This is a genomic window from Streptomyces sp. NPDC004610 (assembly GCF_040609715.1).
GTDB lineage: Bacteria > Actinomycetota > Actinomycetes > Streptomycetales > Streptomycetaceae > Streptomyces.
The window spans coordinates 288,358-401,789 of the sequence record NZ_JBEXLA010000002.1; the positions used below are offsets into that span (position 1 = coordinate 288,358).

General features: G+C 72.9%; 97 protein-coding genes and 1 pseudogene (2 of these 98 only partly in view). 37 read left to right on the forward strand and 61 right to left on the reverse strand.

Annotated elements, in window-relative coordinates; all coding sequences use genetic code 11:
* Positions 1–2,143 carry the 5' portion of an AAA family ATPase gene (locus ABZX40_RS03330; protein WP_355731416.1) on the reverse strand. 1,004 nt of this gene lie to the left of the window's left edge, so only the first 2,143 of its 3,147 coding nucleotides appear in the window; its start codon is at positions 2,141–2,143; the stop codon falls past the left edge of the window.
* 289 nt (positions 2,144–2,432) lie between these two features.
* On the opposite strand from ABZX40_RS03330, the gene ABZX40_RS03335 reads away from it, so the two are divergent.
* Complete coding sequence (locus ABZX40_RS03335; protein ID WP_355731414.1) at positions 2,433–3,107, forward strand: isochorismatase family protein; 675 nt, start codon at positions 2,433–2,435, stop codon at positions 3,105–3,107.
* Positions 3,108–3,205: 98 nt separating this feature from the next.
* On the opposite strand, the gene ABZX40_RS03340 is transcribed toward ABZX40_RS03335, so the two are convergent.
* Entirely contained in the window at positions 3,206–5,980 is a 2,775-nt protein-coding gene (locus tag ABZX40_RS03340; protein ID WP_355731412.1) for an AAA family ATPase, read from the reverse strand.
* Positions 5,981–6,391: 411 nt separating this feature from the next.
* On the opposite strand from ABZX40_RS03340, the gene ABZX40_RS03345 reads away from it, so the two are divergent.
* Positions 6,392–7,219, forward strand: a complete 828-nt coding sequence (locus ABZX40_RS03345) for an alpha/beta hydrolase (protein WP_355731516.1) — start codon at positions 6,392–6,394, stop codon at positions 7,217–7,219.
* 27 nt (positions 7,220–7,246) lie between these two features.
* Here ABZX40_RS03345 and ABZX40_RS03350 read toward each other — a convergent pair whose 3' ends face one another.
* Positions 7,247–8,584, reverse strand: a complete 1,338-nt coding sequence (locus tag ABZX40_RS03350) for a diacylglycerol kinase family protein (protein ID WP_355731411.1) — start codon at positions 8,582–8,584, stop codon at positions 7,247–7,249.
* A 353-nt stretch (positions 8,585–8,937) separates the two neighbouring features.
* On the opposite strand from ABZX40_RS03350, the gene ABZX40_RS03355 reads away from it, so the two are divergent.
* Entirely contained in the window at positions 8,938–9,534 is a 597-nt protein-coding gene (locus tag ABZX40_RS03355; protein ID WP_355731409.1) for a hypothetical protein, read from the forward strand.
* A gap of 178 nt (positions 9,535–9,712) precedes the next feature.
* Positions 9,713–10,495, forward strand: a complete 783-nt coding sequence (locus tag ABZX40_RS03360; RefSeq protein WP_355731407.1) for a DUF899 family protein — start codon at positions 9,713–9,715, stop codon at positions 10,493–10,495.
* A 21-nt stretch (positions 10,496–10,516) separates the two neighbouring features.
* Here ABZX40_RS03360 and ABZX40_RS03365 read toward each other — a convergent pair whose 3' ends face one another.
* Complete coding sequence (locus ABZX40_RS03365) at positions 10,517–11,698, reverse strand: MFS transporter (protein WP_355731514.1); 1,182 nt, start codon at positions 11,696–11,698, stop codon at positions 10,517–10,519.
* Between the two features lie 210 nt (positions 11,699–11,908).
* Here ABZX40_RS03365 and ABZX40_RS03370 point away from each other — a divergent pair, with 210 nt between their 5' ends.
* Complete coding sequence (locus tag ABZX40_RS03370) at positions 11,909–12,367, forward strand: helix-turn-helix domain-containing protein (protein ID WP_355731405.1); 459 nt, start codon at positions 11,909–11,911, stop codon at positions 12,365–12,367.
* A 95-nt stretch (positions 12,368–12,462) separates the two neighbouring features.
* On the opposite strand, the gene ABZX40_RS03375 is transcribed toward ABZX40_RS03370, so the two are convergent.
* A complete protein-coding gene (locus tag ABZX40_RS03375; RefSeq protein WP_355731404.1) occupies positions 12,463–12,825 on the reverse strand; it encodes a hypothetical protein in 363 nt (120 codons plus the stop codon).
* 111 nt (positions 12,826–12,936) lie between these two features.
* Complete coding sequence (locus tag ABZX40_RS03380; RefSeq protein ID WP_355731402.1) at positions 12,937–13,689, reverse strand: hypothetical protein; 753 nt, start codon at positions 13,687–13,689, stop codon at positions 12,937–12,939.
* A 552-nt stretch (positions 13,690–14,241) separates the two neighbouring features.
* On the opposite strand from ABZX40_RS03380, the gene ABZX40_RS03385 reads away from it, so the two are divergent.
* The gene (locus ABZX40_RS03385) at positions 14,242–16,110 is read left to right on the forward strand and encodes an NAD(P)/FAD-dependent oxidoreductase (RefSeq protein ID WP_355731400.1); all 1,869 of its coding nucleotides are present in this window, start codon (positions 14,242–14,244) and stop codon (positions 16,108–16,110) included.
* On the opposite strand, the gene ABZX40_RS03390 is transcribed toward ABZX40_RS03385, so the two are convergent.
* A complete protein-coding gene (locus ABZX40_RS03390) occupies positions 16,072–16,833 on the reverse strand; it encodes an HAD family phosphatase (protein WP_355731398.1) in 762 nt (253 codons plus the stop codon). The genes ABZX40_RS03385 and ABZX40_RS03390 overlap by 39 nt on opposite strands.
* 244 nt (positions 16,834–17,077) lie before the next feature.
* Entirely contained in the window at positions 17,078–18,127 is a 1,050-nt protein-coding gene (locus ABZX40_RS03395; RefSeq protein WP_356162419.1) for a ScbA/BarX family gamma-butyrolactone biosynthesis protein, read from the reverse strand.
* Positions 18,128–18,243: 116 nt separating this feature from the next.
* Between ABZX40_RS03395 and ABZX40_RS03400 the strand changes: the two genes are divergently transcribed.
* Together ABZX40_RS03400 and ABZX40_RS03405 are read left to right on the forward strand one after the other, a co-directional pair.
* Positions 18,244–18,879 (forward strand): ScbR family autoregulator-binding transcription factor, encoded by a 636-nt coding sequence (locus ABZX40_RS03400; protein ID WP_355731394.1) that lies wholly within the window; start codon positions 18,244–18,246, stop codon positions 18,877–18,879.
* Positions 18,880–18,896: 17 nt separating this feature from the next.
* Positions 18,897–19,463 carry a hypothetical protein gene (locus tag ABZX40_RS03405; protein WP_355731392.1) on the forward strand — a complete coding sequence of 189 codons (567 nt, stop codon included), beginning with the start codon at positions 18,897–18,899 and terminating at the stop codon, positions 19,461–19,463.
* Here the strand turns inward: ABZX40_RS03405 and ABZX40_RS03410 are convergent, their stop codons facing one another.
* The 4 genes from ABZX40_RS03410 to ABZX40_RS03425 form a co-directional block, all read right to left on the reverse strand.
* A complete protein-coding gene (locus ABZX40_RS03410; RefSeq protein ID WP_355731390.1) occupies positions 19,464–20,897 on the reverse strand; it encodes an FAD-dependent monooxygenase in 1,434 nt (477 codons plus the stop codon).
* Positions 20,890–22,083 carry an MAB_1171c family putative transporter gene (locus ABZX40_RS03415; protein WP_355731388.1) on the reverse strand — a complete coding sequence of 398 codons (1,194 nt, stop codon included), beginning with the start codon at positions 22,081–22,083 and terminating at the stop codon, positions 20,890–20,892. The genes ABZX40_RS03410 and ABZX40_RS03415 overlap by 8 nt, the downstream gene beginning before the upstream one ends.
* A 64-nt stretch (positions 22,084–22,147) precedes the next feature.
* The gene (locus ABZX40_RS03420) at positions 22,148–22,744 is read right to left on the reverse strand and encodes a toxin-antitoxin system, toxin component (protein WP_355731386.1); all 597 of its coding nucleotides are present in this window, start codon (positions 22,742–22,744) and stop codon (positions 22,148–22,150) included.
* Positions 22,745–22,876: 132 nt separating this feature from the next.
* A complete protein-coding gene (locus ABZX40_RS03425; protein WP_355731384.1) occupies positions 22,877–23,533 on the reverse strand; it encodes a hypothetical protein in 657 nt (218 codons plus the stop codon).
* Positions 23,534–23,814: 281 nt separating this feature from the next.
* Here ABZX40_RS03425 and ABZX40_RS03430 point away from each other — a divergent pair, with 281 nt between their 5' ends.
* Both ABZX40_RS03430 and ABZX40_RS03435 read left to right on the forward strand, forming a co-directional pair.
* The gene (locus ABZX40_RS03430; protein ID WP_355731382.1) at positions 23,815–24,711 is read left to right on the forward strand and encodes an amidohydrolase family protein; all 897 of its coding nucleotides are present in this window, start codon (positions 23,815–23,817) and stop codon (positions 24,709–24,711) included.
* 104 nt (positions 24,712–24,815) lie between these two features.
* Positions 24,816–25,700, forward strand: coding sequence for a hypothetical protein (locus ABZX40_RS03435; RefSeq protein ID WP_355731380.1), 885 nt, complete (start codon positions 24,816–24,818; stop codon positions 25,698–25,700).
* Between the two features lie 106 nt (positions 25,701–25,806).
* Here the strand turns inward: ABZX40_RS03435 and ABZX40_RS03440 are convergent, their stop codons facing one another.
* From ABZX40_RS03440 to ABZX40_RS03455, 4 genes are all read right to left on the reverse strand, one after another.
* Positions 25,807–26,799 (reverse strand): class 1 isoprenoid biosynthesis enzyme, encoded by a 993-nt coding sequence (locus ABZX40_RS03440; protein WP_355731378.1) that lies wholly within the window; start codon positions 26,797–26,799, stop codon positions 25,807–25,809.
* Positions 26,800–26,922: 123 nt separating this feature from the next.
* Positions 26,923–29,844, reverse strand: a complete 2,922-nt coding sequence (locus ABZX40_RS03445) for a hypothetical protein (protein ID WP_355731376.1) — start codon at positions 29,842–29,844, stop codon at positions 26,923–26,925.
* Positions 29,845–29,866: 22 nt separating this feature from the next.
* Complete coding sequence (locus tag ABZX40_RS03450; RefSeq protein ID WP_355731374.1) at positions 29,867–31,753, reverse strand: HSP90 family protein; 1,887 nt, start codon at positions 31,751–31,753, stop codon at positions 29,867–29,869.
* 93 nt (positions 31,754–31,846) lie between these two features.
* The gene (locus tag ABZX40_RS03455; protein ID WP_355731372.1) at positions 31,847–32,833 is read right to left on the reverse strand and encodes a hypothetical protein; all 987 of its coding nucleotides are present in this window, start codon (positions 32,831–32,833) and stop codon (positions 31,847–31,849) included.
* Between the two features lie 152 nt (positions 32,834–32,985).
* On the opposite strand from ABZX40_RS03455, the gene ABZX40_RS03460 reads away from it, so the two are divergent.
* From ABZX40_RS03460 to ABZX40_RS03470, 3 genes are all read left to right on the forward strand, one after another.
* On the forward strand, positions 32,986–33,759 hold the full coding sequence (locus tag ABZX40_RS03460; RefSeq protein ID WP_355731370.1) for a DUF3592 domain-containing protein: 774 nt from the start codon (positions 32,986–32,988) through the stop codon (positions 33,757–33,759).
* A 169-nt stretch (positions 33,760–33,928) separates the two neighbouring features.
* The gene (locus ABZX40_RS03465; protein ID WP_355731368.1) at positions 33,929–35,935 is read left to right on the forward strand and encodes an MFS transporter; all 2,007 of its coding nucleotides are present in this window, start codon (positions 33,929–33,931) and stop codon (positions 35,933–35,935) included.
* Positions 35,919–36,404 (forward strand): MarR family transcriptional regulator, encoded by a 486-nt coding sequence (locus ABZX40_RS03470; protein ID WP_355731366.1) that lies wholly within the window; start codon positions 35,919–35,921, stop codon positions 36,402–36,404. Before ABZX40_RS03465 ends, ABZX40_RS03470 begins: the two co-directional genes overlap by 17 nt.
* 10 nt (positions 36,405–36,414) lie before the next feature.
* On the opposite strand, the gene ABZX40_RS03475 is transcribed toward ABZX40_RS03470, so the two are convergent.
* From ABZX40_RS03475 to ABZX40_RS03510, 8 genes are all read right to left on the reverse strand, one after another.
* Positions 36,415–37,272, reverse strand: a complete 858-nt coding sequence (locus tag ABZX40_RS03475; protein ID WP_355731364.1) for a DMT family transporter — start codon at positions 37,270–37,272, stop codon at positions 36,415–36,417.
* Between the two features lie 42 nt (positions 37,273–37,314).
* A complete protein-coding gene (locus ABZX40_RS03480; RefSeq protein ID WP_355731362.1) occupies positions 37,315–39,213 on the reverse strand; it encodes a helix-turn-helix domain-containing protein in 1,899 nt (632 codons plus the stop codon).
* Positions 39,214–39,431: 218 nt separating this feature from the next.
* Positions 39,432–39,620, reverse strand: coding sequence for a hypothetical protein (locus ABZX40_RS03485; RefSeq protein ID WP_355731360.1), 189 nt, complete (start codon positions 39,618–39,620; stop codon positions 39,432–39,434).
* Between the two features lie 25 nt (positions 39,621–39,645).
* On the reverse strand, positions 39,646–39,975 hold the full coding sequence (locus ABZX40_RS03490) for a hypothetical protein (protein ID WP_355731358.1): 330 nt from the start codon (positions 39,973–39,975) through the stop codon (positions 39,646–39,648).
* Between the two features lie 251 nt (positions 39,976–40,226).
* Entirely contained in the window at positions 40,227–41,591 is a 1,365-nt protein-coding gene (locus tag ABZX40_RS03495) for a nitrate/nitrite transporter (protein WP_355731356.1), read from the reverse strand.
* Between the two features lie 28 nt (positions 41,592–41,619).
* Positions 41,620–43,308, reverse strand: coding sequence for an AMP-binding protein (locus ABZX40_RS03500; protein ID WP_355731355.1), 1,689 nt, complete (start codon positions 43,306–43,308; stop codon positions 41,620–41,622).
* Positions 43,309–43,345: 37 nt separating this feature from the next.
* Positions 43,346–43,906 (reverse strand): SRPBCC family protein, encoded by a 561-nt coding sequence (locus ABZX40_RS03505; RefSeq protein ID WP_355731353.1) that lies wholly within the window; start codon positions 43,904–43,906, stop codon positions 43,346–43,348.
* Between the two features lie 55 nt (positions 43,907–43,961).
* The gene (locus ABZX40_RS03510; RefSeq protein ID WP_355731351.1) at positions 43,962–44,963 is read right to left on the reverse strand and encodes an NADPH:quinone reductase; all 1,002 of its coding nucleotides are present in this window, start codon (positions 44,961–44,963) and stop codon (positions 43,962–43,964) included.
* A gap of 108 nt (positions 44,964–45,071) precedes the next feature.
* On the opposite strand from ABZX40_RS03510, the gene ABZX40_RS03515 reads away from it, so the two are divergent.
* The gene (locus ABZX40_RS03515; protein ID WP_355731349.1) at positions 45,072–45,542 is read left to right on the forward strand and encodes a GNAT family N-acetyltransferase; all 471 of its coding nucleotides are present in this window, start codon (positions 45,072–45,074) and stop codon (positions 45,540–45,542) included.
* A 447-nt stretch (positions 45,543–45,989) separates the two neighbouring features.
* Here ABZX40_RS03515 and ABZX40_RS03520 read toward each other — a convergent pair whose 3' ends face one another.
* From ABZX40_RS03520 to ABZX40_RS03535, 4 genes are all read right to left on the reverse strand, one after another.
* Positions 45,990–47,153, reverse strand: coding sequence for a transposase (locus ABZX40_RS03520; protein ID WP_355731348.1), 1,164 nt, complete (start codon positions 47,151–47,153; stop codon positions 45,990–45,992).
* A gap of 622 nt (positions 47,154–47,775) precedes the next feature.
* Positions 47,776–48,729 (reverse strand): arylamine N-acetyltransferase, encoded by a 954-nt coding sequence (locus ABZX40_RS03525; RefSeq protein WP_355731346.1) that lies wholly within the window; start codon positions 48,727–48,729, stop codon positions 47,776–47,778.
* 113 nt (positions 48,730–48,842) lie between these two features.
* Positions 48,843–50,696 (reverse strand): asparagine synthase (glutamine-hydrolyzing), encoded by a 1,854-nt coding sequence (gene asnB, locus ABZX40_RS03530; RefSeq protein ID WP_355731344.1) that lies wholly within the window; start codon positions 50,694–50,696, stop codon positions 48,843–48,845.
* Positions 50,697–50,742: 46 nt separating this feature from the next.
* Complete coding sequence (locus tag ABZX40_RS03535; RefSeq protein WP_355731342.1) at positions 50,743–52,356, reverse strand: carboxylesterase family protein; 1,614 nt, start codon at positions 52,354–52,356, stop codon at positions 50,743–50,745.
* Positions 52,357–53,015: 659 nt separating this feature from the next.
* Here ABZX40_RS03535 and ABZX40_RS03540 point away from each other — a divergent pair.
* The 5 genes from ABZX40_RS03540 to ABZX40_RS03560 all read left to right on the forward strand — a co-directional run bounded on the left by ABZX40_RS03540 (position 53,016) and on the right by ABZX40_RS03560 (position 58,526).
* Positions 53,016–54,191: a 3-deoxy-7-phosphoheptulonate synthase gene (locus ABZX40_RS03540; protein ID WP_355731340.1), complete on the forward strand. Its 1,176-nt coding sequence runs from the start codon at positions 53,016–53,018 to the stop codon at positions 54,189–54,191.
* Between the two features lie 172 nt (positions 54,192–54,363).
* On the forward strand, positions 54,364–55,134 hold the full coding sequence (locus ABZX40_RS03545; protein WP_355731338.1) for a 2,3-dihydro-2,3-dihydroxybenzoate dehydrogenase: 771 nt from the start codon (positions 54,364–54,366) through the stop codon (positions 55,132–55,134).
* A gap of 131 nt (positions 55,135–55,265) precedes the next feature.
* Entirely contained in the window at positions 55,266–55,892 is a 627-nt protein-coding gene (locus ABZX40_RS03550; protein WP_355731336.1) for an isochorismatase family protein, read from the forward strand.
* Entirely contained in the window at positions 55,889–57,796 is a 1,908-nt protein-coding gene (locus ABZX40_RS03555; RefSeq protein WP_355731334.1) for an anthranilate synthase family protein, read from the forward strand. Before ABZX40_RS03550 ends, ABZX40_RS03555 begins: the two co-directional genes overlap by 4 nt.
* A complete protein-coding gene (locus ABZX40_RS03560; protein WP_355731332.1) occupies positions 57,789–58,526 on the forward strand; it encodes a DsbA family protein in 738 nt (245 codons plus the stop codon). Before ABZX40_RS03555 ends, ABZX40_RS03560 begins: the two co-directional genes overlap by 8 nt.
* Before the next feature lie 106 nt (positions 58,527–58,632).
* On the opposite strand, the gene ABZX40_RS03565 is transcribed toward ABZX40_RS03560, so the two are convergent.
* The 3 genes from ABZX40_RS03565 to ABZX40_RS03575 all read right to left on the reverse strand — a co-directional run bounded on the left by ABZX40_RS03565 (position 58,633) and on the right by ABZX40_RS03575 (position 62,703).
* Positions 58,633–59,853: a hypothetical protein gene (locus ABZX40_RS03565; RefSeq protein ID WP_355731330.1), complete on the reverse strand. Its 1,221-nt coding sequence runs from the start codon at positions 59,851–59,853 to the stop codon at positions 58,633–58,635.
* A 448-nt stretch (positions 59,854–60,301) separates the two neighbouring features.
* A complete protein-coding gene (locus ABZX40_RS03570; RefSeq protein ID WP_355731328.1) occupies positions 60,302–61,543 on the reverse strand; it encodes an MFS transporter in 1,242 nt (413 codons plus the stop codon).
* A gap of 86 nt (positions 61,544–61,629) precedes the next feature.
* Complete coding sequence (locus tag ABZX40_RS03575; protein ID WP_355731326.1) at positions 61,630–62,703, reverse strand: alkene reductase; 1,074 nt, start codon at positions 62,701–62,703, stop codon at positions 61,630–61,632.
* Between the two features lie 173 nt (positions 62,704–62,876).
* Between ABZX40_RS03575 and ABZX40_RS03580 the strand changes: the two genes are divergently transcribed.
* Positions 62,877–65,558, forward strand: coding sequence for an AAA family ATPase (locus tag ABZX40_RS03580; RefSeq protein WP_355731324.1), 2,682 nt, complete (start codon positions 62,877–62,879; stop codon positions 65,556–65,558).
* Between the two features lie 7 nt (positions 65,559–65,565).
* Here the strand turns inward: ABZX40_RS03580 and ABZX40_RS03585 are convergent, their stop codons facing one another.
* Positions 65,566–68,286, reverse strand: a complete 2,721-nt coding sequence (locus ABZX40_RS03585) for an NPCBM/NEW2 domain-containing protein (protein ID WP_355731322.1) — start codon at positions 68,284–68,286, stop codon at positions 65,566–65,568.
* Between the two features lie 572 nt (positions 68,287–68,858).
* The gene (locus ABZX40_RS03590) at positions 68,859–70,103 is read right to left on the reverse strand and encodes a Clp protease N-terminal domain-containing protein (RefSeq protein WP_355731320.1); all 1,245 of its coding nucleotides are present in this window, start codon (positions 70,101–70,103) and stop codon (positions 68,859–68,861) included.
* 438 nt (positions 70,104–70,541) lie between these two features.
* On the opposite strand from ABZX40_RS03590, the gene ABZX40_RS03595 reads away from it, so the two are divergent.
* Complete coding sequence (locus tag ABZX40_RS03595) at positions 70,542–71,990, forward strand: hypothetical protein (RefSeq protein ID WP_355731319.1); 1,449 nt, start codon at positions 70,542–70,544, stop codon at positions 71,988–71,990.
* A gap of 40 nt (positions 71,991–72,030) precedes the next feature.
* On the opposite strand, the gene ABZX40_RS03600 is transcribed toward ABZX40_RS03595, so the two are convergent.
* On the reverse strand, positions 72,031–72,744 hold the full coding sequence (locus ABZX40_RS03600; protein ID WP_355731318.1) for an ATP-dependent endonuclease: 714 nt from the start codon (positions 72,742–72,744) through the stop codon (positions 72,031–72,033).
* A gap of 272 nt (positions 72,745–73,016) precedes the next feature.
* Here ABZX40_RS03600 and ABZX40_RS03605 point away from each other — a divergent pair, with 272 nt between their 5' ends.
* On the forward strand, positions 73,017–73,736 hold the full coding sequence (locus tag ABZX40_RS03605; RefSeq protein WP_355731317.1) for a DinB family protein: 720 nt from the start codon (positions 73,017–73,019) through the stop codon (positions 73,734–73,736).
* A 107-nt stretch (positions 73,737–73,843) separates the two neighbouring features.
* The gene (locus ABZX40_RS03610) at positions 73,844–74,389 is read left to right on the forward strand and encodes a hypothetical protein (protein ID WP_355731316.1); all 546 of its coding nucleotides are present in this window, start codon (positions 73,844–73,846) and stop codon (positions 74,387–74,389) included.
* A 22-nt stretch (positions 74,390–74,411) separates the two neighbouring features.
* Here the strand turns inward: ABZX40_RS03610 and ABZX40_RS03615 are convergent, their stop codons facing one another.
* Positions 74,412–75,155, reverse strand: a complete 744-nt coding sequence (locus tag ABZX40_RS03615; RefSeq protein ID WP_355731315.1) for a TioE family transcriptional regulator — start codon at positions 75,153–75,155, stop codon at positions 74,412–74,414.
* 69 nt (positions 75,156–75,224) lie between these two features.
* On the opposite strand from ABZX40_RS03615, the gene ABZX40_RS03620 reads away from it, so the two are divergent.
* Positions 75,225–76,424, forward strand: a complete 1,200-nt coding sequence (locus tag ABZX40_RS03620) for an erythromycin esterase family protein (RefSeq protein ID WP_355731314.1) — start codon at positions 75,225–75,227, stop codon at positions 76,422–76,424.
* A 226-nt stretch (positions 76,425–76,650) separates the two neighbouring features.
* Complete coding sequence (locus tag ABZX40_RS03625) at positions 76,651–78,048, forward strand: hypothetical protein (protein WP_355731312.1); 1,398 nt, start codon at positions 76,651–76,653, stop codon at positions 78,046–78,048.
* A gap of 24 nt (positions 78,049–78,072) precedes the next feature.
* Here the strand turns inward: ABZX40_RS03625 and ABZX40_RS03630 are convergent, their stop codons facing one another.
* Positions 78,073–78,426: a hypothetical protein gene (locus ABZX40_RS03630; protein ID WP_355731310.1), complete on the reverse strand. Its 354-nt coding sequence runs from the start codon at positions 78,424–78,426 to the stop codon at positions 78,073–78,075.
* A 183-nt stretch (positions 78,427–78,609) separates the two neighbouring features.
* Between ABZX40_RS03630 and ABZX40_RS03635 the strand changes: the two genes are divergently transcribed.
* From ABZX40_RS03635 to ABZX40_RS03645, 3 genes and pseudogenes are all read left to right on the forward strand, one after another.
* The gene (locus tag ABZX40_RS03635) at positions 78,610–79,080 is read left to right on the forward strand and encodes a nitroreductase family deazaflavin-dependent oxidoreductase (RefSeq protein ID WP_355731308.1); all 471 of its coding nucleotides are present in this window, start codon (positions 78,610–78,612) and stop codon (positions 79,078–79,080) included.
* 182 nt (positions 79,081–79,262) lie between these two features.
* Positions 79,263–80,243: a sporulation protein gene (locus ABZX40_RS03640; protein ID WP_355731306.1), complete on the forward strand. Its 981-nt coding sequence runs from the start codon at positions 79,263–79,265 to the stop codon at positions 80,241–80,243.
* Positions 80,244–80,336: 93 nt separating this feature from the next.
* A pseudogene (locus tag ABZX40_RS03645) lies at positions 80,337–80,546 on the forward strand (TerB family tellurite resistance protein); the annotation flags it as partial.
* Between the two features lie 6 nt (positions 80,547–80,552).
* On the opposite strand, the gene ABZX40_RS03650 reads toward ABZX40_RS03645, so the two are convergent.
* Both ABZX40_RS03650 and ABZX40_RS03655 read right to left on the reverse strand, forming a co-directional pair.
* Positions 80,553–81,497 carry a M56 family metallopeptidase gene (locus tag ABZX40_RS03650; RefSeq protein ID WP_355731305.1) on the reverse strand — a complete coding sequence of 315 codons (945 nt, stop codon included), beginning with the start codon at positions 81,495–81,497 and terminating at the stop codon, positions 80,553–80,555.
* A gap of 6 nt (positions 81,498–81,503) precedes the next feature.
* On the reverse strand, positions 81,504–81,962 hold the full coding sequence (locus tag ABZX40_RS03655) for a BlaI/MecI/CopY family transcriptional regulator (protein WP_355731303.1): 459 nt from the start codon (positions 81,960–81,962) through the stop codon (positions 81,504–81,506).
* Positions 81,963–82,114: 152 nt separating this feature from the next.
* Between ABZX40_RS03655 and ABZX40_RS03660 the strand changes: the two genes are divergently transcribed.
* Entirely contained in the window at positions 82,115–82,690 is a 576-nt protein-coding gene (locus tag ABZX40_RS03660) for a TerD family protein (protein ID WP_355731301.1), read from the forward strand.
* A gap of 19 nt (positions 82,691–82,709) precedes the next feature.
* Positions 82,710–82,955 carry a twin-arginine translocase TatA/TatE family subunit gene (locus ABZX40_RS03665; RefSeq protein ID WP_355731299.1) on the forward strand — a complete coding sequence of 82 codons (246 nt, stop codon included), beginning with the start codon at positions 82,710–82,712 and terminating at the stop codon, positions 82,953–82,955.
* 57 nt (positions 82,956–83,012) lie between these two features.
* Here ABZX40_RS03665 and ABZX40_RS03670 read toward each other — a convergent pair whose 3' ends face one another.
* From ABZX40_RS03670 to hppD, 14 genes are all read right to left on the reverse strand, one after another.
* Positions 83,013–83,384, reverse strand: coding sequence for a hypothetical protein (locus ABZX40_RS03670; RefSeq protein WP_355731297.1), 372 nt, complete (start codon positions 83,382–83,384; stop codon positions 83,013–83,015).
* A 53-nt stretch (positions 83,385–83,437) separates the two neighbouring features.
* The gene (locus ABZX40_RS03675) at positions 83,438–84,253 is read right to left on the reverse strand and encodes a sulfotransferase (RefSeq protein WP_355731295.1); all 816 of its coding nucleotides are present in this window, start codon (positions 84,251–84,253) and stop codon (positions 83,438–83,440) included.
* Between the two features lie 192 nt (positions 84,254–84,445).
* Entirely contained in the window at positions 84,446–85,321 is an 876-nt protein-coding gene (locus tag ABZX40_RS03680) for an amidohydrolase family protein (protein ID WP_355731293.1), read from the reverse strand.
* A gap of 33 nt (positions 85,322–85,354) precedes the next feature.
* Complete coding sequence (locus tag ABZX40_RS03685) at positions 85,355–86,170, reverse strand: aldolase/citrate lyase family protein (protein ID WP_355731291.1); 816 nt, start codon at positions 86,168–86,170, stop codon at positions 85,355–85,357.
* An 18-nt stretch (positions 86,171–86,188) separates the two neighbouring features.
* Complete coding sequence (locus tag ABZX40_RS03690) at positions 86,189–87,385, reverse strand: DUF5624 domain-containing protein (RefSeq protein ID WP_355731290.1); 1,197 nt, start codon at positions 87,383–87,385, stop codon at positions 86,189–86,191.
* A gap of 66 nt (positions 87,386–87,451) precedes the next feature.
* Positions 87,452–88,552 (reverse strand): hypothetical protein, encoded by a 1,101-nt coding sequence (locus tag ABZX40_RS03695; protein WP_355731289.1) that lies wholly within the window; start codon positions 88,550–88,552, stop codon positions 87,452–87,454.
* 61 nt (positions 88,553–88,613) lie between these two features.
* Positions 88,614–89,522, reverse strand: coding sequence for an NAD(P)-dependent oxidoreductase (locus tag ABZX40_RS03700; RefSeq protein WP_355731287.1), 909 nt, complete (start codon positions 89,520–89,522; stop codon positions 88,614–88,616).
* The gene (locus ABZX40_RS03705) at positions 89,519–90,268 is read right to left on the reverse strand and encodes an ABC transporter ATP-binding protein (protein ID WP_355731285.1); all 750 of its coding nucleotides are present in this window, start codon (positions 90,266–90,268) and stop codon (positions 89,519–89,521) included. The genes ABZX40_RS03700 and ABZX40_RS03705 overlap by 4 nt, the downstream gene beginning before the upstream one ends.
* The gene (locus tag ABZX40_RS03710; protein WP_355731283.1) at positions 90,265–92,097 is read right to left on the reverse strand and encodes a branched-chain amino acid ABC transporter ATP-binding protein/permease; all 1,833 of its coding nucleotides are present in this window, start codon (positions 92,095–92,097) and stop codon (positions 90,265–90,267) included. Before ABZX40_RS03710 ends, ABZX40_RS03705 begins: the two co-directional genes overlap by 4 nt.
* On the reverse strand, positions 92,094–92,942 hold the full coding sequence (locus tag ABZX40_RS03715; RefSeq protein ID WP_355731281.1) for a branched-chain amino acid ABC transporter permease: 849 nt from the start codon (positions 92,940–92,942) through the stop codon (positions 92,094–92,096). Before ABZX40_RS03715 ends, ABZX40_RS03710 begins: the two co-directional genes overlap by 4 nt.
* A gap of 35 nt (positions 92,943–92,977) precedes the next feature.
* The gene (locus ABZX40_RS03720) at positions 92,978–94,201 is read right to left on the reverse strand and encodes an amino acid ABC transporter substrate-binding protein (RefSeq protein ID WP_355731279.1); all 1,224 of its coding nucleotides are present in this window, start codon (positions 94,199–94,201) and stop codon (positions 92,978–92,980) included.
* A 580-nt stretch (positions 94,202–94,781) separates the two neighbouring features.
* Entirely contained in the window at positions 94,782–95,465 is a 684-nt protein-coding gene (locus tag ABZX40_RS03725) for a GntR family transcriptional regulator (RefSeq protein ID WP_355731278.1), read from the reverse strand.
* Positions 95,466–97,024: 1,559 nt separating this feature from the next.
* Positions 97,025–98,224 carry a fumarylacetoacetase gene (gene fahA / locus ABZX40_RS03730; RefSeq protein ID WP_355731276.1) on the reverse strand — a complete coding sequence of 400 codons (1,200 nt, stop codon included), beginning with the start codon at positions 98,222–98,224 and terminating at the stop codon, positions 97,025–97,027.
* 105 nt (positions 98,225–98,329) lie between these two features.
* The gene (gene hppD / locus ABZX40_RS03735) at positions 98,330–99,535 is read right to left on the reverse strand and encodes a 4-hydroxyphenylpyruvate dioxygenase (protein WP_355731274.1); all 1,206 of its coding nucleotides are present in this window, start codon (positions 99,533–99,535) and stop codon (positions 98,330–98,332) included.
* A gap of 493 nt (positions 99,536–100,028) precedes the next feature.
* On the opposite strand from hppD, the gene ABZX40_RS03740 reads away from it, so the two are divergent.
* Genes ABZX40_RS03740 through crcB form a run of 3 tightly spaced genes read left to right on the forward strand, consistent with a single transcriptional unit; the run spans position 100,029 to position 101,322 of the window.
* Positions 100,029–100,559: a CrcB family protein gene (locus ABZX40_RS03740; protein ID WP_355731272.1), complete on the forward strand. Its 531-nt coding sequence runs from the start codon at positions 100,029–100,031 to the stop codon at positions 100,557–100,559.
* Positions 100,556–100,951 (forward strand): DUF190 domain-containing protein, encoded by a 396-nt coding sequence (locus ABZX40_RS03745; RefSeq protein ID WP_355731270.1) that lies wholly within the window; start codon positions 100,556–100,558, stop codon positions 100,949–100,951. Before ABZX40_RS03740 ends, ABZX40_RS03745 begins: the two co-directional genes overlap by 4 nt.
* Complete coding sequence (gene crcB, locus ABZX40_RS03750; protein ID WP_355731268.1) at positions 100,948–101,322, forward strand: fluoride efflux transporter CrcB; 375 nt, start codon at positions 100,948–100,950, stop codon at positions 101,320–101,322. The genes ABZX40_RS03745 and crcB overlap by 4 nt, the downstream gene beginning before the upstream one ends.
* A gap of 49 nt (positions 101,323–101,371) precedes the next feature.
* Here crcB and ABZX40_RS03755 read toward each other — a convergent pair whose 3' ends face one another.
* A complete protein-coding gene (locus tag ABZX40_RS03755; protein WP_355731266.1) occupies positions 101,372–101,779 on the reverse strand; it encodes a heme-binding protein in 408 nt (135 codons plus the stop codon).
* 492 nt (positions 101,780–102,271) lie between these two features.
* On the opposite strand from ABZX40_RS03755, the gene ABZX40_RS03760 reads away from it, so the two are divergent.
* The gene (locus ABZX40_RS03760; protein ID WP_355731264.1) at positions 102,272–103,345 is read left to right on the forward strand and encodes a TauD/TfdA family dioxygenase; all 1,074 of its coding nucleotides are present in this window, start codon (positions 102,272–102,274) and stop codon (positions 103,343–103,345) included.
* Between the two features lie 78 nt (positions 103,346–103,423).
* Here the strand turns inward: ABZX40_RS03760 and ABZX40_RS03765 are convergent, their stop codons facing one another.
* From ABZX40_RS03765 to ABZX40_RS03780, 4 genes are read right to left on the reverse strand one after another with little or no spacing between them, the layout of a single operon-like run.
* Positions 103,424–104,584 carry a hypothetical protein gene (locus ABZX40_RS03765; RefSeq protein WP_355731263.1) on the reverse strand — a complete coding sequence of 387 codons (1,161 nt, stop codon included), beginning with the start codon at positions 104,582–104,584 and terminating at the stop codon, positions 103,424–103,426.
* Entirely contained in the window at positions 104,581–105,792 is a 1,212-nt protein-coding gene (locus ABZX40_RS03770; protein ID WP_355731261.1) for a Dabb family protein, read from the reverse strand. The genes ABZX40_RS03765 and ABZX40_RS03770 overlap by 4 nt, the downstream gene beginning before the upstream one ends.
* A 19-nt stretch (positions 105,793–105,811) precedes the next feature.
* Positions 105,812–106,336, reverse strand: coding sequence for an aromatic-ring-hydroxylating dioxygenase subunit beta (locus ABZX40_RS03775; RefSeq protein ID WP_355731260.1), 525 nt, complete (start codon positions 106,334–106,336; stop codon positions 105,812–105,814).
* Complete coding sequence (locus ABZX40_RS03780) at positions 106,333–107,685, reverse strand: aromatic ring-hydroxylating dioxygenase subunit alpha (protein WP_355731258.1); 1,353 nt, start codon at positions 107,683–107,685, stop codon at positions 106,333–106,335. Before ABZX40_RS03780 ends, ABZX40_RS03775 begins: the two co-directional genes overlap by 4 nt.
* 205 nt (positions 107,686–107,890) lie before the next feature.
* Between ABZX40_RS03780 and fdxA the strand changes: the two genes are divergently transcribed.
* The 3 genes from fdxA to ABZX40_RS03795 all read left to right on the forward strand — a co-directional run bounded on the left by fdxA (position 107,891) and on the right by ABZX40_RS03795 (position 110,226).
* Positions 107,891–108,205, forward strand: coding sequence for a ferredoxin (fdxA, locus tag ABZX40_RS03785; protein ID WP_355731512.1), 315 nt, complete (start codon positions 107,891–107,893; stop codon positions 108,203–108,205).
* Positions 108,202–109,200 (forward strand): NAD(P)/FAD-dependent oxidoreductase, encoded by a 999-nt coding sequence (locus ABZX40_RS03790; protein WP_355731256.1) that lies wholly within the window; start codon positions 108,202–108,204, stop codon positions 109,198–109,200. The genes fdxA and ABZX40_RS03790 overlap by 4 nt, the downstream gene beginning before the upstream one ends.
* A 225-nt stretch (positions 109,201–109,425) precedes the next feature.
* A complete protein-coding gene (locus tag ABZX40_RS03795; RefSeq protein ID WP_355731255.1) occupies positions 109,426–110,226 on the forward strand; it encodes an IclR family transcriptional regulator in 801 nt (266 codons plus the stop codon).
* A 68-nt stretch (positions 110,227–110,294) separates the two neighbouring features.
* Here the strand turns inward: ABZX40_RS03795 and ABZX40_RS03800 are convergent, their stop codons facing one another.
* The 4 genes from ABZX40_RS03800 to ABZX40_RS03815 form a co-directional block, all read right to left on the reverse strand.
* Complete coding sequence (locus ABZX40_RS03800; protein ID WP_355731253.1) at positions 110,295–110,651, reverse strand: cupin domain-containing protein; 357 nt, start codon at positions 110,649–110,651, stop codon at positions 110,295–110,297.
* Positions 110,648–111,421, reverse strand: a complete 774-nt coding sequence (locus tag ABZX40_RS03805) for an aldolase/citrate lyase family protein (protein WP_355731252.1) — start codon at positions 111,419–111,421, stop codon at positions 110,648–110,650. Before ABZX40_RS03805 ends, ABZX40_RS03800 begins: the two co-directional genes overlap by 4 nt.
* Positions 111,422–111,704: 283 nt before the next feature.
* Positions 111,705–112,868, reverse strand: a complete 1,164-nt coding sequence (locus tag ABZX40_RS03810; protein ID WP_355731250.1) for an amidohydrolase family protein — start codon at positions 112,866–112,868, stop codon at positions 111,705–111,707.
* A 26-nt stretch (positions 112,869–112,894) separates the two neighbouring features.
* Positions 112,895–113,432, reverse strand: the 3' portion of a protein-coding gene (locus ABZX40_RS03815; protein ID WP_355731248.1) for a fumarylacetoacetate hydrolase family protein. Its footprint extends 314 nt past the window's final position; the window shows 538 of its 852 coding nt (coding positions 315–852); its start codon lies beyond the right edge, outside the window; the stop codon is at positions 112,895–112,897.

Sequence of the window (113,432 nt, forward strand, 5' to 3'; positions counted from 1 at the left end):
CCAGCAGGGCACGCCAGGAGTCGATGTCCCAGAGGGCCACGGCGGCGGCATGCGCCAGCCAGCGCCAGGGGGCTCCGCCGGGGGTGGGGTGGGGGGTGGTGGGGGTGCCGGGGGTGGGTCTGAGCGTGGCGGGGCTGGGGGCGGGGCCGCGAGAAGCAGGACCCGACCCACCAATCGCCGGGTCGGAGACACCAGCCTCAGCGTCGGAGACACCGGTCGAGGCATCGGAGACACCGGTCGCAGCGCCGAAGGCGCCCGTCACAGTCATCGCGTCCACCGCCCGCCGCAACGCCGCTGCCGCCGCCACCGGCCCCGCCGTGACCATCAACGACAGCGCGTCCAGGAGGAGTTCCGCGTGGTCCGGGCGCGCGGACGGTGGGAGCGCGCGGGCGGCGAGGGACACTTCGGGGAGGCTCCCCCCGGTGGCCGGGCCCGCGAACATCGCCGCCATCCAGGCCAGCAGGTAGGTCTCCCGGGCGAGGGCGGGGTCGAGGCCCTCCAGTCGGCGGGCCGCCCGCAGCAGCAACGGGGGTGCCTGGCGGCCCGGTTCGGAGGCGAAGGCGACCTGGCCGCGCAGCAGGTCGAGCCGGGCGAGCTGGAGCGCGTCCAGGGGCTCGGCCTGGGCGAAGGCGAGGAGTTCGAGGGACTTGCCGTAGGCACCGGCCTGGAGGTGGGCCCCGGCGGCGGCCAGCGTACGGTTCCCGCGCCGCACCGGGTCGCCGGTGAGCAGGATGGACTTCTCCAGCATCGCCGCCGCGGCGGCCGGTCCCCCGCGCGCCCGCGCCCGCCCTGCGGAACGCTCCAGTTCGGCGGCGACCGTCTCGTCCTCGCCGCTCGCGGCCTGCGCCAGATGCCAGGCCCGCCGGTCCGGGTCCGTCCGTGCCTCGGTCGCCTCCCCCAGCCCGGCATGCGCGGCCCGCCGCTCTGCCGTCCCCGCCGACCGGTAGACAGCCGACCGCAGCAGTGGATGCCGGAACCACACCCGGGCCGAGAACTGCGCCAGCCCCGCCTCCACCGCCGGTCCGGCCGCCTGCAACGGGACGCCCATCCGCCCGGCTGCCCGGCACACCAGCGAGGTGTCACCGGTCGGATCAGCCGCGGCCAGCAGCAACAGCCGCCGGGTGTCGTCCGGCAGCCCCTCGATCCGCCGTACGAAGCCGTCCTCGATCCGGTACGGCAGCGGCACCGCGTCCGCGAGGCCGAAACCGCCGGCGAGCTGCTCCCGGGTGAGTCCCTCGACCAGTTCCAGCAGCGCGAGGGGGTTCCCGCCGGTCTCGGCGACGATCTGGTCACGCACCCGGGCGTCCAGCGGGCCGGTCAGCACCGAGTCCAGCAGAGCCCGCGCGCCGCGCTCCGGCAGCCCGGCGAGGGGCAGTTCGGGCAGTCCGGCCAGTTCGAGGGCCGGGGTGCGGGTGGCGAACACCATCCCGACCGGGTCCGCCGCGAGCCGCCGGGCCACGAACCCGAGGGCCTGGGCCGACGCCCGGTCCAGCCACTGGTGGTCGTCGACCACGCACAGCAGCGGTACCGGGGCGGCGGACGAGGCCCCATCACTCGGGTCCCTACTGCTCCGGGCCCCATCACTCGGGTCGCTACCGCTCCGGGCCGCACCACTCGGGTCCCCACCACTCCGGTCCCCACCACTCGGGTCCCCACCGCTCCGGTCCCCACCACCCGCGTCCTGGTCGCCGGGTGGTTCCGAGAGGAGTCCGAGGACGGCGAGGCCGATCAGGAAGCGGTCCGGCGGGGGCCCTTCGCTCAGTCCGAAGGCGACCCGCAGCGCCTCCCGCTGGGGCACCGGCAGTGACTCCAGGCGGTCCAGGAGGGGCGCGCTGAGCTGGTGCAGCCCGGCGAAGGCCAGCTCCATCTCGGACTGCACCCCGGCGATCCGCAGCACCCGGACGCCGGGTGCCGCCCGGTCGGCCAGTTCGTCCAGCAGCGCGGTCTTGCCGATGCCCGGTTCGCCACGCAGCACCAGGACCCGGCTCTCGCCCGCCCGGACCGACTCCACCACGTCGAGCAGCCGCTCACGCTCGGCCTCGCGGTCGACCAGCGGGCGCCCACGCCGGGCGAGCCGCCCCGGACGTACTCCGGGGGGTGTGTCGGCCGCCCGCCAGGGGGCGGCACCGTCTCGGCCTGCCATCGCCGCCATCCTAGGCCGGGCGGACGGCTGCCGCAGTACCGGTGACCAGCGCGCTTCCCGGCGCTGGGACCCGTGTCCCTCCCCCGGCATCCGACGCGCAGTCAAATGACTGGGCGGGGACGGCCCGCGCATCGCCAGTTGCCTGACCGATGCGACCGGCGGACCGGCTGACGAGACTCGTTCCCATGGCCACCACGCCACGGCCCCGGGCAGCGCCTCCGGGGCCCGGGTGGCGGCCCCTACCGAAGAGCGACCGACCCCGTCAGTCCCAGTGAAGGGAAGAACCATCATGTCCTACGACCCGACCGAGCCCACCGAGCTGAACACCCGCAACTCCGCGCTCGTCCTGATCGACCATCAGCCGGGCGTCGCCCTGATGACCGCCCCGCCCTCGCACGCCGACCTCATCAACAGCGTGGCCGGGCTCGCCGAAGCCGCGAAGGCGCTGAACGTGCCGACCGTCCTCACCACCGTCGGCGCGACCGGCGGACCGCTGGTCGACCCGCTGTTCAACGAGATCAGCGCCGCGTTCCCGGACCTCACCCCGATCGACCGGACCAGCACGGCCGCCTGGGCGAACCCCGAGGTGCGGGCGGCGGTCGCGGCCACCGGGCGGCGCAAGCTGGTGATGGCGGGCCTGTCCACCGATGTCTGTCTCGCCCAGGCGGTGCTGGGCGCGCTCAAGGACGACTACGAGGTGTTCTTCGTCCCGGACTGCTCCGCCGGTGTCACCCGGGAGGCGCACGAGGACGCCAAGACGCGGCTGACCATGGCCGGTGCCCGGCCGATCAACTGGCAGGCCGTCGTGTCCGAGTGGGCGCCGGACTACACCGAGCCGGAGCGGACCGCGGTGACGCCGGTCCTGATCCGACGCGGTGGCGCGTCCGCGCTGTACATGGACTTCGTGCTGGACCAGGTCTCGGAGGGGGTCGTGAAGGCGCCGGAGTATCTGCGGGAAGCGTGACGCCGGGGGCGGTGGGGCGGCGGGGCGTCGAGGTGGCGGGCGGGGCCTCGCCGCTCAACCGCCCCACCTCTCACCGCCCCTCACCCCACTCACCCCACTCACCCCTCCTCACCCAACGCCAGCAACGCGTCCCGCAGAGCCGCCCGGGTGGTGATGCCGAGCTTGGGATACACCTGGTAGAGGTGGGCGCCGACCGTGCGGTGGGAGAGGTAGAGCCGTTCGCCGATCTGCTTGTTGGTGAGGCCCGAGGCGGCCAGGTGGGCGATCTCCAACTCCTGGGGCGTGAGGAGGGAACGGGCGGCCTCAGGGCCGGTCGCCAGTCCGGTGGCCCGGAGTTCCTTGCGGGCGCGTTCGGCCCAGGGGACGGCACCCAGCCGTTCGAAGGCCGCCGCGGCGGCGGTGAGGGGTGCGCGGGCCTCGCCCTTGGTGCCGGCCCGCCGCAGCCGTTCGCCGAACGCCAGCCGGACCCGGGCCGCCTCGAAGACCCAGCGGTCGGCGTCCGGCACGGCGAGCGCCTCCCGGAACGCGGCCACCGCCGTGTCGTCGTCCGGGGCGGCGAGCCCGGCCGCGCCCGCCACCAGCAGGGCGTAGCGGTCGGAGAGCCGGGCGATCCCCCGCTCGCGCAGGATGGCGACGTGAGCGGTGGCCTCGTCGGCGCGGCCGGTGCGCACGGCGGCCTCGACCAGGTCGTAGGCGCCCCACAGCGCGTGGGCCACGTACGGGGCGAGCTGTCCGGCGGGGGTGAGGGCGGTGGCGTGCCGGTAGGCGGTCTCGTGGTCGCCCTCGCCGAGGGCGACCAGGGTGCGGGCCTGGTGGGCGAAGGCGGCGGCGCCGCCGACTCCGCGCCGGGTCGCCCAGCCCAGCATCCGGTCGGCGAGGTCGGCACCGGCCCGGCTCTCGCCGCGCGCGCCGTGCAGCAGCACCTGGTTGTACTGGAAGTACCAGGCGAAGAACGGGTATCCGGCCTCGCACAGGGCCACGCCCTCGTCGGCGAGGCGCCGGGCCTCGTCCCATTCGCCGGTGAGGTAGTCCTCCATGCACAGATGCATCAGGGCGCCCAGGTGGCGGCGGACCGGTCCGTCGCCGTCGCGGCCGGAGCGGACCAGGTCCCAGAGGCGGTCCTTGAGTTCGCCGACCCGGTCGAGATAGATCGTGGCGGTGGCGCCGCGGACCAGGACGGTGGGGTCGTCGGTGTGCCGCAGCACCTCGCGCACCGCGGGCAGTGCGGCGAGGGCGTCGGCGGCGGTGCGGGCCGGGTCGGGAAAGGTGCGCGCGGCGAGCGCCAGCACCGGCGGCGGGCCGGGCCGGAGTCTGCCGACGACGTCCGTGAATGTCTCCCACAGCTCCGCGCGCCCGCTCCACCAGCAGACCAGTTGCAGGGTGTGCAGCGCGTCCACGAGGGCCGGGTCGCCGGCGTCGTAGTCGGGTCCGGCGGCTTCGACGGCCCCGGCGAGGAGCCGGTGGGCGATACCGAGGTCCGCCTCGGAGTTGACGAGGATGTAGACGGCCGCAGCCGCCGCGTACAGGGCTCCGCCGCTGTCGGGGTCGCTGCTCCGGGCCCGCCGCAGCAGTTCGGAGGCGCGGGCGACATCGCCGGTCGACTCGGCGCCGAGGTAGGCGGCTTCGGCGAGGCGCCGGGCGCGGTCGGCGGGGTCGGGGCTCAGTTCGGCGGCCCGGACCAGGGAGCGTACGGCGCCGGAGGCGTCGCCGCGGCGCAGTGCCGCGTGTCCGGCGTCCTGGAGCAGCCGGGCCACCTGTTCGTCGGGTTCGATGGCGGCCTCGGCCAGATGCCAGGCCCGGCGTTCGGGCCGGTCGGCGAGGGCGTCGGCGAGCGCGAGATGGGCGGTGCGGCGCTCGGCGAGGGTGGACGCCTCCACGACCGCCGCGCGGATCAGGGGGTGGCGGAAGGCGAGGCGCCGGGTGACGGTGTCGACCCGGACCAGCCGCTCCCGTTCGGCGGCGGCCAGCGCGGTCAGTACGGCGCCGTCCGCGCCGGCGGCCGAGCGCAGTACGGCGAGGTCGCCGGTGCCGTCGAGGGCGGCGGGCAGCAGCAGCCTGCGGCCGGTCTCGGGCAGGGCGGTGACCCGGCCGACGAAGAGGGCGCGCAGGCGTTCGCCGAGCGGCAGCACGGTCGGGAGTTCCACTTCGGCGGCGCGCTGGGGGCCGGTGAGTTCGGCGGGCAGCTCCAGCAGGGCGAGGGGGTTGCCGCGGGCCTCGGCGACCACCCGGGAGCGGACCCGGGGGGCCATGCGGGGGTGGCGGGCGGCGAGCAGGAGCTGCGCCGAGTCGTCGTCCAGGGGGGCCAGTTCGAGTTCGTCGAGGCCGCCGTGGTCGAAGACGCTCTCCTGGCCGGTGCGGGAGGCGGCGAGGAAGGAGACCCCGCTGCCCGCCAGCCGCCGGGACACGAAGCCGAGGACCACGGCACTGGCCCGGTCCAGCCAGGGCAGATCGTCCACGACGAGCAGCAGCGGTGCCCCGGCCGCCACCCTCCGCAGCAGCGCCAGCGTGGCGTTGACCAGCAGCAACTGCCCCGGCGCCGGGCCGCTCCCGAAGCCGAGGGCGACCATCAGGGCCTCCCGGTGCGCGGCGGGCAGCCGCTCGGCCTCGTCCAGCACCGGCACCAGCATCTGGTGCAGCCCCGCGAAGGGGACGTCGGCCTCGAACTCGACGCCGTCCGCGCGCAGGACCCGGGTGCCCGCGCCGTCCAGTTCCCCGGCGACCGCGTCGAGCAGGGTCGTCTTGCCGACGCCCGCGTCACCGACCACATGCAGTCCGCGCCCGGCCGCGCCGGTGAAGTACCCGCACACCCTCCGGACGTCCTCGATCCGGCCGACGATCTGTGTGTCCTGGCTCCATGGGCCGCTGCCGGTCATCCGTTCCGTTCCCGTCCTCAGGTCCGTCCCCGGCCCGCCCGGCACGGGGCGCGGCAGGTCCGGGCCGGGGAGCCGGGCCGGGGGCCCTGAGCCCCCGCGCTGCCCGCCGCACCGGCCGGACACGACCGCGGTGCCGCCCAGCGTGCGCGCCCCGTGCCCGGGTTCGCACCCGTGACGGTCCCTGGCCAGGAGGTGGGGAACCCTGGCCAGGGGAGGGAGGGGAAGCGCGGCCTGCGGGAGCGCCGCCCGGCCTGGGGGGCTGCCGGCAGGACAGTCCCGTACGGCAGTCGGATGACCGAGGTGATGCGGGGCGGGCGGCGGCATGCTGGGCGCCGGGTCGCCTCGTCCGCCCGGCCCGTACGTCCGCACAACCGCCCGTCCGTCCCAGCCGCGCTCTCCCGGGGGATCGCCATGCCCTACCTCACGACCGGCCGCGAACACGGTGCCGCGGTCGACCTCTACTACGAGGACCACGGCACCGGGCGTCCCACGGTCCTGATCCACGGTTATCCGCTCGACGCCCGTGGCTGGCACCGGCAGGTGCCCGCGCTGCTGGCCGCCGGGCACCGGGTGATCACCTACGACCGCCGGGGCTTCGGCCGTTCGTCCCCGGTGACGGACGGCTACGACTACGACACCTTCGCGGCCGATCTGGACCGGGTCCTCGGCGCACTCGATCTGACCGGGGCGATCCTGATCGGTCATGGCACGGGGACCGGCGAGATCGCCCGCTATCTCGGCGCGCACGGCTCGGCGCGGGTGGCGGGGGCGGTGTTCCTGGCGCCGCTGCCGCCGTTCCTGCTGCGGACCGAGGGCACACCGCACGGGTTCGGGCTCTCCCACTTCGACGCCCTGATCGCCAGGGCGCGCGGCGACCGCCCCGCCTATCTGGCCGAACTGCGCCACGCCCTGCTCGACCCGGTCGTCCCCGAGGCGGACGGGGCCGGTCTCTTCCTGGACATCGCGTCGGCGGCGTCCGCGCGGGCCTGCGTGGCGGTGATCCCGACCTGGATCACCGACTTCCGCGCGGACATCGCCGACCTCGCCGCGATCGACGTACCCGTGCTGATCGTGCAGGGCACCCGGGACCGGTTCCTGCCGATCGACGCCACGGGCCGGGCGCTGCACCGGCTGCTGCCGCGCGCCACCTACATCGAGATCACGGACGCGCCGCACGGGCTGCTGTGGACGCACGCGGACGAGGTCAACGCGGCGCTGCTGGACTTCTTGACGGAGTGACCCGGCGGCGGCCTGCCCGGGGTGGGGTCACGGCGTCCGGGCGAAGGCCAGTCTGAGGACGCCCCGCCAGTCGACGCGCGGGGCGGGGAGGGTGGCCGGGGTGCGGTGGCGCGGCAGCAGGACCCTGAGGGCACGGGGGCGCAGGGTGCAGACGACCGGGGTGGGCATCCGCAGGGCCTCGCCGTCGACGGCGACGGGGATCTCGGGCAGTTCCGAGGTCACCTCCACCCGCCGGGCGGTGAGCACGGTCAGCCCCGCGGACTGGGAGCCCCGTACGGCGAGGGCGGCGGCCTGGGCGGCGCTCTCCACCCGGATGCCGAGGACGCCGAGGGTGCCGGAGTCCAGGCGGGGGCGGCGGCCGGTGGCGCCGAGGGCGTCGGACGAGGCGTAGGGGTTGTTGCTGACCAGCAGTGCCTGCTGGGAGGTGAGCAGGGTGCCGTCGGCGTGTCCGTCGAGCCGTCGGACGCTGTCGCCGATCAGCAGGTCGGGCAGGAGGCCGAGGGCCGTGCCCGCCTTGGCGTCGCGGTACTCGGGGCGCTGGACGACATCGGCGTACACCCCGAACGACACCGTGTTGACGAAGGCGCGGCCCGCCACCACCCCGAGGTCCACGCGGAGTTCCTCGCCGTCGGTCAGGGCGTCGAGGCAGCGCGCCGGGTCGGCACGGTCGAGTCCGAGGTCGAGGGCGAAGTGGTTGCGGGTCCCGGCGGAGACGACGAGGAACGGCACATCGTGCTCGGCGGCGACGGCGGCGACGAGGGCCTGGGTGCCGTCGCCGCCCGCCACCCCGAGCAGGTCCGCGCCCTGGGCGACGGCCTCCCGGGCCAGCGCGGCGACATCGGCCGGGGCGGACGGGTCGAGGAGGATCACCCGCGCGCCGAGTGCCTCGGCCCGTTCGACCAGTCCGAAGCGGCCCACCTTTCCGCCGCCGGACCTGGGGTTCATGATGAGCACCGGGTGGCGGGGCCGGAAGACGGCGGGCACCCGGCGGGCCCGCCGGGACCGCTGCGGCGGCCGGGCCCGGCGCAGCGCCGCCCTGGCGCAGGCCAGGGTCACCGCCCAGCACAGCGCCAGCAGCAGCGCCAGCAGCCAGAGTCCGTCGGCGGTGAAGAGGGAGAGGACGGCCAGGGGCGCCGCGACCGCGACGGCGGCGCCCGCGAAGCGGATCACGCCCCGGTACGCCAGGAACCACCACACCCCGACCCCGCAGACCGCCAGTCCCACCAGCCCGGACACCACGATCACCAGTCCGCCCGAGCCCAGCGCCACCACCAGCACCGCCAGTACTCCGGCCGCCGCCAGCACCGCGAGCCGCGCCAGCCAGCGCGCCGCCGTGAGTCCGCCGCGCCGTTCTTCCCGCCTCATACCGCCGCCCGCCTCCGAACCCGCCCGTACCGACAACCCGCCCGCCCTGTCTGGTGGATGACCGCTCCTTCGGTGTGCCGGTGAAGGTGACCCGGGGCGCCCGGGAAAGGTTGCTTCCCTCATCCCCGGCGACCCTTCGTCCCCGGCGACGCTGCATCCCCTGCGCTTCTTCGTCCCCTCCCCCGACGCGACCATTCTCCTCCGTCTCCGGCGGCCTCCCGCACCTGCCCGCGCCCGCCAACCGGGCGACGGTGCGCCCGGGACCGGCATGGTTTCCCAGCCGACGACGGACCGTCTCCAAGACTGATACCCGTACTCGGCCGGAGGCCGAGCGGGAGGGAGCGGAGCCGGGCATGGACGACGACAGCGGCCACCCGGGCGGCGCCCGGTCCCGCACGCCGTCCGGCGGCACCGACCCGGGAGCCGGTGGACGTGCCGGGGTCCTCGGTACCGCGCTCGCCGGGGTGCTGGCCTTCGCCCTGTCCTCCGGGTCCTGGCAATGGTTCTCCACCTATATCGGCCTCACCCTGCTCGCGGTGATCCTCGCCTTCACCCGGCCACCGGTGCCGACGCCGGGCGGGGGCGGTGCGTACATCCGAGGTCTGACCGTCTACGCCCTGGTCGTCGGGTTGTGCGTGGCGCTGGCGGTGGCGCCCGCGATGCAGCGCTGGGCGTGGTTCTTCCCCATGCCCGGCACCCGCGCCGACTGCGCCCAGCTGGGCGACCACGCCGCGCTCCAGACCCGGGCCGATCTGGGCGACCTGGCGGACCGGGCCGGTACCGCGCTGTCGTACGCGCAGAGCGACCAGCGCCAGCACGCCGTGAACGACTGTCTGGCGGCCACGACGACACAGTGGCTGCCGGTGTACGGGCTGGCGGCGGCGGTGGTGGCGGCGCTCGCGGTGTGGGCGGTGGCCGGACGGGGAGGGGCAAAGGCCCGTGCGCGATGAGTTCCCAGGGCCTCGGGAGTCTCTCCTTCCGGATGCCTGCGGATGACTGCGGATCGCTACCGACCGCTGCGGATGTCTGCGGACCGCTACCGACCGCTGCGGATCGCTGCACGCGCGGCAGCGGGAGACAGGCATACGCGCGGCGGCGCGACACCTCATCTCACACACGGAGGACACCATGACGACCACCCCGGACGGCCCGCCCACCGCACTGCCCGGTCGCCCGCCCATCGTGGACCTGGCCACCTGGCAGACCGCCCGGGACGAGTTGCTGGTCCGCGAGAAGGCCCACACCCACGAGGGCGACGCCATCGCGGCGGCCCGGCGCCGGCTGCCGATGGTGGAGTTCGACGGGACGGTCGAGGTCGTCGGACCCGACGGCCCGGTCCCGTTCCTGGACCTGTTCCAGGGCCGTGACGAACTGCTGGTCTACAAGCACATGTGGCACGACGGCGCCCCGCACCAGGGCCAGTGCGAGGGCTGCACCACGGCGGTCTGGCACCTCGGGAAGGCGGCGTACCTCCACGCGCGCGGTGTCTCCTTCGCCGTGCTGACCACCGGCCGCTGGGAGGAGGTGGCCCCCTTCGTCGCGTTCATGGGGTACACCGAGCCCTGGTACTCGGTCCGGGATGTGGAGGGTCCGGTCGGCGCCCCCATGGGCTACCTCACCTCCTTCCTCCGGGACGGCGACCGCGTGTTCCTCACCTACTCCACGACCGGGCGCGGCAACGAGCCGCTCAATGTGGCGCTGAGCATGCTCGACATGACGCCCTACGGACGCGGCGAGGCCTGGCAGGACACTCCGGAGGGCTGGCCCGAGGGCCACGAGGCGTGCTGGTACTGGCGCTCGGACGCGGACGGCCACCAGACCTGGGGTCCGACCAGCCGCCCGGTGCCCCAGTGGACGCGGCCCGGCGCCACGCCCGTGGAGACACTGGGCCGGACCGGGAGCCACAGCTGAGCACCCCGGCCGCCCCGCCCGTCACGCCCCCCGCCGTCCGGTCCACGCCCAGACGGCCAGCCCCAGGCAGCTGAACCCGGCGCCCAGCGCGCAGACGGCTCCCCACCCGGCCGCCGAGTAGAGGGCCGTACCACCGAGGGCGCCGAGCGCGCTGCCGATCGAGTAGCAGACCATGTAGCCGCCGATCACCCGGCTGCCCGCGTCGGGGCGCAGTTCGTAGATGACGGTCTGGTTGGTGACATGGACGGCCTGGACGGCGAGGTCGAGCAGGATCACTCCGGCGGCCAGCGCCCACAGCGAACTGCGGGTGAGGGCCAGCGGCAGCCAGGAGAGGGCGAGCAGCGCCAGGGCGGTGCCGGTGGTGCGGTGCGCGAACCCCCGGTCGCCCAGGCGTCCCGCCACGCTCGCGGCCAGCGCGCCCACGACACCGATCAGCCCGAACGCCCCGATCGCGCTGTGGGACAGGGTGTACGGGGCCTCGCTGAGCGGCAGCGCGACACTGCTCCACAGGGTGCTGAAGGAGGCGAAGACCAGCAGGGCGTACAGGGCGCGGAGCCGCAGGACGCGTTCCTCGGCGAAGAGGGTGAAGGTGGAGCGCAGGAGGTGACCGTAGCGCGGCCTGGATGGACGTGGCACACCGCCGAGGGTGGCAGCGGCACCGGGGTGGGGCAGTACGCGGTGCAGGACCAGCGCGAGGAGTGCGGTGAGGGCCGCCGAGGCGAGGTAGACGGAGCGCCAGCCCGCGAGGTCGGCCAGGAGGCCGGACACCGTGCGGGCGAGCAGGATGCCGATGACCACACCGCCGGTGACCAGGCCGACGACGCGTCCGCGCCCGGCGGGCGGGGCCAGGGACGCGGCGAAGGCGACGAGGGTCTGGGTGACGACCGCGAGCAGGCCCATCGCGGCCATGCCCACCAGCAGCATCGCCGCCGACCGCGCGACGGCGACCAGGCCCAACGCCCCTACCAGCAACACTAGTTGAGTCACTACCAATCGGCGGCGGTCGGTGATGTCGCCCAGCGGGACGAGGAGGAGGAGACCCAGGCCGTAGCCGATCTGGGTGAGGGTGACGACCGCGCCGACGAGCGCGGGGCTCATCGCGAGGTCGTGCCCCATGGTCACCAGGAGCGGCTGGGCGAAGTACACATTGGCCACGGCCGCCCCGCAGGCGACGGCGAACAGCAGGACGAGGCCGCGGGACATGGCCTGCACCGGGTTCGGCCCGCCACCGCCCTCCCCCGCAGCGACCGGTCTCAGGGCGTCACGACCCTCGGACATGGGCATTCCCATTCCCCCACCCACCCTCTCCCCATCTCGGTTTCATCTTGCTACCACTAGGACGAGAGGGCACGCTAGCCTGACTGGTAGCATGTTGCAACCAGCAATACCGTGAGCAGGAGAGCGAGGGGCCCGATGGTCACCCGGACACGCTTCGACGACAGTGAGTGCCCCGTCGCCCGGTCGGTGGACGCGATCGGCGACTGGTGGTCCCTGCTGATCGTGCGGGACGCCTTCGACGGAAGTCGGCGGTTCGGGGAGTTCCAGCGCAGTCTGGGCGTGGCGAAGAACATCCTCTCCGCCCGGCTGCGGGCGCTGGTCGCCGGCGGGGTCCTCACCTGCGTACCGGCCTCGGACGGCAGCGCCTATCACGAGTATGTGCTGACCCCGAAGGGCGAAGCCCTGTTCCCGGTCATCGTGGCACTGCGGCAGTGGGGCGAGGGGCATTTCTTCGCCCCCGGGGAACCGCACTCGGAGCTGGTCGACCGCCGGGCGGGACAGCCGCTGCGGGGTCTGGACGTGAGGTCGGCGGACGGGCGGCGGCTGTCACCTGAGGAGACGGTGGTCAGGAAGGTGGGAAGCGAGGCGGGGTGACGGCGTCTCCGGTGCCTCCGGGATGCGGGATGCCGGGATTCCCAGGCAGCATCAGCTCCTGACGCACCGAGGACACCCCCGTCCTCACACCCAGCTCACCCCTCCTCGACCACCCAGCGCTCCGAGTCCGCCGGCAGTGCGAGGTGGTGCTCCAGGAGCCGGGTGAGGAGTTCGGTGAGGGCGAGTCGCTCGTCCCGGCCGGTGCTGTCCGTGCCCCAGTCGATGGTGGCGTAGCTCCCCGGCTCCCAGCTCACCACATCCCACGACACCGTCCCGAACAGACCGGACGGCAGGATCGCCTCGGGTGGATCGGTGTACGGGTGGGCGAGGTTGATCATGTTGCCGCGCAGTTGCAGCCAGCGCCGCTCGTCCTCCCGGTCGGCGAGGGTGATCGTGAAGTCGAAGTGTTCCGCCTCCAGTTCCTCGAAGAGGCGCTGCACGACGAGTTCGGGGTTCACTGCGGTCGCGGTCCTTCCGGAGCGGGGGTTGGCGGGGCGGAGAGACCAGGGACGGTCGTGGCTGGGCTGGGCTGGGCTGGGCCCACGATCTCATGGCAGCCCGCGCAGGGGTCACCGAGGGCGGGAGTGCCTCGGTCGCATCAGGTCGAGGTCCGCGCCCCAGGCGTCCAGTACCGCCCCGTGCCCGGCCGCTCGCGCCGCCGTCTCGACCCGGGCGAACAGGTGGCGCTGGCGGGCGGGATCGGCGGTGGTGGAGATGCGGTCCAGGTCGTGGAGCAGGCGGGCGGTGGGCCAGCCGGGGAGGGGGTGTCGGGTGAGTTCCCACTCCAGGTACTTGTTGTAGGGACGGGGGCGGTGGTCGAGGGCGAAGAGGAGGTCCAGGAGGAACCCCAGGCTGTCGGTGGCGTCCAGGCGGGCGGCGAGGGCCCCGCCGTCGCGGTGGTTCTTGAGCGAGCGGTAGAGGGAGTTGGCGTAGGCGTCGAGCTGGGCGGCGGCCGTCCGGAACGCCTCCTCGCCGCCCAGCCGGGCCTTCTGGGCGAGGATCTCGGCGATACCGCCTTCGAGGCGGTCCAGCACGACCTGGGCGCGGGCGAGGGCGTAGCGCTCGAAGCCGGGCAGGCCGACCGTGCGGAACTCGGCGAGGGAGATGACGATCAGGTCGAGTTCCGGGGTTCGGTGGCCCGTGAGGCGGGTGAGTGCGCTGGGCGTGCCGTCGGCGAGGACCACGTACAGATCGTGGTCGGAGTGCCGGGTGGTCATGCCCTGGTGGGCCCGGGAGCCCTTGAGGACGAGACCGACGACGGCCGGATCGGCGGTGGCGAGGGCGAGGAACGCGGGGTAGGTGAGGGGCTGCTGAGCGGTCATGGCGTGGATCTCCGACTCTGCGGGGGGTGACGACGGGTATGTCTGCCGGGGCCGCCCCGCCTTCGCTTCCCGGGGTGCCTTTGCCGTCCGCGGCGGTTCGGGGCCGCCGCCCGGAGAATCAACGCATCCCGCACAGGCTACCCACCCACCCGGGTCGGTCACCCGGCGCCGTCACATGCAGACCAACGTGGGCGGGGCGATCTGGTCGCGGAGGCCAGGTCCGGCGCTGCACATGGCGCGCACGGACGAGTCGCCCGCCGTCGAGCACCAGGCGCGGCCTGACGGACGGTAGGCATCTCGCACAGGGTCCGCTCGCCGCCCGGACACCGGCCGTTGAAGCCGCGTACCAGTTCACGCCTGACCGCGAACGCGCCCGAACCGGCCAGGCCGGTCACCCGTCGTCCGACCGTCGCCATCCTCCGTCGCTTTCCGGTCGATCCGGCCGATCCGGTCGCCGCAACCGGATGCACTTGTCCGGTTGCGGGGTACTGTGCGGGTGAACGACCCACGCCAGTAGTCCAGTTCACCCCGACCCACTACCCCGGGACACCTATGACCTCTCCCCTCCCCACCGCCGATGAGATCGCCGCGCTCCGGGAGCGCTACCGACGGGAACGTGAGCGGCGGGTGCGGCCGGACGGGGATCGTCAGTACCGGCGGGCCGAGGCCGAGTTCGGCTCCTTCGCCGCCGATCCCTACAGCGGGCCCGTCCCGGAGCGGGAGCCCCTGCGGGACTTGGTCGATGTGGCCGTGGTGGGCGGCGGGTTCGGCGGGATCCTCGCCGGGGCGCGGCTGCGGCAGCAGGGTGTGGGGCGGATCCGGATCCTGGACCAGGGCGGTGACTTCGGCGGCACCTGGTACTGGAACCGCTACCCGGGGGTGCACTGCGATGTCGAGGCACATGTCTATCTGCCGATGCTGGACGAGACGGGTTATGTACCGCGCTGGAAGTACGCCCCGGGTGAGGAGATCCGGCGTCACGCGATGCGGATCGCCGGGCAGTTCGGGCTGTACGAGGACGCGCTGTTCGCCACGACGGTGACCTCGCTGGCCTGGGACGACGACGCCGAGCGGTGGACGGTGACCACCGATCGCGGGGACGTGTTCCGGGCCACGTACATCGTCACCGCGACCGGCACGCTGTCCGATCCCAAGCTGCCCGGCATACCCGGTGTCGAGGACTTCCGGGGGCACATGTTCCACACCTCGCGCTGGGACTACGCCTACACCGGGGGCACCCCGGACGGCGGGCTGACCGGTCTCGCGGGCAAGCGGGTGGGGATCGTCGGCACCGGCGCCACCGCCGTGCAGGCCATCCCGCTGCTGGCGGAGTACGCGGCGCGGCTGTATGTGTTCCAGCGCACGCCCTCCGGCGTGGATGTGCGCGGCAACCGCCCCACCGGCGCGCGGGATGTCGACGCCGACCGGGCGGGCTGGGCGCGTGAGCGGCGGGAGAACTTCCTGCGGGTGGTGTCGGGCGAGGACACCGGGGGCACCGATCTCGTCGCGGACGGCTGGACGCGCAGCGCCGCCCTGCTGGAGAAGCTGCTGCCCAGCTTCCGCCGCGACGGGCCGGACGCGGGTGACCCGGAGGCGTTCGAGCGGGCCTACGAGGCCGCCGACGCGGCCAAGATGACGGAGTTGCGGGCCCGGGTCGAGGCGTCGGTCACCGACCCGGAGACGGCGGAGCGGCTCAAGCCCTGGTACCGGTACGGGTGCAAGCGCCCGGCGTTCTCCGACCTCTACTACCCGGCGTTCAACCGGGACAATGTCACCCTGGTGGACACCGCGCCGACCCAGGGCATCGAGCGGATCACCGGGCACGGGGCCGTCGTCGCCGGTACCGCCTACGACCTGGACTGTCTGATCTTCGCCACCGGGTTCTCGGTCGACACCTCCGGGCTGCTGTCCGGGCGGCTTCCCGTGCGGGGCCGCGGTGGGGTGCCGCTGCGGGAGGCGTGGCGGCGCGGGCCGCGCACCCTGCACGGCTTCACCAGCAACGGCTTCCCCAACCTCGTCCAGATGGGCTATCTGCACAACGCGGCCAGCGTCAACTTCACCCACATCCTGGACGAGCAGGCGGTGCACGCCGCCGCGCTGATCGGGGCCGCGGAGGCCGGGGGCGCGCTCGTGGAGCCGTCCCGCGAGGCGGAGGACGCCTGGCTGGCGACGCTGGCCGGGGAGTCCCCCGACCATGAGTGGTTCCACGCCGAGTGCACCCCCGGCTACTACAACGGAGAGGGCCGTGGCCGCCCCAACGGCCACGGCTATCCCCACAGCGCGCCCGCCTTCCACGCACTGCTCAGGCGCTGGCGGGCGGAGTCGATCGGCGAGATCCTCCGGGCCAGGGCCGAGCCGGTGCGGCCGACGGGCGGCGCCGGGTCACAGGAGGGTGCCGCGCAGGCCCTCCACCGCCGGTGACGGGACCGGGGCGGGCGCCGGTACGGGCCGGGGCCAGGCGATGTGGGCCTGGACACGCTCGGCGGCCCAGGTGATCAGCCGGGGGTCCTTGAGGGTGTCCACCCAGAGGTCGGTCAGGGCCGTGTTCTCGGCGCCGGGCCACGGTCCGACGCCGAGGACGCGCAGTCCGGCCCTGGCCGCCGCGAGGATCCCGCACTGGGTGCCCTCGACGGCCAGCGTCTCGCTCGGGGCGGCGCGGCAGATCCGGGCGGCGGTGAGATGGGTGTCCGGGTGCGGCTTGGCCCGTACGGTGTCCTCGGGGACCACCACCGCGCGGAAGTAGCCCAGCAGTCCGGTGTCGTCGAGGCATGACTCCACCACCTCGCGGGGGCAGTTGCTCGCGACGGCGAGGGGGGCGAAGCTCGCCGCGGCGGCCACCATCTCGCGGGCGCCGGGCATGGTGAGCGGTTGTTCGCCGACAGTTGCGCGGAAGTGGCGCAGCAGTCCGTCGGCGAGATCCCGGCCCAGGTCGGGCCGCCTGGTCACCTCGGCCATGAGCCGTCCGCACTCGATGTGGTGCAGGCCCTTGGCGCGCTCGGCGAAGCCCGCCGGAGGGGTGAGTCCCCTCTCGCGCAGGACACGCTCACGGGCTTCGGCCCAGTGGTGTTGGGTGTCCAGCAGCGTGCCGTCGCAGTCGAAGACGATGGCGGTCGGGGTCCAGGAAAGGATGCGATGAAGCGTCATCTGGGTGCTTTCCGTTCGGATGTGGGCCGCGGACACTGCGGGCCGGGATCCCGGCGGGCCTTCGCCCCGGGGGCGAGGGGCGCCGTCGGTTCGCCCGCGTACGCGGCCGTGCGGCACGGGCGCCGGACAGGACGCCAGGCCGTGAAGAGGGCCGGTGGGGTGCGGGCGAGCGCCCCCCACCGAGGAACATAACGATCGTTACGCTAGGAATCGACACGCTGTGCAGTCAAGAAATCACCGGTGGTTACACTCGGTCGGGCGAGCCGAAGCGCAACACGCCGACGGCACGGCGCTCGCCGTTCTGTTCGATGCGGAAGACGCAGGTGTGATGGTGCGGCACGGCGACGACCCGGGCGAGGGGGGCGAACTCGGTGAAGCGCAGCGCCTTGAGCCGGGCGCCGGTGAGCCGGACCAACTCCCCGTCGCTGGCCAGCGCGGCGGCCTGCCGGGCGGCCTCCAGCAGGACCATGCCGGGGACGTGGTCGGTGGCGTGGTCGTAGAAGAACGGGTGCCAGGGGTCGGCCGCGTCGGTCACCACCTGCCGGACGGGACGCGGTCCATGACCCGGCGTCATGGACCCGAGGGGACCGGGCGTGTCGTGCAGGGCACTGTCCGGCGCGGCGAGGAGCCCTACGACGACATCTCTCGGGTGGGCCACGCCGAGCCGGGCCGGGGCGGGCCGCAGGAGCCCGGCCGTGGGCGGCGGCTGCCGGGCGGCGACCAGTGGCCCGCGCAGGGCGGCGTACCGGGGGGCGGAGAGAAAGCGGGCGCCGCCGCCCGCCCGCGCGAACACCACTGGGCCCGCCAGGAATTCCACCCGCAGCCGCAATCCGGTGGCCGTGCCGTCGCGCTCGGTCCGCAGCCCGTCGGCCCACACCCGGCAACTGACCTGACTGGCACCGCGCACCGCCCGCGGCGCCAGCGCGGGATCGATGGTGAAGAAGAGATCGGTGATGAGAAATCGGGCGTCCGGGGCTACGCCGAAGTAGCGCAGCGGAATATAGATGCCGAGCTGCCGGAGCGTTTCCGCAACCATGAGCGGATGGTGCGTGGAAGGGCCGTCCAGCGGAAAGGTCGGATGCGATCGGGGCCAGCACGCGGCGGCCAGGAAGCGGTTCTCGTCAATGCGCCGGACATCCGTGAGGAGAACCTCAGCGACCGAGGTTCGATGGACCATTTCCCGGGGCACCGTGCGCGACCAGCTCAACGGCTGCTGCCGGCGCCGCGGCGCTGGTCGCGGCTGCCGCGACGGCGGCTCTCCGGGGGCCCGGGTTCCGCGCATTCGATGGTTCATTCTCACAGCAGACCTCAGTTCGAGACGGCCCGCACACCGACCGACTCCCACTCGGGCACAGGCGCTACATTGCCTGACGGAAGAGCAAAGTGAAACCTCCGCAAAGGTTGTGACACATGCAGGGGAAATCGACACGGCAGACACTCCTGGAAGCTGCGGCGAAATTGTTCGACGAACGCGGTTATGCCGGAACGAGTATCAGTGACATCAGCGCTCTTTCCGGGCGTACCAGTGGCGCCATCTACTTCCACTACACCAACAAGGAACAGTTGGCGGTCGCCGTCGTCGAGGAACACTTCGCGTTCTGGCCCCGCATGATCGAGCGCCACCGCACCACCGAACGTCCGGCGTTGGAGAAGCTGGTGGCGCTGAGCTTCACCGTCGCGCGCGCCTTCCGGGACGACGTCGTCGTCCGGGCCGGTTCCCGGCTGTGGATGGAGCGCAAGGCCATCGCCGCCCCGCTGCCCACGCCCTTCCTGAACTGGATCGCGGTGGTCACCGAGCTCCTCAAGGAGGCCGGAGCCGATGGCGAACTCGCCCCGGGCACCGACCCGGTCGGCGCCGCGCACAGCGTCGTCAGCGCCTTCTTCGGACTGCATACCGTCTCCGACGCCCTGGACGACCGGGCCCGTATCGAGCAGCGCCTGCACGATCTGTGGCTGCTCCTGCTGCGCGCCCTCCAGGCCCGGCCGGACCCCGTGGGACTGCTGGCCCGGGTCCGTGACGAACTCGCCGCCACCGGGCCTGACTGACTCGCTAGGCTCGCCCGATGACCGCTACGCACCCCTCCCCCAAGGTCCCCCACCTCGTCCTGCACGACTACGGGATGGGCGGTCTGTGGTGGTGGATACGGGCCCGCTCCGCGCGGGAGATCCTGGAGACCTTCGCCTGGGTCGAGGTGATCACGGACCCGGCGGTCGTGGCCCGTTTCCAGGACGGCGACCTGGACGAGGTCGACATCGACGCCCCGGTGATGCCGCCGGGGCTGGACGGTCTGCGGGCCGAGCGGGACGGCCAGCGGGGACGCCCGGGGTTCGGCGCGCTCGCCGGCCGGGACGTGGTCCATCTGCGGCGGCCCTGGGACGAGGACGACGACGAGCGGGTGGACCACCTCATGGAGCTGGACTCCGACGGCCGCCGGACCCGTCAGATCGAGCTGGCCGAGGACGGCAGCGCGGTCCGCGGCACCCCCGACGACTGGGCCTTCAACCCGCCGGTGGTGGATCTGTACGACCCGGTGGCGGCGGGTCAGGAGATCGGCCGCGAGGAGTTCGAGCGGCACTGGGCGAGGGCGCGGGCGGTGGACGGCGGGGAGGAGCGGGGCCCGGGGGGCTGATCACTCCGGTGCCGGGTGGGCGGACAGGACGATGCCCGCCTCCCGCATCAGCCGGCGTTCTTCCCGGGTGAAGGCCGGGCTGGTGAGCTGGGGGCGCAGGGGGCCCAGCAGGGCGGCGGTCAGGACGGCGGGGCGGAGCAGGGCCGTGCCCGGGGCCTGGAGGGTCATCACCTCGGTCATGGCGGTCGCCACGAGATGCGAGCCCGTGGCGGTCCGGGAGAGCCGGCCGGTGAAGCGGTGCAGCAGACGGTCGGCCGGGCCGGCCGTTCTGCCCCGGGCCGTGGGGTGGTGGACGTCCTGCCCGGCGGCGAGGCTCCAGGCGAGGTCCACCGGGCGGGCCACGGCCCGCTGGGCCCGCCGGGCGAGCCCGGTGCCGAGTCCGTCGGCGGCGAGCTGGTCGCGCAGCGCGAGGGCGCCCAGGGCGGCGACGGACATGCCGTGGCCGTAGACGGGGTTGAGCGCGGCGACGGCGTCCCCGAGCGCCACCAGTCCCTCGGGCCACCGGCTCAGGCGCTCGTAGTAGTAGCGGCGGCTGATGGTGCTGTGGGTGACGGTGACGTCCGTGAGGGGTTCGGCGTGGGCGAGGAGATCGGCGACGACGGGGTGGCGCAGGGTGCGGGCGAACGCCTCGAAGTCATCGGGGTCGCGGGTGGGCTGGCTGCCGGTGGTGCCCATCAGGCTGACATGCCAGCGGCCCTCCTCGATCGGCAGGATGCCCCCGGCCCGGCCGTGACCGGTCTGCGCCGGGGCGGCCTGCACATTGACGACCGGCCAGTTGTCGGTGGGGACGGGCGCCCGGTAGAGGCGGCTGGCGTAGGCGTAGCCCACGTCGATCTGGTCCTCGGTCAGACCGGTGACGCCGAGCGCGGTCAGCCAGCGCGGGGTGCGGGTGGACCGGCCGGAGGCGTCGACCACCAGGTCGGCGGGGGTGTCCCGCTCCACGCCGTCGGGGCCGCGCAGCCGTACGCCGGTGACCCGGCCCGCGTCGCCGAGCAGGGCGGTGGCCCGGGTGTGCGGGCGGAGGGTCACCTGGGGGTGTTTCAGGACGTGCTGGCGGATCACGAAGTCGGTCAGGTCCCGGCTGCCGGAGATCAGGAAGTGGGTGTCCCGCTGCCAGCGGCGGTACCAGCCCTCCGGCGCGTACATCACCATGTTGGTGGTCATCGGCACCCGGTGGGCGCCGGAGGCCAGCAACTGGCCCACCGCGCCCGGCAGCAGTTCCTCGATCGCCCTGGCCCCACCGGACACCAGGATGTGCAGATGGGCCGCCTGGGGCACACCGGCGCGGGGCTCCGGCCCGGCGGGGATGTCATGGGCGTCCACGATCTCGACCTCGGCGACATGGTCCTTCACGGCGGACGCGGCGAGCAGGCCGGCCAGGCTGCCGCCGATGATGACGGCCCGGCTGGGCGAGCTGGGTGACCGATCAGTCATGTGTCGTACTGCTTTCTGCGGAAGCACCGGGGTGGGTGCGGAACGGGGCGACGACGGGGGAGGTGAGCGCCCGGGACAGCGGGATCAGATCGTGCGGGCGCCAAGGGGCCTGCGCCGCGGCGGGCCTGGCCCGCTCGGGAAGACCCCGCTGCCGCCCGGCACCGGCGGCGACGATCATGGCCACGTCGGCGGTGACGGCGGCCCGGTCCTCGTCGTCCCCCAGGTCGACGGCGGCCCGGTACGCCTGGGCGCGCACGGCCTCGTCGAGGTAGGGGGACAGCGCCAGCAGCGCATCGTAGATGCTGGTCTGCCGCCAGGTCAGCCGGACGGCCGGCGGGGACCACCAGGGCAGCGAGACCCGCAGCGCCCCCGGCGTCGGGATCCGGCGCAACTCCCGCCACAGCGGGTCCAGTTCACGCAGCTTGCGCAGGGACGCGAGGTTCTCGGCGACGCGCGGCCCGGCCAGCGGCAGGGCGAAGCCGATGACACCGAACAGGGCGGAGGGGGCGGCGAACTGGGGGGCGACCTTGTCGATGAGGAAGCTCCAGTCATGGCCCAGCCAGAGCGCGACGACGGCGACGAGTTTGGTGACGTCGTAGCAGACATGGAGGATGTAGGTGGGCACGAGGAACAGCAGTCCGGCACGGAGGAAGCCGCCGACCTGCGCGGACCAGCGCCAGCACAGGACGCTGGTCGCGAGCGTGGCCGCGCAGTGCGCCACCAGATAGGTGACGATCATCTCCCGGATGTACGGGGTGGTGGCGTAGTAGGCGTCGAACAGGGTGATCTGTTCCACCGGGGTCTCGCCCGCCCAGAACAGCACGACGATCGCGACGATCACGGTGCTGTAGACGGCGACACAGATCCGGGAGGCCCGGCGGGTCCGCTCGGGCGGGGCGGGACGCCAGTTGATGATGAGCAGCAGACTCGCGCCGGAGAACGCGATCATCGACGAATACGCCACCGGGGCCGCGAAGTTGGGCACTCCGGTGAACCGGTTCAGTGCGGCGATGGAGTCCGGCGCGGCGAAGAAGAAGATCATCGCGCCGGTGAAGAGCAGCAGACAGGCGGCCCGCAGCAGCATGTCCTGCGGTCTGCGGAACAGTGCGGGGAACTTGGCCAGGCAGATCGCGAGCAGCAGGGCGCCGCAGAGGTAGAACAGGGTGTTGTCGGGTCCGCTCTTCACCGGGTGCGGCTCCTTGTGCGGTCCGCCGCGTGCCGGGCGGTCCGGGTGGCGGGCCGGTGCGCCGTCATGTGCGTCGCCTGCGGTGCGCCATGGAGACCTCGATGCGTCCCGCCAGTTGCGCCGTGTCCGCGACAGCGCGGGAGGCCGCTACCGCCGCCTGCACGCTGGTCGCGAAGCGGACCCCGAAGAACTCGGCGTCCTCCTCGTGCTGATCGGCGCCGGAGCCGGTGCGCATGGCGATGTGCATCCGGGGCGGCGCGGGCTCGCCGGAGCCGGAACCGGGCTCGGTGTCGGTGTCGGTGGCCGTGAGCCGGGCCAGGAGGGTGGTGAGGGCGTCGGCGCGGGGGGTGTCCTGGGCGCGGGCGGCGACCGTGCCGTGCGCGGTGAGCGAGGAGCAGTGGCCTTGGAACATGTGCCAGGTCTCATGGCCCAGGATGACCAGTTGATGCCCCGGGTCGGTGTGCTGCTCGAAGGCGAGGATGTCGAAGCCGGAGTGATCGATCCACACCCCGCTGGCGGTCTCGGGCGGGAACGCCACGGCCCGTAACTTCACCGGCCGTCCGCGTACCTTCTCGATGGCCGCGCCGACGGCGGGCAGCAGATCCTCCTCACGCTCGCAGGGCCCGAGGGCGGCCACCAGTCGTGTGCTGAGCCGTCGCATGGACCATGGTTCCGCAGTCACCGCTCGTTCCCGTTCCTTCGGTCACTCGTGCGTGGACGACTTCTTGGAGTCGCTGGGCGTGTGCTCGTCGCTGGGCATGTGCTGGTCGGTGGGCGTGTGCTCGTCGCCGGGTCAGGGCCGGTCGGTGGGTGGGTCCGGGTGCCGGTGCTCGTACGCGCTGAGTTCCAGGAGCGCGGTGAGGGTGGCGTTGAGGACGTTCCAGCGCTCCGGCGGCAGGTTCCCGGCCTTCCGCAGGGCGATGCCGCGGATCTCGCCGTACCCGTGCGTGGCGGCGGCCAGGGGATCGGGGGCGGCGCGCGGGCCCTCGGGCCGTGGTTCCAGTGTGGCGAGCAGGGGGCGCAGGACGCGGTGGAGGGCGTCGGCGGCGGGCGCGGTGAAGAAGGCCTCGCCGCCCTCGACCCGGAAGAAGCCGACCAGGCCGTGGAGGAGTTCGATGCTGGGCACCTTCTGGCCGGAGCACACCTGCCGTGCCCAGTAGGCGGAGACCGACAGCTGCCGTGAGACCTCGCCCGCGAGGTCCGACATCCGCTGGCCGGTGCGGGCCAGCCGGGCCGCGGAGAGGATCCGGATCCGGTCGCGCACCCGGTCGTTCACCGTGTCGGGCGACGGCCGCCCGCCCTTGAGCAGGGTGCGGACGGTGGTCACGGGAAGGGCCGTGCGCGCCGCGAGGTCCTCCGGGTCGAGCAGGTCCGGCCGCCGGACACCCCGCTCCTCGATCAGCGCCTCAAGACGCTCCAGGGTCCTGCGCAGGGCGGGGCCAGAGTCCACCCGAGGTCTCCCCGTGATCGGCGTCGATGCGGATTGGTCTGTGCATGGCACCCTAGTCCGCCCGCCGACCGACGATCAACGATCGTTTCCGGCCGTCTTCGAGCGTTGACGACCGGGTATGGATCATTACTGGTCATCCGGCCGGTGCGATGGGCGAGGACGCGGGCGGAGTGAGCAGCCGGTGGCCGCCGACCCACCGGCCACCGGTCGCTGGTGACCTGTCACCGGGAACCTAGGCTGACCGGGCGCGGCGGCGACGACGATCCGGTTCGAGGGGGCGTATGACCCAGACACATGAGTGGGCGGGCCAGACGGATGAGGTGCGGCGGTTCTGGGAGCGGCTGGGGGTGCCGGGCCTGGTCGACGTCCACACCCATTTCATGCCCGAGCGCGTCCTGCGCAAGGTCTGGCACTACTTCGACTCCCTCGACCCCGGCGACGGCACCCCCGCCTGGCCCATCACCTACCGGGCCGACGAGGACGAACGCCTCGCGGTACTGCGGGACTTCGGGGTCCGTGCCTTCACCTCGATGCTCTATCCGCACAAGCCCGGGATGGCCGCCTGGCTGAACGCCTGGTCCGCCGACTTCGCCCGCCGCACCCCGGACTGTCTCGCCACGGCCACCCTGTTCCCCGAACCGGGCGTCACCGCCTATGTCCGGGAGGCCGTCGAGGGCGGGGCGCGGGTGTTCAAGGCGCATGTCCAGGTGGGGGCGTACGACCCGGCCGACGACGCCCTCGACGCCGTCTGGGGCCTGCTGGCCGAGGCCGGTGTCCCCATCGTGATCCACTGCGGCTCGGGCCCCGCGCCCGGCGCGTTCACGGGGCCCGCCCCCGTGGCCCGCGTCCTCGCCCGGCATCCCCGCCTGCGGCTGGTCCTCGCCCACATGGGCATGCCGGAGTACGAGGACTTCCTCGGCCTCGCCGAGCGGTACCGGGAGGTGCGGCTCGACACCACCATGGTGTTCACCGCCTTCGCCGACCGGCTCGCGCCCTTCCCGCGCCGCGCACTGCCCCGCCTCGCCGACCTCGGCGACCGGATCCTCCTCGGCACCGACTTCCCCAACATCCCCTATCCGTACGTCCACCAGCTGGACGCCCTGGCGGACCTCGGGCTCGGGGACGCCTGGCTGCGGGCGGTCTGCCACGACAACGGGGCCAAGCTGTTCGGACTGTGAGCGGGGCCCGGCCCTGGCCCCGGATGCTCCCGGTCGGGTGACCGTCCCGGCGCCCACCGGAGCTGCGCCCCCGGCACCGGCCCCGCGCGGTTCACACTGAGGCCGTGGATGTCGAGGAGGTCGCCCAGGAGCTGTACGGGCTGAAGCCGTCGGAGTTCATCGCGGCCCGGGACGCGTACGTCGCCCAGGCCCGGACGGAGCGGGACAGCTCGGCGGCGAAGGCCGTCGCCGCCCTGCGGCGGCCGTCCCTCGCGGCCTGGGCGGCGAATCAGCTGGCCCGCCGCCGCCCCGAGGAGACCCGGCAGTTCCTCGCGCTGGCCGAGACCCTGCGGGAGGCCCACCGCACCCTGGACCGGGAGCAACTGCGCGAGGCCGGCCGCCGCCGCAACCAGCTGGTCGGGGCGCTGGCCCGCACCGCCGCCGACCTGGCCCGGGAGGACGGCCAGCCGGTCAGCGGCACGGTGCGGTACGAGATCGAGGGGATCCTCCAGGCGGTCCTGGCCCGGCCCGACACCGCCGCACTCTGGTCGCGGGGCCGTCTCACCAAGCTGCCGGACGGCACGGTCGACTTCTCGGCGGTGGCGCCGCAGGAGATGCCCGCGCGGGCGGCGTCCGAGGCCGGGCGCCCCGCCGCCGCCCGGACCGAGGCGCCCGCGCGCACCGCCGCACAGCGCCGGGAACTGGAGCGGGCCCGCGCCGAGGCACGGGACGCCAGGGCGCTGGTGCGGCGCCGCGAGGAGGAGCTCACCGCGGCGCGGGCGCGGCGGACGGCGGCCGTGGAGCGGGCCGAGGGCGCGGCGGAGGACGTGCGTCGGCTGGAGCGCGAGATGGCGACGGCCCGCCGGACCCGGACCGCCGCCCACGCGGAGGCGGCGGAGGCGGGCGCGTCGGTCAGGGCGGCGGAGCGGGCGCTGAGTGAGGGGCGCAGGGCGGCGGGGCGGGCGGATCGGGATGTCGGGTGGTTGGAAGGGGGGCGGGGCGGGCGGTAGACGGGGGCGGCGGCCGACTTGCCGGACCCGGGACCCGGTGTGCGGGAAGAGCACCTGGGAGACCGTCGGCTCCGCCGTCGGGGCGGGCCGTCGTCCGGCGGCCCCTCTACGCCGGGGTGAGCCGGAGGCCGGGGCGCAGCAGTACCCGGGCCGACTCCCGTAGCAGGTCGCCCAGCGCGGACCGGTACGGCGGGTCGCCGCCGGTCTCGTCGAGGAGGGTGAGTGCCCGGTCCCGGAAGCCGGCGACCGACTGCTCGTAGAGCTGAAGCGCGGCGGGGCTCAGGAGCAGTCCGGCCAGTTCCTCACGGGCGGCCGGGGAGTCCCGCGCCGCCCCGTGCACCTGGGGGAGGCGCCGGGCCGATTCCGGGTCCGCCGCGTCGTACGCGCAGGCCAGGAGATAGGTGACCGTCCCGTTGTCCAGGTCCTCGTTGCGGCCCGAGAGGATGTCGTCCTGGTCGTTGAGGATCTGCCAGAGGATGCCGAGGACCACCCCGAACTCCCGCCACCGTTCCACCCGGTCCCCGGGCGCCCCGGCCAGTTGCGCGGCCATCGCGGTGACCATGCTGAAGGGGGCCCCGGACTTGGCCGCGTACGCCTCGGCGACCGCTTCCCGGGTCACCCGGGACGACACCCCGTGCAGATCCCTGAGCTGACCTTCCGTCGCCCGCACCCAGCAGGTCACTATCTCCCGCGACAGCACCCCGCGCAGTGGCTCCGGGACACGGGCCGACTGGACGACCAGCAGCGGCAGCGGGGTGCCGGTGATCACCGCCGCGAGCAGCGCGTCACTCGGGTCCAGACCGCCCACGGTGTAGGCGCCGCCGGTGTCGGCCAGATCGTCCATCCAGCAGGCCGACGTCCACCACAGATCGTGGACCGCCGCCAGCGGAAGGGCCGGGTCGGGGACGCCCGTCTCGGCGCCGTGCACCAGCAACGGCAGTACCGACAGGGGGGACTTGAACGTCCGGTCGTCCAGCAGTCGGGCGACCACGGAGCGCAGCTCGGGCGTCCGGGGGCCCAGCAGATCCAGTGCCGCCGCTCGCTCCGCCGCGATGTCGGGTGCCATGCGCCGGTGCAGTTCCCGGTACGAGGTCGCCATACGGTAGTGCCCTCCCTGCCGGTCCCCAGGACCTGTCGTGCCGGATCGTGCTACGCGGCTCAGCAGGTGTCAACGGCACCTCCCGGCAGCCGCGGTGCCCCGCGCACCGCGACCGCACCGGAGTCACTCCTCGTCGCGCAGCCGCGCCGCCAGCGACCTCAGGGCTTCGGTCTCCTCGGTGTGGCCCTGGGTGGTGAGGTGGGTCAGGGCGCGGTCGACGCGGGTCAGGGCGGGGGCGGGGCGTTCCAGGTAGATGCCTTCCACCGCCGCCGCCATGCGGACGCACTCCGCCCACTCCCCCGGGTCGTCCCCGGGGCCCGGTTCGCCCAGCAGGGCGAGCGCCTTCTCCAGGGCCGTGAGGGAGTCCTCGTAGGCACCGGCGTAGGCGTTGACCCGGCCGTGCTCATAGGCGAGGGCGGCGTCCAGGGGGCGGCCCTGGGGTTCGTGGGCGGCCTCGCGGGCCTCGTCGGCCACCCGGGCGGCGTCGGCGAGCAGGGCGAGGGCATCGGGGAGGGCGTCGGCGCCCTGGTGCTGGGCCTGGAGCCGGGCCAGTTCGCGCAGGGTGCTGCTGAGCTGCTCGTAGCGGGGGGACTTGGCGTGCGCGGCCAGCGCCTGCCGCACCGCGTCCCGGGCGCGGTCGAAGTCACCGGACTCGGCGAGGAGGACGGCCGTCTCCGCGGCGATCATGGCATGGCTGCCCGGGTCGTCGTCCCAGGTCGCGGACTCGGCGGCGAGGGCGACGCACTCCGCCGTGGCGGCCTTCAGATCCTGCCCCGCGTGCAGCGCGCGGGCGCGGGTCAGCCGGAGCTGGGCGAGGAGCCGGTCGTCGAGCGCGCCGGAGGCGGCGTCGGGTTCGGTGAGGAGGGAGTCGAGCAGCGCGATGCAGTCCTCGACCCGTCCGAGGTCCAGACTGAGCTGGGCCGCGTTGCTGTAGGTGCAGAACGCGTCGGTACGGCTGCCCCGGCGCAGATCCAGTTCGGCGGAGCGGGTGAGGTGGCGCAGGGCCTCCTCGGGGCGGCCCAGGCGCATCGCGGCCTCGGCGGCGTCGCCGTGCAGGCGGGCGGTGTCGACGCTGTCGGCGGGCCAGGCGGCGGCCAGCCGCAGCGCCTCGGTCAGCCCGGCGTGGGCGGCCTCCGCGTCGCCCAGGCCGAGCTGGAACCGGGCGCGCAGCCCGAGGGTGCGGGGCAGATGCCAGGCGGGGCCGTCCGCGCGGAGCCGGTCCAGCAGGGCGTCGATTCCGGTGATCGCGGCCGGCAGATCGCCGGTGAGGGCGTGGACGGTGGCCCGTTGCAGTTCGGCGCCGGAGATCTGGCTGGTGATGCCGTGCCGGACGGCGAAGGTGTGCAGCCGCTCGACCTCGGCGAGGAGCGGCTCGACCGGGCCCTCGCCGCCGGTCGACTGGAGGCGCAGGCCCAGCAGGGTCGCCCGCAGCCGCAGGATCCGCGCCTCCTGGTAGGGGGCGAGGCCGGTCGCGCTCTCGTGCAGCCGGACCATGGCGGTGTGGGCGCCGGTCAGCCGGTCCGCCCTCGTCGCCGGCTCCTCGGGGCCCTCGGCGTCGGACGCGGCGGCGGCGAACAGGGCGCAGACGCGGGCCAGTGCCGCCTGCCCCGGCTCCCCCGCGTCCTCGTACAGGGCGGCGGCCTCCTCGTGCAGTTCGGCGGCCTCGGGGTAGTCGTGCCGGTCCATGGCGTGGCCCGCCTCGTCGGCCAGCAGATCGGCGCGGAGCAGCACCAGGGGGCCCGCGGCCGGGTCGGCGGGGTGGGTGTAGTCGCGGGCCGTGGCCAGGGTGCGCAGCCGCTGCCAGCAGCCGGCGGCGTCCGGGTGGGCCTCCGCCTCCAGCTTCCGGGCCCGCGCGATGAGGTCCGGGAGTGACTCCGGTACCTCGGGGGCTCCCCGGGGGGCCTCGGCGGGGGCCGGGGTGATGTCGTCCAGGGTGCGGGGGCGCAGGGTCAGTTCCAGGGCGTCCAGCAGCGGGGCCCGTTCCAGGCGGGCACGGCGGCGGTCGGCGTGGACCGTGGTGCCGTTGCGGGTGTCGAAGCGGGCGGCGAGGTCGTCGGCGCGGCCCTGGACGTCGGCGCGCAGTCCGGCGACCGTCCAGGTGCGGCCCGTGTGCCCGGCGGCGGGCAGCTCACCGTGGCCGAGGGCCTCGACCCGCCGGAGGAGGACCTCCACTCCGGTGAGGAAGGCGAGCTGCTCCAGCGGGGAGTCGACCTCGGCGAACAGATTGCGGTTCTCGGCGAGCAGTTCCAGACCCCGGGCCTCGTTGCCGGTCAGGGCGCAGAACTCCAGGTGGCGGCCCACCTCGGCGGCCGTGGAGGGGTTGCGGCGGCAGCCCCGGTAGCCGGCCAGGTGGAGTTCGCGGGCGCGGTCGGCGTGCCCGGCGCGCAGCAGCGGCAGCAGGGCGTGGGAGATGGAGCGGGCGGGCTCCTCCTGGCAGGACTCCTGCCCCGCGAGCACGGGCTCCCAGGCGCGCAGCGCGCCCTCGTCGTCGCCCGCGACCAGCCGGTACAGGGCGCGTTCGCAGGTCTCGCACGCCTCGCAGTCACTGAGCCCGGTGCGGGTGCGCCCGGCCCACAGTTCATAGGCGAGGGCGGTGTCCTCGCCCGCGTGGGCGGCGAGCTGGTACGCCTGGCCGTAGTAGGGCTGGAGCCCCAGGTCCGCCTTCCGGTAGCGGTCGCGCATCTCGGTGAGCCACTGGCGCAGGGTGGTCAGCGGTATCTCGGGCAGCTGGCGCAGGGCGTGGGCGACCCATTTGAACCGCCAGAACAGCAGATGCCGGGTGCGCTCGTCGAAGACGTCCGGCTGCTCGTCGTAGAGGGTGAGCAGCCGGGCGAAGACGACGGGTGACTTCCGGGGTTCGGAGCCGTAGGTGTACGCCTCCTGGAGTTCGAGGAGCGCGTCCACTAGCACGGCGGGCTCGGCGAACTGCTCGGCGGCCTCGGCGAGTTCCTCGGCGGTGACGGTGCGGGTACGGCCGTAGGGGCGCCGGTCGTTGTCCTGGAGCGCCTGGTACAGCTCGTCGGTGGTCTGGGGTGGGGTCGGCATGGTCGGCAGTCCTTGGCTGTCCTCAGCCGTCCTTGCGGAGGGCGTGGGCGAGAAGTTCGAGGAAGGAGCGGTTGATGAGGCTCGACTCGGCGGGCCGCAGCGGGCGCCGGGACAGCATCGCGGCCTGCCCGTAGAGGGCTTCGGCGCTGGTGCGGGCCAGTTCGTGGGTGTCGATGGCGACGGCGGCGCGGACCAGGGGGTTGAGCTGGTTCAGGATGAGCTGGGCGCGCGGTGCCTCCTGGCGCAGTGCGCCGAGGATGTCACCCCATACGCCGCCCTGCTGTTCCCGGGCGAGCTGGGAGCGGGTGCGTTCGTGCCGGGCCTCGCGGTTGTCGAGGAGCAGGGCCGGGGCGGAGGCGGGCTGGAAGGTGCGCAGGGCGACATCGCAGTCGAAGACGGCGAGCGCCTCGCGGGCCTGTTCGAGATAGGCGGTGGCGGCGAGTTCCGTCTCCCGGTCGACCGGGTCGAGATGGGCGGTGAGGGTCGCCGGGTCCAGGTCGGCGACGGTGGCCTCGGGCCGGATCTCGGGCAGCCGGTGGACCAGGTCCCGGTCGTAGGTGTAACCGCCGTTGACGACGCCGAGTCCGGCGGCCGACGCGATGGCCGCGACCTGCCGGAACTCCTCCACGCTGGAGGTGACCAGCACGGTGCGGTGGGCGCGGGCGAACTCGTCCAGGGTGGTGTGGCCGTCGGTGGTCTCGAACGGCAGCCAGGGCAGCAGCATCCGCAGGATCTCGTCGTCGTGCACCGCGAGCGACTTGACCGCCAGATGGTGGGCCTGGAGGAAGCGGCCGAGCAGATCCGGGTCGCTGGCCGCGGTCCGGGAGATCCAGTCGCGCAGTGTCGCGGCGAGGGCGTCACGCACCGCGGCGAGGGTCTCGTCCTCGTACAGGGACTCGCGGGACGCCGTCGGCCGCAGGCTCTCGGCGTCGATGACACAGCGGACGAAGAACGCCCAGTCGGGCAGGATCTCCTCGGCCTGCTCGGACAGCAGCATGCCCTTCACATGGACCCGGTGGCCATGGCGGCGCCCGGCCGGTACCGCCTCCGGCAGGACACAGGCGATGCCCTTCAGCCCCACCGCCGGGAGGTCGAGTTCGACGGTGTCCAGCGGCCGGAACCCGAAGACCTGCTCCCCGTAGGCGGCCAGGGCCCGGGAGCGGGCGCCCGGGGTGGGGTGGGCGCGGGACCAGGGCGCGGGTTCGGGGTTGACGACGGAGGCGGGGCCGCTGCCGCCGTCGTCGAAGGTCACCGGGTGGCGCAGCAGGGAGCCGAAGTGCCGGGCCAGTGCGTGCACCTTGGCGGGTTTCGTCCACTCCCCCGTGTCCGCGCGCGGGGTGAGGGTGACGGTGGTGCCGGGGCGGGGCCGCGCCGAGGCGGGCAGGGTGCGCACGGAGTAACTGCCGTCGCCCCGGCCCCGCCATTCCACGGCGGGCGCGTCGGGGGTGCGGGCGGAGCGGCTGAGGACATGGATCTCGTCGGCGACGAGGAAGCAGGACAGCAGACCGATGCCGAACTGGCCGATGAAGTCGGCGCGTTGCTCGGCGAGCGCGCCCCAGCCCGGGACGGGCCCGGCCTGAGGGGTGGCCGTGGCCCGTTTGCTGCTGCGGCCGATGGTGGCGAGGAAGGTGTGGACATCGGCCTCGGTGAGTCCCACGCCGTCGTCCTCGACCCGGACGAGCGAGCCGTCCGCGGTCAGCCGGATGCCGAAGGTACCGGCGGGGGCGGCCGGTTCGAGGGTCTGCCGGGCGGTCAGCGCGTCCACCGCGTTCTGGAGGAGTTCGCGCAGATAGACCCGGGGGCTGGAGTAGAGGTGGTGGGAGAGGAGGTCGACCAGGCCGCGCAGGTCCACCTGGAACGTGCGGTCGGCGCCGGGCGGCGGGGTGGCGGCGGTGTCGGGCAGAGTCATCGGGCAGTCCGGGGTGGGAGGGCGGGGTGGGTGAGGGGGCGCCGGTGCCGGGCCCGGCGGCGGGGATGGGCGTACGCCTTCTCCGCGCCGGTGTCAGGCGGTGCGGCGGAAGCGGGTGTACGCCTTCTCGGGATCCGCCATGTACTTCCAGGGCCACTCGGTGTAGGCGCCGCCCAGTTCATGGAAGACGCGCGGGCACACCGCGCTCTCCGAGGCCAGCGACAGGGCCATGGCGAAGATGTTGAAGTCGTGCTGCCAGCCCGGGGTCCGCCGGTGGTCGGGGTGGAGGATGCTGCGCCGGGCCGCGTCCCGCAGTTCCCGCTGGATCTCGGGGGTGTCCAGGCAGTTCTGCTCGTCCGACTCCACCCAGTCCTCGATGTGGGCCATGGCGATCAGACAGCCGAGGCGGTCCCCGTCCGGCGCCGCCGCGAACACCTCTCGGGCGTAGGCCAGGGCCTCGCCGGGCTCCCCGCCCCACCGGGGCTGCAACTGGGAGACCCGCTCGACATGGATCTCCAGATCCAGCGGGGCGCGGCGCAGGGCGGCGGCGAGCCGGGTCTCCTGGATCGCGGGGCCCACCGACATCCCGCGGCCCGAGGTGAGGAGCTGACGCCAGGGGGTGACCCAGTCGGGCCGCAACTCGGCGGCCTCCAGCAGGTGTTCCTCGGCGATGCGCAGCCGCTCGTAGAAGGTCTTCCACTGCTCCTGGGTGACATGGTTCGCGCGGGCGCCGGTGCGGGCCTCCCAGCCCCAGGTGACATGGCGGAGGCCGGAGATCAGCAGGGCTGTGGCCCGGTGCTCCGCGTCCCGTCGGATGGGCCGGCCGATCCACTCCTCCAGGCCCTCGACATCGCAGAGTTCGCCCAGGACACGGTGGTCGCGGCCGAGGTCGAAGGGCGCGGCTGCCTCCTTGATGCCCTCCCAGTCACCCTCCTCGGCGGCCTGAACCAGCGCGAGCACCCGGGTGTCGCCGAGGGCGCGCACCGGGTACATCCCGCTCCGGCGGATCCTGGGGACGGGCAGGGCGTACGGATCCGCCTCGGGTCCGGCCCCGTCTCTCCCGAACAACTTGCCCAACACGCCCTGTCCCTCCCCTGGAACCGCTTGATCGTCCGCGCAGCATAGACGGTGGCGGGGACACTCCCGCCACGGGATATCGAGGAATGCGGGCGGGCCGACGGACCTGGCGCGCGCTGTGCAACCTTTGGTGTCCCCCACAGGTCAAAGCTGTCATGGTCACTTCCGGCGTACCCGCCCAGATCCTGCCCGGACGGGGTGTCACCGCGGCGCTCGACACCGACGGCATCCGGCTCACCCGGCGCAGACAACTGCTGCACATCCCCTTCGCCGCCGTCGGGGGCGTCGGCACCGACGGCCCGCAGACCGTCGTGATCACCCTCACCGACGGTGTCACCCATCGCGTGGAGGGCGGAAATCCCAGTGCCACGGCCGCGTTCGTGACCGCGCTGGCCGCCGCGCAGCCCGAGCGGCCCGACCCGAGGGGCAGTGCGCTCACCCGCACCACCACCCTGCCCCGGGAGACGGGGCAGCGGCTGGTGCGCGTCCTGCTGTGGGCGGTGCCCCTCGGGTACCTCGGGTACGCGGGCTGGGTGGGCGCCACCCATGGCTCCCGGGTCCTCGGGGTGATCATCGGGGTGTTCCCGCTGGTCATGGGGTTGGCGATGGCCGGCACAGCCGTGCACGACGTGGTGCGCCGGACGATTCTGCGGGGGCGCGGGATCGTCGTACCGGCCTACTCGGTGGGCCGGGTCAGCAAGAAGACGACGCGTTATGTCTACACGGATGTCGAGGGCCGTGAGCACGAGTACCGGAGCCGGCTGAACGCCTCCGCGATCGAGGTGGCCTACGATCCCCGCCACCCCGATCGGGCCGCCTCGCAGGTCGCCCTGGTGGCGCTGCTGGGCAAGCTGGTGATCCTCACGCTGGGCGGGCTGTTCCTGCTGGGGCTGGGGGCAGTGATGGTGTTCGGGGTGCTGGTGGAGTGAGGGTGGGTGCGGGGTGGGGCCCTGTCCGGTCGCGGTGGCCCTGGCGCCGTTCGAGGATTAGATTGGTTGTGGGAATACAAATAAATCAGGAAAGTAACTAGTAATTCCCGGTAACGACCAATAGCTACCCGATACTCCCAACCCCCCACTGGAAGTGATCTTCATGGGGATGAGCGAGGTCCCCGCCGCGGTACCGGCCGCCCGTCGGAGGGCGGGCCGGGAGCCGGGTCCCCGGTACCGGTGGATCGCCCTCTCGAACACCACCCTCGGTGTGCTGATGGCCTCCATCAATATGTCGATCATGCTGATCGCCCTCCCGGACATCTTCCGGGGCATCGGCGTCGATCCGCTGGAGCCGGGGAACACCGGGCTGCTGCTCTGGCTGATCATGAGCTATCTCGTGGTGACCGCCGTACTGGTGGTCACCTTCGGACGGCTCGGTGACATGTACGGCCGCACCCGGATGTACAACGCGGGATTCGCCGTCTTCACCCTCTTCTCCGTTCTGCTCTCGGTGACCTGGATGCACGGCACGGCCGGGGCGCTCTGGCTGATCGCGATGCGGGTCTTCCAGGGGGTCGGCGGGGCCATGCTGATGGCGAACTCCAGCGCCATCCTCACCGACGCCTTCCCGGCGGAGCGGCGCGGGCTGGCGCTGGGGCTGAACCAGGTCGCCGCCATCGCGGGGTCCTTCCTCGGACTGCTGCTCGGCGGGCTGCTGGGCCCGGTCGAATGGCGGCTGGTGTTCCTGGTGTCGGTACCGTTCGGGCTGTTCGGCACGGTGTGGGCGTATCTCAAGCTGACGGACCAGGGGGTCCGGGCGCCCGCCCAGTTGGACTGGTGGGGCAACGCCACCTTCGCGATCGGCCTGATCGCGGTCCTGGCCGGAATCACCTACGGGATCCAGCCGTACGGCGGCCATCCCATGGGCTGGACCAATCCGGCGGTGCTCGGGGCCATCGGCGGCGGCCTCGCCATGCTGGTGGTGTTCTGCGTGATCGAGACGAAGGTGGCCGCACCGCTGTTCCGGCTCGGTCTCTTCCGGATCCGGGCCTTCACGGCGGGCAATGTGGCCGGGCTGCTGGCCTCGCTCGGGCGGGGCGGGCTGATGTTCATCCTGATCATCTGGCTCCAGGGCATCTGGCTGCCCCGGCACGGCTACAGCTTCGCCGAGACCCCGCTCTGGGCCGGTATCTACATGCTGCCGCTGACCGTCGGCTTCCTGATCGCCGGACCGGTCTCCGGCTGGGCCTCGGACCGGTTCGGGGCGCGGCTCTTCGCCACCGGCGGGATGCTGCTCGCGGCGGCCACCTTCGGTGCGCTGGAGGTGCTGCCGGTCGACTTCTCCTACCCCTACTTCGCCGCGATCCTGCTGCTCAACGGGATCGGCATGGGGCTGTTCGCCGCGCCCAACCGGGCCGCCATCATGAACAGCCTGCCGCCGGACCAGCGCGGGGTCGGCGCGGGTATCAGCGCGACCTTCCAGAACTCGGCGATGGTGCTGTCCATCGGGGTGTTCTTCTCGCTGATGATCGCGGGGCTGGCGAGTTCCCTGCCGGGCGCGCTGCACCAGGGGCTGACCGCACAGGGGGTGCCCGCGGCCGACGCCGCCCGGGTGGCCGCGCTGCCGCCGGTCGGGGTGCTCTTCGCGTCGCTGCTGGGCTACAACCCGGTGCAGACCCTGCTCGGGAGTCAGGTCCTCGATCGGCTGCCGGGCGGGAACGCCGCGTTTCTGTCGGGGCGGGAGTTCTTCCCGCAGCTGATCTCGGCGCCGTTCCGTGACGGGCTGTCGGTGGCGTTCGCCTTCGCCATCGCCGCCTGCGTGATCGCCGCGCTGGCCTCGCTGCTGCGGGGCGGCAAGTATGTGTACGAGGACGGGGGCGGGGCCGGGGGCGGCCGGACCTTGACCGGGGCGGACGGTGACAGTGACGGTGGGCGTGCCGTGACCGGAGCCGGGGAGCGGGGCCCCGCCGGACAGGTCACCGGCACCGGGACCGGCACCGGCACCGACATCAGCAGCGGGACCAGGATCCGGAAGCAGGTTGCGACCGGGAAGGTCACCGGCACCGGAGAGCCTGCGCCCGCCGGGGGCGGTGACGGCTCGTCGCCGTCCGTGGTGGGCCGGGTCCGGGTCGCGCCGCCGGGTGAGGAGTCGCGTGATGACCGCCCCCGATGAGCCCGCCCGCACCCCCGGTGACGAGGAACTGGCCGGGCGGCTGCGGATCGCGATCCAGTATCTGGGGCCGCTGCTGCGGGGCGGGCAGCGCACCCACCCCGGTCTCACCCCCAGCCGGCTCGCCGCGCTCAGTGTGATCGACGAGGTGAGCCCCGTACGGATCGGTGAGCTGGCCGCGCGGATGGGGATCACGGTGTCCACGGCGTCGCGGATGGTGGAGTTGCTGGTGGCGGCCGGGTGGGTCGGGCGCAGCCCGGACCCGAAGGACCAGCGGGCGAGTCTGCTGTCGCTGAGCGACGAGGGGCGGTCGGTGCTGCGGGCGGCGCGGACGGAGATCACCGGGGCGCTGGCGCAGGAGATCGCCCTGCTGGACGAGGGGCCGCGCGGGTTGCTGCGGGAGGCGCTGCCCGCGCTGGAGGCGCTCGCCCAGCAGGCCCGGTGCCGGCGTCCTCCGGCGGGTCGCGGCTGAGCGGTCCGGGTCAGTGCGCGATCTCGGCGAGGTGCGGCACCACCCGGGTCAGGCGCAGGACGCCGCCCACGATCAGGGCGACGCCGAGGGCCTCCGGCAGGAGCCACCAGCCGGTGCGGACGCTCTCGTCGAAGAGGAAGACGCCCAGCAGCAGGCTGACGGCGGCGTCGCCGATGGTCAGGGCGGGCTGGGAAGCGGCGAGGGGTCCGGCCTGGAGGGCGTTCTCCAGCAGGAGGAGGGCGGCGATGCCGGTGAGGGCGAAGCCGTAGGTCTGCCAGGTGGTGAGGAAGGCGGTGAGTCCGGCGTCGGCGAAGCGGCCGGTGGCGGATTTCATCAGGGCGGCGGTCACGGCGTTGCCGATGGCGGCGGCGCTCGCGAGGACGGCGGCCCGCAGCAGCGGGGAGGACGTGGAGCGGACCAGCAGGACGGCGGCCGTGATCGCGCCCAGGGTGAGCAGCAGCACCGGGATCCAGCGGGCCATCGGCGCCTGCTGGCGGGTGCCCTCGGGGGCGGCGGCGGCGAGCAGCAGGGTCAGCCCGGCGACCATGGCGCCGACCGCCCACCAGCCCTCCCGGTTCAGTCGGCGGTGCAGCAGGGGGATGGCGATCAGCAGGGCGAAGGGCAGTTCCAGGATGAACAGCGGCTGGACCAGCGCCATGGGCCCGTTGAGCAGGGCCAGTGCCTGGAAGAGGGCCGCCCCGGTGACCGCCAGGATGCCGATGCCCCAGGCCGGGCGGCGCGCGAGGGCGCGGAGCAGGCCGAGGCCGCCGCCCTTGGAGACGGTGGCGGCGGCCTTGCGCTGGAAGGCGGTGCCCACCGCGTTGCTCAGGGCGCCGAGCACGGCGAAGAGCACGGCCAGCGGCATCATGGGTCCACCATGCCCCGCCGCCGCGCCCCACGCCCCGGGGTGCTACTGCTTCAGTGCCTCCCGCATCCGCCGGATGCGCAGGGCGAGCTGGATCTCCAGGGCGCGGTCGGCCTGCTGCCAGGTGGGGCCGAGCATCTCCGTGATCCGCTCCAGCCGGCGTTCGACGGTGTTGCGGTGGACGTGCAGCATCCGGGCCGCGTAGGTGGGTGAGCCGCCCATGGCGTAGTACGCCTCCAGGGTCGGGATCAGGCCCGTCCGGCGTTCGGAGTCGTAGTCGATGACGGGGCCGAGGACGGAGCGGACGAAGCCCTCGGTGTCGCGTTCGTCGGAGAGGAGCAGGCCGAGGAAGCCCATGTCACGGGCGGAGCCGGCGCTTCCGGTGGCGCCGAGGACACCCATGGCGTCCAGGCAGCGGCGGGCCTCCAGATAGATGTCCCGGACGGTGTCCAGCCCGCGGGTGGGTCCGGCGGCGGCGACGGTCACCTCACCGCCGGCCAGCGGGACCAGGTCCTCGTGGACGGTCTTGGCGGCCTGGCTGGCGTTCTCGCCGGGGAGGATGAGGACGGTGGTGTCCTCGAAGGTGGCGGAGAGTCCGCCGACCCGGCGGGAGTACTGGGCGGCCCAGAAACCCTGGACGTCCCGGTCGGCCTCGCGGGCGACCACGACGACATGGGGCAGGCTGAGGTTGATGCCGAGGTTGTGGGCGCGGTTGCCGAGGCGGCCGACCGCGCGGCCGTCGCTGCTGATGAGGTCGGTGAGGAGTTCGTTGCGCTGGGCGGTGAGGACGGTGGCCTTGGCGTCGAACACCATCAGCATCACCCCGGCGGCCTGGGCCATCAGGGAGAGCTGGCGGCGGCGGAAACCGTCGAGGGGCCGCTCGGGGTGCAGGACGAGGGTGCCGAGGGGTTCGTCGCCCGCGAACAGGGGGACGGCCCAGCCGCCCTCGTCCAGCAGCCGGGTCTCGCGGGAGGTCCAGGCCTCGGTGATGGCGGCGCTGTCGTCGTACGCCTCGGGCATCTCGCCCGCGCGGGCGACGACCCGGCCGTCATGGGTGTAGATGCGCAGGGCCCCGGCGAGGTCTCCGGCGATCTCGGTGGTGAAGGCGGTGAGGTCCATGCCGCTGAGCAGCCGGCCCATCATCCGGTCCTGCATGGTGGTGAGGTCGGTCAGTTCGCGCATGGCGCGTTCGGCGCGGGCGGTGAACTGCTCGGTGACGGCGAAGTCGGCGACGATCCGCTCGTGTTCACGCAGCCGGTCGTACATGGCCATGGCGAGTTCACCGAGCGAGTTGGCGAGGGAGACCTCGTCGACGGTGAGGTGGCGGGTGGTGCGGTGGGCGGCGTAGAGCACCCCGACGATGCGGTGTTTGCGGCTGAGGGGCACCGCGAGCATGGTGGTGACGGCCTCCTGGCGCAGAAACGCGTCGGTGGTCTCGTCGGGGTTGAAGGCGGGGTCGGCGAGGCTGTCGAGGGTCCAGACGGGGGCGCAGTCGGGCAGGGCGCTGGAGGCGAGCCGGGCCGCGGCGGGCAGCCGGAGCCCGACGAGCGCGCTGGAGATGTTTCCGTCGACGCTGCGGACGGCGGCGGAGGTGCCGCCCTCGTCGAAGAGGGCGACGAAGGCCAGGTCGACCATGAGCAGTTGCCGGGTGCGCGCGGTGAGCACGTCCAGGAGGGCGCCGAGGTCGTCGGCGAGCATCAGATCGCGGGCGGACTCGGCGAGGGTCTTCAGACCGAGTTCGCGCCGCTCGGCCTGCCGGAACCGGGCGTGCACCCGGGCCGCGAGGCGCTCGGCGCCTCTGAGTCTGCGTAACCGCTCCGTGCCCGCGCCCGCCGACTGCGCGGCGGAGACCAGTCCCTCCACCGCTTCCTCCGGTGCCGCGTCCGCCAGCAGTTCGAGTACGGCCAGTGCGTCCGCGTTCGAGTCGTCCGTCATCGCCGCCATGAAGAGCTCCGTCCCCCGTGGTCCCGGCCCGCTCTTGTCCCAGGAGTGCGCGGTGACCACCCACCTGGGTCACCACCCGCGGGAGCCAGGTCCCACCCGCCAGGAGCCCTCATGGTTCTTCACCACGGCACATATCCATACGATCTTGCTTGAACTTTACATGATTTTTGGACATGCGGCAGACGGACAGTACCCGGGAAACGGAGAAAGAAATCGCGTCAGCTCCTCCTTGTTTCGGATAGCAACCGGTCGGTTGTCAGGGACAGTTGACGTTCCATCAGACTGTGGAGCACGGGGTGGGCGGAGGCATCGCCCGCCAGCACGCCGCCGAGCAGGGTGCGGGCGTCGGCCGCCGGGACCCGCCGGGCGCCGGTGCGGCGGGAGTGGTCGGATCGAGCCAGGGACACGGCCCCCTCGGTGGCGGGCCGGAGGTCACCGAAACTGGCCAGCTCCCCATCGAGCGGCCCCAGCCGGGTGGACGGGTCCGGTGCGGCGGCGCAGTCGCCGACGGCCCGAAAGCGTGGGTCGGCGGTGCGGGTCGGCGGTGCGGCGGTGGGCGTCTGCGAGGAAGCGGCTGCGCGGGCCTGCGGCCAGGGCGGAGAGGGCGACCGATTCGGGGGCGAGTTCCGTGCCGTCGTCGAGAACGCCGTCGTCGGTCTGGAGGGGCATCAGGCGCGGGGCGAGTTCCACCGGGTGCGGGCGCGTCCCGAGGGCGCGCAGGGCTCCGGCGGCCTCCAGGCCGGGCAGTCCGCCGCCCAACACGACGCCGGGCCGCCCGGGAACGGCGGCGGCCCGGATCGCGTCGAGGTCGCGCAGGGTGCGGTAAGTGGGGCAGGGGGTGCGGCCCGTCGGACCGGCAGGGCGTGGTCGTGGAGCCGGGCGAGGGCGGCCACCGTGTGCGCCGGGCCGAGGAGCGGAGCCGGTCCCGGGTGGTGAGCAGGGCGGGGGTGCCGTCGGGGCCTTGCAGGGCGGCGTACTGGAGGGCGTAGTAGGGGCAGTGGGTGGGCGTGCGGTCAGACACGGGTGGTCTGCCGGGGGGCGGGGGCCGTCCGGTCCGCCGGGCGGGGTGGGCGCCTGAGGTAGACGGCCCAGGTGAGGAGCATGCACAGGGCGTAGTAGCCGAGGAAGGACCACAGGGCGGGGGCGAGGGAGCCGCCGGCCGCGCGGAAGGCGAGGTTGATGGCGACCCCGCCGAGCGCGCCGACCGCACCGGCGATGGCGATGACCGCGCCGGAGAGCCGCCGCGCCCTGGCCAGCGCACGGGCGGCGTCCTGACCGTCGGTCACCTCGCGCTCGGCGCGCAGCGCGAACACGGCCGGGATCATCGTGTACGTCGATCCGTTGCCGAGGCCGCTGAGCACGAACAGGGCGGTGAAGGCGGCGACGAACCCGGCGAAGGACCCGCCGCCCGCCGACGCGGCGAGCAGCCCGCCGGTACCGGCGGCCATCGCGAGGAAGGTCCACAGGGTGACCCGGGCGCCGCCGAACCGGTCGGCGAGCCGGCCGCCGACGGGACGGGCGAAGGAGCCGAGGAGCGGTCCGAGGAAGGTGAAGGTGGCCGCTTCGAGGGGGGTGGCCCCGAACTGGTGCTGGAGGACCAGGCCGAAGGCGAAGCCGTAGCCGATGAAGGAGCCGAAGGTGCCGATGTAGAGCAGGGCGATCCACCAGGTGTCGGGGCTGGTGAGGGCCTCGCGCTGGGCGCCGGGGGCGCCGCGTACGGCGTCGACGTTGTCCATCTTCCAGGCGGCCAGGACTCCGGCCAGCGCGATGAGCGGCAGATAGACGGCGATGACATAACTGGGGTGGGTGTCGCCCGCGGTGGCGATGACCAGCAGGCCGACGAGCTGGATCACGGCGACGCCGAGGTTGCCGCCGCCCGCGTTGAGGCCGAGGGCCCAGCCCTGCCGCCGCCGGGGGAAGAAGGTGGTGATGTTGGTCATGGAGGAGGCGAAGTTCCCGCCGCCGGTCCCGGCGGTGGCACCGGCGAGCAGGAACAGCCACAGGGGGGCGCCGGGGTGGTGGACGGCGTAGAGGGCGAGGGTGGTGGGGACGAGCAGGACCAGGGAGGCGAAGACGGTCCAGTCGCGTCCGCCGAAGCGGGTCACGGCGTGGCTGTAGGGCAGCCGGAGCGCCGCGCCGACCAGGGTCGGCACGGCGATCAGGAGGAACTTCTCCCCGGCGGTGAAGGTGAATCCGTTCTCGGGGGTGAGGAAGAGGACCAGCACGGACCACAGGGACCAGATGGAGAAGCCGATGTGCTCGGAGAGGACGGACAGGGTGAGATTGCGGCGGGCGATCCGGGCGTTGCCGCGTTCCCATGCCTGGGTGTCCTCGGGGTCCCAGTCCTCGATCCAGTGGGACGGGCGGCGGCGGCTCATGTCGCCGCCGCCCGAGGGTGGCGGGTGGTCATGCGGGGGTGCCTTCGCCGGGGCCGTGCGCGGGGGCCCCGGGGCTGTCCCGCGTACCGGCGTCGGCGCTGTTCCGCGTACCGGCCTCGGTGGCCGTGTCGGTGGCCGTGTCGGTCGTCGTTTCGGTGGCGGGGCCCGCGGCGAGGCGGCGGGCCAGTTCCAGGCGCTTGATCTTGGTGGTGGCGGTCTGCGGCAGATCCTCAAGGCGCCACTGCACGGGCTCGGCCATCGGCGGCAGCCCGGCGACGGCGGACTGCCAGCCGACCCGGTCGAGCGGCTTGTCGTCCCGGGTGCACACCACCGGCACGGGGCGGCCGTCGGCGCCGGGGATGATGATGACCTCGACCAGGTCCTCGACCCGGGCGAACAGCCGATCCTCGATCTCCAGGGTGGATTCCACGCCGGGTATCTCGTCCACCTCGCGGTCCAGCAGATGCAGACAGCCCCACTTGGTGCGGTAGCCGATGTCACCCATCCGCCACCAGCCGTCATTGACCTGCTGCTGCCAGCGCGGGTGCTCACCGAGATAGGTGACGATCCGTCCGTCGCTGCGCACCTCGATGTAGCCGGGTGAGGACTTGGTGGGCGGCTTGCCGTCGCGGCTGACCACCCGGACGTCGGTCATCCCGTAGAAGGGCGAGCCGACGCAGCGGCCGTCGGCGTCGGCGCCGCGCTTGACGGAGTAGGTGCGCCCGGCGATCGGGCCGACCTCGCTCTGCCCGTACATCTGGCAGAAGAAGCGGGACCTGCGGCGGGAGGCGCCGAGCATCTTGTGGACGGTGCGCGGGTGGATGGCGTCGAAGGTGGAGCTGAAGCACTTGACGTGGGCGAGCGGGCCGCGCGGGTCGCCGGCCAGTACCTCCCAGCGCAGGAAGGTGTTGGGGTGGGCCTCGATCAGTCCGGGCGGCACCTGCGAGAACAGCTCGGCGACGGACTCGGGTTCGTCGTCCTTGAGGATGATCAGGGGGTGGCCCTGGAGGATCGCGATGGGCATCGCGGTGAACATCCGGGAGTGCACGAAGGAGACATGCACGGCGACGGGTTCGGCGCGGCCGATGGCGCGGGCGACGGTGGCCTGGGGGCGGTAGCGGGCCTGGAAGGTGTGGCCGGTGTGCACCGCGAGTTTGGGGGTTCCGGTGGTGCCAGAGGTGTGGGTGATCAGGGTGGGGTGGTCGGGGGCCATGGTGACCGCCTCGACCCGCTTGACCCCGGCGTAGCTGGCCAGCGGGGTGGCCCGGGGGTGGTCGCCGGAGGCCAGCAGGACCTGCTCGCTGAGCGCGAACACCTCCTCGGGGAGTTCGCCGTCGAGCTTGGCCTGATCGGTGATCAGATGCGGCCGGTCGACCCGGCGCAGCAGTTCGGCGACGGTGGCGCCGTCCAGCTTGGCCGACAGCAGCACGGGCACGGCGCCGATGCGCACCACCGAGCAGGCGAGCAGGGTGATGTCGAAGCCGTCGCTCTTGTGGACGACGACCCGTTCGCCGGGGCGGACCCGTGCCGCCCACAGCCGGGAGGCGAAGTCGTCCACCAGGGACGCCACCTCGGACAGGGTGGAGCGGCGGGCGAAGTCCGGGGCGATGTCGAGATCGTGGTCGAGGACCACCAGACTCGCCGGGTTCTTCGCCGCCGCCCGCTCGAACAGCGTGCCCAGCCGTATTCCCTTGTTGCCTATGCGCTGCAGAAGCATGTGCCCACCTTTTCGCGCCGCTGACCGAGGACCGGACTCAGTGCTTTTCGATGACGTCCTTGATGCGCTTGAGCGTCACATCGAGGTCGGATTCCAGTTTGGCGGTCCATTCCTTGATGAATTTCACCCGCTCGGCCTCGTCGAGGTCCGCGACAATCTTGCGGATTCCGGCGGTCGCCTTGCCCATACGGAAGTGGTGGACGAGCCGGCTGCCGCCGCCGTCGGCCGCCATGTCGAAGCCCCAGACCGACTCCTGCTCCTCCTGGGCGTGCGAGAGCATCATCCAGCGGAAGGTGCTGCCGGGCCGGGCCGCGACCACCCTGGCCTCGGTGTGCCAGGTGCCGCGGATGAGGGGCGCCCAGGCCACGACCTCCTCGCTGCGCAGATTCTCGCCGCGGAACACGGCGCCGACGGTGGCGGGTTCGCCGGAGATCCATTCACCGCCGAGGCATTCCGGGCTCCATTCGGAGCTGCGGGTCAGATCGCTCACCACCGCGTAGACCTCCTGCGGGGTGGCGTCGACATGAATTCCGGCACCGAGTTCGAAAAGCGGAGAGTTGTCGACGATCGACCCACTCGATTCATGTGATTCGCTCATGGCGAAAATCCTGCTGTGCGCCGGGGGCCGGGTCAAGGAATGGCCTCAGGGTCCGTCAGGTCCCTTGGGGCGCTTTGATTTCCGGCGTGGCGTGCAGGACGATCTTTCCGCGCACCTGGCCGGATTCGAGCAGCCGGTGTGCCTCGGCGGCCCGGTCGAGGGGCATCGGGACGATCGCGGGCGGGCGCAGGGAGCCGTCGGCGAGGAGCCGGTTCAGTCCGGCGGCGGTGTCGGCGAGTTCGGTGACGGTGGCCTGGGAGATGGCGAAGCCGGTGACCGTGCGGTCGTTGAGGTAGAGCGCCCCGGCGGGCAGGACGGGCCGGGTGCCCATCCCGGCGAGGACCACGATCCGGCCGCGCCGGGCGAGCAGGTCCAGCGCGGTCTCCAGATCGTTGGCGCCGGAGGTGTCGAGGAACAGGTCGGCGCCGCCCGGACAGGCGTCCCGCAGCCGGGCGGTGACATCGGGGGCGCGGTAGTCGATGACCCGTTCGGCGCCGAGGGCCCGGCAGCGCTCGGTGTCCCGGGCGCTCGCGGTGACCACGACCCGGGCTCCGGCCCGCGCGGCCATCAGGGTGAGGGCGCTGCCGACGTTGCCGCCGCCGCCCAGCACGATCACGCTCTCCCCGGCGCGCACCCGGCCATGGGTGAACAGCGCGAGATGGGCGGTGGCCGCCGGGTGGGCCACCGCGACGGCGGCGGCGGGGTCGACGCCGGGCGGGAGATGGTAGAGCCGGTCGGCCGGTACGACGACCTGCTCGGCCGCGGCTCCCGAACGCCCGGCGTGGCCCATGCTGTTGCACCAGACGCGGTCCCCGACCCGGAAGCCGACGGCTCCCGGCGAGGTCTCGGCGACGGTACCGGCCAGATCGCGGCCGATGACGAAGGGCAGCGGCACGGGGGTGCGCCAGGCGCCGGAGCGGACGAAGGTGTCGACATGGTTGACGGCGGCGACCTCGACCTCGACCAGGACATCGGTCGGGCCGGGCCGCGGTGCGGGCAGTTCGCCCCAGCGGATCGTGTCGGGGGAACCGAACTCTTCGATGTACGCAGCGAACATGGCCTCGGATTCTGGCAAGCGGATGGGGGGCGCGTCTGCCACCGGCGGGGTGATGTGTCAGGTCCGGACGGGTGGGACGAGGGACCGCCGTGGGGCTACCCTGCGGTCATGGACATGATCTTCTCGGACATCGTGCCCGCCGATCCCCGGATGGAGTCCGACGTCGCTCCCCTCGTCCGGGTGCTGCGCCCCGGGCTGAGCGCGGTGGCGTTCCGGGAGTTCATGGCCGAGGCCCAGGGACAGGGGCTGGTGGTCACCGCCGTGCACGGTCCGGACGGCGGCTGTCTGGGGGTCGCCACCCATCGGGTGCTGGCGACCAGCCGGGGCCGGGTGCTGTTCGTGGACGACCTGGTGACCGCCCCGGAGGCGCGCGGGCGGGGTGTCGGCGGGCGGCTGCCGGCGGAGTTGGAGCGGCGCGGCACCGCCGCCCGCTGCGAGCGGGTCGAGCTGGATTCGGGGGTCACCAACCATGGCGCCCACCGCTTCTACCACGCCGGCGGCCTCGCCATCACGGCCCTGCACTTCTCCCGCCCCCTGCCCTCCCCGGTCCCGGCCCCGAGAAGCCCACGCCGGGCGTGAGCCATCGCCGGGCGGGGCGGCCGGCTGTGTCGTGGGGGGAAGTCCGGCGTCAGGCGGGCGCAGCTGGTGTGGTGGGGACACGTCCGGCGTCGGACGGGCCCACCCGGTGCCGTCGGGACAAGTCCGGCGTCGGACGGGCCCACCCGGTGCCGTGGCGACGAATCCGCCGCCGGACGGGCGCACCCGGTGCCGCAGGGACGAACCCACCACCGGAAACACCCACCCGCGCCGCGGGGACGAACGCACCCCTGAAGCACCAGCCCGGCCGCGGGGACAAACCCACGACCGGACGGACCAGCCCGCGCCACGAGGACGAACCCACCCCGGACGAACTAGCCCACGCCGCCGGGACGAGCCCACCGCCGCCCGCACCCACCCACACCGCCCGGCCAAACCCACCCGCGCCGTGCGGCAAATCCCCCGCCGGACGCGCGTAGCCACCGCCCGTCACCCGCTCAGCATGGCCACCGCGTACGCCGCCGAGGCCATCGTGATGTGGCGGTGCCAGCCGTTGTAGGAGCGGCCGGTGTAGTCGCGCACCCCCACCCGGTCGGCCACGGAGGTGACCGCGTGGTCGACCCGGCCGCGCAGCCCGGTCAGCCAGGCCAGCTCATAGGGCGCGGCGCGCAGCAGATTGGTGAGCCACAGCTCGCCGGGCCAGGGTCCGCCGCGCGGTCCGGTGCCGAGCAGCAGCAGATCCTGGTGGCGGGCGAGCCGGCCGGGCAGCCGTACCTTCGCCGCGGCGGCGACCCCGGGAGTTCCGGCGCTGCCCGGAGTACGGTCCGGCAGATGTACCGCACGGCGCGGATGGTGCAGCTGATTCATGAGATGACGCGCCGGAAGAATTCCTCGGTCATATGCCTGGTCGATGAGTTTGAAGGTGCTTCCGATCTTCATCAGCGCGGGTATCCGCGTGGCGCGGAAAGCGGCCCGGACGGAAGCGGCGTCGCCGTCCAGGGATTCCATCACCACTGGCCGGGACGGGAGTCCCCAGTCATGCACGACCTCTCGAAACGCGCGCACCATGCATTCCCCGAGAGTTTCCGGCACAGTTCCTTCCGGAACCAGGGCGCGATGGCGGCGGTTCTTGTCGGCCTGCCAGGAGGCGGGCAGATGTAACTGCCAATTCACCGGATAGCAGTATTCCTCCGCGACCGCCCACACCCCGACCGCCTGCTGGGCATTGAGCACTTGGCCCAGCGCGGGAAAGAACTGGCGGTCCACTCCCACCGAGTACTCGCCGGCCTTCGGTATGACCATCGGCTGCACCACCCACGCCTGGGGCGGCGCCACCCTGGTCATATGCCGGGCGAGTGCCCGGCGGAGCGGGGTCCACTCCCAGGTGGAGTCGGAGATGAAGTGATGCAGGCTCTGCTCGGTGGTGGCGCCTCCGACATATGCCGCCACATTCCGGATCGATTTACGGCCCTGAGCCCCCAGCAAGCCCCGCAGATAGGTTGACGCTTTGTGACGCTGGTCACTTCTGGCCAGTGAGGCGAAGAGGGCCGAGCCGAACTCGTCCAGTACCGCGTCCAGCGATGCGAAGGAGCCGTCCCGAACGTCGCCGACGTCCGGCAGGATCCCCGCGTGCGCCACGGTCACATTGCCCATCAGGCTCTCATTTCGTCAGCGCTCCATTAATTGCCTATTCCACGATGCAGCGGGGCCGTTCCTGTGCCCAGGTGCACCGAGCACAGTGTTGACGAGCCGGGGGGTGGCACAGAGGACATGCCTGCTGCTGGGGAAAGCGACCCACGCCGGAGGACGGTCGGGACACCGAACGAAAGTGGAGTACCACTTTCCGCCTGATGTGAAGGAAGCGTCAATTAGACGTCAGCACATTCGCGGGAAATGGATGGTTACGCCTGCGACGGGAAGGCGTGGCCAAGGGGGTGCGCCCTCGGGGGGGCGCCCTCGGAGGGGTGCGCTCTCGGGGTGGGCGGCTCGGGATCCGCGCGAGCCACCCGAGATCCCCTCAGGGGACCCGGGTCCCCGCAGGGTGCCCCGGGATCCGCGCAGGGCACCCCGGCAGCCGCGCGGAGCGCCCGGCACACACGCGCGCGCCCGCGCGCCGACGACCCGAAGGGGGCCGACGGCCCCAGGTCACCGGCGCGCGGGCGCGCACCTCAAGCACCACCCCTCAGCCCCAGCCCGACCCACCCCGAGCCCGGCACCACCCCTCAGCCCCAGCCCGGCCACCCCCGCCCGGCCCTACCCCTCACCCCCACCCCGATCAACCCCGCGACGCACCGGCCCGCGACGCACCGGCCCGCGCCGCGCCTCCGGCGCGCTCCGGGGTGTCCAGGAACGCGCACAGCTCCCCCGCGTCCCGTTCGCTCAGCCGCAGCCCGAAGACGGAGCGCAGGGCCTCGACGGTCCCGGCGGGCGACAGTTCTACCGTCTCGGTGCGCCCGCCGGGGCGGTCGGTGGTCAGCACCGTGTCCCGGAGCCGGTGACGGGCCGTCTCACCGCCGCGCTGGGCGACGAGACGGCCGACGAACGGCGACCCCGGCCGGGTGGAGCTGACATGGTGCGCGGCGAGGAAGTCCACCGCGTACTGCGGTTCGGGCCGGAAGGCGTACAGGTCGAACCAGCCGTCATCGGAGGCCATCCGGAGCACCCAGTGGCCGTCGTCGCGGCCGAGCCGCCAGCGCCAGCCGGCGATGTCCTGGGTGGCGCCCTCGCGCAGCGGGAGGGGTTCGATCAGCCCCGCGTAGCCGTAGCCGGGGTCGGCGAGCCAGACCGTGCCCGGCTCGTCGCGCGCCCGGACCAGCAGGGAGGTGTGGGAGCGGAAGCGGCGTCGGCCGCTGCCCTCCCGGATGCGGGAGAGCAGCCGGGTGACGGCGAACCCGAACCGGTCCAGGGCGGCGGCGAACAGCAGATTGGTCTCGTAGCAGTAGCCGCCGCGGCCCGCGCCGACCAGCTTGCGGGCCACGTCGTCCAGGGCCAGCGAGACCGGGCGGCCGAGCGCGATGTCCACGTTCTCGAAGGTGAAGGTGGACATATGGGCGCGGTGCAGCAGCCGCAGCGCCTCGGTGGTCGGGGCGACGGGCCCGTGGTAGCCGCAGCGCGCGAGATACGCGCCGAGGTCGAGGCGGTCGCTCTCCCACTCCGGGGACCGGTCCACGCCCTCGGGCGGTCCGGTCGGGTACGGCGGGTCCGCGGCGGCGGGTTCGGCGTGGCCCATGTCGTCGTCCTCCTCGGGTGGATGCGGGTCGGCTGCGGGGGAACTGCGCGGGGACCGCAGGGTCCGGGGGGGTACGGGCTACAGCTCCACCCGTACCGCCGCGAGGCTACGGGCTACAGCTCCACGCGTACGTCGTACAGCCGTACCCAGGCGTCGAACTCGACGAGTCGCTCCATGACCGCGCGGGTGCCCCACAGCCCGCCGAGCCCGGCGTAGCTGTCCAGGGGCAGGTCCAGCAGGTGCTGGAGGCCCTCGGCGGGGACCAGGGCGAGGACCGGGGAGCCGGGGCGCAGCAGGGCGGCGACCTTGGCGCGCAGGGCGCTGACGTACTCGATGTCCTGGGTGGACGGGTAGGGGCTCTTCTTGCGCTCCAGGACGGAGTCCGGCAGGACATCCGCGGCGGCGGCGCGCAGCAGGCTCTTCTCCCGGCCGTCGAAGGTCTTCATCGCCCAGGGCACATTGAAGACGTACTCCACCAGGCGGTGGTCGGTGAAGGGGACCCGGACCTCCAGGCCGGCGGCCATGCTGATGCGGTCCTTGCGGTCGAGCAGGAAGTTCTCCCAGCGGCTGATGTTGAGATATGTCAGCTCGCGCATCCGGCGTTCGTCCGCCGCCTCGCCGGGCAGCCGGGGCACTTCGGCGAGGGCCTCGGCGTAGCGTTCCTTGACGTACTCCGTGAGGCCCAGCCGGTCCCACAGGCCGATGTCGTGCATGGTCCGCAGGCCGCCGAGGCGGCGCCAGGCGTCGTGCCAGGGGAAGGTGTCGCCGTTCACGGCCTCCTGGTCGAAGAACCAGTTGTAGCCGCCGAAGAGTTCGTCGGCGGTCTCGCCGGAGAGGGCGACGGTGACGCGCTCCTTGAGGGCGGTGCACAGATGGAGCAGGGAGTGCTCCATGTCGCCGGTGGAGATCGGCAGGTCCTGGCTGCGCAGTACCCGGGTGCGGATGTCCTCGTCCAGGACATCGGCGTTCTCCAGCTCCACCACGATGTGCTCGGCGCCGCAGCGTTCGGCGACCTCGACGGCGTAGGGGGTGTCGGGGTCCATCCAGATGCCGTTGCCGGCGAAGTCGCGGTTCTTGAAGTCGATGGAGAACGCGGCAAGGGGTTCGGTGCGGCCCTGTTCGCGCAGGGTCCTGGCGGCGAAGGCGGTGATGACGCTGGAGTCCAGGCCGCCGGAGAGCAGGGTGCCGACCCGGACGTCGGCGATCAACTGGCGGCGGACGATGTCCAGCAGCAGTTCCCGGACGCGGGCGACGGTGGTGTCCAGGTCGTCGGGGTGCGGCCGGGCCTCCAGCTCCCAGTAGGTGCGGACCCGGTGCCCGGTGCGGCCGAAGCGGACGACGGTGCCGGGGACGACCTCACGCATCCCACGGAAGACGGCGTGGCCCGGGGTGTTGATGATGGCGAAGATCTCGGCGAGGCCCTCGCGGTCCACGACCGCCTCCACCTCGGGGTGGGCGAGGATCGCCTTGGCCTCGGAGCCGAAGAGCACGCCGCCACCGGACAGCGGGTGGTAGAAGAGCGGCTTCACGCCCATCCGGTCGCGGACCAGGAGGAGTTCCTCGGTGCGCGGGTCCCACAGGGCGAGCGCGTACATGCCGTTGAGGCGTTCGGCGAAGTGCTCGCCCCACTCCAGATAGGCGTGCAGCACCACCTCGGTGTCGCTGGTGGTGCGGAACTCATGGCCGAGGGCGGTGAGTTCGTCCTTCAGCTCCAGGTAGTTGTAGACCTCCCCGGTGTAGGAGAGGACCGGCAGGCCGTCGCCGGGGGCGGTGACGTGCATCGGCTGGCGTCCGCCCGCGAGGTCGATGATCGACAGCCGGACATGGCCGAGGACCGCGTGGGGGGCGGCCCACAGTCCCTCGCCGTCCGGGCCGCGGCAGGCCATGGTGGCGGTCATGGCCGCCACCACGGAGTCGTGCTGGGTCAGATCACGGTCGTAGCCGACCCATCCGGCAAGTCCGCACATGGCTGTCCCACATCCTTTGGGGGTTCGTAGGGGTGCTTCGGGGTGGTCAGGGGCAGGGCGGCGGGTGGCCGATCCGGTCCCAGAAGCGCAGCTGGCGTTCCTTGGCGGGTTCGCCGAGGACGGCGATGTCCGCACCGCCGAGGGTCAGGGTGGCGCGTCCGGCGGGGGTGAAGGGCCGCCAGTCGGGGGTGCCGGGGCTGTGCGGGCGCTCGCCGCGGGCGAACGAGGCGACGAGGTCGACGAGGGTGCCGGAGATCCGCCGCTCCAGGGGTCCGTCACCGTAGTGGGGGGCGTTGACGGCCAGCCGGTGCGAGCCGAAGAGGAACTTGGAGGTGGCCTCGTGCGGGGTGCCCCGGTGGGGCGGGCGCACCGGGTGGGCGAACTCGGCGAGATACAGCGGGGACCGGCCGTGCCGGGCGTGCCGTTCGCTCTGGCGCAGGATCTGGTGGCGGAAGAGGCCGTCGCCCCAGATCTCGGTCCACAGCGCGACCGGGTCCTCGGGCAGCCCGTCGGCGACGGCGGCCTCCCGGTAGTGGGCGAGACAGCCCTCCACCAGCGCGTCGGTGACGGTGGCGCGGGTCTTGCGCAGCACCATGGCGACGGCCTCGCGCAGCCCGGCCTCGTCCTCGGGCAGCGGCCCGGGGTAGGGGTAGCCGGGTCCGGTGGTGAAGAAGCTGCCCTCGGTACGGGTGTACAGCACGAGCAGGGGGATGCGGGGGGTCGGCAGTTCATGGTCGTGGCCGCGCATCCAGTGGCCGTCGGGGACGGGCCCCCGGTACTCGCGCCAGCCGGTGAAGGGCCGGTCGGCGGGGTCACCGGCGAACAGTTCCTCCCAGGCGTCCTTGAGGTCGGCGCCGGGCACGCCCCGCAGATCCTCGACCGCGCGGCCGAAGCGGCGGGCCAGCGTGGCGTAGACGGCCCGGGACTCGGCGGGGGTGGTGGTGCTCGCCGGGTTCCAGACGTGCGCGGCGCTGATCGGGACGGCCCGGCGGATCACCGGGGCGAGTTCGGGCAGCAGCGCGAGCTGCCAGGTGCTGGAGCCGCCGGCGGAGGTGCCGGACAGGGTGATGTTCCCGGGGTCGCCGCCGAAGGCCGCGGCGTTGGCCTGGACCCAGCGCAGCAGGGCGGCCTGGTCCTGGAGGCCCCAGTTGCCGAAGGAGCCGGTGCGCGGGTCGGTCAGCGCCTCGTGCAGCCCCCAGCCGAGCAGCCCCAGCCGGTAGTTGAAGGTGACGACGACCAGATCGCCGCGGGCCGCGGGGTGGGCGCCGTCGTAGTCGGGCTCGCTGCCCGCGCCGAGCATCCAGCCGCCGCCGTGGATGTAGACCAGCACGGGGCGGCGGCCCCGGACATCGGGCGTCCAGATGTTGGCGTACAGGCAGTCCTCGGAGGAGCCGGGGAGGTAGTCGGACTGGAGGGAGGGGGCGCCGAAGCGGGTGGCGTCGCGGATGCCGGTCCATGGCTGGGGCGGGACGGGTGAGGCGAAGCGGAGCGGGCCGACGGGGGGTGCCGCGTAGGGGACGCCGCGGAAGACGGTGACCTCGTCGAGCCGTTCCCCGGCGATCCGGCCCTCCGAGGTGCGGACCACCACGGTGTCGCGTCCGCTGCCCGGCGGGGCGGGCGGCCGGGCGCTGCCGGGCGGCAGATCGAGGGAGTGGGGCACGGCTGACTCCTTCGGGAAGTGTCGGGCGGCGGGGGCCGCGGGCGGGTCCTTGTCCCGGTCCTTGTCCGGCACGGTCCTTGTCTGTCCTGGTCCATCTCGTCCCGGGCCATCTCGTCCCGGTCCATCTCGTCCCGGGCCAAGTCGTCCCGGGCCACGGCGGTCACGGTCCTCGTCCCGCACAGGCCCCCGCGCGGCCCCCTCCGCGGATCCCTCGCAAGGGCCCCGGGCCGTCGGGACCGGACCCATGGTGGGGGCGGGCCGGTCCCCCGCCCAACTCCCGGCGGGAAGTCCATCAGGTCGGGCGGACCTGACCTGATGGAGTGCCCCGTACCTGACGTACTGCGCGGTACGGCGTTGGCAGCCGCCGTGGCGCCCCTCCACGATCGGCAGCCAGTGACGGCTGTCCGCCCAGGCCCGCCGTCCCCGGTCCGTGCCCCGCCCGAACGGACCGCCCGCCCCGGCACGGCACGGCACATCCGGCACGGCACGCCCCGGCACCGCCGCGGGACGCCGGCGCGTCCGCCTCCGTCGTCGCGGGGCCGCCCCGGCCGTCACCCGGCCCGCCGGACCGCCCGGCCCACCGGTACCGCACACCGATGTCTGGACCGACGTCATGATCCGGTCATGGCCCGGTCATGACCCCCGTCGTGGAGGACTGCATGGACACTGTCGTACGCGAGGTCCGCAGCAAACCGGCCCTTCAGCAGCCCGGCTGGCCGGACGCCGGCCGGGTCGCCGCGGTGAGCGCGGATCTCGCCGCCCGCGCCCCGCTGGTCTCCCCCGCCGAGATCCGCGCCCTGCGCGGGCTGCTCGCCCAGGTGGCGCGCGGCGACGCCCGGGTGGTGCAGGCCGGTGACTGCGCCGAGGACCCGATGGAGTCGACCGCCAGCTATGTGGCCCGCAAGGCGGGGGTGCTGGATCTGCTCGCCGGGGCGATGAAGATGGTCGCCCACCGGCCCGTGGTCCGGATCGGACGGATCGCGGGCCAGTTCGCCAAGCCCCGTTCCCGGCCCTTCGAGGTGGTGGGCGGCACGGAACTGCCGGTCTTCCGCGGGCACATGGTCAACAGTGCCGAGCCCTCCCCCGACGGCCGGATCCCCGACCCCGCCCGGCTGCTGGTCTGCTACGAGGCCGCCGCCGACATCGTGGGTCATCTGCGGGCGCTGCGCGGCGGCGGACCGGGCGGCGCGGTCGTCGAGCAGCCGGTGTGGACCAGCCATGAGGCACTGCTCCTCGACTACGAACTGCCGCTGCTGCGGCGGGCGGACGGACGGCTGTGGCTGACCTCGGCGCATCTGCCGTGGATCGGTGAGCGAACCCGTGATCTGGACGGCGCGCACATCGAGCTGTTCACCCGGATCGCCAACCCGGTGGCCTGCAAGGTCGGTCCGTCGATGACGGTGACCGAGATCGTGGAGCTGTGCGCGCGGCTGGACCCGGACCGGGAGCCGGGGCGGCTGACCCTGATCGCGCGGATGGGCGCCGACGCGGTGACCGAGGTGCTGCCCCGGCTGGTGGCGGCGGTGGCGGCGGCCGGGCATCCGGTGATCTGGCTGTCGGATCCGATGCACGGCAACACCGTCAGCACCCCGGACGGCCTCAAGACCCGCTATGTGGAGGCGATCGAGCGGGAGGTGCGCGGCTTTCTGCGGGCCGTCCGCCGGGCCGGGGGTGTCGCGGGCGGCGTCCATCTGGAGACCACCCCGGACCACGTCACGGAGTGCGTGCGCAACGCCACGCACGCCGGGCTGGTGGGCCAGAAGTACCTGAGCCACTGCGACCCGCGGCTGACCGCGTCCCAGGCCATCTCCGTCATCGCCTCCTGGGACGAGTGAGCCCCGGGCACCACCCCGCGCCTACCGACGGCAACTCCCGACGGCAGATTCGAAAAGGGGCATCGCCGACGGCATCTCCCATGGCACGTCCGACAGCACTTCCGACGGCACGTCCAACGGCACTTCCGACGGCACGTCCAACGGCACTTCCGACGAAGAAAGGGCCCAGCACATGCACACATCCATCGCACTGGTCACCGGAGCGGGCGGCGGGATCGGCGCCGAGGTGACCCGGCTGCTGGCCGAACGGGGCACCCCGGTCGCCGCCGTCGACCACGACGAGGAACGGCTCGCGGCGACCGTCGCCACGTGCACGGCGGCCGGGCTCCCGGTGCGCGGCTTCCCCGCCGATGTCACCGACAGCAAGTCGGTGGACGACCTGGTGGCCGCCGTCGAGAGCGGGTTCGGGCAGGTGGACCGGCTGGTCAACGCGGCCGGGGTGCTGCGTCTGGGGCCCGTCCTGGAGTTCGGGGACGAGGACTGGGCGGTCACCTTCGCCGTCAATGTCACCGGCGTCCTGCATCTGTGCCGGGCCGTCGTCGCCCGGATGATCCCGCGCGGACGCGGCGCGATCGTCACCGTCAGCTCCAACGCGGCCGGTACGCCCCGCGCCGAGATGGCCGCGTACGCGGCGTCGAAGGCGGCGGCCACCCAGTTCACCAAGTCGCTGGGGCTGGAGGTCGCCGGGTACGGCATCCGCTGCAATGTGGTCGCCCCGGGCTCCACCGACACCCCGATGCTGCGCTCGATGTGGGCGGACGAGGAGGCCGCGCGGCGCACCCTGGACGGCTCCCCCGGTATGTACCGGGTCGGTATCCCGCTGCGCCGGATCGGCCGCCCCTCGGACGTGGCGTACGCGGTGGCCTTCCTGCTCTCCGACGAGGCCGAGCAGATCACCCTGCACGACCTGACCGTGGACGGCGGCGCCTCCCTGGGCGCGTGACCCTCCGCCGCCCCCCGGCATCTCCCTGGGCGCGTGACCTCCCCTCCCCTCACCCCACCGCACCCCACCCCACCCCACCCCACCCCACCCCAGCGACCGTCCACCCCTCACCGACGTAAGGACGACGCCCCGTGACCGGCATCCCTCCCATCGAGCCCTATCCGCTGCCCGAACGCGGCGACCTTCCCCCCAACACCGCCCCCTGGTCCGTCGATCCGCGACGGGCCGTGCTGCTGGTGCACGACATGCAGCGCTACTTCCTGCGACCGCTGCCCGAGGGCATGCGCGAACAGGTCGTCGCCCACACCGAGTTGCTGCTCCGGTACGCCGCGCAGACCCGTATGCCCGTCGCCTACAGCGCGCAGCCGGGCGGCATGAGGCCCGAGGAGCGGGGGCTGCTGCACGCCTTCTGGGGTCCCGGCATGAAGGTGGACCCGGCCGACCGCGAGCTGCCCGCCCGGCTCGCGCCCCGCGACGGCGACTGGCGGATCACCAAGTGGCGCTACAGCGCGTTCGTCCGCTCCGACCTCGCCGAGCGGATGCGGATGCACGGCCGGGACCAATTGCTGCTGTGCGGGGTCTACGCGCATATCGGGCTGCTCGCCACGGCCGTCGACGCGTTCAGCAGGGACATCGAGCCGTTCCTGGTGGCCGACGCGATGGCCGACTTCTCCCAGCGGGAGCACCGGATGGCGGTGGAGTACGCCGCCGCGCGCTGTGCGGTGGTCCTCACCACCAAGGAGGTGGTGGACCGGTGAACGCCGATCCGCTGCGCCAGGTCCTGGGCGACGCCCCGCCGCCGTTCGCCCTGCTGCACCGCCCGCACACCACCGGCGCCGACGGACTCGATGTCCTCGTCGGCGACATCCGCACCGCCCGGCTGCTGGCCGAACTGCCGCTGGGCGGGTCCGGCACCCTCGCGCTGGTCCCGTACCGGCAGATCGCCGAGCGCGGTTTCGCCGGCCCGGCGCACGACGAGACCCCGCTGCTCGCCATGACCGTCACCGACCGGCGCCGCTACCCCGTCGCCGAGGTCCTCGACCGGCTCCCGGACACCCCGCTGATCCTGGCCGACGGCGGTTTCGATCTGGACGACGACCGGTACGCGGAGTTGGTGCGCCGGGTGGTCACCGAGGAGATCGGCACCGGCGAGGGCGCCAACTTCGTGCTCCGGCGCAGCTACCGGGCCCGGGTCGGCGACTGGGGCCCGGACCGGGCGCTCACCCTGTTCCGCCGGCTGCTGGAGCGCGAGTCCGGGGCCTACTGGACGTTCCTGGTGCACACCGGGGACCGCACCCTGGTCGGCGCCAGCCCCGAGCGGCACATCAGTGTGCGCGACGGGCTCGCGGTGATGAACCCGATCAGCGGGACGTACCGCTATCCGCCGACCGGGCCGACGGCGGCCGGGCTGATGGACTTCCTCAAGGATCCCAAGGAGACCGACGAGCTGTACATGGTGGTCGACGAGGAACTGAAGATGATGTCCCGGATCTGCCCCGAGGGCGGCCGGGTCGTGGGCCCGTTCCTGCGGGAGATGGCACGGCTCGCGCACACCGAGTACTTCATCGAGGGCCGCACCGCCCGCGACCCCCGGGACGTGCTGCGCGAGACGCTGTTCGCGCCGACCGTCACCGGCAGCCCGCTGGAGAACGCCTGCCGGGTCATCGCCCGCCACGAGCCGTCCGGGCGCGGCTACTACAGCGGACTGGTCGCCCTGCTCGACCGGGACGTGGCCGGGGGTCACGCCCTGGACTCCTCGATCCTCATCCGCACCGCTGACATCGATGCCGACGGCCATCTGGAGATCGCGGTGGGCGCGACGCTGGTGCGCCACTCCGACCCGTACGCCGAGGCGGCGGAGACCCGGGCCAAGGCGGCGGGTCTGATCGCCGCCTTCGACAGCGCCGCCCACGCTCCCTCCTCCCCCGGGACGGCCCCGGCGCTGGGCGAGCTGCCCGCCGTACGGGAGGCGCTCGCGGAACGCAACACCGCCATGGCCGACTTCTGGCTGGCCCCGATCGAGGAACGGGTGTGGCCGGACGCCGGGCTGGACGGGCGGACGGTGCTGGTGGTGGACGCCGAGGACACCTTCACCGCGATGATCGCCCAGCAGCTCAAGGCCCTCGGCCTGCACGTCACCGTCCGGCCGCACCACGCCCACTTCGAGCCGGAGGGGTACGACCTGACCGTGCTGGGTCCCGGGCCCGGGGATCCGCAGGACGGGGGGCATCCGAAGATCGCGCGGCTGGCGCGGGCGACGGACCGGCTGCTGGACGGCGGGCTGCCGTTCCTCGCGGTGTGCCTGAGCCATCAGGTGCTGAGCCGCCGGCTCGGGCTGCCGCTGATCCGGCGCCGGGTGCCCAACCAGGGGGTGCAGCGGCCCATCGACCTGTTCGGGCGGCACGAGACCGTCGGCTTCTACAACACCTTCGCCGCCGTCTGCCCGGACGACAAGATCGAGGTACCGGGCACCGGGATCGTGGAGGTCAGCAAGGAGCCCGGCTCCGACCAGGTGCACGCCCTGCGGGGGCCGCACTTCGCGTCGATGCAGTTCCATCCGGAGTCCGTGCTGACCCAGGACGGACCGCGCATCCTGCGCGCGCTGCTCACCGGACTACCGCGCCGGACTCCACGACGGGAGGCGGGCCCGAGCCATGGCTGAGACGACGACCGCTGCTTCCGCCCCGGACACCCCGGTGGTGACCTTCTGGTCGGACCTGGGCTGCCCCTGGGCGACGCTGGCGCTGCACACCCTGCACGAGGCGATGGACCGCCTGGCGAGCCCGGTCCTCATCGACCACCGGGCGTTCCCGCTGGAGCTGATCAACCGCGAGTCCACCCCGAAGTTCATCGTGGACGTCGAGGTGAGCACCATCGCCGCCCGCGTCCCCGGGGTCGGCTGGCGCCGCTGGTCCGCGCCCGAGTGGACCTACCCGTCGACCATGCTGCCCCCGATGGAGGCGGTCCAGGCGGCGAAACTGCCCGAGGTGGGCGGGCTCGCCGCGTCCCAGCAGCTCGACCGCGCGCTGCGGCACGCGTTCTACCGGGAGAGCCGCCCGGTCGCCGTGCACCCGGTGATCCTGGAGATCGCCCGCACCTGCGACCTGGTCGACGCCGACGCCCTGGCCGGGGCGCTGGCGCGCGGGGCGGGCCGTGAGGCGGTGTACGCCCAGTTGCGGGAGTCCCTCACCCCGCGGATCCAGGGCAGCCCGCATCTGTTCACCGCGGACGGCTTCGCCGTGCACAACCCGGGTGTGGACAGCCGCTGGACGGACGCGCCGGAGCGGGGCGGGTTCCCGCTGTTCGAGCGGTACGGCACCGACTGGGCGACGGAACTGGTCCGCCGTCTGCGCGGCGCCTCCGGTGGGGAGTCGGGCCCGCCTCCGGACTGACCGGGCGACGCCGGGAGTCGGCGGCCGACGGCATGGGGTGGAAACGGACCCCGGGTCGTCGGCCGTCGTGTGCTCAGAGGAACTACTCGGCGGAACACCCCGCTGCTCAGAGGAACACCCCGCGCGGATCCCACGCCGCCTTCGCCATGCGGGTCTGGAGCCCGGTGCGGCAGTGGGGCGCGTGGGTGCGGTGGTGGGGGGTGCCGGTGGCGGTGGGGGCCGAGGTGCCGCCGGGGCCGTAGGAGAAGGCGTCGAGGGCGATGAGGCTGTCGGTGCAGGTGCCGCCCGGGGCGCACAGGGCGCTGGTGGTGACACTGCACAGCTCGCAGTCGCAGTCGGCCTCCACGGGCAGCAGTCCGGCCGGGTCGGCGGGGGCCGGGGGCAGGGTGTGCCACTGGGCGAGCCAGGGCAGCCGGCGCGGCGGCAGCACCCGGCACCGGTCGGAGAGGGTGAGTCCGGCGGTGAGGGCGGCCCGGTCGGTGCGCAGCGCCTGCTCGGCCTCGGGCACGGCGGAGTCGACATGCAGGGCGAGGACCGCGCCGACCCCGATGTCCCGGCGCGGCCCGGACAGGGCGATCCCGCCGAAGACCGAGCGGTAGGCGGCGCGTGCGTTGGTGTGCGGGCGGTGCTGGCGCCAGCGGCGGTAGTTGTGCAGCAGGGCGGGCAACTGCCGTTGGCCGAGTTCGCCGTTGGGCATGACGACGACGGAGCTGAGCAGCGCGGAGGGCGCCCGGGGCAGCAGCGCGGCCGGGTCGTCGCCGAGGGATCCCGGGGTGCGGAACCAGTACCGGGTGACCAGGCCGATCTGTTCGGCGCCGACGGTGGTGTGGGCCAGCCACAGATCGCGGTGCGGGTCGCCGGGCGCGCCGGTGGCGACGACGGCACGGGTCTGGCCGTAGGCGTCGACGAGGACGACCTCGACCGCGCAGGTGTAGGCGTCGGACAGACCGTGCGGGGCGAGCGGGCGGTGGCAGCCCAGGCCGCAGGGGCGGGGTCCGGCGGCGGGCGGGACGGTCACGCCCCACCGCTGGTAGAGGATGCGCTGCACATCCGCCGGGCGGGCCCCGGCCTCGACGGCGAAGGCGCCGCGCTCGGGGTCGAAGTGGACGGCGTTCATCGCGGAGAGGTCCACGATCGCGCAGGGCGGACGGCGGGCGGTGTCGGGGGCGCCGGTGCGGGCGGCGGCGGAGGAGGCGATGCGGTGGCCTCCGGCGACGGCGGTGGCGACGGCCCGGCGGGCCTGTGCGGTCGAGGAGACGAGGATCCGCCGCGCGACGGGTCCGTCCGCGCTGAGTCCGGGCGGGTGGTCGCAGAGGAGTTCGGGCATGACGGTCCGTTCGGTGGGGGGTGAGAGGAACGGGCGTACTGCGTCGAAGTGCGGGATGGGTGAGAGGAACGGTCGTACTGCGTCGAAGTGCGAGGCGGGCGGGAGGACGGGGCGTGGCGCGTCGGCGATCGGCCGGGCGGGAGAACCGGGCTTGGCACGTCGGCGATCGGGCGGGCGGCTGGGAGAACAGGGCTTGGCGCGTGGGCGATCGGGGCGGGCGGGAGAACAGGGCATAGCGCGTCGAGGTTCGGAATGGGTCGGGGAGCGGCCGTTTCGCGCCGCGCATCGGGAGGGGGTGCGGGTGGGAGAGCGGCCATTTCGCGCCGCGTCTGCGTCGGGGCGGGGAACGCGCGCCGCGCCCCCGTCGGGGCGGGGTACGGGTGGGTGACCGGGCGCCGCCGGGGGATCCCACGGCTCTCGTGGGGCGGCGCCCGGTCACCGGTCCCGGTTATCCGGCGAGCAGCGTGGCGATGGTCGGGCCGAACGCCGCTCCGAGGAGGTAGCAGAGGTTGAACAGGCCGATCGCGGCGGGCCGTTCGGGCTCCCGTACGGCGTCGTTGGCCTGACCGGCGAGGATGCCCTGGCCGGAGGCGGCGGCGATGGACGCGCACGCCTGGGCGACGAGCAGGACCAGCCAGGTGCCGCTGAGCGCGAGGAACGGGGCGACGGCGCCGAGCACCACCAGCACGGAGACCACGGGCCGCCGCCCGAGCGGTCCGGAGGCGGCGACCACGAACCAGGACAGGGCGCCGCCGAACAGCAGCGGCCACACCATGGAGACCCCGATGGTGTCCTTGCTCCAGTCGGTGTGCTCGGTGAGCGCCTCGGGAACCGCGTACATCAGGCCGAAGTTGACGATGGCCAGGGCGAGGGCGATGACCCCGGCGGCGAGGAAGGCGGGCTTGCCGACCACGGACGCCGGGACGAAACCGGTGGGCCGGGAGCGGATGTGCCAGCCGAGCAGCAGCAGGGCGAGGACCGCGCCGATCCCGGCGACGAGCGGGTTCTCGGGGACGAACACCAGGGCGGTGACCAGGGCGGTCAGCAGCAGGGCGCCGAGCGCGTCGAAGCGGTCGGCGCCGTCGTGCCCGGCGGCGGGCCGCTCCGGCACCCGGCCGACGACGGCGAGCACGCCCAGCACGCTGATCAGGGGCAGCGCGAGGGCCGCCCGCCAGGACAGGGCGTCGGCGGCCAGCGAACCGGCCAGCGGGGCGCTGGCGCCGACCACCGCGAGCGAGGCGCTGACGATGCCCATCCGCAGCGGGGAACCGGCCAGGCTCATGGCGATGGAGGTGAGTCCGGCGGTGCCCAGGGCCTGGAGGGCACATCCGGCGACGGCCGCGCCGAGGACGGGGACGCCCAGGACGAGGGCGGCGCCGACGGCGATCTGGACACCGCAGGCGATCAGCGCGAACCGGGTGCCGCGGTGGCGCATGAGCCCGGCCATCAGCGGGGTGCCGACGGCGATGCCCCAGCCGAAGGCGGTGACGCACCAGGCCGCCGCGGACGAGGTGGTGCCGAGGCCGCGGCCGATGTCGTCGAGGACCAGGGCGGGTCCGGCGATGCCGAACGACAACGGGCCCGCCATCAGCGCCAGATAGAGGGCGGGGATGCGTGGGGCGGCGGGGGACGCCGTGCCGGGGGCCTCGGTGAGGTCCGCGGCCGGGGCGCCGGTGGTGGATTCTTGCATCAGTCCTCCCGGACAAGCGGGTCCGGCCGCCCGGCGCGGTGGTGGCCTGCGGCCGTCATCGCCGCACCGGGACCGGACGGGGTGGTTCAGCCCTTGAGGGTGGGGTAGTCGGTGTAGCCGCGGTGGTCGCCGCCGTAGAAGGTGCCCGGGACGATCTCGTTGTAGGGGCCGCCCGCCTTGATGCGGTCCGGCAGATCGGGGTTGGCCAGCCACATCTGGCCCAGGCTGACCGCGTCGGCGAGGCCCTCGCGCAGCGCCTCGGCGGCGACCCGCGGGGTGACGCTGGGCTCCTCGCCGGTGGGGTGCGGGTTGAGGATGAGGGTGCCGGGCCACTCGGCGCGCACGATCCGGGTCACCTCGCGGTGCCCGAACTCCATGACGTGGACATAGGCCAGGTCGAGCGGGACGAGGGCACGGACCAGTGCCCGGTACAGGGTGGCGGGGTCGTTCTCGGCGATGCCCTCGCTGGTGCTGCCGGGCGAGATGCGGATGCCGACCCGCTCGGGGCCGATGGCGTCGCCGACCGCGCGGGCCACCTCGACGGCGAACCGGATCCGGTTCTCCACGGAGCCGCCGTAGGCGTCGGTGCGCAGATTGGTGTTGTCGCCGAGGAACTGGTGGACGAGGTAGCCGTTGGCACCGTGCAGTTCGACGCCGTCGAAGCCGGCCCGGACCGCGTAGCGCGCGGCGGAGACGAAGTCCTCGACGGTCTGGACGATGTCCTCCAGGGTCATCTCCCGGGGGGTGGGGTGGTCCACGGGGCCGTCGGGGGTGAACATCGTGGAGCCGGTGGCGACCGCCGAGGGCGCCACCGGGAGCGCGCCGTCCGGGTAGAGGCTGGGGTGCCCGACCCGGCCGGAGTGCATCAACTGGACGAAGATCCGGCCACCCTTGGCGTGCACGGCCTCGGTCACCACCCGCCAGGCGTCGGCCTGCTCCGGCGAGTGCAGCCCGGGGGTGTCGATATAGCCCTGGCCGATCACGCTGGGCTGGGTGCCCTCGGTGATGATCAGTCCGGCGGCGCCGCGCTGGGAGTAGTACCGGGCGGTGAGCTGGCCCACGGAACGGTCGACCGAGCGGCTCCGGGTCATGGGCGCCATCACCAGCCGGTTCGGCAGCGTCATCTTCCCCAGGCGCAGCGGCTCGAACAGTTCTTGCATGGCACTCCTCCAACGTGATCGGGCACGGTCGTTGCCTTCGGTCACGACGGTAGGAACGCGGGCCCACCGACCGAATCCGTAGGTCTACTGGTCGCCCTACCGGGATCATGGGCGAGTAAAATGCCGGTTACGGTAAGTGCTGCACGACAACGGGCTCGGTAGAGGGGGCTGCGGTGCTGTACGGCAGGACCGGCGCACAGGACAGGCTGGATGAGCTGGTCACCGATGCGATGGCGGGGCGCAGCGGTGCCGTACTGCTGCGCGGCGAGGCCGGTATCGGCAAGACCGTGCTGCTCGACTGGCTGGCGGAGCGGGCCTCGGGGCTGGGGATGCGCGTCCTGCGGGTGCGCGGGATCGAGTACGAGGCGGATCTGGCCTTCGCCGGGCTGTCGCAGCTGGTGTGGCCGGTGCAGCAGCGGCTGGAGGTGCTGCCCGACGCTCAGGCGCACGCGCTGCGGTCGGTACTGGGCAGTGGTGAGGACCGGGGCACGGACCGTTTTCTGACCGGACTCGCGGTGCTGACGCTGCTGGCGGAGCTGGCCGAGGACGGTCCGTTGCTGTGTCTGGTGGACGACGCCCAGTGGCTGGATCAGGCCAGTGCGGAGGCGTTGCTGTTCGCGGCGCGGCGGTTGGGCGCGGAGCGGATCGCGATGGTGCTGGCGGGCCGGGACCCGGCCAAGGAGGACGACGGTCCGGCGCTGGGCGGGCTGAGCGAGCTGCGGCTGTCCCGGCTGGGTACGGAGGACGCGGCGCGGCTGCTCCAGGCCCGGGGGCACGCGGCGGCGCTGAGCGCGCGGGTGATCGCGGAGTCGCTGGGCAATCCGCTGGCGCTGATCGAGTTCGCGACGGTCCGGCGCGACGGCCATCACCATCACGCGCCGCTGCCGGTCGCGGACCGGGTGCTGTCCTGTTTCCGCTCCCAGATCGCCCGGCTGCCGGAGCCCACCCGGCTGATGCTGCTGATCGTGGCGACGGAGGCGCGCGGGGATCTGCGGCATCAGCTGCGGGCGGCGGAGCGGCTCGGGGTCGGGTTCGCGGATCTGGACGCGGCGGAGGCGGCGGGGCTGGTGCAGATGGTGGACGGCGTGCTGTCGTTCCGGCATCCGCTGATCGCCTCGGCGACCTATCAGAACGCGCCACTGGCGCGGCGGATCGCGGTGCACCAGGCGCTGGCGGACCGGGCCGAGGACCCGGACTGCCGGGCCCGGCATCTGGTGGCCCTGACCCCGGAGCCGGACGCGGACATCGCGGGGGAACTCGCGGCGGCCGGTGAGCGGGCCCGCGCCTGCGCGGCGTACGGGGCGGCGGCCCGGCTGTACGAGCACGCGGCGCGGGTGTCGCCGGGCACCCGGCAGCGCGCGGCCCGGCTGGCGACGGCGGCGACGCTGGCGCTGGCCGCGGGGCACTCACCGCTGGCGGGGCGGCTGGCCGGGCAGGCTGAGCAGTTGCCGGCCGATCCGGGCGACCGGGCGCTACTGGCGCGGGTACGGGCGGCGGTACTGGTGGACGACAACGATCTGCGGGGCGCGGGCCGCCATCTGCTGGACGAGGCCCGCCGTACGACGGCGGGGGACGCGCCGGGGCTGCTGGTGGCCGCCGCGCAGCACGGCTGGCTGGCCTCGGACGGCTCGCTGGTGCGGGCCTCGGCGGCCCGGCTGGCCGCGCTGGAGCGGCAGGAGCCGCTGGCGCAGGGCCTGGCGGCGCTGTGCGACGGCGACTACGCGTTCGCGCTGCCGACGCTCACCGAGTCGCTGAAGCGGCAGCTGACCGCGCTCACCGACTCCGCCGAGGGCGGCGGGGGCGAACAGCGTTCCGGGGTCGGGCAGTTGGCGATCACGGGCGCCTTCGCGATCGGTGACGACACGGCGGCGCTGGCCTTGGCGACGGCGGAGGTGGCGCGCTGCCGCGACGGGGGGCTGATCGGGGAGCTGCCGCAGGCGCTGGAGGCGCTCAGCCAGGTGCAGGCGGTGCTGGGGCAGCACCGGGACGCGCGGGCGGCCATCGCCGAGGGCAAGGAGATCGCCGGGGACACCGGCCAACTGCACCGGCTGGCCCGGCTGTACGGGGTGGAGGCGCGGCTCGCGGCCGTCGAGGGCGACGAGGAGCACTGCCGCCGGCTGGTGGAGGAAGCGCCCCGGCGTTCGCTGGGCGAGATCGAGCGGGCGCTGGTCCTGCTGGATCTGGGGCTCGGCCGGTACATGTCCGCGCTGGAGCGGGTGGCGCCGCCCGCGCACGGCCCGGAGCGGGTGGGCTGGCTGGCCACGTCCGTGGCCGCCGACCAGATCGAGGCCGCGGTCCGGCTGGGGACGCCGGAGGCGGTCGAGGGCCATGTGATCGCCCTGGAGTCATGGACGCTGTCGGGTGCGGCGCCCTGGACGCATGCGGTGGCGGCCCGCTGCCGGGCCCTGCTCAGCGATCGCGCCGACGACTGGGCGCGGGCGCTGCGGCTGCCCGGGGAGGGCGGGCGCCCCTTCGAGCGGGCCCGTACCGAGCTGCTGTACGGGGAGTGGCTGCGGCGCTCCCGGCGGCGCGGCGAGGCCCGGGATCCGCTGCGTTCGGCGCTGGCGATCTTCGAGCGGCTGCACGCGGAGCCCTGGGCGGCGCGGGCGCGTGCGGAGCTGGAGCTGACCGGGGAGACGGTCAGCACGGCCCAGGCGACCGCGCAGAAGCTCGCGGACCGGCTGACGCCGCAGGAGTTGCAGGTGGTGCGGCTGGCGGCGGGTGGCAACAGCAGCCGCCAGATCGCCGCGCAGCTCTTCCTCAGCCCCCGCACGGTGGAGCACCACCTCTACAAGGCGTACCCGAAGCTGGGTGTGGGTTCACGGCGGGAACTGGCGGGCCTGGACCTGACCTGACCTGACGCTAGGCGGCGGGCGCGCAGTCGAGCCGGGCGTCCGCCCAGTCGGCGTGGTCGTAGCCGCTGCCGTCGCCGCCGTCGGTGACGACCAGGCGCAGGGTGGTCGCCCCGGTGAGGTCCACCTCGGCGGGGACGGCCGGGTCGCTCCCGCCCAGGGGCGGGCTCTGCCACCGCCGTTGGCCGTCGGCCCACACCTCGAAGACGACCTTGCCGTACGGGGCGGCCTCGGCGTCGATGCCGACGGTCGCGGTGAACCGGGTGCAGGCCGCGCCGAGATGGACGGCGGCCGACGAGGGGGCGTGCACCCCGAGGCCCTTGGCGTAGGTGGTGGTGCCGAGGGTGAGGGGGCGGCCGTCGCGGGCGGACTGCTCGCCGTTGCTGCGGTCGCGTTCGACCGGCCCCCAGCCGTTGGCGGTCTCGCCGACGAACGGCAGATCGCTCACCCAGGGCCGCCCGGTGGGCGCGTCCGGTGCCGGACCGACTTGCACGGTCAGGGAGTTGGAGCGGACCCGTTCGCCGTCGATACGGGCGTGGGCGGTGACGGTGGTCCGCCCGGTGCCGGTCGCGGTGAGGCGTCCCGCGCGGTCCACGGTGGCGACGGAAGGGTGCGAGCTGGTGTAAGTGACGGTCACGGGCGCGCTGGTGATCCGGTCGGCGTTGAGCGCGAGTGAGTCGCGGGCGGTGACCTCGGTGACGGGCATCCGGTCGGTGTCGACCCGTCTGTTGAAGCCGTCGGCGTAGGTGTTGCCGGTGAGGGTGATGTCATCGGCTCCGCTGAAGGTGAACAGCGGGTCGGTGCTGCTCGCGGGGGGTGCGTCGGTGCCCAGGGTGGCGGTGGCGCCGACGTACAGCGGCCGGTCGGGGCCGGTCAGACGGAGCCGGTCGTAGCGGCGGACGGTGTTGTCGCGGAAGGTGAGATCGCCGACGCCCCGGCCGGAGACGAGGGTGCCGGAGGTGAGGCGGAAGAGGTTGTCCTCGATGAGGACGTTGCGGTGGACGGGGCGGCCGGGGACGGTGACCTCGTTGGTGGGGTCGAAGGCGATGACGGGGCTCGCCGGGCGGTCGAAGACATTGCGCCGGATGACCACGTCCCGGACGGGTCCGGACTCGTACCAGGAGCGGGCGTCGGAGGAGATGTAGATGCTGGACATGGTCATCCCGTCGAACCGGTTGTCCTCGATGCGCACCGGGCCCCGGGTGGTGACGAGGATGCCCCGGGTGGGGACCGCGCGGAAGGTGTTGCCGCTGATCTCCACGGCGGGGGTGTAGGTGATGTTCTCGGCGGCGTGGTCACCGGGGGCGGCGGCCACCGCGGCGGGCACGGGCCGGTCGACGGTGACGGTCATGGTCCGCAGATGGGTCTCGGGGTCGGCCCCGGCCGGGACACCGCGCCCGGAGGGCCCGTCGACGGACTCGACGGTGGCGGTCGTGCCGGGTACGGCCAGCATGGTGCTGCGGCTGACCAGTTCGAGCCGGTCGCCGGGGTAGAACTGCGGGAATCCCGAGGTCTGGTCGTGCTGGTACCGCAGGGTCAGGGTCCGCCGGTCGGCGCTGACCGCACTCACCTGGAGATAGGTGCCGTGGATGTTGATGGGGTCGTCCTGCGGATTGTCGAAGCGGCTGTCGGTGATCCGTACGGTGCCCTTGACCCCGGACATCTGGATGTGGTCGGCGAAACCCGAGGTGACGCGTCCGGTGGCGCGGTCGGCGCGGAAGTCGACCGAGTCGACGGTGATGTCCTCGCTGAACTGCCCGACCAGACCGAACCCATGGAGGTAGCCGAGGCGCAGATGGTCGACGGTCACCCGGGCCGACTCCCAGAACAGGGCGCCCGGGGTGTCCCGGGTGGTCTCCCGCATCACATACACCTGCCTCTGGTCGGTGGGCCGGGTGCCGCTGCGGTACTCGATCCTCAGCCGGTCACCGCCGAGGTCGGTGATCCGGGCGACATTCTCGAAGACCGGGTTCCCGACGCGCCGGGTGCGGTCGGTGGCCGGGTCGTACACCTGGGCGTAGTCGAAGGAGTCGAGGCCGGTCCAGTAGGGCTCGCCGGTCACCGGGCTGCGCTCGCCCGACCAGCGCACGGAGGTGCCCTCCACGCTGTAGGTGTAGGTGCCGGGGACCGAGATCACCCGGTAGGCGCCGTCGTCGGTGACCCCGGTCTCGGTCACCGTGATGTCGACGGTCTTGGGCGCGACCCAGTCCTGAGTGAAGTGGGTGAACCGGACATCGGTCGAGCGGATCGCCGCGAACAGGGTCTGGTATCCGTGCGCGAGCAGGGTGGCGCCGCCGCCGTCGACCACGACATCGTGCATGTCCTCGATGAGGATCGCGATGTTCTTCGTCCGGTACCGCTGGTCGGCGCCGACCGTGTTGCTGACGTACAGCTCCCGCTTCGGGGTGCGCTCGGGGTAGATCTGGTACGTGCCGGGCGCGAAGTGCACGGTCGTGGGGCGGCGCAGGGACTTGGCGTGCTCGACGGCGGCGGCGATCGCGGCGGCCGAGTCGGCCCGCCCGGTGGGGTCGGCGCCGAAGTCGGTGACTTCCACGACGGTCCGCTTGCCCGCCATAGATCCGATGTCTTGGCCGGCCCTGCTGTCCTGGACGGCCGAGGCGGGCGCCACGGCACCGAGCAGCGCGAGACCTGCGGCCCCGCAACCGGCGACCATGGCCCGGTATTTCCTGCGGAGGGCGGATCGGGCGGCCGATAGCTGCACAGCTCTCATGGCATCCCCTTGGACGGGCCGGGACATCGGACCACTGAATGCCATGGAAGATAGGTTCAACTCACCAGAAGCACAAGAGAAACAACAAGAACGCACAGGGGGGAAGGATTCAAGGTCCCTCCAAGGTTCACCGCAGCCCGACGCGGGACGCTGGGCATGCGCCGGGGGCAACGGGGGAGCGGGGCCGCGGCGCCGGGGACGGGTGGGGGTACGGGGGACCCGCCTCCGGCGCCGTCGCGGTGCGTTCGGCGGGGGGGTGGTTTGATGCGCGTGGCGTGAGCGGCGGGGGGCGGCCCGATGCGCGCGGCCCGCGGGTTCGGCGCCGTCGCGGTGCGTTTGGCGGGGGGGGTCTGATGCGCATGGCGTGAGCGGCGCGGGTGGCGATGTCCCGCGCTCGCGCTGCCTCGGCGGGCTCCGTGGGTGGGTGGTCACCGTGAGGCGAGGGTGCGGCGGGGTGCGCCGGCGAGGAGCGGTGCGGGGGACATCCCCGCACGGGTCGGCCCGATGCGCGCGGCCACCGCCGACGGGTCTCAGGTCAGGCCGGAGACGCCCCGCGCGGCGGGTCCCCGGCGTCAGGCCGCCCGGTGGCGGCTCAGGTCGGCGCGGAGCGCGGCGAGGTCGGCGCCGGTCGCGGAGAGCAGCGCGGCGATCCCCGCGCGGGGGCCCGGCTCCTCTCCCCCCTCCGCTGCCGACCGGTCGTCGAGCAGCGCGGCGAGCAGATGGACCGTACCGACCGTCGGCGAACCGCTCTCCGCGGCGATCAGCCGGGCCACCGCCACGACCCGCTCGGCGGCGCCGGTCAGCACCCCCGGCCCACCCTCGGCGCCCACCCCGGACGGCACCGACCGCACCACCTGGGCCAGGGACGCCTGATCCACCCCGTGCCCGCGCAGCAGCCCGGCGGCGGAGTTGACCTCGGCGAGCGGCGCCGGGAACTCGTACCCGGCCACATGCATCGCCCGGTCCAGGGCGAGGATCCCCAGCAGGAGGTCCACCCGTTCGGCGGCGGCGTGCCCGGACCGGATCGCCTGCCGGATGGCCTCGGTACCGACCGCCATCACCACCGGGGAGCCATTGACCGTGGAACCGGCGGTCCAGGAGGTGAAGGCCCGGGTCAGCGCGCTGCCGCCGCCGAACACACCCGCCCGCCGCAGCAGGGTGACACCGCCGGACTCGGGGCGTGCGGTGTCGGTCCGGGTCACCCGCGCGTCGGCGGCCCGGGTGTCCAGGGCGTCGAGGGCGGTCGCGGTGGCGGCCGGGTCGAGCCGTTCCAGTGTCATGGCCTCATGGGCCCGGGTGCCCGGAGCCAGCAGGGCGCGCGCCACATGCCGGGGGCGTACGGAGAGGCTGCCCTCGGCGCGGGCGGCGCCCAGCGCGGTCAGCAGGCAGTCGCGCAGCGCGCCGCTCATACCGGGCAGTTCACGGCCGGGCCCGGCCTCGGCACCGCGCGCGGCGAGGGTGTGACGCCAACGGGCCTCACGCCAGGCGGCGTCGGTCTCCCACTCGTCCTCGGAGCGGCGCACAACTGTGTCACTCCCGCTCCCGCTGTCGCTGTCGTCGGCGGAGACCCACCCCCGCCCGGCCTGGGCCCGGATCCGGCCACCGAGCGCACCCGACTCGCGGATGCCAGGGGCGACGGCGTCACTGACATCGGTGCCCCCCAGGGCCACCTGCTCCAGCAGGGTGTCGGTACCCACAACGTCCGACTCACCCCGGACAGCCCGGCGCAGCGCCGCCACCAGCAATGTCATGACATCCGGCGCCAACTCCGTCGCCGCCCCGGACGCGGCCGTGGCACGGTCGGTGGTGTTCCTCATGGGTCCCCTCGGTCGCCTGTCGGTGTCACAGGTCCCGCCGCGGCGGTGGTCAGGTGTCGCGGCACGGTCTGGCGGTGTGTGAGACGGGTGCGGTGAGCGGTGCGTTGCGTGGACCCCATGCCCGGTACAGGACGGAGACAATGGCGTCGGCCGCCCGCCACCTCCCGGCCGGATCGGCCGACCGCTCACCCCCTCCCGCTCACCCCCACTTACCGCCCGCTCAGCACCCACTCACCACCCGCTCAGCACCCGCCGGGGACTCACCCCGACCGGGTGACTCGACCCAATCCCGAAAAGAGTCAACCCATTGAGTCACCAAGCAGGGTGGCGTTGCGGGCTGACTGGGCAGAACATGGGTGAGTCAGGCAGTGTCCCCAGGTCGCGAATCGAGCGCGGGGAACCTATGTCATCCGTCGCGGGCCCGAGTGGAGTGGTGCTGTGCGTAGTTACGGCGGTGTGCTGGCAGGAAATCTGATGTTCGCCGCGGTGTGCTGTTTCCCGGCCCCGGTGGCACTGGCCGTCGGGTACGCGGCCTCGCGCGATGGTCAGCACTGGGCGTGGATCCCGTTCGTCATCGGCCTGGCCGGACTGGGTTTCATCCCGGTACTGGCCCATCAGGCGACACGCAGCGCCTATCCCCGCGTCACCCGCCGGGACAGACTCCGGCACAGTGACATCACCTACGCCGACGACAGTTTCGTCCTCTGGGCTCCGCGCTCCGAACCGGGCTCACCTGAGGCGGAGTTGACCCGGGCGGATGTCCTGCACGCGTCCCTGGTGCGCTACAGCCCCGACGGCGAGGCCACCTACACCACCTACCGCGGTGACCTCACCCCGGACGAGTTCACGCCGCTGATCCGGATGCGGCTGCGGGTGCATGACTGGGACGGCACCGGGCGCAGCGGCTTCGAGGTGACCGACCACTGGCGGGTGCCGTCACTGTGTCTGTCGGCGGTGACGGCCGGGCGTCTGGTGGTGCTGGTCGACCCGGCCGGACGGGGTGACGCCATCGGCCCCTTCGCCGATCCCCGCCCGGCGGTCGTGCCCCAGTGGCCGCGCAGCACCCTGTTCGCGGGGACCAGGACGTCCCGGCTGATCGGCCTGGACGGGCAGCTGACCGAGGTGACCCGGCGCCCGGAGCGGCTGCTGCGGCAGATGCGGGTCTCCCAGGCCGCCGGAGGGGTCGCCATGGCCGGTGATGTCATCGACCTGCGCCGCCTCGACCCGTACACGGCCGCCCGCTACACGGAGTTGGCGGAGCGCTGGCAGGCCGAGCCGGAGGAACTGGCACCGGTGAGCGAACCGGGTGAGGACGCGCGCCTGCTGACGGACGATCTGCCGGGTGCCCCGGCGGGGTTCGGGTGGGTGCCCCGGGGCTGGTCGCGGCGCGGAGGTGTGCTGATGCGGGCCCGGTTCCTCCAGATGACCGCGACCCACACCTTCCAGGAGAACGGCCCTGTCCTCGACACCGTGCTGCGGATCCGCCCGCCCGACGGCACCCAGCCCTTCGACGCCGTGCGCCGCCTGACCGTCCCGATGAACTATCTCGCCCTCCTCCACCGCACCAAGGAGGCCGTCCTCACGGTCCCCCCGAACGGCCGCTCCTACGACGTCGACTGGCACCGCACCAATCTGCTCGCGGGCACGACCCCGGCGACGGTCGTCGCCCCCGACGGCCACGAGTTCTCCCTCACCGGCCGCCCCGATCTGATCTGGGCCCTGATGAACGTACTGGCCGCCCAGGGCATCTCGAACCCCCACCCGGTCCTGGACCTGCGGCAGCGACGGCTCGACCCGGTACGGGCGACGGTGATGGACGTGGTCCGCGGCGGTCTGTCGGAATCGGAAGTGGAAGTGGACCCGGATCCGGCGCGACGGGTGTCATGAGCCGTGCGCCCACTCACCCCCGGTGGGCGACCGGCCTCCCTCACCCCACCGACGCCAGCAGCGCCGCCAGGGGGCGGGGTACCCGGGGCAGGTCGAGGTGGGCGATCAGGGCCTGGGCGTAGAGGGCCTTGCGTCCGCTGTGGGTGCCCAGGAAGCGGCGGAGCTGGTGTTCCACGGGGCGTTCACGCTGGGCGGGCTGGCCCTGGAAGGTGTGGAAGGGGCGGCTCTCGCCCTGGGCGTCGATGACCTGCCGGACACCCTCGGCGCCGAGGGCGCGGATGAGTTCGTCCTCCAGATCTGCGACACAGACATAGAAGCCGAGGGCTTCGAGGGGGTGGTCCCCGATGTTCCGGGTGCCCTCGGTTCCCCCGGTGTCCGCGGGTTCGGACAGGCACCGGCCGCCGACCGCCAGGGCCGGGGTCACTCCGACCCGGGCCAGATGGCGGCGGAAGTGGCGCTCCTCGCCGATGTCGCAGAGGCCGGCGAGCGGGAGGCCGAGCCCGGGTGGGCCGCACACGTCCAGGAAGCGGCCGATGTTGGTCGCGCCGCCGAGCGGGACGACGGCGACGCCCTCCGCTTCGAGGTCCCGCCCGTGCCGCGCGGCGAGGGTGTCCAGGGCCACCCGGTCGCTCTCGCCCTCGACGAGCACGATCACCCGCACCCCGCCCGCGAGTTGCCGTGCGGTCTCGGCCGCGCCCGCCGCACCGGCCGCCGCCTTGGTCAGCGCCCGCCGGAATTGCCGTACCTCGTCCACGTGGCCTCACTCCCCCAGGCATCCTGACATGGCGGGCTGCCGGGCCGCATGCGGGTTTCGGGCCGCCGGACGTCGGGTCCCAGGTCCCAAGTACCAGACCCGCAGACGGCAGACGGCAAGTGTCAGATGTCAGATGTCAGGTGCTGCGCCCGGCGGTCGAAAGGGAAAAATGTCGCGGCCACGCACATCGAGCGGTTACCCTCCGCGGGACGCGAGGCAGAAGACGCGGGGCGAGGGACGTGACCGCGGGGACACCACCAGGGGGACCGCCGATGGAGACCGAGGGTGCGCGCACCGATCGTCTGGGGCTGCTGCTCGACCAGTTCGACCTGACCCGGGAGAGGGCTCAGGTGCGGCTGACGGGGCTCACCGACGAGGAGTATCTGTGGGAACCGGTGGCCGACTGCCATTCGATCCGGCGCCGGGGCGAGGCCACGTCGGCGCGGGCGTTCGGGCCGGGTGACTGGCTGCTGGACCAGGCCGCGGCGGACATCCCGGCGAACGAGTACGCCGAGGTCGCCCGGCAGGTCGAGAGCGGGATGACGGTCGAGAAGATCGCCGAGGACTGGAGTGTGAGCGTCGAGCGGGTGCGGGAGGTTCTCGCCCACACCGGCCCCGTGGAGCCCGACCGGCCGCCGGTCACCACCCTCGCCTGGCGGCTGAACCATCTGCACTTCTGCTTCGCCGGTACCTGGGAGTGGTCGTTCGGCGAGCGACGCCGGGACCCCAAACTGCTGGTCGACTTCTCCCCGTCCGCGGATCTCGCCCTGGACGGGCTCTGGGCGACGCTGGACCGCTGGCGCGACAGCCTGGACACCGTCACCGAGGCCCAGCTCGACACGGTCGGCTTCTCGCAGTACCCGTATGGATCGGACCCCGATGATCCGTTCATCGGGGTGGTGTGGGGCGGCAATCTGGAGCTGATCCATCACATGGCCGAGATCGCGCTGCTGCGGGATCTGTGGCAGGCCCGCTTCACCGCCGACGACTGACACGGGACCGCTCGCCCCGACCTCACCTCCGCCCCTCCCTCCCTCTCACCCTCCCGACCTCACCTCCGCCCCACCGCCCCTCCCTCCCTCTCACCCTGGAGCCCCCGTTGCCCCTGCGCACCCGTAGCACCCGCACCGCCCGTAGCACCCGCCCGGCCTCCCTGCTCCTGGCGACCGCCCTGGCCGCCACCACGCTCACCGGCTGCGCTCTCGCCGATCTCGCCCAGGACTGCGAGGGGACCGACGCCAAGGTGGCGGAGATGGCGGCCGTCGGCGTCCTCGGCTCGCGGCCCGACGGGGCCACCGTCCCGGAGGGGTTCGAGGAGGTCGACTCCGGCTGCTGGGCGGACAGCGGCGATGTCGCCCTGTACGCCGGGCGGACCTACGCCTTCCCCGGGACGCGGGCCGAAGTCACCGCGCACTACCGGACGGTGACGGCGCGGGAGGGATGGCAGCCGCACCCCGACGCCTCCCCCGGCGAGCTGTGCTTCGCCCGGGAGGACGAGCAGGGCATGGTCCTGCGGGTCACCTTCCTCACCGCCGAGAGCCTCGCGGAGGACGGTCACGGCGACCGCCCCGACCTCACCACCGGCGCCGCCTACTCGGTCGACGTCGAGGCGTACGACGACAGCGATGTGGAGGCGGGCTGCTGAGCCGGCGCCACGGCCGCCCGGGTCAGGGGGCGTCGGCGGCTGCGATCAGGTAGGTGTGCAGTTCCGCCGCCCCGGCCAGCAGGGCGCGGCCCCGCGTGGACAGCCGGTCGCGCCAGTCGCCGAGCGCGCCCTCCAGCGGCTCCAGTCCGCCCGCCGCGCGGACCTGGGTGAGCAGCGCGGCGATCCGCTCCAGCGGATGCCCGCCCCGGCGGAGTTGATGGGCGAGGCGGGCGTCGCGCACATCGGCGTCGGTGTAGAGCCGGTACCCGGTGACGGGGTCGCGGTGCGGGTGGACGAGTCCGGCACGCTCCCACTTGCGCAGGGTGGCGGGCCGGATGCCGAGCCGGTCGGCGAGCGGCCCGATGAACACCGTGCCGCCGGGCCCGGTGTCCTCGCCGTCCCGCTCCCCCGGTGCCAGATCGCGCAGCGCCCGCTCGACGGCCTCCAGGGTCCGCCGGTCGTCCAGGAGCTGGGCGTGGCTCACGTCGATCAGCCGGAACGCGTCCTCGGCCCGCCCCTCGTGCACCGCGCGCAGCACGGCGGTGGCCGTGGCATGGCCGTGGCCGGGCAGCAGGGCGAGGAAGGCGCGCAGGGCCGCCGCGTGCCGGGGGGTGTAGACGCGGTAGCCGCGCTCGGTGCGGTCGGCGGGCGGGAGGATGCCGGCCTCCTCGTAGTTGCGCACCGCCTGGGTGGACAGGCCATGGGGTCGCGCGAGATCCACCGGCCGCAGCCTGGCCCGCTCCCCGCTTTGAAGCTTTCGCCCCATGTTCCCGCCCATCTCCTGGGCTGTCTCCGCCCATGTTTCCACTGAGGGTTCAACGATACCGTTGATGGCATGGCAACCGACATCAAGGACACCGTGCACTCCGTCGACGCCGCTTCCGTCATGGCGCTGTTCCCGGCCCCGCCCCGGCTGCTCGCCCTGGGTGAGCCCACCCATGGTGAGGACACCCTGCTGGAGCTGCGCAACGATCTGTTCCGGCAGCTCGTCGAGCGGCACGGATACCGGACGATCACCATCGAGAGCGACTGCCTCGCCGGGCTGCTCGTGGACGACCACATCACCTCCGGTTCCGGCACCCTGGACGAGGTGATGGAGCGGGGGTTCAGTCATGGTCTCGGGGCGTCCGCGGCCAACCGGGACCTGGTGCGCTGGATGCGTGCCTTCAACGAGGGCCGCCCGGACGGGGACCGGCTGCGGTTCGCCGGTTTCGACGGCCCGCTGGAGATCAGCGCCGCCGCGAGTCCCCGTCAGGTGCTGACGGCGCTGCACTCGCGCCTCTCCGCCTGGCTGGCCCCGCGTCTGCTGCCCTGCACCGCCGACGCTCTCGACCAACTGCTCGGCCCGGACGGGCCGTGGACCGACGAGGGGGTGATGTGGGACCCGTCCTGGGGCATCGGCCGCTCCCCGGCGGCACGCGAACTGCGCCTCGTCGCCGACGATCTGGCCGCCCTGCTCGAAGAGCGCGCGCCGCAGATCCTCGCCCTCACCTCGCCGGAGGAGCTGGCGCGGGCGCGGCTGTTCGCGCGGACCGCGACCGGTCTGCTGCGCTACCACTCCTGGATGGCCGACTCCTCGCCGGGCCGGATGACCCGGCTGGTCGGGGTGCGGGACCAGATGATGGCCGAGAATCTGCTCGCGCTGGCGGAGCGCGGCCCGACCCTGGTGTTCGCGCACAACGCCCATCTCCAGCGGTACCCCAGCGGGATGCGGATGGGCGAGGAGGAGCTGGAGTGGTGGAGCGCGGGCGCGCTCGCCTCGGCCCGGCTGGGTCCGGCGTACGGTGTGCTGGCCATGGCGCTGGGGACGATCCGGCACCAGGGGGTGGACACCCCGTCCGGGGACTCCGTGGAGGGGCTGCTGTACGGGCTGCCGGAGGAGCGGTTCCTCGTCGACGCGCCCTGGCTGGCGGCCACCCTGGTGCCGACGCCCGCGCCGAGGGTGTCGCCCTGGTTCGGGTACGCCCCGCTGGCCCCGGAGCGGCTGGCCGAGGCGGAGGGGATCGTCTATCTCCGCGATGTGCGACGAAGCTGACGGGACGGCACCTGTGGGGGGGGCGGTACCTATGGCGTGGTATCTGTGGGCCGGTACCCATGACGCGGTACCCACGGCGCCGCACCTGCGGACCGGCACCCATGGCGCGGTACCTGTGGGGCGGGTGGGAGATCGGATGCCCGAGCAGCGATGAGTAAACGGTCCGCCGCCGGTCTGAACCGTTGACGCAGATCATCGGTGAACGGAGAAGACGACCATGCGGTTCGTGACCAAGGTTCTGGCCCTGGCGGTGACCATCGGTCTCACCGGCGCCGCCCCGGCCCCGGCGGCCCAGGCGGACGAGCGGCGCGGCGGGCAGCGCACCGACGAGGGGAGTATCGACGGCGCCCCGTACCGGATCGAGATGCCCGAGCGGTGGAACGGCACCCTCGTCCTCTACAGCCACGGCTACTACCTCAAGGAGTTCCTGCCACCGCGGGCCGCGCTGTCGGCGCATCCGGAGACCGAGAGATGGCTGCTGGACCAGGGGTACGCGCTGGCGGCGTCCGAGTACGAGGACCGGGGCATCGGGTACGCCGTCGAGGACGGGCTCCGGGATCAGATGGCGCTGCTGGACCATTTCGAGGCCGAGTTCGGCGCCCCGCGGCGCACGATCGGCTACGGGATGTCCCAGGGCGCGGCCATCGCGGGGCAGCTCGCCGAGCGGCATCCGGACCGGTTCGCGGGGACGGCGGCGATGTGCGGCGAGGTGGACACCCCCGGCTCGTGGAACACGGCGCTGGACATCCAGTTCGTGGTGCGGACCCTGCTGGCCCCCGACGCCGGTATCGACCTGGTCCGGCCGAGCGGCGAGGCGGAGGCGGCCGAGGACACCGGGAAGCTGGTGGCGGCGATCCAGGAGGCCCGTACCACGAAGGAGGGGCGGGCGCGGCTGGCGCTGGCCGGGGCGGTCGGCAACATCCCCGCCTGGTTCTCGGCGTTCGAGCCCCGGCCCACCACCCTCGAAGGGCGCGTTCTCGCCCAGTCCCAGTGGCTGGAAGGGGCGTACGGCTGGGGTCTCGGTCCGATCGGGCGGCTGGATCTGGAGGCGCGGGCGGGCGGCAACCCGTCCTGGAACACCGGGGTGGACTACCGGCGCCAGCTCGCCAGGTCCAGCCAGCGCGACCTGGTCCGCGCGGCGTACGCCGGGACCGGGGCCGACCTGAGCAAGGACCTGGCCGCCCTCGCCCGCGCCGAGCGGATCGGGGCCGACCCGGCGGCGGTCGCCCACACCGAGCGGTACGGGCTGGTCGACGGTACGGCGACGACCCCGACGATCACCCTGCACACCACCGGCGACGGGGGCGCCGTCAGCGACCAGGTGCGCTGGTGGGAGGAGCGGGTGGACGAGAACGGCGGGGACGCCTTCCGCGAGCTGTATCTGGAGCGCGGCGGGCACTGCTCGTACACGGCGGCGGAGGAGATCCTCACCCTGCGTTCCCTGGACCGCTATCTGGACACGGGGCGCTGGGGGAACCTCTCCCCCGCCAAGCTGAACGCCAGGGCGGCGGCGTTCGGGCCCGAGTACCGCAACGCGCTCGACTTCGGGCCGGAGGGTCCGCGGCCGGTGGACGAGGCGTTCACCCGGTTCACCCCGCCGGTGTTCCTGCGTCCGACGCGCTGAGGGAGAGGGCGGCGGGGGGCGCGGTCAGTCGTCGCCCTGCGCCCAGGCGGCCACCGGCAGGGACAGATACACCCCGAAGCCGGTGAGGCCGACCGCGGTGGCGATGCTCTCGTGCAGCCGGTCGACCCGCGTCTGACGGTCGGCGGCCCGGCTCTCGAAGAACTTGGACCGCACCTCGATCACCACATCCAGGCCGGAGCGGTCCAGCGGGCCCAGGGCCCGGAAGCGGAGCTCCACATCACCCGGCTGGAGGTCGCCGTCGTAGGGCTCCTCCGGGCACTCGACGGCCACCGACACCAGATGCGGCAACACCGTGCCCAGCTCACGCAGGGTCGCGACGGGGACATGGGGCGCGTGGGTGACCTCGACCAGCGGCATCCGGCCAGCCTAGGGCCTGTCGTCGCCCTCCCGCCCGCCGGGCGACGACAGGCCCCGGTCGTGAGCGCCGGGGGCCGCCCCGCCTCGCGGGCCACACCCGTCAGGAATCGAGAAGCGGTCCCGCCGCCCCGCTCCTACGGTGAATCCATGACCGGCAGCAGCACGCCCCATGGAGGTGGCCCGATGACTCGGCAGCAGTCACAGCAGACCCAGCAGCGCAGGCCCGGGACGCCGGGGGCGTTCTCGCGGTGGATGCAGCACCGGGCGAACGCCCGGATGATCCGCAAGATCCGGCGCGGCAAGGGCGCGTTCATGGGCATGGACGTGCTGATCCTCAACACGGCCGGCAGCCGCAGCGGGCAGCCCCGTCAGACGCCGGTGGCGTGGTTCGCCGACGACGAGGGCTCCTGGCTGGTGGTGGCCTCCGGCGGCGGCACCCGCAACCCCGACTGGCACGACAATCTCCTCGCCCGTCCCGACCGGGCGTCGGTGGAACTGCCCGGCCGCGCCGCCGTGCCGGTCACCCCGCAGCGCCTCGACGGCCCGGACCGGGAGCGGGCCTGGCAGCGGATCGCGGACGCGCAGCCGCGGCTGGCGAAGTACCAGAGCAAGTCGGAGCGGCGGTACCCGGTCATCCGACTGACGGCCCGCTGACGGTCCATGGAGGCCCACTGACAGGTCGCTGACGGCCCGCTGATGGGTCATCACGGCCCTCGCCACCCATCGGGTTTTGGACATTCCCGCATCCCGGCCCGTCACTCCCCCCGTGCGTCCATCCCCCCGTCCTAAACTTCTACTCGCTTGTAGAGGACGCATACAAAGGAGTCAACGCCGCGATGGTGTTCAAACGGCTGCTCGGTTCGCTCGGTGTGGGCGGGCCCACGGTGGACACGGTCCTTCAGCAGGGCCCGGCCACCCCGGGCGGTGCGCTGACGGGTGAGGTCCGGCTCAGGGGCGGGGAGGCCGACTTCGAGATCGAGGAGATCGTCCTGGAGCTGGTGGCCCGGGTCGAGGCCGAGCACGAGGACGGGGAGAGCGAAGGGGTCGTCGCCTTCGACCGGTTCACGGTGGGCGGGAGCTTCCGGCTGGCGGCCGGTGAGGAGCGGTCGACGCCGTTCACGCTGACGCTGCCCTGGGAGACACCCGTCACCGAGCTGTACGGCCAGCCGCTGGGGGTCGTGCTCGGGGTGCGGACGGAACTCGCGGTCGCGGGCGCCAAGGACAAGGGCGATCTGGACCAGCTGACGGTGGGTCCGCTGCCCGTGCAGGAGGCGGTTCTCGAAGCGCTCGGCCAACTCGGCTTCGGTTTCCGGTCGGCCGATCTGGAGTACGGGCGGATCGGCGGCACCGGCCAGCGGCTGCCGTTCTACCAGGAGATCGAGCTGACGCCGTCCCCGGCCTACGCCCATCAGGTCAATGAGATCGAGCTGACCTTCCTGGCCGCGCCGGGCGGGGTGGACGTGGTCCTGGAGGCCGACAAGCGCGGTGGCCTGTTCTCCGGGGGCCAGGACAGCCTGGCCCGCTTCACCGTCGGCCATCACGACGCCCGGGACTGGAACGCCGAGGTCGACGGCTGGATGCGGCACCTGGTCGAGCGGCGGGCGGCGTACGGACAGCACGGCGGCGGTGGTCACGAGGCAGGGTTCCTCGGTCATCACGGGCACGACGAGCACCGTTCCGGGTCGCGGCCGGGGATGGGGACCGCCGTCGCGGCGGGGGCGGCCGGGCTCGCGGTGGGAGTGGTCGGCGGGATGGTCGCTGCCGAGGTCGTGGACGAGGTGGGCGACTTCTTCGAGGGGGACGACGAGGAGGAGTGAGGACCACTGCTATCTTCTACACAACTGTAGAAGATAGCAGTGGGTGCCCGGATCGGACCGGCCCGCGCCCGTCCGGTCCGGACACCCCCTCTCCACCTGACGAAAGTCCGGAGTTCTCATGGCCCGGTGAGTGTGCTCCGGGAGGTCGCCAGGGCGAAGAAGAAGCCCGCCGAGGCACGGGCCGTGATCCAGATCTGCATCGTGATCGGCGGTGCCGACGGCGACTTCGACAAGGACGAGCAGGCGGTGGTCCGGGAGGCGTGCTACGCGCTGGACCTGCCGCCGCACGAGTTCGACCTCTGACTCAGGTCACCGGAGCGGCGTCGCCGCGTGCAGGACGACCACCAGGGTGACGGTCGAGTTCGCGGACGCCATCGCGGACGCGGCCGTCCCGGCGGCAGCGGTCCAGGCGGCGGCGCCGACCCCGCTGAACAACGACGGCCAGGTGCGCGGCGCGGGCGGCGCGGTGCCGAGCAGCGCGGCCACCCGGCGCGGCACCGGACCGGGCGCGGCGAGGCCCGCGAGGGTGGACACCGGAGTGCCCCGGGACAGCAGGGCCGCCGTGCCGATGGCGCGGGCCACCGCCCTGCGGTCGCCCACCGCACGGGCCGCCTCCTCGTCCGCCCAGCGTTCGGTGGTGTAGGCCACGGCGGTGCGCAGCGGGCGCAGGAACGGGTTGGCGCGGGCCGCGAGCCGGGCGATCAGCAGATACCGGTGGTGGCGGGCGGCCAGATGGGCGCGCTCATGGGCGAACAGAGCCCGGCGCTCGGCGGGCCCGAGGCTGTCCAGCAGGGCGGTGGTGACGACGATCCGGCCGCCCCGGGCACCGCCGCCGGGCAGCGCGTACGCGTAGGGCGTGGCGTCGGGCAGGACGGCGACCTGGGTGTCCGGGAGCCCGGCCAGCGCCCGGTGGGAGCGGCGGCGGACCCGGCCGTGGCGCCAGAGGGTGCGGGCGCAGACGAGGGCCACCGCGAGCAGGGCCGGGATGGCCAGGCGGCCGGCCACCTCGTCGTGGGGGAGGGCGGCGCGGACCTCGGGGTCGGACCAACCGTCGGGGAGCGGGTTGCCGGGGAGCTGGGCGGTGCCGACCACCATGAGCAGGGCGAGGCAGACCGTGCTGCACAGGGCCATCACCCCGGCGACTGCGGTCAGCAGCCGGGTGGCGACGCGGGGGTGCAGATGCTGTTCGGCCAGCCGGGCGACGGGCCAGGCGGTGAGCGGCAGCACCAGCGGCAGGAAGACGAAGAGGCCCATGCGGTGTCAGTCCTTCTCGCCGCGCGGCTGCCCAGGGGTGTCGTCCACCGGACCGGCGCGGCCCGCGACGGCACCGGGCGTCTCCGGCTCGTCGTCCCGGGCCCCGCCGAGCAGTTCGCGCAGCAGCCTCTCGTCCTCGGGGCCGAGGGCGGTGACGAAGCTGGCGAGCACCGCCTCGCGGTTCCGCTCGGCGTCCAGCACTTTGCGCATCCTGCGGGCGGCGAGTCCGGCCTCGTCGGAGGCGGGGGTCCAGGCGAAGGAGCGTCCGGCGCGCTCGCGGGTGACGGCGCCCTTGTCCAGCAGCCGGGTGAGGATGGTGATGACGGTGGTGTAGGCGAGGCCGCCGCCCAGCCGCTCCTGGACCCAGCCGGCCGTCGCGGGTCCGTCCGCCTCGCGCAGGGCGGTCAGGACCAGCACCTCCAGCTCGCCCTGCCCCCGTCGCCGGGGACGCCGGTGATCCGTCACGTCCTGTCTCCCTTCCGCTGCCGTGCGCTTCGCAGGCGGTCCATCGTAAGGACACTTGATGTCCCAGGACCGCCACCCCTCCCTTTCTACAGTGCTGTAGAGTCGATCGCACCGCTGTGACCATAGGAACAGCTCGAACGAGGAGGACGACTGTGGGGGTTTCCCTGTCCAAGGGCGGCAACGTATCGCTCACCAAGGAGGCGCCGGGGCTGACGGCGGTCCTGGTCGGCCTCGGCTGGGACGTGCGCACCACGACCGGCGCCGACTACGACCTCGACGCCTCCGCGCTGCTGCTGAACGCCTCGGGCAAGGTCGTCTCCGACCGGCACTTCATCTTCTACAACAACCTCACCAGCCCGGACGGCTCGGTCGAGCACACCGGCGACAACCTCACCGGTGAGGGCGAGGGCGACGACGAGTCGGTCAAGGTGAACCTGGCCGGGGTGCCCGCCGAGATCGAGCGGATCGTCTTCCCGGTGTCCATCCACGACGCCGAGAACCGCGGCCAGAGCTTCGGCCAGGTGCGCGGCGCGTTCATCCGGGTGGTGAACCAGGCGGGCGGCGCCGAGATCGCCCGCTACGACCTGTCCGAGGACGCGGCCACCGAGACGGCGATGGTCTTCGGGGAGCTGTACCGCAATGGTGCCGAGTGGAAGTTCCGGGCGGTCGGCCAGGGTTATGCCTCGGGGCTGGCGGGCATCGCGGCCGACTTCGGTGTGAACGTCTGACACGGGGAGCGGGGTCGTCATGTTCGGACTGAGTGAACTCGCGGTCGTGCTCGTCGTCGTCATCGTGGTGATCGCCGCCAAGAAGGGCCCCGAGCTGGCCCGTTCGGCGGGCAAGGCGGCCCGGATCCTCAAGTCGGAGGGCCGGGCGATGAAGGCGGACGACGGGCGGCCGGCCCCCGAACCCCGGGTGATCCAGGGCGAGTCGGTCACTCCCCCGGGCGCGGGGCCGTCGGAGGGCGGCGGCCCGGGACACTCCCGCCTCTGATCCGGCACCTGGGCCGCGCGCAGGACGGCGTACGACACCGTCCGCGCGCGGCCTTCGTCATGCCCGCTGCCGGTGCGCACCACCCGGGTGGGCGGACACCGCCCGCTCGCCGTGTCCCGTCAGCTGGGTGTACGCGGTGTCCGCCGCGTCCGCCGGGTGCGCCCCGGAGGGGACCCCCAGTTCGACGCAGCGGGTGCCGCTGGCCGCGTGGCGGGCGACGACCGAGGCGGGCGGACGGTCGGCGGTGCCGGGGGCGATGGCCACGATGCCGTTGCGGGCCAGCACCTCGGCGAGGACACCGGTGCGCTCGGGGCCCGTCCCCGGGGTGAGGGCGCGGTCGACGATCTCGACGCGGCGGCCCTCGGCGGTGAGCCGTTCGGCGAGGGCGCAGGCGGCGGCGCGGCGGTCGGCGAGCGACGGTCCGGTCACCCACACCGTGGCCCCCGGGCAGGTACATCGACAGTCGGGGTCGTCCGGTCCGGTCAACACGGGTACCCCCAGGCGCGGCCGATCTCGCGCAGCGGCGCGGGCACGTCCTCGGCGTCCGGCAGCGGCCGGGCCTTCTGGATCTTCCCCGACTTGATGTTGTCGCTCCAGTCACCGATGAACGGCACGAACGGGCCGTGGTCGCCCTTGCGGTAGTCGAGCATCCGGGCCGTCCAGGGCACCCCGACGAAGGCGCAGATCTCGCGGGTGACCTGCTCGGGGCGCTCGGTCAGATCCTCGTAGCGGACCGTGAGGCCGGGCAGGGCCACGCGGGCCGCCTCGACGGCCTCGACATAGCCGCGCACCTCGCGCACGGTGGCGTTCAGATCGCGGTCGGGCCGGTTGTTGATCAGGGAGCTGACCATGGAGGCGGGGTGGCGCAGCAGGAAGATGTAGCGGGCCCCGGGCCAGCCCTCCTGCAACCGCTCCCACACGGCGGCGTTGCCGGGGGTCTTGTCGACGATGACCTTCTTGCCGCTGCGCAGGAGTTCCCGGTGCATGATCCGGTCCCACAGCAGATACTCCAGCTCCCGCTCGTCGAGCCCCAGCTGTTTCATCGCCTTGACCGTGTAGGGCTTGGTGAGGTCGATCGACAGGGTGCGCAGATGCATCTCGTGGGGGGCGCGGATCTGCGGGTGGCTGTTGAGCAGCACCCTGAGCAGGGTGGAGCCGGAGCGCACGGAGGACAGGACGAACACGGGGTCCGGCACCAGCCGGTGGGCCGACTCGGGCACGGGCGGCACGGACCATCTCCGTATCCGCCGCTTCACCCCACGCGCCACCCGGCGCACCTGCGGGCCCACCACTGTCATGTCCTGCCTCCCTCGACCCCCCGGTTGCTTGAAGCCTCACCTTCCCCCAGATGACTTTGACCTTACTGTGAGCCCGGCATGGTTACGCCATGGGTCACGGATGAGAGTTTCCTGAGACCCTCGTGGAGATCGCGTGAAGGGCGGAACGGGGCGGGGTGTTCGGGCATCACGCCTGCGTGGGGCGGGTGCCGGTCAGTCGGTGTAGAAGAGCCGCTCCGGGGACTCGACCAGGATGCGGTGGCGGTCGGCGGGGTCGGGGGCCCAGTCGGCGAGGAGGTTGAGGTACTCCCCCGTGTCCCGGCCGCCGTCCGTGAGATGGGGCCAGTCCGAGCCCCACACCAGCCGGTCCGGGCGGGCGGCGACCAGGGCCCGGCCGAGCGGGGCGACGGAGGACAGCGGCTTGTTCCCGGCGACCCGGTAGGCGCCGGACAGCTTGATGTAGCAGCTGCCGTGGTCGAGGACGCGGACCAGCTTGGCGTAGTCGTCCTCGGTCAGCCCGTCGGACTCCTTCATATAGCCCATGTGGTCGATGACATAGGTGTCCTCGAAGTCCGCGAAGAACGGCAGCAGATCACGGACGACGGTGCCGGGTGTGTAGAACTGGAGGTGCCAGCCGCGCGGCCGGGCCCGCTCCGCCATCGCCCGGATGTAGGCGATGAGGTCGGGCAGGGCCCAGGAGGCGCGGGCGAAGAGGTCCAGGCGGATCGCCCGGACCCCGAGGTCGTGGTAGGTGTCGAGCTGGGCGTCGGTGGTGTCGTCGTCGATACGGACCACACCCCGGCAGCGCGGTCCGGCCGCCTTGAGGACATCGACGAGCAGGCTGTTGTCATTGCCGTAGTAGGTGGGCTGGACCAGCACGAAGCGCTCGACGCCCAGCCACTCCATGGCCTTCAGATACTGCTGGAGGGTGCCGTCCGGGAAGTGGTAGAGGGGGCTCGGTCCCACCGGGTAGCCGGGTTCGAAGACATGGAAGTGGGTGTCGCAGCTGTTCGGGGGCACCTCGAACACCGGCTTGGTGAGGGTGTCGGCGGCGCGGACGGGGGTGGGCCGGGGGAGGTCGGTGGCCATGGGTCGGTCTCGCTCTCTGTGCGGTGGCGGCGGCTACGGGCGGGCGGCGGCGAACGCGTCCAGGGCCTGGCGGGCGCGGGTCTGCGCGGACTCGTACAGCAGGGCCGTGTCGGTGCCGGTCATGCGCACCGGGCACACCCCGAGCGGCACCAGGTCGTCCATGAGCTTCTGGTCGCCGATGCCCCCGAGGACCATCAGCTTGCCGTGGCGGCGGCAGGCGTCGGTGAGCCGGGCCACGGCGTCACGGACGCGCGGGTCGTCGTAGCGGCCGGGGACGCCCAGTTCGGCGGTGAAGTCATTGGCGCCGAGGGCCAGCATGTCCACCCCGTCGAGGGCGGCGATGTCGTCGGCGGCGGCGATGCCCCGGGGTGTCTCCAGCAGGATCTGCACGATGGTGGCCGCGTCGGCGGCGGGGTTCATGGTGGTGGCCGGGGTGGGCCGCATGCCCAGCTGGGGAACCATGTTGGTCTGGGAGCGCTGGCCGCGCGGCGGGAACCGGCAGGCGCCGACGATCTGCCGGGCCTCCTCGGCGCTCTCCACCCGCGGGGCGACGATGCCGTGGGCGCCGCCGTCGAGGAGCCGCCCGATCATGCCGTACTCCCGTTCCGGGACCCGGACCAGCGCGGTCAGGCCCAGGGTCCCGGCGAGCGCGCACAACTGGGCGGCGGTGTCGGTGGACATGGTGGAGTGCTCCAGGTCCACCATCACCGCGTGGTGCCCGGTGCTGGCGGCGATCTGGAGGGTGTCCGCGGTGCGGGCGGTGCGCACGGTCATCATCAGGGCGGGTTCGCCCCTGTGCAGCCGCGCCAGGAACTCATTGTGCGCCGGAGGTTGCGGGGGGTGGGTCATCGTCGGGTCTCCTGCGGGTCAGGCCGCCGCGGAGGCGGTGCCGAAGGCGGGGTAGGGCTCGTTGTCGAGGCCCGGGACCACGACGGCCGACGGGTCGTTGTCCTGGGCGATGAGCTGCTGGGCGGCGTAGTCGGTGACGGCGCCGGAGAGCAGCTGGCGGGGGTCCTCCATGACCAGGCGCAGCCGGGTGACCAGGGAGAGCCAGTCGTCGGCGGAGCGGATGGCGGGCTGTTCGCTGACCACGGCACCGCTGTCGGTGACGGTGTGCGGGCCGGAGATCTCGTCGCCGGGGTCGAAGGCGGGGTAGCCGTCGAACATGGCACCGCCGAGTTCGACGGTGACCCGGGTGCCCGCCCACAGCTGCCGCAACTGCTCCTCGACGGCCCGGACCTCGCGCAGATCGCCGTCGACGGGGGTGGCGAACCCGGGGGCGTGCGGGGCGATGTAGAGATGGCTGAGCGGGAGCTTGCCGCGGGAGGCGGCGAGGACCATCCCGGCGACGCTGTTGGTGCGCCAGGTGACCCCGGCGGTGGGGCGCCCGATCTGGCCGACGACGACCACCATGGCGCGGGCCCAGTCGATGCCCTGCTCGTCCAGCCAGCTGATCAGCCGGTGCGAGGTGTCCAGGCCGACCAGGAAGAACGTGGCGACCATGATGCGGTTGAAGGACACCGGCACCTCGGGGTGGCCGTCCTCCAGATAGGTCTCCCGCAGCGTCTGGTGGGTGAGCTGGCGGGCCGGTTCGGCGAGGGCGCGCAGCAGATAGCGCTCGGTGATGGCGCAGGCGTAGTCGACCATGACCGCGATGGACTCCTCCCGGCCGCGCAGGGCGGCGGCGGCGATCCGGTCGCGCCACAGGGCGGGGCTGTTGGCGGCGCGGGCCTCGCGGGTGCGGCGCAGCAGCAGTTCGGCGTCCCGGCGCCACACCCCGTCGGGTTCGCGGCGGTACAGCTCGACCAGGGAGGCCAGCGCGGTGCCGAGATGGGAGACGGCGGCCAGTTCCTTGAAGCCCCGGTTGCTCAGCCGGTACGGCAGCACGGTGGGTGGGGTGCCGTCGCCCGGGTACAGCGCCATATCGGCTCCGGTCACCACGAGCAAAGGGTCGTGGGAGCGCCCGCGGGCGGCGCTGGCGCGCAGATGGGCGCCGATGGAGTCGGGGCCGGCGGTGTACGCCAGGAACAGATCGACGAGCTCGGGGCTCTCGTGGTCGGACATCTCAACTCTCCTTGGCCACGCCGTGGGCTGCCGGGTCGGTGGTCACCGGGAACGGGGGGCGGGGCATCAGTCCGTGAAGCGGTAGACGCGTACGTCGGCGGAAAATCTGAGGTCGGCGCTCAGGGCGTTGCTCTGGACGACGAGCGGGCCCTCGGGGCTGTCCAGGACCTCCAGGTCGGTGCCGCCGGTGGTGGCGAACTCCTCGACGAGTTCCAGCCGGCCCATCTCCCAGCGGTAGACCTGGGAGTTCAGGGCGGCGGTGGGGTCGGCCGGGGTGCCGTGGATGAAGTTGACCCGGATCAGATACAGGCCCCGGTCGGTGCGCACGAGGGCGAGTTCGCGTCCGCCGGGCCCGTCCAGGAGCTGGTGCTCGGTGAAGGCGTCGGCGGCGGGGTCCCAGCGCAGTACCTGGGACGCCTCGTCGATGCGGGCGACGGCGAGATGGGTGCCGGTGCCGTCGGGGGCGTCGAAGGTGGTGAAGGCGCGGCCCCCGGAGGGGACGAGGTCCTGGTGGGGGGTGAACCGGGTGCCGTCCCAGCGGTAGAGGACGCTGGGGCCGATGTGGTCGGCGTGGGCGAGGAAGGTGTGCCCGGCGACGGTGAAGGAGTGCCAGTTGTAGCCCCACTGGGAGGGGATGTCCTGGAAGTGGACGAAGCGGGTGCCGTCCCAGGTGTAGAGGACGGAGGGCCGGTTGTCGTCCTTGGTGTGCGGCAGGGCGACGCCCTGGGCGAGGGCGAGGAAGTGCCGGCCGTCGACGGTGAAGTGGCGCCACTGCTTGGCGGCGAAGCCGTCGAACGCCTGGAAGGGGGTGAAGCCGTCGCCGGTCCATTCGTGGACGACGGAGGGCACCTTGAAGTCGTAGGGGCCGGCGCCGCTACGGATGCTGGCGACGGCGAGGAAGGTGCGCCCGTCGATGGTGAAGGGCTCGGCGTCCTCGCCGCCGGGGGCGGTGAGGCTGCCCCAGGGGGTGAAGCGGTCGCCGTCGCGGCGCAGCAGGAGCAGTTCGGTGTCGCTGTCCCCGCCGTTCATATGGGCGGGGGTGCCCGGGACGTCGTAGGCGAGTTGCGGGACGGCGAGGAGTTCGAGGTCGCCGACGGTCAGCCGGTGGACGGCGCGGGCGCCGGAGGCGGGGATGTCCTGGAGGGGGGTGAGATGGGATCGGGTCACGGCGGATCTGTCTCCGTTGGGGCGGCCTGCGAGGAGGTGGGGTCAGAGGGGGCGGTGGAGGTCACCGCGGGGGTGGGTGCGGTGCGCTGAGGCGGGCCTCGCGGTCGTAGGCGCGGGCCAGCTGGGACAGGTCGTGCCCCCCGGCGCCGCGCCGGATGAGGGCGGCGCTCTGGCTCCGGGCCGCGGGCAGCAGTCTCAGGGGTACGTCGAGACGCGCGGCGAGGTCCGCGACGAGGGCCTGGGTCTCGGCGAGGGCACCGATGGTCGCCCCGCCGGCCGCCTCGCTGCTGGTGAGGGCGGCGGGCAGACAGTGGTCGAGCATGGTGCTGGCGCCCGGCGCGGCCATCAGGATCTGCTTGCTCACCTTGGGCGGCAGCCCGAGCCGGGCGATGAGGGCGGCGGCCTCGGCGGCGGCCGTGGCGTGCAGCCCGGTCAGCAGATGGCTGATGAGCTGGAGTTCGGTCGCGGCGCCGACCGGCCCGAGGTGGACGATGTCGTCGCAGTACGCGGCGAGCACCGGCCGGGCGCGTTCGAACTGGTCGGTGGGCCCGCCGACGACCGCGGTGAGGCGGCCGAGGCGGGCCTTCTGGGTGCCGCCGGTGAGCGGCACGTCCAGGAAGGACGCGCCGTACCGGGCGGCGTGCCGGGCGAGCGCGCGGGCCTGGTCCGGGTCCAGCAGGCTGTGGTCGATCAGCAGCCTGCCGGGGGGCAGCGCCGGGAGCAGTCCGTCGGTGGCGAGATAGAACCGGTCCTTGACCGCGCTGTCGGCGTGGCCGGTGACGATCACTTCGCAGTCGGCCAGATGCTCGGGCCGGGTGACGAGATCGGCGCCCGCCTCCTCCAGGTGCTTGGCATCGACCCAGGACGGGACACAGGCGGTGAGCCGGTGCCCGGCGGCGAGGAGACGCCGGGCGACGGGGAGGGTGAGGGGGCCGCCGCCGGCCAGTCCGATCCGGGTCGGCGGGCTCATGACGGCTCACTGCCCTGGGGAGCGGTGCCCTTGGGGGCGGCGCCGAAGAACAGCTGGGCCATGTCCGGGTCGGCGAGCAGGTCGTCGGCGTTGCCGGTGTGCAGCACCCGGCCGCTCTCCATCACCACCGCGTGCTCGGCGAGGGCCAGGCCGAACCGTACGTTCTGCTCGACCATCAGGACGGTGACGTCGGAGTCGCGCAGCGACCGGATGGAGTCGCCGAGCTGCGCGCACGCCTTGGGGTCCAGCCCCAGGGTGGGTTCGTCGAGCAGCACCACCCTGGGGCTGAGCATCAGGGCGCGGGCGAACTCCACGGTGCGGCGCTGGCCCCCGGAGAGGGAGGCGGCCTTGTCCCCGGCGCGTTCGGCGACCAGCGGGAAGATCTGGGTGATCTCCTCGTAGCGGCGGCGGTTGCGCTCCTTCTCGCGGCGCCGGGTGTAGGCGCCGAGCATGACGTTCTCGCGGACCGTCATGGTGGGGAACAGCCCGTGGTGCTGGGGCACCTGGGCGACGCCCTGGCGCAGGATGTCGCCGGGGCTGCGGCGGCTGATGTCGTCGTCGCCGATGCGCACCTGTCCGGAGCGCGGGTTGAGCAGTCCGCTGCACACCTTCAGCACGGTGGACTTGCCCGCCCCGTTGGGGCCGACGATGCAGGTGATGTCGCCGGCGGGGGCGGTGAACTCGACGCCCCGCAGGATGTCACCGGCCTTTCCGTAGCCGGCGACCAGTCCGGTCATGGTGATCATGCGTCAACTCCCGTGGCGGCGTGGCTGCCGGCCGTGCCCGGTGCGTGGTCGCCGAGGTAGGCCTCCAGCACCGCCGGGTCCTGTTCGATCTGCCGGGGCGGGCCGCTGGCGATGACATGGCCCTGGGCGAGGACATGGATGTGGTCGCACAGCGACAGCACCAGCGGCATGTTGTGCTCGACGATCAGCACGGTGGTGCCGGCGGCGTTGAGCTTGCGGATGATGTCGGCGAGGCGCTCGATGAGGGTCGGGTTGATCCCGGCCGCGGGTTCGTCGAGGAGCAGCACCTCGGGTTCCAGCATCAGGGCCTGGGCGAGTTCGATCAGCTTCTGCTGGCCGAAGGAGAGATCGCCCACCTGGTGCTCGGCGTACTCGCCCATGCCGACGAAGTCCAGCCATTCCCGGGCGCGGGCGGCGGTCTTTCCGCTGATGGCGGAGTCGGCGAGCTGTGCGGTGGAGAAGGTGCGGCTGGGGACGGCGAGGTTCTCCAGCGCGGTCAGGTGCGGGAAGATCCGGGTGGCCTGGAAGGTGCGGGCGAGCCCGTGGTGGGCGTGGAGCCAGCGGGGGGTGCCGTCCAGGCGGGTGTCGCCGAGGTGGATCGTGCCGCTGTCGGCGGCGAGACTGCCGTCGAGGAGGTTGAACACCGTGGTCTTGCCGGAGCCGTTGGGCCCGATCAGTCCGGTGATGGAGCCGCGCCGGACGGTGAACGAGCAGTCGTCGACCGCCTTGACCCCGCCGAAGGACTTGCTCAGTCCCTCCACCCTCAGCAGCGGGCCGTCGTCAGCGGGCGGGCCGGTGCGCGGGGTGAGTGCCGTGGGCGGCAGGACGTCGGGGGCGGTGGTGAGCCGGGCCCCGGCCAGTGCCTTGGGTCCGGTGCGGCGCAGCCGGGCGAACCACTCGACGCCCTCGGTGAGGACACCGCGCGGGAAGAACAGCACGATCGCGGCGAGCAGGGCACCGTAGATGATCAGGCGCCAGGAGCCGGCGTCGGGGCCGGACAGGCTCTGGTTGGTGAACTGGTTGAGCGGCTCCAGCATGAAGGCGCCCAGCACCGGGCCCCACAGGGTGCCGACCCCGCCGAGGTGGGCGGCGAGCACGATCTGCATGGCGATGACGATGTCGAACATCGACGCCGGTTCGAGGAAGGCGATGTAGTAGGCGTAGACACCGCCCGCGACCCCGATGGGGAAGGCGCTCGCGGCGAACGCGAACATCTTGTAGCGGTCGGTGCGCACCCCGATGCCGTCGGCCTTGGACTCGTCGTCGCGGATGGCCATCAGGCCGATGCCGAAGCGGGAGCGGCGGATCGCCCAGGAGCCGAGGATGGTCAGACCCAGCAGGATCAGCAGGTAGTAGTAGAACGGCCAGTTCATGAAGGCCCGGTCCCAGGTGGGCAACGGCAGGTTGAGTCCGTGGTTGCCGTTGGTGAGGGAGGACCAGTTGGCCGTCAGCAGGGCCGTGAACTCCAGGAACGCGAAGCTGATGATGACGAACGCGGCGCCGCGGGTACGGCGGCCGACAAGTCCCAGCAGCATGGCCGCCAGCGCCGCCACCACACCGCCCACGGGGGCGGCGACCAGGGGGTTGACGCCGGTGTGGATGGAGATCAGGGCGGTGGTGTAGGCGCCCAGACCGAGGAACGCGCTCTGGCCGAGGGAGATGTAGCCCGCGTAGCCGGAGATGATGTTCCAGCCGGAGGCCATGATGGCCAGCAGGAACGCCATGATGGCCATGTTCTGCCAGTAGGCGTTGTCGGACACGACGGGGAGGAGGGCGAGCGCCACGCCGGCGGCGCCGATGCCCGCGACCTTCAGTCGGGTGATGCTCATGCGCGGCTCATGTCCTCTCGCAGTCGTGTCCCGAGCAGGCCCTGCGGGCGGGCGACGAGTACGACGATGATGGCGATGTAGGGCACCGCCACGGCCCAGTCGGGCGAGACATAGGTGGAGGTCAGTGACTCGGCGACGGCGATGATCAGGGCGCCGAGGACGCTGCCCGCGAGGCTGCCCATACCGCCGAGCACGATGATCGACAGGGTGAGGCCGATCCAGTGGTCGGAGGAGCTGGGCATGAACGGGTAGAGCACGCTCAGCAGGGAGCCGCCGGCCCCGGCCGCCGCCACGCCGATGGCGTAGGCGGCGGCCCAGGTCTTGCGGACCTCGATGCCGATCAGGCGGGCCCCTTCGGAGCTGGAGGCGGCGGCCTGGATGGAGCGGCCCATCCAGGTGCGGCGCAGCAGCAGATACAGTCCGGCCAGGACGACGGCGGCCACCAGCCAGGAGTAGACCTGGGCCTGCGGGAAGCGCATCCCGAAGACGGCGAAGGACTCGTTGGCATAGCCGGGGGTCACCGAGTGCGGGGCGTTGCCCCAGATCAGGGCGATGATGCCCTTGACGACCAGGGCCAGGCCGAAGGTGGTGACCAGGGCCATGGACGGGTCGGTGGTGCGGGACCGCTCGATGAAGATGTAGTAGGTGACCCAGCCGACCAGCAGCAGTGACGGGGTGGTGACCACCGTCAGCAGCAGCGGGTCGATGCCGGTGGCGTCCCACAGCGAGTAGGTGAGGTACGCGCTGAGGATGAGCATGCTGCCCTGGGCGATGTTGACCACCCGCATGACCCCGAAGACGAGGTTCATGCCGGAGGCCGCCAGGGAGTACACCCCGCCGATCAAGAGCCCCAGGATGAGCGCTTGAAAGAACATTGACACTACGACCACCCCGGCTTGGGGTTGACCGCCTCGGTCACGGTCTTCTGGCTCTCCGGGAGGACGAACTCCAGGTTGCCCTTCTGCCACTGGGCGAGCAGCATGTCCCCCTCGGGAACGCCGCGTTCGTCCCAGCGCAGGCTGCCGACGATGGTGGACACCGGGTGCGAGTGCAGCCAGTCGGCCAGTGCGGTCTGGTCGAGGCTGCCGACCTGCTCCACGGCGGCCTGGAGGACCTGGCCGGCGGTGAACGCGTTGGCGGCGTCGTCGGTGGGCGCGGAGCCGTAGGACTCGGTGTAGTCCTTCACGAACTCGGCGTTGCCCTGGTAGGTCGACTTGGGGCTCCACGCGGTGGTGGTGAAGATGCCCTCGGTGTTGGCCTCGCCGACGGCCTGCGGGTAGGACCCGACCAGGCTGGGGGCGTTGGTCTGGAACATCATGTCCGGGCTGAAGTCCTGCTTCTGGAGGGCCTTGACGAGTCCGGCGCCGTCATTGGCGGCGACCGCGCCGTGCACGACCAGGTCGGGCTCCTCGCGGGCGATGGCGCTGGCGATGGGGTCGAAGTTGACCGTCTCCGGCGCGTACTTCTCGGCGTAGACGGACTCCACGCCCAGCTCGGTCAGGCGCTCGCGGAACTGCTCGATGGTGACATCGGTGTTCGGGTCGTCCTGGGTGGGATAGGCGGCGGTCTTGGGCCGCTCGTCCTCCGGCAGGGACGCGATGTAGTTCACGAACTGCTCGGGCAGGTCCAGGGAGGTGCTGGGCTGGGCGAAGAAGAGGTACTCGTAGCCCCGGGTGAAGATCTCCTCGGCACCGCCGGAGGGTTCGACGTAGAGCATCTTGTGGCGCTCGGCGACCGAGGAGGCGGGCAGGTTGAGCTTGGAGGAGAACGTGCCGAGCAGCAGGTCGACCCGGTCCTGGCTGATCAGCCGGTTGTAGTTGCTGACGACGGTGTTCTGGTCGAATCCGTCGTCCAGGACCTTCAGTTCCACCTGGCGGCCCAGCAGTCCGCCGTCGGCGTTGACCTGCTCGACCCAGACTTTGTAGCCCTCGTAGGCGGGTTTGGAGGCGTCGGCCACGGGGCCGGAGAGCGGCAGTGAGATGCCGATGGTGATGGGGCCGTTCGTCGAGCCGGAGCCCGAGCCGCACGCGGCGGCGGTGGCCATCAGGAGAGCAGCGGTGCTGAGGGCGGCGTAGCGCCGTCCGCGTCGGCCGATTCCTGGCATGAGACCCACCTTCAGTTCGGTGACAGGTTCTGATGGTGTGCTAGGACAGCCCCTCGGTCTGGTGCAGTGGTGAGCGGCTCAGCCCCGGTGGGGTTGGGGCGGCGACGTCCGGCGTGGCGGCGCGTCGGTCGGGGCCGGTGATCGGTCCGGTCAGTGCCTGTCCCAGGCGCTGCGCAGGGATCCCCGGGGGCGCTGGTGGCGCCCTAGACGGCGGGGAGCTGCGGGCGCCCTCGCCTTCATGTGCAATGTATACATTGCACATGAAGGGTCGGCAAGACATCGCGCAGAGGATCTGGAGGGAAATTCTCTACCTAGCGGTAACCCTGGGAAACCCTTGGGCACGAGGCGCTTTCGGGCGCGTCGCGCAAGGGCGCGGATCGGCCAGCGGGGGGGGGAGGGCAGGGGGGACGGTAGGGGGAGGATCCGGCGGCGGTGGACGCGCGGCGGGTGAGGGGGACGTGCGAGGCGGAGGGGTGAGACGGAAGGGCGAGGCGGAGGGCTGAGGCGGAGGGTGCGTGCCGGGAAACATGAAAGGGGCGGCTTGGGCCGCCCCTTCTCCGCTCCCCGCCTCAACAGGGACTCACATGGCCGAGTGCTCATGGGAGTACATCACCACGGCCTGGTGCACATGCTCGGCCGCCGCCGCCTCGGCCCGTTCCGGATCACCGTCGAGAATGGCGCTGAGGATCGCGTCGTGATCGCGCGGGGTGAGATCGGTACGGCGGTTGATGTTGGCCAGACTGCCCACCGCGAAGCGGGCCCAGATACGGTCCAGCGCGTCGGTGAGCAGAGGGTTGCCGGCCAGCCGGGCGAGCAGCATGTGGAAGGCCAGGTTGGCGTGCCAGGCGCCGGTCGGGTCGCCCGCCCCGGCACGCTCCTCCACGGCGTGCGCCGCGGACTTCAGCTCCGTGAGCTGGGCCGGGGAGAGCCGGCCGTCACGCTGCGCGGTCGCCGCCAGCTTGGCGGCCAACGCGTCCAGCGCGCCCTGCAACTGCATGGCGTGCATCATCTCCTGGGGGGTGAGGGAGCTGACGACCACTCCCCTGCCGGTCGACGAGACCAGTCCGTCGCTCTGGAGCCGGCGCAGCGCCTCACGGACCGGCGTGCGGCTCATCTCCAGGTCTTTGCACAGACCCAGCTCGGTCAGCCGGTCCCCGGGCCGGTAGTGCCCATCCACCAGCCGCTCACGCAGCCTGCGGTAGGCGACCTCGGCCTGATTGTGGATCCCTGGACGCTCCTCGGCAGAGCCACCGGATGACAGCATGACTAACGTATACATTGTATTCAGTGGCGCCCGCAATACGCGGGGGTCACTGAGTGCCACGTGGCGCGGTGCGCGGAGGGTGGGGGCGGGCCCGTCGGCGGGGCGTGTGGCAGGGGTGGCCGGGGGCTGTGGGCGACGCGCTCTTGGCGGACGGGCCTGGGCGCCGGTCGCGGGGAGGGGCGTCAGCCGGTCGGTGGGAGAACCGTTGGCGGAAGGGGCCTCGCCGGGCAGCGGCCGGTCGGCGCGCAGAGCCTTCGCGGGTCGGCGCAAGGGCCGTCACTGATCAGCCGGAGGGGTGTGAGCCGGTCGGTGGGGAGGGCGTCGGGGAAGGGGCCCGGCTCGCATCGGCGGAGCCGTCTTCGGCCGGTCGGCGGAAGCGTTGTGGCTGGTCGGCGGCGGGGGCGTCGCCGGTCGGCGGAAGCGTCGTGGCTGGTCGGCGGAAGCGTTGTGGCTGGTCGACGGCAGAGGCGTCGCCGGTCGGCGGGAAAGCCGTCGGCGGGCGAACCCCGCCACCGGACGACGGAACGGCCTTCGGCCGGTCGACCTCCGAAGGAACTTCGCTGGTCGGTGGCACTGGCGTCGGCGGTCAGTGCGAGGGCCGTCAACCGGTGGGCGGGAAGACCCTCACGGGCCCGTCGCCGATCAGCGTGAGAGCCAGCAACCGGTGGACGGAAGGCCCCCACGGAGAGGCCCATCGCCGGTCAGCGTGAAGCCCGACAACCGGTGGACGGGAAGACCCTCACAGGCCCGTCGCCGATCAGCGTGAGAGCCGGCAACCGGCGGGCGGAAAGGCCCCCACGGAGAGGCCCATCGCCGGTCAGCGTGAAGCCCGACAACCGGTGGGCGAGAAGGCCCTCACAGGCCCGTCGCCGATCAGCGTGAGAGCCGGCAACCGGTGGACGGAAGGCCCCCACGGAGAGGCCCATCGCCGGTCAGCGTGAAGCCCGACAACCGGTGGACGGGAAGACCCTCACAGGCCCGTCGCCGATCAGCGTGAGAGCTGGCAACCGGCGGGCGGAAAGGCCCCCACGGAGAGGCCCATCGCCGGTCAGCGTGAAGCCCGACAACCGGTGGGCGAGAAGGCCCTCACAGGCCCGTCGCCGATCAGCGTGAGAGCCGGCAACCGGTGGACGGAAGGGCCCTCGCGGAGGGGCCCATCGCCGTTGGCGGGCGGGCAGGCAACCGGACGGCGGCGAAGCCGTCAGCGGAAGGGCACCGCCACCAGCAGGCCGAAGGGGCGCCGACCGGCTGACGGGTCAGCCGTCAGCGGCAGCGCCCCGTCTCATCGGTCAGCGGGAGAGGCGTCAGCGGCATGGTCCTCGCCGGTCGGCGGATTCGCCCTCAACCGGCGGACGGGAAACCGTCACCGGAAGGGCCCTCGCCGGTCAGCGCCAGCGCACTCGACCAGCCAACGGGAAGCCACCACCGCGAGACCGCTGGTCCATCACCGGAAGAACCCTCCCCGGTCAGCGAAAACGCACTCGACCAGCGGATGGGAAGCCACCACCGCGAAACCCCTGGTCCGTCGGCGGAGCACCCCCCGGTCACCGCAAGCGCCCTCACCCACCCGACGCCACAGCCGCCGCCACCCGCCCCACGACCTCGCCGAGGCCCAGTCGGGCGCCGGACGGCCCCGGCGCGGAGGCCGTGATGGTGATCTCGTCGCCGTCCTCCAGGAACGTGCGGACGGTGCCGTCGGGGAGCGTGAGCGGCTCCGCGCCGCCTCGGGTGAGTTCGATGAGCGAGCCCTCCTGACCGGTCTCGGGGCCGCTGATCGTCCCCGAGGCGTAGAGGTCGCCGGGGCGGGTGGAGGCGCCGTTGACGGTCATGTGCGCGAGCATCTGCGCGCCGGTCCAGTACATCGTGGCGAACGGCGGGGTGGAGATCTCCTGGCCGTTGAGCCGGACCGACAGGGCGAGGTCCAGGCCGTCCTTGCCCGCGTCCGCGAGATACGGCAGCGGCTCGGGGTCGCGCGGCGGGGGCGCGGTCCAGGCGGCGTCCAGGGCCTCCAGCGGGACCACCCACGCGGAGACGGAGGTGGCGAAGGACTTGCCCAGGAACGGTCCGAGCGGCACGTACTCCCATGCCTGGATGTCCCGCGCCGACCAGTCGTTGACCAGGCAGACACCGAAGACATGGTCGCGGAACCCGGAGACCGGGACGCGGCTGCCGAGCGGTGAGCCGGTGCCGACCACGAAGCCGATCTCGGCCTCGATGTCGAGCCGCTGGGAGGGGCCGAACACCGGGGCGTCGCTCCCCGGGGGCCTGCGCTGCCCGCTGGGGCGGGTGACCGGCGTACCGGACACGACGACCGTGCCGGAGCGGCCGTGGTAACCGATCGGCAGATGCTTCCAGTTGGCGGTCAGCGGGTCGCCGCCGGGGCGGAAGAGGCGGCCGAGATTGGTCGCGTGGTGCTCACTGGCGTAGAAGTCGACATAGTCGCCGACCTCGAACGGCAGCCGCAGGGTGACCGCGTCCAGCGGGTGCAGGGCGGCCTCGGCGGCGGGCCGCCGCGCGTCGTCGGTGAGCGCCTCGCGGATCCGGGCCCGGGTCGCGGACCAGGCGGCGCGGCCCAGGGCGAGGAAGGGGTTGAGCGCGGGCGCGGCGAACACCGGGTCGCCGAGCAGGGCGGCCAGGTCCAGCACCCGGTCCCCCACCCGCACCCCGACGCGGGCGGGCCCGCCGGGCGGCGCGAAGACCCCGTAGGGCAGATTGTCGATGCCGAACAGGTCGTCGGCGGGCAGGTCCAGCCACGTCATGATGGGTAACTTCCGGGATCGGGGCGGGTGGGAGAGGGCGGTGCGGAAGGGGGGAGGGTCAGGGGCGGCGCGAGGGCACGCGCCGCCGCTGACGACCGGTCCCCGTCAGAAGTTGCCGCGCTTCTCCTGCTCGCGCTCGATCGCCTCGAACAGGGCCTGGAAGTTGCCCTTGCCGAAGCCGAGCGAGCCATGGCGCTCGATCAGCTCGAAGAACACGGTCGGGCGGTCGCCGAGGGGCTTGGTGAAGATCTGGAGCAGATAGCCGTCCTCGTCGCGGTCCACGAGGATGCCCCGCTTCTGCAACTCGTCCACCGGCACCCGTACCTCGCCGATCCGGGCGCGCAGGGCCGGGTCCTCGTAGTAGGAGTCCGGGGTGGCCAGGAACTCGATGCCCTCGGCGCGCAGCGCGTCCACCGAGGCGATGATGTCGTTGGTGGCCAGCGCCAGATGCTGGGCGCCGGGGCCCTGGTAGAACTCCAGGAACTCGTCGATCTGCGACTTCTTCTTGCCCAGCGCCGGCTCGTTCAGCGGGAACTTGACCCGGTGGTTGCCGTTGGCGACGACCTTCGACATCAGCGCCGAGTACTCGGTGGCGATGTCGTCGCCGATGAACTCCGCCATGTTGGTGAAGTTCATGACCCGGTTGTAGAAGTCGACCCACTCGTCCATCTTGCCCAGCTCGACATTGCCCACCACATGGTCGAGCGCCTGGAAGATCCGGCGCGGGCGCCCCTCACGCCGCTGGAACGACGAGGTGCGCACCACATAGCCCGGCAGGTAGGGGCCGTCGTAGCGGGAGCGGTCGATCAGGGTGTGCCGGGTGTCGCCGTAGGCGGCGATGGCACCGACGCGGACCGTGCCGTTCTCGTCGGTGATGTCGTACGGCTCCTCCAGGACCTTGGCGCCCTGGGCGCGGGCGTGGGTGATGCACTTGTCGACGTCCGGCACCTCCAGCGCGATGTCGATGACACCGTCGCCGTGGCGCCGGTGGGCGTCCCCGAGGGGGCTCTCCGGGTCGACCGCGCCCTTGAACACGAACCGGATCGCCCCGCTGCGCAGGACGTACGCCTGGTGGTCGCGGTTGCCGGTCTCGGGGCCGGAGTAGGCGATCAGCTCCATGCCGAACGCCGACTGGTAGAAGTGCGCCGTCTGGGTGGCGTTGCCGACGTTCCACACCACCGCGTCCCAGCCGGTCACCGGGAAGGGGTCCTTCTGGGCGTCGTACTCGACCAGGCCGACGAGCTGCTGGAGCTGGGGGAGGTCCAGTTCGGCCAGTCGCTCCTGACTGGTGAGGATCTGGTCGATGCTCATGTGTCGTCGTCCCTTCGGTGGCAACTCTGTGGCAACGCAACCCGGTGGTGGCAGAGGGCACGGGAACGAGCGCCGCTTACGCGCCGCGGCCCCGCGCTGCCACCAGAACAGCGGCTGACGGGTTCTTGTGCAAGAGTTACTGCGAGCGCTGGGCATCCTGCTCATTCTGCCCAGCGGAATCGGGGTGGACGGGTACATGTTGTACAGCCTGTGAATGGCCTGAAGGGTGCTTACGCGACGGGGCGGTGAGCGGGGGGTGTTGGCGGGGACTCGGGTGATCCGTCGCCGAGGGGCCCTGGCATCATCCGGTCATGCTCGACGACAGTGCCGCGTGCCTGGGCCCCCGCGGGCGAGGGTGCCGACCGGGCCGGACGCGCGTCCGGATCACGGCGGGGCGAGGGTGAGCGGCCCGGTGCCGGGCCCGCTGGTCCCGGCGGGCGATGACCGGCACCCTGAGACTGTGGATGCCCGGGGAACAGGAGACGCGGAGCCGATGGACCCCTCACCGTCCCCCGCGTCCTCCCCACAGCCACCACCCCCACAGCCACCGCCCTCCCCCGCCCTGGCCGAGCCGACCGACCCCGATGTCGATCTGCACCTGCCCGCGCAGCGGCCCGGCCGGTGGCGGACGGAGCTGCCCGTGGTGGCCGTGATCGCGCTGGGCGGCATGCTGGGCGCCTCGGCCCGGTACGGCGCGGCCCTGCTGTGGCCGACCGGGAACGACGCCTTCCCCTGGACGACGCTCGGGGTGAACGCGGCCGGTTGTGCGGTGATCGGGGTGTTCATGGTGCTGATCAGCGAGGTGTGGGCCGCGCACCGGCTGGTCCGGCCGTTCTTCGGCACGGGGGTGCTGGGCGGGTTCACCACCTTCTCCACCTACGCGGTGGACATCCAGCGGCTGATCGGCGCCGGGCGGGCGGGGACGGGGCTCGGCTATCTGGCGCTGACCCTGGTGGCGGCACTGACGGCGGTGTGGGGCACGGCATGGGCGACCCGCCGGATCCTGGCGTGGAGGCAGAGATGACACGACTGACCGGACGCGCCCTGCGCGTGACCATCTTCATCGGCGAGGACGACGTCTGGCACCACAGACCGCTCTACACCGAGATCGTGCACCGCGCCCACCGGGCCGGGCTGGCCGGGGCGTCGGTGTTCCGCGGGATCGAGGGGTTCGGGGCGTCGTCGCGGGTGCACACCTCCCGGCTGCTGTCGCTGAGCCAGGATCTGCCGATCGCGGTGATCATCATCGATGACGAGGAGCGGGTCCGGGCGTTCCTGCCCCAGTTGGACGGACTGGTCACGGAGGGGCTGGTGATCCTCGACGAGTGCGAGGTCATCCGGTACGCCGGCCGGGACAGGGAGGCGGACCGGGACGGAGACGGGGACCGGGGCCGGGAGCGGGAGGGCGGGCGGTGAACTGGCTGCTGGTGGTCGCCGGGGCGGCGGTCGGGGCGCCGCTGCGCTATCTCACCGATGTGGCGGTGCAGCGGCGGCACGACACGCTCTTCCCCTGGGGGACGTTCACCGTGAACGTGGTCGGCTGTCTGGTGCTGGGCCTGCTGACCGGTGCCGTCGCGCAGGGGGCGGCGTCCGACTCCGTTCAGCTGCTGGTGGGCACCGGCCTGTGCGGGGCGCTGACCACGTACTCGACCTTCTCGTACGAGACGATGCGGCTGGCGGAGGCGGGGGCGAGGTTCTTCGCCGCCGCCAATGTCGCCGCCAGTGTGGTGGCGGGTCTGGGGGCGGCCTTCGCGGGGGCGGCGGTGGCGACGGCCCTGTGGGGCTGACGCCCCCGCCGACCGTCCCGCGGCCCCCGGAGCGAAAGAGGCGGCCCGGTTACAGTCCCAGCGCCGCGATGCCCGCGCGGGCGATCTGGACGTCCTGCGCGGGGAGGGCTCCGCTCACCCCGACGGCGCCGACGCACTCGCCGTCCTTGAGGATGGGCACCCCGCCCTCCAGCACCCCGTCGATCACGGGAGCCGTCACATAGGCGGTGCGGCCCTGGTTGATCTGGTCCTCCAGGAGCTGGGTCTCCTTGCGGGCCAGCGCGGCGGTGCGGGCCTTGGCCGGGGCGATGTGCGCGCTGAGCGGGACGGCACCGTCGAGCCGGTGGACGGTCCAGGGGTGGCCGCCGGGGTCGACGACGGCGATGGTGACGGCCCAGTCGTTGCGCAGGGCCTCCGCCTGGGCCGCCGCCACGATGCGGTCGACGTCGTCACGTTCGAGGACGGTGCTGGTCTTCACGTCGGGGGTTCCGATCCGTCGGGTGGGCGGGGCAGGCTGACTTAGGCTGTGCGGTTCACCGTCGGCGTACGGAAGGGACGCCCGGCGACCCGAAACCTACAGTCCCCTATAGGAATAGACAAGAGGTCATGTACGACGGCCGTCATGACGTACTGCAATACAAGATGCCGTCTCGTCCATTGACTGAGCTGCGCGCCCCTCCTATCGTGGAGCCACTTCTGGAAAGGACGGGACCCGCATGAAGCCAGTCGCCCTGATCGGCGCCTTGCTCGTGTCGTGCGCCGGCCGCCGGACCTACGACGAACCGCTCAGATACTCCCCGCCCCGGGAAGGACTGCGCCCCGGCACGGCTGTCGGCGAGCCTCAGACACCCTTCTGAGGGCCCGCGTCGCCTCGCTGCGACCGCCTGGCCGCCACAGTCCGTAAGCCCTTGCCGTCCGTCGTTCCGCCGCCGGCAGGCCATCCACCCATATCCGCGAGGAGTGCATCACCGTGACCACCACCGCCCCTCTCCAGCACATCACCGGGCCCTCCGCCTGGCGCGGCGACGAGCTGACCCGGTCGACCGACTGGATCTATGTCCTCAGTGACGCCGAGCGCACCGAACTGGAGGAACTGGGACGGCGCTTCGTCGCCGACGACCCGGATCTGCGCACCGTCACCGCCGCCGACTACCCGCTCGACGCCGCCCGCGCCCTCAACGACGAGTGCGGCCGGCAGATGGACGCCGGGCGGGGCTTCATCCTGGTGCGCGGGCTGCGCACCGACGAGTACGGTCCCACCCTGGCCGCCGCGATCTTCGTCGTGATGGGTCTGCACCTGGGCCAGCCGATCGGGCAGAACCAGCGCGGCGATCTGCTCGACCATGTCATCGCCACCTCGAACAAGACGATGTCCGACGAGGGCGCCCTGCCCTCCCGGATCCGGGACCGGCTGCCGTTCCACTCCGACAGCTCCGATGTCGTCGCCCTGATGTGTCTGCGCGGCGCCAAGGAGGGCGGCGCCTCCAGCCTGGTCAGCGGCACCACCATCTACAACGAGATGCTGCGCCGCCGCCCCGACCTCGCCCCGCGGCTCTTCGACACCTACCACTGGGACTGGCGCCGCCAGGACCCGGACTCCCCGGAGATGACCTACACCTCACCGATCATCAGCTACGTCGACGGCATCTTCAGCACCTATGCCGGCAACTCGATGATCTTCAGCGCCCAGGAGTACCCGGGGGTGCCCCCGCTGACGCCCGACCAGGCCGAGGCGATCAATCTGTTCGACGAGATCTCCCAGGAGTCCGGTCTGCCGATCGACATGGACTTCCAGCCCGGGGATGTGCAGTGGCTGCTCAACTACGCCGCCCTGCACTCGCGGACCAGCTATGTCGACCACCCGGAGCCGGAGCTCCGCCGCCATCTGCTGCGGCTGTGGCTCAAGCGGGACGTGGGCCGTCCGCTGGCCCCCAAGTTCGGCAAGCATGTCGTGGTCATGGGCGAGCCCACCACTCCCCCGCTGCCCGGTGGCCGGTTCCGGATCGCCGACGCCGTCACGGTCAACGACGACTGGGGCGCGTGACACCGGGTCCTGAACGGACCCGCCCATGAGAAGAGGGACGCTCCCGACGGGGGCGTCCCTCTTCCGGCTTCCCGGCGCCTACGGCAGTTCGTTCAGCAGCCGCCGGTAGACCCGCGCGTACGCGGCCAGCCGCCCCAGCGACAGCGTGTCCCGCCGGGGATCCCCGGCGGCGGGCCGCGCCTGCGGCCCGAGGCGTACGGTGTCGACGCCCCGGGCGCGCAGCACGACCCCGTCGGTCGAGCCGGTCCAGCCGGTCATCGGCGGTGGCTCGGCGCCGAACTCGTCGCGCCAGGCCGCACGGGCCGCCGTCACCACGGGGGCGTCGGCCGGGGTCGCCGCGGCGACCGCGACGGGCTCGGCGCGGACATCGACCGCGCAGTCCCGCAGCGGGGTGTCCGCGCACCGGGCCCGCAGCCGGTCGGCCAGCCCGGACGCCAGCACCGCGGGCTCCACCGGGTCCCCGGCGACGACATACAGGTCGATGCGCAGGGCGGCGGGCAGCAGGTCGGGCTTGTCGGGCCGGCCGCCGCCGAGCGCGCCGATACCGCAGGCGCGGCCGGTCTGCCCCTGCCGGGGGTCGGCGGCGAGGTAGGCGGTGCGCCAGCGGTCGAGTTCGTCCAGGAGGATCCCGGCGGAGGCGAGGACCCCGCCGGGCGGGGTGGCGGACCCGGGTGCCATCGCGGCACCGGAGCGGCCGGTCACCCGGACGGTCAGATACAGCGCGCCCGGCTCGTGCCACAGCAGTGTGGGCGGGCCGGACTTGGCGACGATCGCCGAGCCCGGCAGCGGCTGGGTGCCGGCGTACGCCTCCACGCCGGTCACCCCGCTGTCGCGGCGATGGGTGCCGGACCCCGCGAGCAGCAGCCGCCCCGTGTCCGCCCCGGCGAAGGCCACCAGCGCGGCGGCGGCGGGGCCGCGGGCCACACCGAGGCCGAAGCCGGTGATCTCGTCGCCGTCGGCGTCGAGCGGGGCGATGGCGGCGCTGCTGCCGGTGACCTGGGCGTTCGCGGGGTCACCGGGGTCGAGTGAGGTGTCGAGATGGGAGTAGAGCAGGGGTCCGGCCCCGTGGGTGGCGATCAGGCTGCCGCCCTCGGGGCCGTGCTCCAGGACCTGCCAGTCGATGTGCGGCCACCGGTCGGCGCACCAGGCGCGCAGCCGGTGCGCCGCCACCCGCTCCTTCCCGCGTGGCGCGGCCACCCGGTCGAGCAGATGCAGGGTGTCGAGCAGGTGGTGACTCAAAAACGTCCCCAGTCGTCGGCGGCCGGACGCCAGACGTCGATGTTGCGCGGGTCGGCCGGCATACGGCGCGGCCGGTGCGTCTCGTGCTCCTCCGGGGTGAACACCCGGTGCGCGTCGCACAGCTCGTAGCGCGGCCCGAAGCGGGTGTCGTGCATATAGAACGCGATCGAGGTGGACGCCGAGTGGTTGACGATGTCGGAGGCGATCGGGGCGCCCTTGTACAGCGCACGCGCCCGCATCCGCATGACATGGTCGAGGCTCTTCATCGCGAAGCACAGATGGGCGACGTAGTGCTCGGTGTTCTTCTGGATGGCGAGGCTGTGGTGGTAGCGGTCCTCGCAGCGGTAGAACGTGGTCGAGCCGACGACATGGTCCGAGGGCAGGAAGTTCAGGACGTTCTGGTAGAAGTCCCGGGTCTCCTCGAACTTGGCGGTGGCGATGAAGGGGTGCACCAGGTCGAGCGGCCGGATCTCCAGGTGCGGGGGCTCGGCGTACTCCTGGAACTCGGTGAACAGCTCGATGATCAGGCCGTTCGGGTCCTTCACCGCGAAGCCGTCGTCGCACAGGGCCCGCTGGCGCTCCTGGAGTTCCAGGATCTCCAGACCGGCGTCGGCGACGCTCTTGCGCAGCGCCTCCAGGGTCTCCTGGCTCTCCACGCTGTAGCCGACCGCGGTGGTCCAGCCGTCGGTGCGCTCGGGGGCGCTGATCAGCTCGATGGAGTGGTGCTCGATGTCGGCGCGCAGATAGGCGTAGTCATCGGTGCGCTGCTCCAGCTGGAGCCCGACGTGGTACTCCAGGAACTCGATGGTGGCCTGCATGTCGGGGACTTCGATGCGGGCGTACTCCATGCCGTACGGGCCGCGGGGGCGGGTGCTCACGGGGGCAGTCCTTCCTGCGGCGAGCGGCAGGCGCTCGGCGTACTCGAACGAGGTGATGGCCTGCTGGGAGATGACCGGGCGCCAGCGGGTGTGCACAAAGCTTTCGTGGGAGTCACTGCCCAGGTAGGCGAGCAGATCGTCCGGCCCGTCGAAGTCGACGGCCATCGTGTGGGTGAAGGTGCGGTCGCGGGTGCTGATGTTCTCGCCGAGGACGAAGCCGCGCATGGCCGGGTAGCGCTCCGGGAAGGTGCGCAGCTCGGCCAGGACGGACTCCCGTACGGCCGGGTCGGTTCCGTCGGTGAAACGGAAGGACAGGGTGTGCCGGATCATGGGTCGCCTTCCGTCGCCGCTAGAGGATGAAGCTGAGCCGGGCGCCGGCGGCGAGCGACTCATGGCCGAGGACGGAGCGCCGCAGCCGGAACCGGAAGCCGTCGTCGGTGGGCACCAGCAGATGCTCGTACCAGCCGACATAGGCGTCGAAGTGACCGTCGCGGGCGCGGTGGACGACGAAGGAGGCGCTGACCCTGAAGGTCTCCTCGGTGTCCGCCGCCAAGCGCACGTTGGAGACCAGGCGGTGGGTGCGGGAGTGCGGGTTCTCGGCGTGGGCCTTGCGGGACTTCAGGCGCTTGACCCGGGCGGTGAGCAGGCCCCAGTCGTCGTCGACGAAGGAACCGGTGTCGTGCGGGGACCAGCCGGGGCGGTAGTCGGTGGTGGGGATCTCGTAGCGGGCGCCGGGCTCGAACAGGGCGAGCCAGGCGTCGTAGTCCCAGTGGTCGAGGATGTCGGCCTCGGCGTAGAGGAAGTCCTCCACCTCGGGGCGGGTGATGGTGCGGCCCGCGCAGTGCACGGTGGAGCGGCTCACGGACGTGGTCATCGCACGTCCCTCCCTTCGAGGAAGGATGCCGGGCGTTCGCCGTGCACCTCTAGCCCGCCCTCCACGCCCACGGAGTCGACCCACTGGCGCCAGAAGCCGCGCATCGCGCCCTCGTCGGTGGACCGGCCCTGGACGCCCTTGACCTCGTCGGCCATGCCGCGGGACATGTCGCTGTAGTCGTTGCCGGGGTCGGCGTTGCCGGCGGTTGCCTGGATGCCGCGCTGGACGGCCTCGTACGCCTCGATGTCGTCGGGGGTGGCGAGGCCGCCGGGGCCGACGAAGCTGACGACCGTCTTCATGCGCAGGGCGCGGGTCTCCGGGTCCTCCTCGCGCGGCACGAGCTGCCAGGCGCGGACGTCGGTCTGGTCGGGGGCCACCGGTTCGAGCTGGCGGATGGACAGGCCCTCGATGTCGAAGAGGAGGAGGTTGGGGAAGACGAAGAGGATATGGCTCTCGTCCGCCACATGGTGGGCCCGCCGCTCGCCGAGGCGCTCGGTCATCTCGGCGCGGTGGGCCTCGGTGCGGATCCGCTCGTCCTCGCCGAAGCGGGGTTCCCAGATCATGCTGATCCGGCCGCCGTGCCCGGTCAGGACCAGCAGTCCATGGCCGTTGCCGAGGTTGTAGGCGTACTGGTTGTCGTCGGTGACGGCGTAGCCGCTCTCGCGCAGATAGCCCACGAAGGTGTTGTGGGTGGGCGCGAAGTGGTAGCCGTCCATGGCGTTCTCGACGGCGAGCTTCCAGTTGCCGCGCACGCTGTAGAGCTGGGTGCCGGGCAGGGTGGTCATCCCGCCGGTGTGCTGCTGCTCGATCATCGTCATGTAGTCGGCGGCGTCGCCGAGGTAGTCGAGCAGCGGGGGGACGTCCGGGTCGAAGGAGACGAAGACGAATCCCTCGTGGGTCTCCAGCCGGGGCACCGAGCGCAGGCCCATGGACTGGCGGAACTCGTCGGTGGACTCATAGGCCCCCGCATCCGGGATGGCGGCGACCTCACCATTGTTCCGGAATGTCCAGGCGTGATAGAAGCACTGGAAGAGTCTGGTCGAACCTTCGTTCTCGCGGCACAGCACGGTTCCGCGGTGCGGACACGAGTTCAGGAAGGCGTGCAGTTCACCGGCGCTGTCCCGGCAGAAGATCAGTGGCCGGCCGCCCAGCGTGCGGACCTTGAAATCGTTGGGCTGGGGGATCTCCGTCTCATGCCCGAGATACAGCCAGGTGTGCTGCCACACCCAGCCGCGTTCCCGGGCGAAGATCTCCGCGCTGCGGTAGGCATCGCGGTTGACCCGGAAGGTGAGCCGGTCCCAGTCCTCGACGACCATCGGTGCTGGGACGGTCCGGGGGTTGCTTCCCATGGGGCGTTTGCCTCTCACAAGTCCCGACCCGAGTGACGTCTCGTGAGACGCCATCTCGTATGTCGCAGTAGCGTCTCCCAGCGGACTGATGGTGTCAAGCATCCGTCGCATGGTTGACACCCCCTCCTGGTGGCGTCATCATCCAATCCCACAATGAAATACACCGTCTCGCATTCTGTGCGACCGTGTGAAGGGCAACAAGCTCGTGCCATACGTCATCACCGATGCCTGCGTCGACGTCATGGACAAGTCGTGCATGGAGGAGTGCCCGGCCGACTGCATCTACGAGGGCGACCGGATGCTCTACATCCAGCCCGACGAATGCGTGGAGTGCGGGCGCTGCGAACCCGTCTGCCCGCAGATCTCGATCTTCCACCATGAGGATCTGCCGGACGACCGCAAGCCGTACGAGCGCATCAACGCCGAGTTCTTCCTGCTCGGCGACGAACCGCTGGGCTCGCCCGGCGGAGCGCGCAAGGTCGGCCGGACCGGCCACGACCACCCGGAGGTCGGCGCATGACCGGCCCCACGACCCCGCCCGGCGGCCCTGAGATCGCCGTCGACCTGCTCGTCATCGGCGCGGGTCCGACCGGCCTCTACGGGGCGTACTACGCCGGATTCCGCGGGATGAGCGTCGCCATCGCCGACGCCCTGCCCGAGGCCGGCGGCCAGATCGCCGCCCTCTACCCGGAGAAGCTGATCTACGACGTGGCCGGCTTCCCCGCCGTCCGCGGCCAGGACCTGGTGGACCGGCTGATCGAACAGGCCGGACGCTGGGACCCCGTCTATCTGCTGGGCCACGGCGTCACCGACCTGGCGGACATCGAGGGCGGGGTGCTGGCCACCACCGACCGCGGTGCCCGGATCAGGGCGGGCGCGGTCCTGGTCTGCGGCGGGATCGGCAACTTCGTCCCCCGGGAGCTGCCGGTGGGCTCGGAGTACCTGGACCGCGGACTGCGCTACTTCGTCCCGCGCCCGGCCGAGCTGGCCGGTCAGGACGTCGTCGTGGTCGGCGGCGGGGACTCGGCGCTGGACTGGGCGCTCACCCTGGAGCCGATCGCCGCCTCGGTCACCCTGGTGCACCGGCGCACCCGCTTCCGCGCCCATGAACGCTCCGTCGAGCAGGTCCACTCCTGCTCGGTCCGGGTCCTCACCCCCTACGAGGTGGAGAAGGTCCACGGCGAGGAGACGGTCACGGAGGTGGTGGTCGCCTCGGCCGACGGCGACCGGGTCACCCTGCCCGCCCACAGCGTGGTGGCCGCGCTCGGCTTCATCGCCGACCTCGGCCCCATCGAGCGGTGGGGGCTGGAGCTGCGCCGCCGGCACATCCTGGTGGACCGCACCATGAGGAGCAGCCGTGAGCGGGTGTACGCGGCCGGGGACATCTCCGACCACGACGGAAAGGTGAGTCTCATCTCCATCGGCTTCGGGGAGGCGGCCCTCGCCGTCAACCACATCGCGGCGCTGCTGGATCCGACCCGCTCGCTCACTCCGGGTCACTCCTCCGACGCCTGAGTCCCCGGGCCGGACCACCGGTCCGGCCCGCCACCCGGGCCCCCCGGGGACATCGGGGGGCATCGGGGGACATCGAGGGGCATCCGGCCTTGCGCGGACCGGGGGTTCGGCGGGGTTCTCATCCCCGCACCCGCCGTTACACTCCCCCTTGCCACACCTCAATTCAATACGCCGTTTCATTTCATGTCTTATGACCGGTCACGTACGGTTGGGAGCGATAGATACATGCCCACGAAGGCGCAGCGCGGCACCGGGGAGCAGGACGGCCCGGACAGGACCGCGCCGACCATCCAGACGGTGCAGCGAGCGGCGCTGATCCTCGGGTCGTTCACGGTCGGCAAACCGCATATGAGCCTCAATGAGATCACCGAGCGGCTCGGGGCGAGCAAGGCGACCGCGCACCGCTACACCAAGGCGCTGCGGGCGGCGAACCTGCTGCGGTACGACGAGCGCACCTCGCTGTACTCGCTGGGCCCCCAGGTGCTCACCCTCGCCTCGGCGGCGCGGGCCGGGCTGCCGATCGTGGCCGCCGCCGAGCCGTACATGGAGGATCTGGTCCGGCGCGTCGACGAGACGATCGTGCTGTCCGTCTGGGACGGCGAGTCGGCGACCGTGGTCCGGTCGGTGGACAACACCGCCCACATGGTCCGGATCAGCGTCCGGGTGGGCTCGCGGCTGCATCTCACCTCGTCCGCGCAGGGCCGGGTCTTCCTGGCGTTCCTGCCGCCGGACCAGGTACCGGCGGTGCCGCGCGCGGTGCGCCGGTCGGCCGAGCTGACCGAGGAGCTGGAGGCGATCCGGGAGCACGGTCTCTCGGTCAACTCCCCCACCGTCAACGGGGTGCGCACCATCGCGGCGCCGATCTTCGAGGGCGACAAGATCAGCGGCACCCTCGCGATCGTCGGGACCACGGCGACCGTCCCGGACGACGTCGACTCGCCGATGGCCCGGCAACTCCTGGAGACGGCCCGCTCGTTGTCGCAGCGGCTCGGCAACTCCGGGATCGCGCCCGGCAACGGCGGCTAGCACCACCGGAAAAGGGGCCCATGCGGTGGGCCCCTTTTCCGTGCGCTTCCCGTGCGCTTTCCGTGCGCTCAGGGCAGCAGATCCGCCCGGGGCGGGACGAAGAAGTCGATGTTGACACAGGGGGCTTCGGTCGGCTCGACGTAGTGCTCGCTGCCCCGGGGCACCAGCAGGAACGAGCCCGCGCGCATGTCGTGCGCCACGCCGTCGACGTAGTAGTTGGCCCGGCCCTCGGCGATATGGACGAGCTGGTCGAAGTCGTCGTGGGTGTGCGGGTTGAGGGTCATGCCGACCTGGAGCTCATGGTGGCAGATCATCACCTCGTCGGTGGCGTAGACCCGTCGGCGCACCCCGGGGCGTACCTGGGTCACCGGCAGTTCGTCCCAGTTGACGACCGTGTGGAACAGCGCCGCGTTGCGGGTGCTCATGGGTTCTCCTCTCCGGCGACCGTGCGCAGGCCGGCCGCGAGTAGCTGAAGGTCCGAGCCGACGACCAGATAGTCGGCGTCGCCGAGCCCGAGGTCCACCGCGGCGGACCGGCGCGGTGCCCAGCCGCCGAAGGCGACTCCCGCGCGGCGGGCGGCGTCCCGCACCCCGGCCACGGCGGTGCGCAGGACCGCCGGGTCGGCGGGCAGGCCCAGGTCGACGGCGAGGTCGGTGGAGCCGACGAAGCAGACGTCGAGCGGGGCGACCAGGTCGGGCAGCGGATCGGTACGGGCGGTCTCGATCTGGCCGACCAGCACGGGAGGGTCGTCCCGCTCGCCCCGCAGAAAGTCCGCGAGCGGAACGGCCCCGAACCGGGCGGCCCGGTTGGCGAGGCTCACCGAACGGCGGCCCTTAGGCGCGAACCGGGTGGCCGCCACCAGGGCGTCGCGCTGGGCGGTACGGGTGAGCATGGAGAGCTGGATGCCCGCCGCCCCGGCCTCAAGGAGCCGGTTGACGGCGGGCGCGTCCACCTCGGGCACCCGCACCAGCGCGGGCAGCCCGCAGACGTCCGCGTGCCGCACCAGGGCGACGGCGTCCTGCTCGGTGAGGGTGGAGTGTTCGAGGTCGACCACCACGAACGCGCACCCGGCCGCCGCCGCCAGCTCCACCACATCGGGCGTGGCCAGCTTGACGAAGGTACCGACGGCGCCGCCCGGGGCGGTGAGCGCGGCGCGCAGCCCACGGCGCCGCTCATGGATGTCCGATGCGGTCATCTGCGTCTCCTCCCCGGACGGTGCCGGTGCGTCCCGCCGAACCCGGGGACGCACCGGACGGAACATGGGTGCCTCGCGCTGTCCCCCGGGACGCACAGCGCGGGACACGGGTGCGTCGCGCCGGCGCCCTGGAGGCACGGGGCGGGGTACGGGTGCGTCCCGTCAGCGCGCTGGAGGCACTGGACGCGATACGGGTGCGTCTCGCCAGCGCGCTGGAGGCACCGGACGCGATACGGGTGCCTCCCGCCGCCCCTCGGGACGCACCGCACGGGATGGCGGTGGGTCACGCCGGCTTCAGGCCGCGCCACGGGACGATGTCGATCTCGGTGCCGCCGTGCAGGACCACGGTGGGCTCCAGGCGCGGGGCGACGAGGGAGTTGCCGGACGCGTCGGGCAGGACGACCTCCTCGGTCTCGGTGACGACGGTGACATCGGCCCGTCCGCCGACCTCCAGCCGTCCGTAGCCCTCGCTGTCGAGGCCCAGCAGCTTGGCCGGGGCGACCGTGGCGCGGCGGACGCACTCCTCCAGCGGGGCGCCCAGCGCGACCAGCTTGGAGATGCTGGTGAGCAGGTCGAAGACCGGGCCCCGCCAGTTGCGGGCGCTGGTGTCGGAGCTGAGGACATCGGGCAGGAAGCCGTCGGCGATGGCCCGGCGGGCGACCTCGAAGCTGAGGTTGCTCTTGCCGTGCGCGGAGTCGAACAGCACCCCGCGCTCCCGGGCCGCGGTGACCGCGGGCTGCACGCGCTCGCCGTCGAGGATGCCGTGCGGCTTGCCGGTGTAGCAGTGGGCCACGATGTCGCCGGGGCGCAGATGCTCCAGGACGACCGGCAGCGGCTCCTCGGTCTCGCCGATGTGCACCATCAGCGGCAGCCCGGCCTGTCCGGCGAGGTCGACCGACTTCTTGAGCAGCGCCTCCCAGTGCTCGCCGACGACATCCTCGGACAGCCGGATCTTGAAGCCGCGCACCACATCGGGGTGGGCCGCGGCGGTGGCGAGGGCGTCCTCGACGACCAGGGTGTCGGGGTTGAGGAGTTCGCCGAATCTGAAGTCGATCAGACCGAGCACCGACACATTGAGGAAGTTGACGATACGCAGCGGGTTGGCCTCGACCACCAGCTTGCGGAAGGCGGCGAAGGTGGAGGCTCCGGCGGTCCCGGCGTCGGCCGCCGCGACCACACCGCGGCGCAGATGGGCCTCCTCGGCGGGGGCGCCGACGGCGGAGACGTACTGGAAGATATGGGTGTGACCCTCGACCAGGCCAGGCAGCACGGTGGAGCCGGTGACATCGATCGTGCGGGTCGCCCCGGGGGCGAGGTTCTCGCCGATCGCGGCTATGCGGTCACCGGTGACGGCCACGTCGAGCCGGGCGTTGGTGCCCGAGGCGGGGTCGATGACGGTGCCGCCGGCCAGGACGAGGTCGTAGGAGGGCACGGAGGAAGGGGACATCGCTGTGGGCTCCTGGGTGAGGACGGTCAGCTGACGGATTCGGTCAGCCGGTGGTCGCGCGGTGCGGTGCCCGCGGCTCGGGCGACACGGGTGATCAGGGGCAGGACGCCGGCCACCTCGACCTGGACCTCGTCGCCGTCGGCGAGGAAGCAGGCGCGGTCCTGGCCGGTGCCGGCCGGGGTTCCGGTGAGCACGACGTCGCCGGGTTCGAGAGCGGTGAACCACGACAGTCTGCTGATGAGTTCGGTGAGCGGGAAGATCATGCCGGCGCTGGTGTCGTCCTGCCGGAGTTCGCCGTTGACCCGCGTGCGGACCGGGATGGCGTCGCGGTCGGCCAGTTCCTCGGGGGTGCACAGGGACGGGCCGAGCGGGGTGAAGCCGGGATAGCTCTTGGCGAGGGCCGGGATGCCTGTGCTGCGCATGACATCACGGGCGGTCATGTCGTTGGCCGCGGTGATACCGGCCACGGCGGGCCAGATCTCATGCTCGGCCGCGCGGTGCAGCCGCCCGCCGATGACGACGGCGATCTCGCCCTCGTAGTCGGGTTCGGCCACGGTGTCGGGG

Excerpts from the sequence above, each read along its gene's own strand:
- ABZX40_RS03335 (WP_355731414.1), top strand. The coding sequence starts at position 2,433 with ATGTCCTACGACCCGACCGAGCCCACCGAGCTGAACACCCGCAACTCC.
- ABZX40_RS03340 (WP_355731412.1), bottom strand. The coding sequence starts at position 5,980 with ATGACCGGCAGCGGCCCATGGAGCCAGGACACACAGATCGTCGGCCGG.
- ABZX40_RS03345 (WP_355731516.1), top strand. The coding sequence starts at position 6,392 with ATGCCCTACCTCACGACCGGCCGCGAACACGGTGCCGCGGTCGACCTC.
- ABZX40_RS03350 (WP_355731411.1), bottom strand. The coding sequence starts at position 8,584 with ATGAGGCGGGAAGAACGGCGCGGCGGACTCACGGCGGCGCGCTGGCTG.
- ABZX40_RS03355 (WP_355731409.1), top strand. The coding sequence starts at position 8,938 with ATGGACGACGACAGCGGCCACCCGGGCGGCGCCCGGTCCCGCACGCCG.
- ABZX40_RS03360 (WP_355731407.1), top strand. The coding sequence starts at position 9,713 with ATGACGACCACCCCGGACGGCCCGCCCACCGCACTGCCCGGTCGCCCG.
- ABZX40_RS03365 (WP_355731514.1), bottom strand. The coding sequence starts at position 11,698 with ATGTCCCGCGGCCTCGTCCTGCTGTTCGCCGTCGCCTGCGGGGCGGCC.
- ABZX40_RS03370 (WP_355731405.1), top strand. The coding sequence starts at position 11,909 with ATGGTCACCCGGACACGCTTCGACGACAGTGAGTGCCCCGTCGCCCGG.
- ABZX40_RS03380 (WP_355731402.1), bottom strand. The coding sequence starts at position 13,689 with ATGACCGCTCAGCAGCCCCTCACCTACCCCGCGTTCCTCGCCCTCGCC.
- ABZX40_RS03385 (WP_355731400.1), top strand. The coding sequence starts at position 14,242 with ATGACCTCTCCCCTCCCCACCGCCGATGAGATCGCCGCGCTCCGGGAG.
- ABZX40_RS03390 (WP_355731398.1), bottom strand. The coding sequence starts at position 16,833 with ATGACGCTTCATCGCATCCTTTCCTGGACCCCGACCGCCATCGTCTTC.
- ABZX40_RS03395 (WP_356162419.1), bottom strand. The coding sequence starts at position 18,127 with ATGAACCATCGAATGCGCGGAACCCGGGCCCCCGGAGAGCCGCCGTCG.
- ABZX40_RS03400 (WP_355731394.1), top strand. The coding sequence starts at position 18,244 with ATGCAGGGGAAATCGACACGGCAGACACTCCTGGAAGCTGCGGCGAAA.
- ABZX40_RS03405 (WP_355731392.1), top strand. The coding sequence starts at position 18,897 with ATGACCGCTACGCACCCCTCCCCCAAGGTCCCCCACCTCGTCCTGCAC.
- ABZX40_RS03410 (WP_355731390.1), bottom strand. The coding sequence starts at position 20,897 with ATGACTGATCGGTCACCCAGCTCGCCCAGCCGGGCCGTCATCATCGGC.
- ABZX40_RS03420 (WP_355731386.1), bottom strand. The coding sequence starts at position 22,744 with ATGCGACGGCTCAGCACACGACTGGTGGCCGCCCTCGGGCCCTGCGAG.
- ABZX40_RS03430 (WP_355731382.1), top strand. The coding sequence starts at position 23,815 with ATGACCCAGACACATGAGTGGGCGGGCCAGACGGATGAGGTGCGGCGG.
- ABZX40_RS03440 (WP_355731378.1), bottom strand. The coding sequence starts at position 26,799 with ATGGCGACCTCGTACCGGGAACTGCACCGGCGCATGGCACCCGACATC.
- ABZX40_RS03445 (WP_355731376.1), bottom strand. The coding sequence starts at position 29,844 with ATGCCGACCCCACCCCAGACCACCGACGAGCTGTACCAGGCGCTCCAG.
- ABZX40_RS03450 (WP_355731374.1), bottom strand. The coding sequence starts at position 31,753 with ATGACTCTGCCCGACACCGCCGCCACCCCGCCGCCCGGCGCCGACCGC.
- ABZX40_RS03460 (WP_355731370.1), top strand. The coding sequence starts at position 32,986 with ATGGTCACTTCCGGCGTACCCGCCCAGATCCTGCCCGGACGGGGTGTC.
- ABZX40_RS03465 (WP_355731368.1), top strand. The coding sequence starts at position 33,929 with ATGAGCGAGGTCCCCGCCGCGGTACCGGCCGCCCGTCGGAGGGCGGGC.
- ABZX40_RS03470 (WP_355731366.1), top strand. The coding sequence starts at position 35,919 with ATGACCGCCCCCGATGAGCCCGCCCGCACCCCCGGTGACGAGGAACTG.
- ABZX40_RS03475 (WP_355731364.1), bottom strand. The coding sequence starts at position 37,272 with ATGATGCCGCTGGCCGTGCTCTTCGCCGTGCTCGGCGCCCTGAGCAAC.
- ABZX40_RS03480 (WP_355731362.1), bottom strand. The coding sequence starts at position 39,213 with ATGGCGGCGATGACGGACGACTCGAACGCGGACGCACTGGCCGTACTC.
- ABZX40_RS03495 (WP_355731356.1), bottom strand. The coding sequence starts at position 41,591 with ATGAGCCGCCGCCGCCCGTCCCACTGGATCGAGGACTGGGACCCCGAG.
- ABZX40_RS03500 (WP_355731355.1), bottom strand. The coding sequence starts at position 43,308 with ATGCTTCTGCAGCGCATAGGCAACAAGGGAATACGGCTGGGCACGCTG.
- ABZX40_RS03505 (WP_355731353.1), bottom strand. The coding sequence starts at position 43,906 with ATGAGCGAATCACATGAATCGAGTGGGTCGATCGTCGACAACTCTCCG.
- ABZX40_RS03510 (WP_355731351.1), bottom strand. The coding sequence starts at position 44,963 with ATGTTCGCTGCGTACATCGAAGAGTTCGGTTCCCCCGACACGATCCGC.
- ABZX40_RS03515 (WP_355731349.1), top strand. The coding sequence starts at position 45,072 with ATGGACATGATCTTCTCGGACATCGTGCCCGCCGATCCCCGGATGGAG.
- ABZX40_RS03520 (WP_355731348.1), bottom strand. The coding sequence starts at position 47,153 with ATGGGCAATGTGACCGTGGCGCACGCGGGGATCCTGCCGGACGTCGGC.
- ABZX40_RS03525 (WP_355731346.1), bottom strand. The coding sequence starts at position 48,729 with ATGGGCCACGCCGAACCCGCCGCCGCGGACCCGCCGTACCCGACCGGA.
- asnB (WP_355731344.1), bottom strand. The coding sequence starts at position 50,696 with ATGTGCGGACTTGCCGGATGGGTCGGCTACGACCGTGATCTGACCCAG.
- ABZX40_RS03540 (WP_355731340.1), top strand. The coding sequence starts at position 53,016 with ATGGACACTGTCGTACGCGAGGTCCGCAGCAAACCGGCCCTTCAGCAG.
- ABZX40_RS03545 (WP_355731338.1), top strand. The coding sequence starts at position 54,364 with ATGCACACATCCATCGCACTGGTCACCGGAGCGGGCGGCGGGATCGGC.
- ABZX40_RS03560 (WP_355731332.1), top strand. The coding sequence starts at position 57,789 with ATGGCTGAGACGACGACCGCTGCTTCCGCCCCGGACACCCCGGTGGTG.
- ABZX40_RS03565 (WP_355731330.1), bottom strand. The coding sequence starts at position 59,853 with ATGCCCGAACTCCTCTGCGACCACCCGCCCGGACTCAGCGCGGACGGA.
- ABZX40_RS03570 (WP_355731328.1), bottom strand. The coding sequence starts at position 61,543 with ATGCAAGAATCCACCACCGGCGCCCCGGCCGCGGACCTCACCGAGGCC.
- ABZX40_RS03575 (WP_355731326.1), bottom strand. The coding sequence starts at position 62,703 with ATGCAAGAACTGTTCGAGCCGCTGCGCCTGGGGAAGATGACGCTGCCG.
- ABZX40_RS03585 (WP_355731322.1), bottom strand. The coding sequence starts at position 68,286 with ATGAGAGCTGTGCAGCTATCGGCCGCCCGATCCGCCCTCCGCAGGAAA.
- ABZX40_RS03590 (WP_355731320.1), bottom strand. The coding sequence starts at position 70,103 with ATGAGGAACACCACCGACCGTGCCACGGCCGCGTCCGGGGCGGCGACG.
- ABZX40_RS03605 (WP_355731317.1), top strand. The coding sequence starts at position 73,017 with ATGGAGACCGAGGGTGCGCGCACCGATCGTCTGGGGCTGCTGCTCGAC.
- ABZX40_RS03615 (WP_355731315.1), bottom strand. The coding sequence starts at position 75,155 with ATGGGGCGAAAGCTTCAAAGCGGGGAGCGGGCCAGGCTGCGGCCGGTG.
- ABZX40_RS03620 (WP_355731314.1), top strand. The coding sequence starts at position 75,225 with ATGGCAACCGACATCAAGGACACCGTGCACTCCGTCGACGCCGCTTCC.
- ABZX40_RS03630 (WP_355731310.1), bottom strand. The coding sequence starts at position 78,426 with ATGCCGCTGGTCGAGGTCACCCACGCGCCCCATGTCCCCGTCGCGACC.
- ABZX40_RS03635 (WP_355731308.1), top strand. The coding sequence starts at position 78,610 with ATGACTCGGCAGCAGTCACAGCAGACCCAGCAGCGCAGGCCCGGGACG.
- ABZX40_RS03640 (WP_355731306.1), top strand. The coding sequence starts at position 79,263 with ATGGTGTTCAAACGGCTGCTCGGTTCGCTCGGTGTGGGCGGGCCCACG.
- ABZX40_RS03650 (WP_355731305.1), bottom strand. The coding sequence starts at position 81,497 with ATGGGCCTCTTCGTCTTCCTGCCGCTGGTGCTGCCGCTCACCGCCTGG.
- ABZX40_RS03665 (WP_355731299.1), top strand. The coding sequence starts at position 82,710 with ATGTTCGGACTGAGTGAACTCGCGGTCGTGCTCGTCGTCGTCATCGTG.
- ABZX40_RS03675 (WP_355731295.1), bottom strand. The coding sequence starts at position 84,253 with ATGACAGTGGTGGGCCCGCAGGTGCGCCGGGTGGCGCGTGGGGTGAAG.
- ABZX40_RS03680 (WP_355731293.1), bottom strand. The coding sequence starts at position 85,321 with ATGGCCACCGACCTCCCCCGGCCCACCCCCGTCCGCGCCGCCGACACC.
- ABZX40_RS03685 (WP_355731291.1), bottom strand. The coding sequence starts at position 86,170 with ATGACCCACCCCCCGCAACCTCCGGCGCACAATGAGTTCCTGGCGCGG.
- ABZX40_RS03690 (WP_355731290.1), bottom strand. The coding sequence starts at position 87,385 with ATGTCCGACCACGAGAGCCCCGAGCTCGTCGATCTGTTCCTGGCGTAC.
- ABZX40_RS03700 (WP_355731287.1), bottom strand. The coding sequence starts at position 89,522 with ATGAGCCCGCCGACCCGGATCGGACTGGCCGGCGGCGGCCCCCTCACC.
- ABZX40_RS03705 (WP_355731285.1), bottom strand. The coding sequence starts at position 90,268 with ATGATCACCATGACCGGACTGGTCGCCGGCTACGGAAAGGCCGGTGAC.
- ABZX40_RS03710 (WP_355731283.1), bottom strand. The coding sequence starts at position 92,097 with ATGAGCATCACCCGACTGAAGGTCGCGGGCATCGGCGCCGCCGGCGTG.
- ABZX40_RS03720 (WP_355731279.1), bottom strand. The coding sequence starts at position 94,201 with ATGCCAGGAATCGGCCGACGCGGACGGCGCTACGCCGCCCTCAGCACC.
- ABZX40_RS03725 (WP_355731278.1), bottom strand. The coding sequence starts at position 95,465 with ATGCTGTCATCCGGTGGCTCTGCCGAGGAGCGTCCAGGGATCCACAAT.
- fahA (WP_355731276.1), bottom strand. The coding sequence starts at position 98,224 with ATGACGTGGCTGGACCTGCCCGCCGACGACCTGTTCGGCATCGACAAT.
- hppD (WP_355731274.1), bottom strand. The coding sequence starts at position 99,535 with ATGAGCATCGACCAGATCCTCACCAGTCAGGAGCGACTGGCCGAACTG.
- ABZX40_RS03740 (WP_355731272.1), top strand. The coding sequence starts at position 100,029 with ATGGACCCCTCACCGTCCCCCGCGTCCTCCCCACAGCCACCACCCCCA.
- ABZX40_RS03745 (WP_355731270.1), top strand. The coding sequence starts at position 100,556 with ATGACACGACTGACCGGACGCGCCCTGCGCGTGACCATCTTCATCGGC.
- ABZX40_RS03770 (WP_355731261.1), bottom strand. The coding sequence starts at position 105,792 with ATGATCCGGCACACCCTGTCCTTCCGTTTCACCGACGGAACCGACCCG.
- ABZX40_RS03775 (WP_355731260.1), bottom strand. The coding sequence starts at position 106,336 with ATGACCACGTCCGTGAGCCGCTCCACCGTGCACTGCGCGGGCCGCACC.
- ABZX40_RS03780 (WP_355731258.1), bottom strand. The coding sequence starts at position 107,685 with ATGGGAAGCAACCCCCGGACCGTCCCAGCACCGATGGTCGTCGAGGAC.
- ABZX40_RS03790 (WP_355731256.1), top strand. The coding sequence starts at position 108,202 with ATGACCGGCCCCACGACCCCGCCCGGCGGCCCTGAGATCGCCGTCGAC.
- ABZX40_RS03795 (WP_355731255.1), top strand. The coding sequence starts at position 109,426 with ATGCCCACGAAGGCGCAGCGCGGCACCGGGGAGCAGGACGGCCCGGAC.
- ABZX40_RS03800 (WP_355731253.1), bottom strand. The coding sequence starts at position 110,651 with ATGAGCACCCGCAACGCGGCGCTGTTCCACACGGTCGTCAACTGGGAC.
- ABZX40_RS03805 (WP_355731252.1), bottom strand. The coding sequence starts at position 111,421 with ATGACCGCATCGGACATCCATGAGCGGCGCCGTGGGCTGCGCGCCGCG.
- ABZX40_RS03810 (WP_355731250.1), bottom strand. The coding sequence starts at position 112,868 with ATGTCCCCTTCCTCCGTGCCCTCCTACGACCTCGTCCTGGCCGGCGGC.